Raw genomic sequence first — 115,343 nt, forward strand, 5'->3', positions numbered from 1 at the left:
TGGGGTGTTGTAGGTGTTGAAGCCGGCCGTGATGATCCGGCCGAGACCGCCCTGGCCGACCATCGCCGCGATCGTGGCCGTGGCGACGACCTGCACCGCTCCCGAGCGCAGACCGGTCATCACCATCCTTCGGGCGAGCGGCAGTTCGACCCGGAGGAAGAGCTGGGCGCCGGACATGCCCATGCCCCGGGCGGCCTCCACCACCGCGCCGTCCACCTCGCGCATGCCGACGTACGCGTTCGTCAGCAGCGGTGGCACGGCGAAGAGCACGAGCGCGGCGATCGTCGGCAGGTAGCCCGCGTTGCGCAGCGGCGAGACCATGAACAGGGCCAGTACCGCGAAGACGGGCACGGCCCGCCCGGCGTTCGACAGGTTCACCGCCAGGGCGCCGCCCCTGCCGAGGTGGCCGAGCCACAGTCCGACGGGCAGGGCCAGGGCGCAGGCGATCCCGAGGGCGACCCCGCTGACGTAGACGTGTTCGGCGAGCCGGTTCCAGACACCGCTCTCCCCGGCCCAGTTGGCGCCGTCCGCCAGCCAGGACCAGGCGTCCCCCGCCACACCCAGCACCTCAGGCCTCCTTGTGCGCGGGCCGGCGGCCGGCCCGGGTCCACGGCGTGAGCAGCCGCTGCACGCCGAGCAGCAACAGGTCGGCCACGAGCGCGAGCAGCACGCACAGCAGGGAGGCGGTGAACACCTGGGCCTTGAAGGAGCTGTTCACCGCCGGGGCGATGAGGTTGCCGAGGCCGCCCTTGCCCACGATGGAACCGACGGTGGTCAGCGCCACCGTGGACACCGTGGCGATCCGCAGCCCGGCGAACAACGCGGGCAGCGCGAGCGGCAGTTCGACCTGCCACAGCAGCCTCCCCGGGCCGTACCCCATGCCGCGCGCGGCCTCCCGCACCTCCTCGGGCACCGCCTCCAGCCCGGCCAGGGCGCCCCGGACCAGGATGGTCAGCGAGTACAGCACCAGGCCGGTCACCACGAGCGCCGCCGACAGCCCGAACAGTGGCAGCAGCAGGGAGAACATGGCGAGCGAGGGGACCGTGTAGAGGAGGGTCGTCAGGCCGAGCACGGGCGCCGCCCAGCGGCGGCCGCGGCGGGCCAGCAGGGCGAGGGGGAGGGACACGGCGAGGCCGATGAGGACCGACACGCCCGTGATCCAGACATGTTCGAGGGTGGCGTCGGTGAGCTCCTGGGAACGGGAGGAGACGTACTCCCAGCAGAGCCAGTCGTTCGCCACCAGGCAGCTCCGGCCCGCCATTCCCCTCACCCCCCGGTCGTCGAACGTGCGTCGTAACCGACCCTAACCCCCTCGGGTGTCGATGGCCGGAATCCTTCGCACATGGGCAACACGCCCTTCACAAACCGGCGGGCCCGGTAGGGAAGGATGACGATGTGATCCGATTCGAGCACGTGACCAAGCGCTACCCCGACGGGACCACAGCCGTCGAGGACCTGTCCTTCGAGGTGGCGGAGGGCGAGCTGGTCACCCTCGTCGGCCCGTCCGGCTGCGGCAAGACGACCACGATGAAGATGGTCAACCGGCTGATCGAGCCCACGTCGGGGCGGATCCTGCTCGGCGGCGAGGACATCGCCGCCGCCGATCCGGTCGAGCTGCGCCGCCGCATCGGCTACGTCATCCAGCAGGTCGGGCTGTTCCCGCACAAGACGGTGCTGGAGAACACGGCGACCGTGCCCCGGCTCCTCGGCACCCCGAAGGCCGCCGCCCGCGCACGGGCCGCCGAACTGCTCGAACTGGTGGGACTGGATCCGGCCGTGTACGGGGGCCGCTACCCGGACCAGCTGTCGGGCGGTCAGCGCCAGCGCGTGGGGGTGGCCCGGGCACTGGCCGCCGACCCGCCGGTGCTGCTGATGGACGAGCCGTTCGGGGCGGTGGACCCGGTGGTGCGCGGGCGCCTGCAGAACGAGTTCCTGACCCTCCAGCGCACGGTGCGCAAGACGATCCTGCTGGTCACGCACGACCTGGAGGAGGCCATTCGGCTCGGCGACCGCATCGCCGTCTACGGACAGGGCACCATCGAGCAGTTCGCCCGCCCGGCCGCGGTGCTCGCGGCGCCGGCCACCGACTCCGTGGCCTCCTTCGTCGGCGCCGACCGGGGCCTGAGGCGGCTCGCGGTGACGGTGGTCGAGGAGACCGACCTGACGCCGGCCGGCGAAGACCCCGTACCCTCCGCGGCGGTGGAGCTGGGTGCGTCGCTGCGCGAGGCCCTCGCGGCCCTGCTGCAGGAGGACTCGGGCCGGATCGGGGTCACCGACCCGGATTCCGGGGCGTTGGTCGGCGTGCTGACCCCGGAGGGCGTCCACCGGGCACTGCGGCGGGCCCAGCCGCAGCACGCGTAGGCCACACAAAAGAGTGACCGGCCCCTGAGGGCCGGTCACGGGTGCTTCGTTCGGCTGAAATCGCGGGCGCCGGCCGTCAGGCCTGGATGCGGCCGCTCATCCACACCAGCATCGGCGGGATCTCGCGGCGCCACGTGTTGAAGTTGTGGCCGCCGCTGTCGAGGATGATCGAGGAGACCCGGTCCGGGCTCTGCACCTTCTTGATGAACTTGCGGGTGTCCCCGAGGTTCGGCTCGCCCTTCTCGCTGCTGGTGACGAGGAAGGACGTACCGCTCGGCTTCTTGTTCTCCATGGCGTGCAGGACGTCCGCCCGCTTCTTCAACTTGGCGTCCCCGTGGAAGAGGTCACCGGTCGTCGGGTCGTCCGGGGCGTCGTAGTACGCGGACAGCCCGGCGGCCGCGCCGAAGGTCTGCGGGTAGTGCGCGGCGATCTTCAGCGCGCAGTAGCCGCCGGTGGAGTTGCCGATGAAGCCCATGTTCTGGGGCTTCTTGCCGACCCGGAAGGTGTCCGTGATGGCCTGCGGCAGGTCCACGCCGAAGAAGGTCTCGGTCTGCGGGCCGTCGGGGATGTCCACGCACTCGGTGTCGCGCGGCGGCGCGACGGTCGGGCGCAGCATGACCAGGATCATCGGCTTCATCTTCCCGGCCTTGGACAGGCTGAAGGCCTTCATCGGGTAGTCGAGCCCTTTGATCAGGTTCTCGGCGGTGCCCGGGTAGCCGGTCAGGACTATGGAGGCGGGGAAGGTGTCGTTCTTGTGCTGCGGCTGGAAGTACTCCGGCGGGAGCCACACGTAGCCGGGGCTCGTTATCTTCGACTTCTGCCCGGTTATGGCAACCTTCAGGATCTGTCCGCCGACCTGGGGCTTGGCGCCGCCCGGCACGTCCAGCTTCTGCTTGTCGACGACCTTGATGTCCTTGCTGCTCATCGAGTGGTCGACGACCTTGCCCATGGACGTCTCCTGGCCGAACAGGTCGGCCCAGGAACCGTAGAAGAGGAACGACTTGTTGGCCGCGAGCCCCACAGCCGAGAACAGCGCCAGCTGGGCCGCCAGCAGGAGCCCGATCCGGCCGGCGACGGGGCGCCAGCCGCGGCCCGAGAGCTTCGGCCAGAACCAGACCGTGGCCGCGAAGAGCAGCACCCCGGCGACGATGGCCAGCGCCAGAACCGTATTACTGGTGAGACCCATGAGCAGTCAGTCGACTTTCTGATGGCAGGACTGGAAATTTCCGACGGAAGAGTGAACCCGCTCCTCGTCGCCGTCGTCCTAATGGACGCACCACACCCCGGAGGCTGTTGCGGCCCCCGGCCACATGATCTCTCGCGGAGCAACGGGAAGCGATGTCTAGCAGGATAGATGGCGATAAGTCCGGACAGGTTCCGGCCCTGGCGGGGCGAATCCTCCGGGGTCCCCGACCGGAGGCCGTTCCCGGCCTCGTAGGTACGGCCGTCACGCTCGTCGGCCTGCTCGACATCGCGGCGGGTGTCTTCCCGCGCTTCCGGCACAGCCGGATCCACGCGGTCACCGAGCTGCTGCCCGGCACCTTCGGCCCCTTCGCCGCCGCCGCGTCCCTCAGCGTCGGCGTGCTGCTCCTGCTGCTCGCGCACGGCCTCAAGCGGCACAAGCGGCGCGCCTGGCGCGCCGCCGTGGTGCTGCTCCCGGCGGGCGCGGCGGCGCAGTTCGTCTACCGGCACTCGGTCATCGGTGTGGTCATCTCGGCCGCGCTCCTGGCCCTGCTGGTACGCCACCAGAGTGAGTTCAAGGCGCTGCCCGACCCGCGCAGCCGCTGGAAGGCGCTCGCCAACTTCGTACTGATGAGCGCCGGGTCCATCGGCCTCGGCCTGCTCATCGTCAACGTCCACCCGAACCGGGTGGTCGGCGACCCGAGCCTGTACGAGCAGCTCAAGCACGTGGTCTACGGGCTCTTCGGCTTCGAGGGCCCCGTCGACTACTCCGGGAAGGTGTCCTGGACCGTCGGCTACTCCCTCGGCGCCCTGGGCATGCTCACCGCGCTCACCACCATCTACCTGGCCTTCCGCCCCGAGCACCCGGCCGCCCGGCTGACCGCCGACGACGAGTCCAAGCTGCGCGAACTCCTCGCCCGGCACGGCGGCCGCGACTCCCTCGGGCACTTCGCGCTCCGCCGCGACAAGGCCGTCGTCTTCTCCCCCAGCGGCAAGGCCGCCGTCACCTACCGCGTCGTCTCCGGCGTGATGCTCGCCTCCGGCGACCCCATCGGCGACGTCGAGGCCTGGCCCGGCGCCATAGAGCGGTTCATGGCGGAGGCCAAGGCCCACTCCTGGACCCCGGCCGTGGTCGGCTGCAGCGAGACCGGCGGCGAGGTCTGGACCCGTGAGACCGGGCTGGACGCCCTGGAGCTGGGTGACGAGGCGATCGTCGACGTCAAAGACTTCTCCCTCTCCGGCCGCCCCATGCGCAACGTCCGCCAGATGGTCAAACGCATCGAGCGCAACGGCTACACCACCAAGGTCCGCCGGGTCAGCGAGCTGACCGAGGAGGAACTGGCGGCCGTCCGCGGCGCGGCCGAGGCCTGGCGCGGCACCGACACCGAGCGCGGGTTCTCCATGGCCCTCGGCCGTGTCGGCGACCCGGGCGACGGCGACTGCATCATCGCGACCGCGCACCGCGTCGAGGAGGGCGACACCAGCCCCTTCGGCGACCTCAAGGCCATCCAGCACTTCGTGCCGTGGGGCAAGGACGGCATGTCGCTGGAGATGATGCGCCGCGACCGCGCCGCCGACCCCGGCATGAACGAGCTGCTGATCGTCGCCTCCCTGCAGCAGGCCCCCGAGCTGGGCATCGAGAAGGTCTCCCTGAACTTCGCGATGTTCCGCGCGGCGCTGGCCCGCGGCGAGAAGATCGGTGCCGGCCCGGTCCTGCGCGCCTGGCGCAGCCTGCTCGTCTTCCTCTCGCGCTGGTTCCAGATCGAGTCGCTGTACAAGTTCAACGAGAAGTTCCGGCCCCGCTGGGAGCCGCGCTTCATGGTCTACCGCACCAGCCGCGACCTGCCGCGCATCGGCTTCGCCGTGATGCAGGCCGAGGGCTTCGTGACGCTGGCCCTGCCGCGACTGTTCGAGAGCCGCCGCCGGCCCAAGCCGGAGCGCACGTGCACCCACAACGAGATGACGGCGGTGCCGAAGCAGACGGACCGCGAGGTCCAGGCCGCCTAGCCCTCCGCCGGGCGTGCGGCCGGTCCCGGGTCGAACGCCGGCCGGGCCGGATCTTCCGGCCCGGCCGGCGTTCGGCATTCCAGCCCCGGCCGGCACATCCAGCCCCGCCGGCGATTTGAGGCGCGGGGTCCGGGGCGGAGCCCCGGCAGCGGCGCTGCACCCGGCCCCGGGCCCCGCGCCCCCCGCACCGCCCGGCGGGGGCAGCGGCGACGGCCCTACTCTGGAACGCATGAACACCAAGCGCGAAGCCGCCGGCCGGGGCCACGTGGCGGGACTGCCCGACCTGGACCGCTGCGCGGTCATGGGCGTCGTCAACGTCACCCCCGATTCCTTCTCCGACGGCGGCCGCTGGTTCGACACCACCGCGGCCGTCAAGCGCGGCCTCGACCTCGTGGCCCAGGGCGCCGACCTCATCGACGTCGGCGGCGAATCCACCCGCCCCGGCGCCACCCGCGTGGACGAGGAGGAGGAGCTGCGCAGGGTCGTCCCCGTCGTCCGCGGCCTCGCCTCCGAGGGCATCACCGTCTCCGTCGACACCATGCGCGCGGCCGTCGCCGCCCAGGCCGTCGCCGCGGGCGCCCGGCTCGTCAACGACGTCAGCGGCGGCCTCGCCGACCCCGGCATGATCCCGGCCGTCGCCGCCGCCGAGGTGCCCTTCGTCGTCATGCACTGGCGCGGCTTCAGCGCCGACATGAACAGCCTCGCCGTCTACGCGGACGTCCTCGGCGAGGTCACCGCCGAACTCCGCGCCCGCATCGACGCGGTCGTCACCGGCGGCATCGCCCCGGAACGGCTCGTCGTCGACCCCGGACTCGGCTTCGCGAAGAACGCCGAACACGACCTGGCCCTGGTCGCCCACCTCCCCGAGCTGCGCGCGCTCGGCTTCCCGCTGCTCGTCGCCGCCTCGCGGAAGCGTTTCCTCGGCCGGGTCCTGGCCGGTGACGGCGCCGCACCGCCGCCCGCCCGCGAACGCGACGCGGCCACGGCCGCCGTCTCCGCCATCGCAGCCCACCAGGGCGCCTGGGCCGTACGGGTCCACGAGGTACGGGCGACCGCGGACGCGGTTCGGGTGGCCCGCGCCGTGGAAGGGGCTCTGTGAGCCGCACGCACTCAGAAGGAGCCCAGTGAGCAGAACCGACATCGAAGCGGTCGAAGAGGTCAACACGGCCTTTTACGAGGCCATGGAGCGGGGGGACTTCGACGCACTGTCGGCGCTCTGGCTGGAGGACGAGATCTCCTGCGTGCACCCGGGCTGGCCGGTCCTGTCGGGCCGCGGCGAGGTGCTGCGCTCGTACGCGTTGATCATGTCCCACACGGAGTACATCCAGTTCTTCCTCACCGACACCAAGGTGTCGGTGATAGCCGACACCGCCCTGGTGACGTGTACGGAGAACATCCTCAGCGGAGGGCCCGCCGAGGACGGCGGGGAGCTCGGCCCCCTCGTGGGCCAGCTGGTCGTCGCCACGAATGTGTTCCGACGCACACCGGAGGGCTGGCGGCTCTGGTCCCACCACGGTTCTCCTGTCCTGACGGAGTCCGACGAAGAGGACGAACAGGACACCGACTGACCCCCTCGGGCGGGATCCCCGGTATTTCGCAGGTAAATTCGAAGACGGACGACGCCGACCGCACTCGGCACAGGCCCATGGTTTCGGGGAGTCCCGGACCGGAAGTACCTACGAAAGCAGGAGTGATTCGCGTGGATCGTGTCGCACTGCGCGGCCTCAAGGCTCGCGGGCACCACGGCGTCTTCCCCAGGGAGCGCGAGGAGGGCCAGACCTTCATCGTCGACCTCGTGCTCCACCTCGACACCCGCCCCGCGGCGGCCGGCGACGACCTGGCGAAGACCGTGCACTACGGGGTCGTCGCCGAGGAGGTCGTCGACGTGGTCCAGGGCGAGCCGGTGGACCTGATCGAGACCCTCGCCGAGCGGATCGCCCAGCAGTGCCTCAAGCACGAAGCGGTGGCACAGGTGGAAGTCGTCGTCCACAAGCCGGACGCCCCCATCACCGTCCCCTTCGACGACGTGACCATCACGATCACCCGGAGCCGCGCATGAATCACGCACTGAGCGCCCAGAGCGACCCCACCGTGCAGCCCGTACCCGCGTCCGTCACCGACGCCGTGGACGCGGCCGACGTCACCCTGTCCAACCCCAAATGGGCCGTGATCGCGCTCGGCGCGAACCTCGGCAACCGGCTGGAGACCCTCCAGGGCGCCATCGACGCCCTCGGCGACACCCCGGGCCTGCGGGTCAAGGCCGTCTCCCCCGTCTACGAGACCGAGCCGTGGGGCGTCGAACCCGGATCCCAGCCCTCGTACCTCAACGCGGTCGTGCGGATCCGCACCACGCTGCCGCCCTCCTCCCTCCTCGAACGCGGCCACGCCATCGAAGAGGCCTTCGACCGCGTCCGCGAGGAGCGCTGGGGCCCGCGCACGATCGACGTCGACATCGTGTCGTACGCCGAGGTGGTCTCCGACGACCCCGTCCTCACCCTCCCGCACCCGCGGGCCCACCAGCGCGCCTTCGTGCTCGCGCCCTGGCACGACATCGACCCGGAGGCGCTGATCCCCGGCCACGGCACGGTGGCCGCCCTCCTGGCCGGAATCGGCCTGAGCGGCGTCACGCCGCGCCCCGACCTGGAACTCCGCCTCCCCGAGTAGTCGTTAGCCTGTTCATGGCTACTCGCTGAAAGTGGGGAACGCGGAAGTGAAGCAACTGAGGCCGGCGGTCCTGGCGGCCATCTTCCTGATCGCCGGGATCCTGTCCTGGGCGGGCGCCCGGCTGTGGAACTCCTACGGCACGCTTCCGGGCGTCCCGCTGGCGGCCCCGATCGTGCTGGCCGTGATCGCGGTGATCCTCCTCGCCACGGCCCTGTCGATGCGCGCCCGCCTCAAGGCCCAGCGCGAGCGCCGCCCCGGCGCCAAGGGCGTGGAGCCGCTGATGGCGGCCCGCGCCGTGGTCTTCGGCCAGGCCAGCGCCCTCGTGGCGGCCCTGGTGGCGGGGATGTACGGCGGCGTGGGCGTCTTCCTGCTGACCGACTCCCTCGACGTCCCCGCCCGCCGCGACCAGGCCTGGTACGCCGGCTTCTCGGTCCTGGCGGGCGCGGCGGTCGTGGCCGCCGCCCTCTTCCTGGAGCACGTCCTGAAACTCCCGGAGGACGACGACCAGTCCCCCCAGGGCGCGGCCCGGGCCTAGGGGGCGGGCCCGCTCAGTGGTCGGCGACGTGCCGCCACAGCGGGCGCCCGAGGACCGAGGGGTCCTCCCAGGTCGCGATCTCCAGCTCGTCCAGGTAGCCGTCGCCCCAGACGAAGACGATCGCCTCCCCGACGGGCAGCCCGTCGGGACCGAGCAGCAGCCGCGAGGAGGCCACCGGGTCCGCGCCCCGCGGCGGCCCGGGCGGCACGGCCGACCGGTCCACCCGCAGGTACCGGCTCCCGCACGGACAGGTGCAGCCCACCGCCATCTCGGCGTGGTCGAGCTGCGCGCGGAACGCCCTGTGGGCGTCGGAACCGTCCGCCAGCACCAGCTCCAGGGTCCGCCGGACATCGGCGTCGAGGGGCTCCCAGACCAGCTCGGCGCCCGCCCCGGCCCCGGCCCCGGCCATCAGCGGGCCATGATCAGGGACATCGCCTCGTTGCGGGTGGCGGGGTCGCGGAGCTGGCCGCGGACGGCCGAGGTGATGGTCTTCGCGCCGGGCTTGCGCACCCCGCGCATGGTCATGCACATGTGCTCGCACTCGACGACCACGATGACCCCGCGCGGCTCCAGGATCTCCATCAGGGAGTCCGCGATCTGCGTGGTCAGCCGCTCCTGCACCTGGGGGCGGCGGGCGAACACGTCCACCAGGCGGGCCAGCTTCGACAGACCGGTGATCTTGCCGTCGGTGGACGGGATGTAGCCGACGTGGGCCACGCCGTGGAAGGGGACAAGATGATGTTCACACGAACTCATGACTTCGATGTCCTTCACCAGGACCATCTCGTCGTGGCCGAGGTCGAACGTCGTCGTCAGGACCTCCTCGGGCTTCTGGTACAGCCCCGCGAATATCTCCTTGTACGCCCGCGCCACCCGCGCCGGCGTTTCCAGGAGACCCTCGCGGTCCGGGTCCTCGCCGACCGCGATCAGGAGTTCGCGGATCGCCGCCTCGGCGCGCTTCTCGTCGAACTCGCCGATCGTGCCCTCGTCACCGGTCAGGGTCACTGGGTCGGTCATGTCGTCTTCCTCGTTCCTGTCCACACAGCGCTCGCAGGCGCATAAAAGTGCCGCGCCCCCCAGGCTAGAACCTGGGGGGCGCGGCTTCCATTCCGGGTGGATCAGGCCTCGGGGCGGTCCTCCGGGGCCACCTCGATGCCCTTCTCCGTGGAGACCGGCGTGGCGGCCGTGGCCGCCGAGGTGCCGTTCGCCGCGTTCGTCAGCTGGAGCTCCTTGGGCGAGAGCACCGGCGGACGGGTGGACGGCGTGCGTCGGGCGGAGCCGGTCCACGCCGGGCGGGCCGGGCGCTTCACGATCGTGGAGAAGATCTCGGCGATCTCCTCCTTGCCCAGGGTCTCCTTCTCGAGGAGGGCGAGGACGAGGTTGTCTAGGACGTCCCGGTTCTCGACCAGGATCTCCCAGGCCTCGTTGTGCGCGGTCTCGATGAGCTTCTTGACCTCTTCGTCGACCAGCGCCGCGACCTCTTCCGAGTAGTCCCGCGGGTGCGACATCTCGCGGCCCAGGAACGGCTCGGTGTTGTCGCCGCCGAACTTGATCGCGCCCAGTCGCTCGGTCATGCCGTACTGGGTGACCATCGCGCGGGCCGTCGCCGTGGCCTTCTCGATGTCGTTCGCGGCGCCGGTGGTCGGGTCGTGGAAGACCAGCTCCTCGGCCGCGCGCCCGCCCAGCATGTAGGCCAGCTGGTCGAGCATCTCGTTGCGCGTGGTCGAGTACTTGTCCTCGTCGGGCAGGACCATGGTGTAGCCCAGGGCCCGGCCGCGGGACAGGATCGTGATCTTGTGGACCGGGTCGGAGTTCGGGGAGGCCGCCGCGACCAGGGCGTGTCCGCCCTCGTGGTACGCGGTGATCTTCTTTTCCTTGTCCGACATGATCCGGGTCCGCTTCTGCGGGCCCGCCACGACGCGGTCGATCGCCTCGTCCAGCATGTGGTTGTCGATCAGCTTCTTGTCCGAGCGGGCCGTGAGGAGCGCGGCCTCGTTCAGGACGTTGGAGAGATCGGCACCGGTGAAGCCGGGGGTGCGGCGGGCGACGGCCGAGAGGTCGACGTCCGGAGCGACCGGCTTGCCCTTCTGGTGGACCTTGAGGATCTCCAGGCGGCCCTGCATGTCCGGCCGGTCGACGGCGATCTGCCGGTCGAAGCGGCCGGGGCGCAGGAGCGCCGGGTCGAGGATGTCCGGGCGGTTCGTGGCGGCGATCAGGATGACGCCGCCCTTCACGTCGAAGCCGTCCATCTCGACGAGCAGCTGGTTGAGGGTCTGCTCGCGCTCGTCGTGGCCGCCGCCGAGACCCGCACCGCGGTGCCGGCCGACGGCGTCGATCTCGTCGACGAAGACGATCGCCGGGGCGTTGGCCTTGGCCTGCTCGAACAGGTCACGGACACGCGAGGCACCGACACCGACGAACATCTCGACGAAGTCGGAACCGGAGATCGAGTAGAACGGGACGCCCGCCTCGCCCGCGACGGCGCGCGCGAGCAGGGTCTTGCCGGTTCCGGGCGGGCCGTAGAGCAGCACACCCTTGGGGATCTTGGCGCCGACGGCCTGGAACTTCGCCGGCTCCTGGAGGAACTCCTTGATCTCGTGGAGTTCCTCGACGGCCTCGTCCGAGCCCGCGACGTCGGCGAACGTCGTCTTCGGGGTGTCCTTGGTGATGAGCTTGGCCTTGGACTTGCCGAAGTTCATGACCCGGGAGCCGCCGCCCTGCATCTGGTTCATCAGGAACAGGAAGACGACGACGATGAGGACGAAGGGCAGGAGCGAGAGCAGCACGCTCAGGAACGGGCTGGTCTTGTCCGGGGTCACGGAGTAACCCTTGGGGATCTGACCGGCGTCGTACTTGGTCTGGAGGTTCTGGGCGAGCTGGACGCCCTGATCCCCGATGTAGTTGGCCTGGAACTTGGTGCCGTCGTGCTTGCCGAGCTTCTGGCCTTCGCTCAGCTCGATCTTGATCATCTGGCTGTCGCCGGTGGTCAGCTTCGCCGACTCCACCTGGCCACTGTTGATCGCCTTGATGACCTCGCTGGTGTCCACCGACTTGTAGCCGCCGCCGGAGCCGACGACATTCATCAACACGACCACGGCGAGGACGGCCAGCACGATCCACATGACCGGCCCACGGAAGTATCGCTTCACGTCCATCCATACGGGGCGCAAGGCACCCCGTCCCTCCTGCCCGTAGGTAAATGCTGCTTTGAGTAAAGACTGTTCTTCGGAATGTACCCCTGAATTGTCACCCGCGGCCTCGTGGGACGGCTGACAGACCCGCTTTCCCTGCTCCAACGGCGGGAACCGCCCCCAGGTTCCCGTCGTCCGGGCCCCGGGGGCGTCGATACTCCGTGTGCGGCGGTCAGCCGCCGTAGACGTGCGGGGCGAGCGTGCCGACGAACGGCAGGTTGCGGTACTTCTCCGCGTAGTCGAGGCCGTAGCCCACGACGAACTCGTTCGGGATGTCGAAGCCGACCCACTTCACGTCGATCGCGACCTTCGCGGCGTCGGGCTTGCGCAGCAGCGTGACGACCTCCAGCGAGGCCGGCTGGCGGGAGCCCAGGTTCGACAGCAGCCAGGACAGGGTCAGGCCGGAGTCGATGATGTCCTCGACGATCAGGACGTGCTTGTCCTTGATGTCGGTGTCCAGGTCCTTGAGGATCCGGACGACGCCCGAGGACTGGGTCCCGGCGCCGTAGGAGGACACCGCCATCCAGTCCATGGTGAGCGGGGTGGACAAGGCGCGCGCCAGGTCCGCCATCACCATCACGGCGCCCTTGAGCACACCGACGATGAGCAGGTCCTTGCCCGCGTACTCCGCGTCGATCTTCGCGGCCAGCTCGGCCAGCTTCGCGTCGATCTCTTCCTTGGTGATGAGCACCGACTGGAGGTCGTTGCCCATGTCCTTCTCGTCCACCCGCATCACTTTCGTTGTCGGCCGGGGCCCCGGGGGTGCCCCCGGAGGACTCAGCCGTGCTTCAGCACCAATCAGCCCTGCCGGATGACAAGTCTGCCACCCTGGCGCTGGGCCTCGACCCGTCCGGGCAGGTTGATGGCGCCCTGACCGCGCCATCCGGTGATGAGGCGGTCCACTTCCTCGATGTGCCGGGCGAAGAGGGAGCCCGCGGGGGACCCGGCGGCGACGACCGCCCTGCGCAGCACCCGGCGGCGGACGGCCGGGGGCAGGGCGTACAGCTTGGCGCACTCCAGCCGGCCGTCCTCGTCGCGTACGCCGGTCTCCGCCTCGGCGGCCCAGGCGTCCAGGGCGTCGGCGTCGTCGCGGGAGAGCTGGGCGGTGCGGGCCAGCGCCTCGACGACGCCCTTGCCGAGGGCCTTCTCCAGCGCGGGCAGTCCCTCGTGGCGCAGGCGCGAGCGGGTGTAGGCGGGGTCGATGTTGTGCGGGTCGTCCCAGACGGCCAGGGACTGGACCATGCAGGCCTTGCGGGCGGTCTGCCGGTCCACCTGGAGGAAGGGGCGGCGGTAGCGGTGGCTGCGTCCGGGCCCCCCGGACACTTCCGCCATGCCGGACAGCGAGCGGATGCCGGAGCCGCGGGCGAGCCCGAGCAGGACGGTTTCGGCTTGATCGTCCCGGGTGTGGCCGAGCAGCACGGCGACGGCTCCCAGCCGGTCGGCGGCCTCGTCCAGGGCGGCGTAGCGGGCGTCGCGGGCGGCGGCCTCGGGGCCGCCCTCCCGGCCGACGCGCACGGCGACGGACTCCACCGGGTCGAGGCCGAGCGCGGTCATGCGGGTGACGACCTCGGCGGCGCGCAGGTCGGAGCCGGCCTGGAGTCCGTGGTCGACGGTGATGCCGCCGGCCCGGACGCCGAGCTTGGGGGCCTCGAAGGCGAGTGCCGAGGCGAGTGCCATCGAGTCGGCGCCGCCGGAGCAGGCGACGAGGACGAGCGGCGGGGTGGTGCGGGGGTCGGCGGAACGGTGGGAGAGGTCGGTCAGGACGTCGTGGAGTACGCGGCGGACCGCCAGGCGTATCGCCGCGACCGCAGGATGGGGACCCATGTCCGGTGCCCTTCGATGGTGTTCGGATGCCACGGAGGCTTCGGGGTGTGTGGTGCTCGGGGGTGCTTGCCCGGCTGCCCCCGCGGGGCGGGGTTGTCACTCAGAGTGCGTCGATGGTGACAGAGCCGAGCCGTTCCCCGAGCATCGCACGCCCTTCCACGCCTCACGGTCCCTCGGACGGGTGATGCTGCTTCCCCCAGTGAGACAGGTTTACGCCTCCGAGTGAGCCCCGAGTCAGCTTTCCGCGCCCCCCTCGCCCCCCTTGCGGTGCACGCGGGCGACCCAGTCGGCGGGCCGGGCGATCTCCGCCTTGGTCGGGAGCGTGTTCGGGGACGTCCACACGCGGTTGAAGCCGTCCATGCCGACCTGGCCGACGACGGCGCGCACGAAGCGCTCGCCGTCGCGGTACTGGCGCAGCTTGGCGTCGAGGCCGAGCAGCTTGCGCAGGGCCGCGTCGAGCCGGCCCGCCCCGCTGGCACGGCGCTGCTGGAACTTCTCACGGATCTCGGCGACGGAGGGCACGACCTCGGGGCCGACCCCGTCCATGACGAAGTCGGCGTGGCCCTCCAGCAGGGACATGACGGCGGTGAGCCGGGCGAGGATCTCGCGCTGTTCGGGCGTCTGTACGAGCTCGACCAGGGAGCGGCCCTCGTCGCCCTGCTCGTCGGCGGGGCGGGCTCCGGCGAAGGACTGGGCCGCTTCGCGGACCCGTTCGAGGACGGTCGCCGGGTCGAGCTCGGTGGCGCCGAGGAACGCCTGGATCTCGCCTTCGAGGTGGTCGCGCAGCCAGGGGACGGCCGTGAACTGCGTACGGTGCGTCTCCTCGTGGAGGCAGACCCACAGCCGGAAGTCGTGCGGGGGGACCTCCAGCTCGCGCTCGACGTGGACGATGTTCGGGGCGACGAGCAGCAGCCGCCCGCCGCCCGCGGAGCCGGGCAGGTCGCGGGTGACCGGCGCGAAGGTCTCGTACTGGCCGAGGACACGGGAGGCCAGGAAGCTGAGCAGCATGCCGAGCTCGACGCCGGTGACCTTGCCGCCGACGGCCCCGAGCACGGCCCCGCCGGGGGTTCCCGCGCGGCGGTCCTGCATCTTGCCGAGGAGCGGCTGGAGCAGCTCGCGGAAGCCGGCCACGTTGGCCTTGACCCAGCCGGCCCGGTCGACGACGAGTACGGGGGTGTCGGGGACGGTCGCACCGTCGGGGATCATGCGGGTGAACTCGCGGACGTGTCGTTCCGAGGTCCGGGCGTGCGCGCGCAGCTCCGCGACGACCGCTCGTGCCTCGTCCCGCCCGACCTCCGGGCCGGGCCTCACCAATCGGGTCGCGGTCGCCACCGCGAGGTTCCAGTCGACCATCTCGGCACCACTGATGCTCGTCATGCGTCAACGGTACGTGGACCAGCCCCTCAGCGGACCCCTACGGAGCGGCCGCGACCGCGGCGGCGAGCTTGTCGAGGGCCTTCTCGGCGCCCTCCGGTCCCGGGGTGTTCGCGGTGAGGAACGCGAAGGCCAGGAGCCGGCCGGAGTGGTCCACGACGGTCCCGGAGAGGGAGTTCACGCCGCTCAGGGTGCCCGTCTTGGCGCGGAGCAGGCCGGCGGCCGGGGAGGTGCCGGAGTTGCGGGCGCGCAGGGTCCCGGTGAATCCGGCGACCGGCAGTCCGGTGAGGACGGGCCGCAGCTCGGGGTGGTCGGAACCTGCGGCCTTGGTGAGGAGACCCGTGAGCAGGGCGGCGCTGACCTTGTCGGCGCGGTTGAGGCCGCTGCCGTCGGCGAAGCGGGTACCGGAGACGTCCACGCCGAGGGAGGCGAGCCTGGCCGAGACGGCCTTCTCGGCGCCTTCGAAGCTCGCGGGCTGCCCGGAGGCGAGGGCGGTCTGGCGGGCCAGGGCCTCGGCGATGTCGTTGTCGCTGTTGGTCAGCATCCGCTCGACCAGCCCCGAGAGGGGGGTGGAGAACGTGACCGCCAGCGGCTGCGCGCCCGCCGCGGGCTTGGCCCGGGCGGGGGCGCCGGTGACCTTGACGCCGTGTTCGGCCAGCAGGGCGGCGAAGGCACGGGCCGCCTCCTTCGCCGGGTCGTCGACCCGGTCCACGGGCCCCGAGAGGGAGTCGTCGGGGCGGCCCTCGTCCGCGGCCAGCGAGGTCACGAGGGCGATGTTGGGGTTCTCGCCGATCGGGTGGCGGGCGGGGCCGGTGTAGAGGCTGTCGTCGTAGCCCAGGGTCACGGTGTAGGTGCCGGCGGCCTTCAGGGCCGCGGCGGTGTCCCCGGCGAGCTCGGCGAGGCTGCCGGAGGGGCCTGCGGGGCGCTTCTTCCGGGCGGTGAGGGAGGGGTCGCCGCCGCCGACGAGGACGATCTGGCCGGCGGCGCCCGGGGCGACGGTGGTCCGGATCCTGTGCTCGGGCCCGAGGGCGGCCAGGGCCGCGGCGGCGGTGGCGATCTTGACGGTGGAGGCGGGGGTCATCGCGTCGCGCGCCCCGGACTCGTAGAGCACCTGCCCGGTCGCCGTGTCGACGACGGAGGCGGTACGGACGGTGCCCAGCGCGGAGTCGGCCAGCAGCGGCCCCAGCGCCGCGGCGAGCCCGTCCGGGGCGGCGGCGGCCTGCGGGCGGGCCGGGCCGACGCCCTGGAGCACCCCGGGAGCGCTGGGCGCGGCCTGCGGCAGGCCCCCGGCGCCGGAGCCGGAGCCGGAGCCGGCGCCGTGATCTGCGCCACCCGTACGGCTCCAGGAGGCGGCCCTGTCCCGCTCGGCCTTACGCTGGCCGGAGTCCCAGGGACCGGCGGAGGCCACGACGGCCGCGGACAGGGCGAGGCCGGCGACGGCGGACCCCGCGATGAGCTGCCACGTCTTGACCAATGGCACCTCGGACCAGCCCCTTTCGCGATCACACATATGCGTGAGGGACACTTAACCACTGCGTCTTGCCGCGAGCATGGCACCCCACCCGGCAGGGCAGGGCCGGACGCGCACGCAGTTCAATCAAATGCCGTCTCGAAGCAATCGGTCTTCTGAGGCTGATCATGGAGGAGCAGGACGTGGAGTTCGACGTCACCATCGAGATCCCCAAGGGTTCGCGGAACAAGTACGAGGTGGACCACGAGACCGGCCGGATCCGTCTGGACCGTCGTCTCTTCACCTCGACCAGCTACCCGGCCGACTACGGCTTCGTCGAGAACACCCTCGGTGAGGACGGCGACCCGCTGGACGCGCTGGTCATCCTCGACGAGCCGACCTTCCCGGGCTGCCTGATCAAGTGCCGCGCCATCGGCATGTTCCGCATGACGGACGAGGCGGGCGGCGACGACAAGCTGCTGTGCGTGCCGGCCTCGGACCCGCGGGTCGAGCACCTGCGCGACATCCACCACGTGTCGGAGTTCGACCGCCTCGAGATCCAGCACTTCTTCGAGGTCTACAAGGACCTGGAGCCGGGCAAGTCGGTCGAGGGTGCGAACTGGGTCGGGCGCGCCGAGGCCGAGGCCGAGATCGAGGCCTCGTACAAGCGCCTCGAGGCCTCCGGCGGCCACCACTGACGCTGCGCTGAGCGCCGGCTGACGGCGGGCGGCACCCCCACGGGGGCGCCGCCCGCCGCCCCGTTTCCGGCCCCGTCCCGGCGCGAGTCCCCTGCGGGGCTGGTCCCCTACCCGCCCTTCCGCCGTTCCCCGGGGCTCCGCCCCGGACCCCGCGCCTCAAACGCCGGCGGGGCTGGATCATGCCGCTGCGCGGCGATTCCAGCCCGCGCGGCGTTTGCGCGCACGGGCGCGCAGCGCCCGGAACGGGTCCGGGCGGAGCCCGGGGAACGGCGGAAGGGCGGGTAGGGGACCAGGCCCCCGCAGGGCAGCCCCGCCGATCCGGGCCCGGGCCCGCGCCCGCAACCCCGGCCCCGCCGGTACCGGCGCCGCAGCCCGCACCCCGCCCGGGAGGGTCCCCTCGCGCGGGGACGAAACGATTCCGCATACTGATACGGCAGGTGATCACGAAGCGGAGGGCGCGGCGCGTGGCGGAAGCCGATGGGGCGGAGGACCGCAAGCCCCAGTCCGACGAGGCGCGGAGCGCCTTCACCCCGCCGCCCGGGATGGAGCCGGAGCCCCCCGAGGAGGACCAGCCCACCTCGGAGTTCGCCCTGCCTCCCGGCACCGGCCAGGTGCCGCCCGAGCCCGAGGGGTCCGCCTTCCGGCCCCCCGCCACCTACAGCGCCGCGCACTCCCCGCCCGCCTACACCCCGGGCCAGGGGTTCCCCGTGGCCCGGATGACGGAGTCCCCCTGGCAGGACCGCATGCGCACGATGCTGCGCATGCCGGTCGACGTGCGCCCCGTCCCCGAGCTCGTGCAGAAGCCGAGCGAGAGCGGGCCCGCCGTGGGCCGCGTGCTCGACCTGACCCTGCGCATCGGCGAACTGCTGCTCTCGGGCGGCGAGGGCTCCGAGGACGTGGAGGCCGCCATGTTCGCGGTCGCGCGTTCCTACGGGCTGGACCGCTGCGAGCCCACCGTCACCTTCACCATGCTGTCGATCACCCACCAGCCCTCCCTGGTGGGCGACCCGGTCTCGGCGAACCGGACCGTGCGCCGCCGCGGCACCGACTACACGCGCCTGGCGGCCGTGTACCGGCTCGTGGACGACATCAGCGCCCACGAGTACGACATCTCGCTGGAGGAGGCCTACCGCCGCCTCGCGGAGATCCGCCGCAACCGCCACCCGTACCCCACCTGGGTGCTGACGGCCGCCGCCGGCGTGCTGGCCGGGGCCGCGTCCGTGCTCGTCGGCGGCGGGGTGGTCGTCTTCTTCGCGGCCGCACTCGGCGCCGTCCTGGGCGACCGGCTCGCCTGGGTGTTCGCCGGGCGCGGGCTGCCGGAGTTCTACCAGTTCGTCGTCGCCGCGATGCCGCCCGCCGCCTTCGGCGTGGCGCTCAAGCTCGCCGAGATCGAGGACATCAAGGCCTCCGCCGTGATCACCGGCGGGCTGTTCGCGCTGCTGCCGGGGCGGGCCCTGGTCGCGGCGGTGCAGGACGGGCTGACCGGCTACTACATCACCGCCTCCGCCCGGCTGCTGGAGGTCATGTACCTCTTCATCGGCATCATCATGGGCGTGCTGGTCGTGCTCTATCTGGGCCTGCAGCTCGGCGCCTCCCCCAAGCCGGAGGAGGTCCTGCAGATCACCCAGCGGCCGCTGATCCAGATCGCCGCCTCGATGGTGCTGGTGTTCACCTTCGCGATCCTGCTCCAGCAGGAACGTTCCAGCGTGTGGATCGTGACGCTGAACGGCGGCGTGGCCTGGGTGACCTTCGGGGCCCTGCACTACGCCGGCGGGATCCCGCCCGTGCCGTCCACGGCCGTGGCGGCCGGGCTGGTCGGCCTCTTCGGCCAGCTCTTCTCCCGCTACCGCTTCGCATCCGCCCTGCCGTACGTGACGGCCGCGATCGGCCCGCTGCTGCCCGGCTCGGCGACGTACTACGGGCTGCTGCTGATCGCCGAGGACCGGCTGAACGAGGGGCTGGGGTCGCTCGTGAACGCCGCGGCCATCGCCCTGGCCATCGCGATCGGGGTCAACCTGGGCTCGGAGACCTCGCGGCTCTTCATGCGGATTCCGGGGGCGGCGAGCGCGGCCAAGCGGCGTGCGGCGAAGCGGACCCGGGGTTACTAGCCCCCGTACGCGTACGCCCCCGCCGACGCCCGGGTGGGCCTCTGCGGGGGCGTGCACGGCGGCTGGTGCGGTCTTGCCGCGCGGCTCACGGATGCGGGGCTCCGCCCCGGGCCCCGCGCCTCGAACGCCGGCGGGGCTGCCTGGGTCAGCGCTTGGCGTGGCGGCCGCGCTGGGGGCCCGGCTCGTCCATCGGGTGGGCCCCCGCGGGAGCGGCCTCGGCGGCCGCCTTCTTCTCCTTGCGGGACTTGAGCACCTCGAAGATCACCGGGATGACGGAGATCAGGACGATGCCGATGAAGATCGGCTCGACGTTCTTCTTGATGATCTCGAACTGGCCGAGCTGGTAGCCCAGGATCGTGACGCCCGCGCCCCACAGCACGCCGCCGATGATGTTGAACGTGAGGAACGTGCGGTACTTCATCGCGGTCGCGCCCGCGACCATCGGCGCGAAGGTACGGATGATCGGCACGAAGCGCGCCAGCACGATGGCCTTGGGGCCGTGCTTCTCCATGAACCCGTGCGCCGATTCGAGGTTCTCGGGCTTGAACAGCTTGGAGTTCGGCCGGTTGAAGATCTTCGGGCCGAAGAACTTGCCGATCAGGTAGCCGACCTGGTCGCCGACGATCGCCGCGGCCGAGATCAGGGTGCACACCAGCCACAGCGGCTGCTTGATGGTGCCGCTCGCGGTGAACAGGCCCGCCGTGAACAGAAGCGAGTCCCCCGGCAGGAACGCGAAGAGACCCGACTCCGCGAAGACGATGACCAGGGTGCCGACCAGGCCGAACTGCCCGATCAGATACTCCGGGGAAATCCACTCAGGGCCGAGCGCAAGCGTGTTCACGAGTTCCGGGCTCTCCTGGATCGGGGGGTCTGCGGTGCCGCGGCGACAGTGCGGCGGTCTCAGTATGAACGCACACCTCCCCCACCCGGTTCCAGGTCCCGGGTGGGGGAGGTGTGCGGCTACGCCTTGCGGACCGCGTTCGCCATGATCGCGTCCCGCAGGTGCTCGGCCAGACCGGGCCTCATGGAGTCGTAGAACTCCTTGAACCGCTCGTCCGCCACGTACATCTCGCCGAGGCAGGTGTGGATCTCGTACGTGCAGTCGTAGTACCAGGTCACGATGTGCTGCCGGTGCTCCTCGGCCATGTCCATGGCCGCCTCGCCGTCGGCCGGCTCACCGGCCTCCATCAGGGCCGCGTACCGGGCGCCCCAGTCGGCGACCTGGTCCTGGACCCGCTGCCAGTCCTCCTTGCTGTACGTGGCGGCCCGCCGCTGCGACTCCGCGTAGGCCTCTGTGCCGCCCCAGCGGCGCTCCGCCTCCTCCGCGTACTGCTCCGGGTCCTTGTCCCCGAACACCTCGAACCGCTCCTCCGGCGTGAGGTTGATGCCCATCTTCTTCGCCTCCATGGCGTGCTCAACGGCCTTGGCCATCTGCTGGAGCCGGGCGATCCGGTCGGTCAGCAGGGCGTGCTGCCGGCGCAGATGCTCCCGCGGATCCGATTCCGGGTCGTCCAGCAGGACCGCGACCTCGTCGAGGGGGAAGCCGAGCTCCCGGTAGAACAGGATCCGCTGCAGCCGGTCCAGGTCGGCGTCGTCGTACCGCCGGTGACCCGCGTGGCTGCGGCCGCTCGGGCAGAGCAGACCGATCTCGTCGTAGTGGTGCAGGGTGCGCACCGTGACTCCGGCGAATCCGGCGACCTGGCCCACGGAGTAGCCCATACTCCTCGCCCTCCTTCTGGTTGGGTACGCCCTTCACTGTGGGTCCTCACGCCGCGTGAGGTGCAAGCCCGGAGGAGAGACCCGAGGAGGGACCCGAGGAGGGACCGGGGGCGAGGAGGGGCCCTCAGCCCATCGCCTTCGTGCCGTCCAAGGTCTCGCGGATGATGTCCGCGTGGCCCGCGTGCCGGGCGAACTCCCGGACCAGGTGCAGCAGCATCCAGCGCATCGAGACCTTGGCGTCCTGCGGGAACCACGGCGCCGGGGGCAGCGGGAAGGTGTCGTCCAGGCTGGGCACGGCGCCGATGAAGGCCTCGGTCTGCTCCTTCACCCCGTCCCAGAAGGCCAGGGCGGAGGCGAGGGTCTCCTCCCCGGTCAGCCGGAAGCCCTCGTGCCAGGTCTCGGGGGCGCGGCCGTGCTCGTTCGGCCGCTGCTGCGCCAGCCGCAGCCAGTTGAGCTCCACCTCGGCCGCGTGCTTGACGAGGCCGGAGAGGGAGAGCTCGCTGACCGTGGGGCGGCTCGCGGCCTGCTCCTCGGTCACGCCCTCGGCCGCCCTGCGCAGGGCGGCGCGCTGGTCCTCGACGAACAGGAGGAGCGTCCCGCGCTCGTCTCCGGCAATCTCCTCGGTGGGGTGCGCCATGCTGACCGCCTCTTCCGTGATCGTGGTTCGTGCTGCTGTGTCCCGTCCTGCTGACAAGAACCACGCTACGGACCGATGCGGTCAGCCCGTGTCCTAAATCGCCGCCGGTCCTCAGTTGCCCGCGATCTGCCCGTCCGGGCGGATCACCGGCAGGGCGGTGGCGGGCTTCGGGAGCAGCGCCTTGGCCAGGTCCTGCTTGCCGGTGGGGTCGAGCCCGTACATCGCCTCGTAGATCTTGCGGACGGCCGGTCCCGAGGCGCCCGAGCCGGTGCCGCCCTGGGAGATCGTCATGACGATGGCGTAGTCCGCGGTGTAGGAGGCGAACCAGGAGGTCGTCTGCTTGCCCTGGACCTCGGCGGTGCCGGTCTTGGCGTGCATGGGGATCTGCTTCTGCGGCCAGCCGCCGAAGCGCCAGGCGGCGCTGCCGTTGGTGGCCACGCCGGCCAGGGCCTGGTCTATGTCGTCGCGGGTGTCGGCGTCCATGGGCAGCTTGCCCTGCACCTTCGGCGCGATCTCCTGCACCGACCTGCCGTCGGCGCTGACGATGGCCTTGCCGATGCTGGGCTGGTGGAGCGTGCCCCCGTTGGCGATGGCCGCGTAGACGGAGGCCATCTGGATGGGCGTGACCAGGGTGTCGCCCTGGCCGATGGAGTAGTTGATGGCGTCGCCCTCGCGCATCTGGTTGCCCTGGCGGCAGTTCTCGTAGGCGATCTTCTCCGCGAAGGTGCCGTTCTTCTTGCCGTCCCGGCACCAGGCGTTCTTGTTCGCGTCGAAGAAGTCCTGCTTCCACTTGCGGTCCGGGATCCGGCCGGGGACCTCGTTGGGCAGGTCGATGCCGGTGCGCTTGCCCAGCCCGAATTCGTGGGCCGTCTTGAAGAACCAGTCGTTGGGGTTCTTCTTCGGGTTGATGCCGCCGTCCTTCTTCCACTCCTGGTCGGCGAGCAGGTAGTACACGGTGTCGCAGGAGACCTCCAGGGCCCGGCCGATGGTGATGTCGCCGTGTCCCTGGGACTCGAAGTTGGTGAAGGTCTGGCTGCCGACCGAGTACGAACTGGGGCAGGGGTAGCGTCCGTTGAACGGGTACCCGGCATTGACCACGGCCGTCGAGGAGACCACCTTGAAGATGGAGCCGGGTGCGGCCTGGGCCTGGATGGCGCGGTTCAGCAGCGGGTGGTTGGAGTCCTTGTCGGTGAGCTTGGCGTAGTCCTTCGCGGAGATGCCGCCCACCCAGGCGTTGGGGTCGTAGGTCGGGTTGGAGGCCATCGCGACGACGCGGCCGGTCTTGGTCTCCATGACGACGACGGCGCCCGAGTCGGCCTCGTAGTTGCGGCCGGTGTTCTTGTCGTAGGTCTTGCGGGCCTCGATCATCGCGTTGTTCAGCTCGCGCTCCGCGACCGCCTGCACACGGGAGTCGATCGAGGTCACGACGTTCGAGCCGGGCTGCGCCGGGTCGGTCTGCCCCTGGCCGATGACCCGGCCGAGGTTGTCGACCTCGTAGCGGGTGATGCCCGCCTTGCCGCGCAGCTCCTTGTCGTACGTGCGCTCCAGGCCGGAGCGGCCGACCTGGTCGGAGCGCAGGTAGGGGGAGTCCGTGTTCTTCGCCTTGGCGATCTCCTCGTCGGTGACCGGCGAGAGGTAGCCGAGGACCTGAGAGGTGTTGGCCCCGTCCGGTGCCGCGTAGCGGCGCAGGGCGGTGGGCTCGGCGGTGATGCCGGGGAAGTCCTCGGGGTGCTCGCGGATCTGCAGGGCCTGCTCGGTGGTGGCCTCGTCGGTGACGGGGATCGGCTGGTACGGGGAGCCGTTCCAGCAGGGCTGCTTGGTCTTGGCGTCGCAGAGCCGGACCTTGTCGATGGTCTCCTGGGGGTCCGTGCCGAGGACCCCGGCGAGCCGGGTCAGGACCTCCCTGCCCTTGTCCTTCATGGTGAGCAGCTCGGTGCGGCTGGCGGAGACCACGAGATGGGTCGCGTTGTCGGCGAGCGGGACCCCGCGGGAGTCCAGGATGGATCCGCGCACGGCGGGCTGGACCACCCGCTGGACGTGGTTGTTCTTCGCCTCGTCCGTGTACTCCTGGCCATTGCGTATCTGCAGGTACCAGAGGCGTCCGCCCAGGGTGAGCAGCAGTGAGAAGACGACGATCTGGATGACGACGAGCCGGTTCTGGACCCGAGGGGTCCGGCCGGTCTCCGGTATGTTGCTCAACTCGATCTCCCCCGGGCGGCACCGCGTACGCCCGGTCGAGTTTAGGGGGTTCCGGGGATCAGAACGGGAACCGGCTGCGGCCGTGCTGTACCGAGATCCACTTCTGGGTGGTGAAGGCCTCGACGGTCGCCTCGCCGTTCAGCCGGCCCAGCCCGGAGGCCTTCTCGCCGCCGAAGGCGGCCAGGGGCTCGTCGCCGATGGTGGAGTCGTTGACGTGGATCATCCCGGTCTCGATCCGCTGGGCGAAGCGCACGCCGCGTTCGACGTCCCGGGTGTGCACGGCGCCGCTCAGCCCGTACGGGGTCGCGTTGGTCAGCCGTACGGCCTCGTCCTCGCCGTCGAAGACCACGAGGAGGGCGACGGGGCCGAAGATCTCCTGGCCCAGCAGCGGGGAGTCCTCGGGGAGGCCGGCGAGCACGGTGGGTTCGACCAGGTTGCCGCGCGTAGCGCCGCGTACGAGGGCCCGCGCGCCGGACTCGACGGCCTTGTCCACGAGGGCGGTGAGGGCGTCGGCCTGGAAGGAGTTGATCAGCGGGCCGATCTGGGTGTCGGGCTCGTGCGGGTCGCCCGTCTTCAGGGCGCGGACGCGGGCGGTGAACTTCTCGGTGAACTCCTCCGCGACGGCGGCGTCGACGAGGATCCGGTTGGCGGCCATACAGACCTGGCCCTGGTAGACGAAGCGGCTGAAGACGGCCGCGTCGACGGCGTAGTCGAGGTCGGCGTCGTCGAGGACGACGAGCGCGCTGTTGCCGCTGAGCTCCAGGACCGTCCGCTTGAAGTGGCGGGCGGCGACCGCGCCGACGTGCCGGCCGACCCGGTCGGATCCCGCGAAGGAGATCACCTTGGGGACCGGGTGCGTCAGGAGCGCGTCGCCTATCTCGGCGATGTCGGTGACCAGGACGTTCAGCAGGCCGGCCGGCAGTCCGGCCTCCTCGAAGATCTTGGCGATGAGCCCGCCTCCGACGACGGGCGCGTTCTGGTTCGGCTTGATGACGACCGAGTTGCCCAGGGCCAGGGCCGGGGCGACGGACTTCAGGGTGACCAGGAAGGGGAAGTTGAACGGGCTGATCACGGTGACGACGCCGACGGGGAGGCGCTGGACCCGGTTCTCCTTGCCCTCGACGGGCGAGGCCAGGATCCGGCCCTCGGGGCGGACGGCGAGCTGGATCGACTCGCGGATGAACTCCTTGGCGAGGTAGACCTCGTACTCGGCCTTGGGACGGGTCCCGCCGAGTTCGTCGATCATCGCCTCGACGATCTCCTTCTCGCGCTCCTCGGTGATCCGCAGGGCGCGTTCCAGGACCTCGCGTCTGGTGTAGGGGCTGGTGGCGGCCCATTCGCGCTGGGCGCGTTCGGCGCCGCGGTAGGCCTGGTCCACCTGCTCGACGGTGGCCACGGTGATGGCCGCGAGCTTCTCGCCGTTGTAAGGGTTGACGTCGATGATGTCCCAGGAACCGTTGCCGGCCAGCCATTCGCCGTCGATGTACTGGTGAGCGAGTTCGCTGAATATGGACATGCCATCCCTTACTGCGAGCGCGCACCCGTGCGCTGCACCGGAGACCGATCGGTCATCATGCACTGATCAGACGTCATACTACGTGCGGATCAAGACAGTTGGAGCAGACCACGCAGAAGATCACGCGTCTGGTCCGGGTCCGGGCAGTCCTCCTGCAGCCGCGCCATCGCCCGCTCGTACTGCCCCACTTCCTCCTCTTTGTCGAGGTAGAGGGCACTGGTGAGCTGTTCCAGATAGACGATGTCCTGGAGGTCGGACTCGGGGAAGCGCAGCAGGGTGAATGCCCCGCTCTCGCCCGCGTGACCGCCGAAGGAGAAGGGCATCACCTGGAGCTGGACGTTGGGCCGCTGGGAGACCTCGATGAGGTGCTCCAACTGCCCGCGCATCACATCGCGGTCGCCGTACGGCCGGCGCAGCGCGGCCTCGTCGAGGACGGCGTGGAAGACCGGCGCGCTCTCGGACACCAGGACCTTCTGCCGCTCCAGGCGCAGGGCCACGCGGCGGTCGATCTCGGCGGCGGTGGCGCCGGGCATGCCGCGGCTGACGACGGCGTGCGCGTAGGCCTCGGTCTGCAGGAGGCCGTGCACGAACTGGACTTCGTAGATCCTGATGAGCGACGCCGCGCCCTCCAGGCCGATGTACGTCTGGAACCACCCGGGCAGCACGTCGCCGTAACTGTGCCACCAGCCGGTCGCGTTGGCCTCGCGGACCAGTCCCAGCAGGGACTCGCGTTCGGTCGTGTCCATGACTCCGTAGAGCGTGAGGAGGTCCTCCACGTCTCTGGCCTTGAAGCTCACCCTTCCCAACTCCAAGCGGCTGATCTTCGATTCGGATGCGCGGATCGAGTAGCCGGCCGCCTCGCGGGTGATACCGCGGGATTCACGGAGTCGCCTGAGCTGGGAGCCCAGGAGGATGCGGCGCACCACGGAACCGCTGGCTTCTGCGGTCACTAGTACTGCCCTCCCCATCGCAATTGGCATGCGTGCGCGTCGAGGGGCCCCCGCACCCCAGAGGCCGCAGTCTGCCACCAAAACGCATCGGCCCGTACTCGTTCTGTAACGGAATCCCGCCGCCCGGAAAAGAAGTCCGTAAGTATGCGTAGGAAGAAATGAGCAAGAACCGTCACGGGAGCGGACAGGTCCGGCGCGTGCACGTGCATCTGCCCTTGCATCCGGCTCTCCCATTCGGAACGATGGTCACCGCGCACCTGCGTGCTCTTCGCGCCGGCGCCGGACCCACCCCGCAGTTCTCTTTGGACGGAGCCGCCGCTTCGCCCGCGAATCCCGGGAGTGCCTCGCATGGGGACGAATGGATCGACCATGCTCGAGCCGTTACGGCAGGGGCTTCCCCCGGTCGACCCCTCGGCTGTCTCCGGGTCCGCGTCATGTGCCCTGCCCGCCCGCTTCGACGCGGTGCGCGGGGCACGTTCCTTCACCCGCTCGACCCTGGCCCAGTGGGGTCTCGAAGAGCGCTTCGACGACGTGGCGCTGGTCGTCTCCGAACTCGTCACCAACGCGCTGCGCCACGCACTGCCGGAGGATGCGCGGGGGCCGGAGGCCGAGCCGGAGCCGTCGGTGCGGCTGCACCTGATGCGGTGGAGCACCCGTCTGGTGTGTGCCGTGCGCGACCCCAGCGAGGACCGGCCCGGCGGGGCCTTCTCCCCGGAGCGGGCGGAGGAGAACTGCGACCTGGAGTCCGGGCGGGGCCTGTTCCTCGTGGACGCGTACAGCGACACCTGGGGCTGGCACCCGCTCGCGGGCCGGCTGACCGGCAAGGTGGTCTGGGCGCTGTTCCTGCTCCACGACTGAGCCGCGCGCGGGGCGCGGCGGTCGCGCACGTACGCCATCCGGCCGGGACCGATCATTGCGATCGGTCCCGGCCGGTGCACGTGCACGGCTTGATGACGACTGATGGTCGCTCTGTTCTCCGCCGGCCCCGTCAGCCGACCAGGTGGTCGAACTCGCCGTCCTTGACGCCCAGGAGCAGGGCCTCTATCTCGGCCGGTGTGTAGACGAGCGCCGGTCCGTCCGGGAAGCGCGAGTTGCGGACGGCGACGTCGCCGCCCGGCAGCTTCGCGAACTCCACGCAGGATCCCTGCGAGTTGCTGTGTCTGCTCTTCTGCCAGGTCAGCCCGAACGTGGTAGCGAGTTCTGCAGCTGCCATCCCGTTGTACGCGTGGTCCACAGGAAGCCCCCGATAGTGCAGATGTCAACTCCACCGGATCATAGCTGTGTTCATAAGCGCATGCATGGGCAGATGCACGTGCACGCGGAGGGTGGTCCCTTGATCACAGACAGGGCATCTCTCGGGCCTCCCTGGCCCCATCGCTAAGGGCGGAGGGCCTCCGAGACCTCGTCCAGTGACTCCAGCAGCTGTTCGGCGGCCCCCCGCAGCGCCCCCGGCCGCGGAGCCTCCCAGTCCGCCAGCACCGTCCTGACCCCGTCCCAGCACGGGACCCGCCGCTCGCGCACCTCCCTCGCGCCCGCCTCCGTGGCGATGCGCAGCGCGTGCGCGAGGGCGGCCGCGCCGGGCACCGGGTCGTGCGCGCGGTCGGGGAGGTGCGCCTCCAGGAGCATGGCGTGGCGGCCCAGCGCCGCCAGGGCGTCACCCGCGTCGTCGGCCGCCGCCCGGGACAGGCCCCGGTGGCGCACCGGCTCCCCGGCGGCCCGGTCCAGCGCGTCCTGCCAGGCGACCCGGGCGTCGCGCGCCGCCAGCAGGGCCTCGCGCACGTCGGAGCGGCGGGCGGCCGCGGGATCGGCGTACTGGCTCAACACGGCTGCCGCGTAGCGCCCGTCGGCGGCGATCCAGTCGGCGAGGCGGGTGCGCAGCCGCGGGGTCTCCCAAGCCGGGTAGACCGCGTAACCGATCATGGCGAGCAGCCCGCCGACGAGGGTGAGGGCGACCCGGTCGGGCACCGTCTGGCCCCAGCCGACGCCGCCCATGCCGAGCAGGAAGACCACGTACGCGGAGACGAACAGCTGCGCGACGGCGTACCCGGTGCGCATCAGCACGTACATCAGGCCCGCGCTGACCACGGCGAGGAAGCCGGAGAAGTACACGCCGGGGTGCACGAGCTGGACGATCCCCGTCGCGACGGCCACCCCGGCGAGGGTGCCGCAGAAGCGGGCGACGGCCCGCGCGTACGTCTGGCTGAAGTCGGGCCGCATGACCATGACGGAGGCCATCGGGGCCCAGTAGGCGTGCCCGAAGGGCAGGGCGTGGCCGATCAGGTACCCGGCGCAGGCCACGGCGGTGAGCCGCAGCGCGTGCCGCAGCACCGGCGAGCCGGGGCGCAGCTCGGCCCGTACGGCCTTCGCCACCAGCGGGGCGAGCCGCGGCAGGGTGGGCCGCAGCATCGACTCGCCGGGGTCGGCGGTGCGGCCCGATCCGGGCTGGGCCGTCTCCAGTACGTCGTCCAGCAGCGCGGAGAGCCGGCGCGCGGCGCGCAGTGGGGCCCCGGTGAGGAGGTCGGCCGTGTCCGGGGACTTGAGCACCGCGAGGGACGGGGCGGGCAGGGCGACCGGTTCCCCGTGCCGGATCGCGTGCGCGGCGGCGTCCAGGACGGCGCCCGCGGCGGCGAGCAGCTCCCGCACCCGGTCCCGGCCGGGCCCCTCCGCCTCGGCCCCGACGGCCGGGTCGGCAAGCGAGGCCAGCACGGGCCGGATCCGCTCCGCGAGTCCCCGCGCCCCGTGCAGCTCGGCGGGGCGCCGACGGGCCTGGCGCGGGGTGACGGTGGCGGCGGCCCGCGCCCGCATCAGGGGCTGCGGGTCGAACGGGGCGAGGGGGTCCTGCCGCAGCCGCCGGGCGTAGTCGGCCTCGGCGGCGAGCGCGTCGGCCAGGGCGTCGCGCTGGGCGCCCCAGCGGCGGACCGGGAAGACCACGATGAGCAGGGCCTGGACCACCCCGCCGGCGGCGATCATCGCGGCGTGCCCGGCGGCCTGCGGCACGGAGGTCGGCAGGGTGACGGTGACCAGCATGATCGCGACGTTGCCCGAGGCGATGATCCCGGCGGTGGGGCCGGCGGCCCACATCATTCCCGCGGCGAAGGTCCATACGGCGAGCAGGGCGAGGAACAGCACGGTGTGCGAGGAGCCGACGAGGTAGCCGACGAAGGTGGACACGGCCAGGGTCAGCCCGGAGGCGAGCGCGAGCACGGGCCGGGGGCGCCAGCTCTGCTGGAACGTGGCGATGGCGGCCATGAACGCGCCGAACGCGGAACTGGCGGCGGCGCCGGGGCCGAGGAGCGCGAGGGAGACCTCGAGGACGACGGCGAGCCCGGCGGTGGCCCGCAGCGCGACGAGCGGCTCCAGGCGGGTCCGCTCGACGGTCATGCCGGTGCGGGCGGTGTCCTTCAGCGCCCGGAGCCAGCTCATGAGTCCCGACCCTACCGTTTTGCCGCTTGCGCCCTGGTTTGGGGTGGCGGTCCGCGCGCGGCGCGGGTGGGCTCCGCCGGGGACCGGTAACGGGCGGCACGGCGGCAGAAGTGCCGCTGCGCGACACCGGGGCTCCGCCCCGCACCCCGCTCCTCAAACGCCGAAGGGGCTGGACGCGGCGGCACCGGCCGGATCCGGCCCCGCCGGGGCTTGAGGCGCGGGGGTCCGGGGGTGGACCGCAGCGGCGCCGCACGGGCCGGGGCTACCGCGGCAGGGGTGCGCGGCTGCCGCCGACGTGCGCGGCATCGGCGGCGGCCGTCCCGTCCTCCCAGCCCGCGAGATCCGTCGCCCCCCGCAGCCGGGTCGTCGTCGTCTTCGGGAACATCTCGTCCGCCCGGGAGGTGACCGCCACGTCACGCGCCACCAGCGCCGGCAGGTTGTCCGGCTCCCCGCTCACCGCGTGCTCCGCGGTCTCCGCCAGCCGCCGCCCGAGCCGGCTGGCGTACGCGAGCAGGAAGGACTGCCGGAAGGTCTTGGTCCGCTTGCGTCCCCCGGCCCGCTGCGCGGCCTCCGCGCGGCTCATCGCCGCCATGCCCTGCACCAGCAGCGAGGTGTACAGCAGCTCCACCGCCTCCAGGTCGCTCTCGAAGCCGACCACCGTGGAGAACTCGAAGGCGCTGTTCCACACCGCCCGGCAGCGGTTGGCCGTGGCCACCGCGTCCAGCAGCACCGCCTTGGCCTCCTCGTACGGCGGCTCGACCCCGATCCGGCAGGCCCCCGGGACCTGGCGCGGGCGGCCTCCGCGCGCGGCCAGCAGCGCCTCGTCCACGGTGTGCCGGGCCATCAGCTCCTGGGCCTTGGCGCTGAGCGCCTCCGCCTCCTCGGGGAAGCCGGTCGCCTCGGCCTTGGCGAGCAGGGCCCTGATACGGCCGAGCACACGGGGCTCGATGTGGGCGTGTTCGTGCTCGTCCAGGGGATCCCCGGGCAGCGGGCCCACCGGTTCGACGGAGGGCAGCCGGATCAGCAGCCGGAACACCTCCAGCAGCACGGTCGCCAGGGTGAACCGGTCCGTCCGTTCGCGCTGCGCGAGCCCCTCGGCGTACTCCTGGTCGGACGCCCACCACACCTCGGCCTCGGTCCACCGCTCGGGGAGCCGGGCGTAGCGGCGCGCCTCGCCGGCTATGAGGTCGCCGGTGACGCGTATGTGCCGCTCGTCGAGGTCCCGCCGCACCAGCCGCAGCAGGTCGGCCGGCTGCCACCCCCGCTCCCAGGCCTGCCGTACGTACCCCTCCCCGCGCGCGAGCAGCTCCCGGCCGACGCCGGGCCAGGCGGCCGGGTCCGCCGCCAGGACGGAAGCGCCGGTGTCCAGCCCGGCGTCGTCCTGGGCGTACAGGGCTGCGGCGAAGGCTCGGTCGACGGTCTCGGCAAGGTCTCTCACGCCGTCCAGCTTGGCATGCCGCCGCGGCGACGTCGCAGGGTCACCGGCCGGGCCGGGGCGACGGCTCCCCGGCGGTGGCGGCCGCTGCGCGGGTGGTGCCGCTCCGCGGGGCTGGATCTTCCGGCCCCGCCGGCGTTTGAGGCGCGGGGCCCGGGGGCCCGGGGGCCCGGGGGCGTGAGGGCCCGGGGGCGTGAGGGCCCGGGGGCCCGGGGGCCCGGGGGCCCGGGGGCCGCCGGGGGCCCGGGGGCGTGGGGCGCGGAGCCCCCGGAGCCGAGCCCCCGCAGCGGCGCCGCACCCGGCACGCCGCCCGGCTGCCCCGCACTGTCAGACCCCGGTGGGACACTCGCACCCGTGAGCGAGCACGCGGCCAGGTGGGCCCTGGCCGAGGACGGCGACGGGTCGTGGCTCGCCGCGCCCGTCGAGCCGGCGGCCGAGCCCCTCCGCGTCGGCGACCCCGCGGAGGCGATCCGCGCCGCACCCCCCGCCACCCGCTGGATCTGGCAGTCCACCGCCGCCGTCTACCCCCGCCTGCTCGCCGCCGGCGCCCGCGTGGAGCGCTGCTACGACGTCGAGGACGCCGAGCTGCTGCTCCTCGGCCACGAGGGCCGCTCCGGCGAGCCCCGCTCGGCCGCCGCCGCCTGGGCCCGGCTCACCAACGCCCCCGTGCCCCCGGACCCCCCGCAGCGCGCCGCCGAGCCGGGCACCCAGGACTCCCTCTTCGACGCCCGCCCCGCCCCCGTCCCCCTGGACGCCCTGCTCGCCGTCCACGCCGACCAGGCGAAGCGCATCGACGCCACCGCCCACCCCGACCGCATGCGGCTGCTCACCGCCTCCGAGTCCGCGGCCTTCCTCGTCGCCGCCGAAATGCACCGCGCGGGCCTGCCCTGGCGGGCCGACGTGCACCGGGCGCTGCTGACCCAGCTGCTCGGCGAGCGGTACGCCGGCGGCGGCGAGCCCCGCCGCCTCGCCGAGCTGGCCGACCGGATCTCCACCGCGTTCGGCCGCCGGGTGCGCCCCGATCTGCCGGCCGACGTCGTCAAGGCCTTCGCCGAGGCCGGCATCAAGCTGAAGTCGACCCGTCGCTGGGAGATCCAGGGGCTCGACCACCCGGCCGTCGAGCCCCTCCTCGCGTACAAGAAGCTGTACCGGATCTACACCGCCCACGGCTGGAGCTGGCTCGCGGACTGGGTCCACGACGGCCGCTTCCGCCCGGAGTTCATCCCCGGCGGCACCCTCACCGGCCGCTGGGTCACCAACGGCGGCGGGGCCCTGCAGATCCCCAAGGTGATCCGCCGGGCCGTCGTCGCCGACCCGGGCTGGCGGCTCGTCGTCGCCGACGCCGACCAGATGGAGCCGCGCGTGCTGGCCGCGATCTCCCGCGATCCAGCGTTCATGGAGGTGGCCGGGCGGCCGGAGGACCTCTACACCGCCGTCTCCCGACAGGGCTTCTCCGGCGACCGCGACAAGGCCAAGATCGCCGTGCTGGGCGCGGTGTACGGCCAGACCTCCGGCGACGGCCTCAAGAACCTCGCCGCCCTGCGCCGCCGCTTCCCGCGCGCCGTGGCGTACGTGGACGAGGCGGCGCGGGCCGGGGAGGAGGGCCGGCTCGTACGGACCTGGCTGGGCCGCACCTGCCCGCCGCCGGCCGGGGCCCCCGAGGACGGGGAGGCGGGGATCCCGCAGGACCAGGAGGAGGGCTGGACCCCGAGCTACGCCTCGGCCAACCCCCGGGCCCGCGGGCGTTTCACCCGGAACTTCGTCGTGCAGGGCAGCGCCGCGGACTGGGCCCTGCTGCTGCTCGCGGCCCTGCGGCAGGCACTCGCCGGAATGCGGGCCGAGCTGGTGTTCTTCCAGCACGACGAGGTGATCGTGCACTGCCCGGCCGAGGAGGCGGAGGCCGTCGCCGAGGCGATCCGGGCGGCCGGTGACCGGGCCGGGCGGATCACCTTCGGCGACACCCCGGTCCGGTTCCCGTTCACCACGGCGGTCGTGGAGTGCTACGCCGACGCGAAATGAGCGCCGCCGGACGGGCTGGGGGGGTTGCGAAAGTCCCGCACGGCGCCCACACAGGACCTTCGCAACACCCCCTAGTTCCGGTCCCGGTTCCAGCCCGGGGCGGTCGCGAGCTCCTTCATCCGGTCCAGCGTGAGCGCGGGTGTCGTACGGGTGGCCGCGCCGCTGATGTTGGCGGTGTTGTAGGCCGTGAGCGTCACGCGCAGGCCGTTCTTGCGCAGGGTGTCCACGGTCCACTCGACCACGCCCTTGCCCTTCTCGGCGGGCCGCTGGGTGACCCTGACCTGAGTGCCGTCCTCCAGCGGGGCGACGTTGCCCTTGAACTCCGGGGCTCCGGTGTCCCGGACGACGTTGAGCTGGACCAGGGACTTGCCCTTGCCGTCGTCGAGGACGACGTAGCCGTACCCGCTCTCCCCGCCCTTGGAGGCGACCGGGATCCCGTACTTGGCCACCAGGCCCTCCAGTGCCTCCAAGGCCTCCCGGTCCCGCAGCGGCGTCGCGGACCCGGGCCGGCGGAACTCCTCCTCGTCGGCCGCCGGCATGTCGTCCAGTGCCGGGCGCCACTTGTCCGAGGTGACCACTGCCTTCAACTGGGCAGGGGTGAGCGGCGGGTTCGACCGGGAGGTGCCCGCGCCCTTCTCCGCCGCCGAGTTGTTCTCCGACAAGTTCACCTGGAAGCCCTGCGGGGTCACCAGCACGGCCCGCCAGACCTTGGTGTCCACGCGGCGGTCCGGGTACTCGTAGCCCTGCTCGACCAGCACCTTGGAGCCGTCCGCCAGCTGCTCCACCGTGCAGTCGTCGTACTCCTGGATGTTCTTGTCCCCGCACTCGGTCAGCTGACGGGCGTTGAATCCGTTCGGGTCCACCCGGTTGAGGCCGAACAGGATGGTCGACTTGCCCTTGCCGTCGTCGTACACGCCGCCGACGAACGGGGTCGACGTCTCGGTGCCCGACACGTTGCCGGGCGCGAAGTCCCCCGGCGGGAGCAGCTCCTTGAGGATCGCGACCAGCTGTGTGCCGCTGACCGCACCGGTCCCGCCCCTGGGCTTCCACGCGTCCGGGGAACCGCTCTTGCCGGACTGCCCGCCCTGTGGCGCGGGCGGCGCCGCGACATCGACCCGCTCAGCCCCGTCCAGCAGGCCACTGGTGTACGCGCCGCCCGCGCCGATCAGCGCCAGTGACAGCACCGATCCGCCGATCACGGCCGCCCGGCGTCGGGCCACGAGCCGCCGCCCGCGCCGCTCACCGGCCTCCACAAGGGCGTGCCGGTCGGCCGTGAAACCGTCCCCCGCACGCCGGAGGGCTTCGCCGAGCTCGTCTTCAAAGGGCATGGGGAACCAAACCTTCCGTTTTTCAGGGGTGTGAAAGGGCCCGAACCGGCGGCCGCGCGACGCGGAGCCGGACCTTTCCGGTTCTCAGAGGCCCGCGAACTCGGTGATGCTGCCGCCCAGTTGCTCCCTGAGCCGGCCGAGGGCCCGTGTGGTCCGGGTCCGGACCGCCGCCGAGCTGGTGTTCATCGCGTCGGCGGTCTCCTCGACACTGCGGTCCTCCCAGTACCGCAGCACGAGCACCGCCCGGTCCTTGGGCGCGAGCCGCCCCAGCGCCTGCAGCAGCGTCAGCCGCAGCGCGGGATCGCCGGAGCCCGAGCGGGAGCCCGGACCGGCGGCCGCCACCCCCGATTCGGGGAACTCCCCGACCGGGCGCTCTCCCGCCGACCGCCGGCGCTGATGCGTCAGGAAGGCCCGTACGAGCACGGTCTGCGCGTACGCCGCCGGATTGTCGATACGGGTGATGCGCCCCCAGAGCAGGTACATCCGGCCCAGGGTCTCCTGTACGAGGTCCTCCGCGAGATGGGTGTCCCCGCTGGCCAGCAGGCAGGCCGACCGGTACAGGTGCCCCGATCTGCCTTCCGCGAACTCACGGAACCCGTCCCTGCGACCCTGCCGCATCTACTCCCCCTCGCGTCGTCTCACCCCTTCGACGCGGCGGCCACCGGGAAATGTTTCAACCGAGTTCGTGGAAGTACACGTGGAACTCCTCGCGTACGAAGCCCTCCGACTCGTACAGCCCCTGCGCGACCGTGTTGTCGTAGGCGGTCTCCAGCTGCACCCCGGCCACCCCGGCCTCCCGCGCCCGGCGCAGCACCTCGCGCAGCAGGGCCCGGCCGGCGCCGGTGCGGCGGCCTTCCGGGGCCACGTACAGGTCGTTGAGGATCCAGGCGGTGCCCATGGTGAGCGAGGAGAAGGCCCGGTAGACCTGGGCGAATCCGACCGTGCCGACGCCCGGCGCGTCGGCGAGCAGGATCAGCGACTCGTCCTTCGCGATCCGCTCGGCCAGGAAGGCGCGGGGCCGGTCCGGATCGGTCACCTCCACCTCGTAGAAGTCGAGGTAGCCGCGGAACAGCGCGGCCGCCGCCTCGACGTCCGCCTCCCCCGCGACACGAAGCGCGATTCCCGATCCCTGTTGCGTGACCTGACCGTCCACACCCGTCTCCTTCGTCCGTCCCTGCGCGCCGGACCCATTGTGCGCGCAGGGACGGGCGCCCCCGATGGCGGCCCGCGGCCCTGCTACTTCGTCGTGGACTGGGCGGGCAGCGAGTAGACGTGGTCCGGCGTCACGATCTTGGTGATGGCCTCGGCGAAGAGCGTGCTCGGCTCCTCGCCCTCCGCGGTGATGTCGGTGTTCAGCAGGATGACCATCGTGGCCTCGGCCTCGGGCATGTAGGTGACGACGGCCTCGTACCCCGGCAGCGACCCGTTGTGCCCGATCCAGCCCTGGAGGTTGAAGATCCCCAGGCCGTAGCCCGTGCCCGGCAGGGCGCCGATGACCTTCAGCCGCTGGGCCTGCGTGGCGGGGGTCAGCAGGGTCCCGGTGGCCAGGGTCTTCGCCCAGGACGTCATGTCGTCGAGGTCGGAGATCATCGCTCCGGCCGCCCAGCCCCAGGAGGGGTTCCAGTCGGTCGAGTCCTCGACCTTCCCGGTCAGCGTCTGGTTCGTGTAGCCGTGTGCGTGCGGCTGGGGGAACTCGGCGCCCACGGGGAAGAGGGTGTCCGGCAGTTTCGCCGCCGCGACGACCTTGTCGTTGATGTAGTCGTTCAGGTGCTGCCCGGTCTGCTTCTCCACGACCAGCCCGAGCAGGATCAGATTGGTGTTGGAGTAGAAGAACTTCGCACCGGGCTCGAACATCACGGGGTGCTTGAAGGAGTACCCGAGCAGCTCCTGCGGGGTGAACGGGCGGTCCGGGTCGGTGAAGAAAGCCTTGTCGAACCCCGGGTCCTCGGAGTAGTTGAACAGCCCGCTGCGCATCTCGGCGAGCTGGCGCAGCGTGATCCGGTCCCCGTTGGGGACCCCCGCGACGTACTTGGCGATCGGGTCGTCCAGACCGACCTTGCCCTGGTCCACGAGCTGGAGCAGGGCCGTCACCGTGAAGGTCTTGGTGACGCTGCCGATCCGCATGTGCATGTCGGTGCGCATGGGGGCGCGGGTCGTCTTGTCGGCGACCCCGAAGGCCTTCACGTACGAGCCCTTGCCGGGCGCGGACAGGTGCACCATCACCCCGGGCACGTGGGCCTGCGCCATCACCTCGCGCACGGCCTGGTCCAGCTGCCGCTGCACGGCGGGCGTGAGCTGCGCGAAGTCCCCGTCGTCCCGGAGCGGGGCCGCGGCGGCCGGGCCCACCGCCGTGGTCCCGGGAGCACCCCAAGCGGTACCGGCGGTCGCCCCGACGGGCACCACCGCCATCCCGACCGCGGCCGCCCAGACGGCCGCCCTCCGCACGCGTATCACCATGGCCGGCCTCCTGCACCACAGACGCCCCCGCCTCTCCAAGCTATCCCCGCCCCTCTGCCCCGGCGACCGCAGCCCGCGGCCGGCCACGGGTTGCGGCGCGGGTCCGGACGTGCCCGCCGCCCGCAGATGCTCTATGTTGCAGAGGCAAAACGGGGGATCGCACAGTCGTACGCACCGTCGTACACACCGCCGTACGGGCAGCCGTACGGCAGTCGTGACGGGCAGTCGTACGGGCGTGACGTGCCCCCGCAGCGGTAGTTGGCGCTCGACGAGCCGAGACTGAGGCGACGGACGACGGATGGCACGGGACTACGACAGCCAGCTTCTGGAATCGGTGGCAGTACGCCGCCGCAGGATGAGGGACGCGCTGCTGTTCGGCGCGCAGCGGGCGCGGCGGACGGCCGATGAGCGGCTCGGGAAGATGTTCGCGGGCATCGCCATCGCGGCCGTCCTGTGCGCGGGATGCGTCGGCTGGTCCTTCGTCCAGCACACCCTCGCGAAGCAGAAGGCCGAGCAGCAGAAACAACAGCAACAGCAACAGCAACAACAACAGGGACCGCTGCCGCAGCCCGGGCCGTCGACCAAGTCGAAGGAGCCGTCGGGACCGGCGAGCCCGTCCGCGTCCTCGCCCGGCCCGTCGAAGCCGCCGAAATCGTCGAAGACCCCGCAGCCCTCGCACTCCGCGTCGGCCAAGTCGCCGAAGCCGTCGCATTCGTAGATGAAGCAGCAGCGATGTGCAGATCCGGGAGAGTTCACAGTCCGGGAGCAGAGCTGTGTCCCTTTGGCCCCGAAAGGTCGCAACGCCGCGATGATAGGTTCCCGTAAGTGGTGAGCACAGCAACGACTTCCCGTGCGCAACTGAGCCGGGTGACGCTCGTCGGCGAACGGCGTCGGGCGGACATCGTCCTGCCCTCGGACACCCCGATCGGGCAACTGCTACCCGACATCCTTTACTTGCTCGACGACCGGGCCGCGTCGCGCCCGATGACCCGTCAGCTGATCACCTCCGACGGTTCCGCGCTGCCGCACGACAGCACGCTCGCGTCGGCCGGGATAGCCGACGGCGCCGTCCTGCGGCTCGTCAGGACGCACTCCGCGCCGCCCGCCCCCGTCGTCCACGACGTCACCGACCTGGTGGCCGACGACCTCGATCTGCAGGCCTGGCGCTGGCGGCCCGCCGCCCGCCGGGCCAGTGCCGGGGTGGCGACCGTCGCGATCACGGTCACCGCCGCGCTGCTCGCGCGCCGCGAGTTCGCGCTCGGCGCCCTGGCCGGCGCCCTCGCGGCCGTCACGCTCGTCCTGCTGGCGGCCGGTGCGGTCGCCGCGCGGAACGGGCGCGGCAACCAGGGCCTGTCGACCGCCCTCCTGCTCGCCTCCGGCGGGCTGGGCGTTCTCACGGCGTGGACCGCCGCCGACGCCGGCCACTGGCCGGGGACCGCCCGGCTCGCCGGGGTCGCGGCCGCGCTCGTCGTGTCGCTGGTGATGCTCGGCTTCTTCTCGCCGCTCGGCCGCGGCGGGCTGATGGGCGCCGCGGCCGTCGCCGTGCTGACCGCCCTGTGGGAGGCCGTCGCCGTCGTGCAGGACGAACCGGCCCGGCTCGGCGCGGTCATGGCCCTGGTCTCCGTGGTGCTGCTCGGCGTGCTGCCACGGCTCGCGCTGATGGCCTCGGGGCTCACCGCGCTCGACGACCGCCGCTCGGGCGGTACCTCCGTCAGCCGCCACGAGGTGGGCAACGCGCTCGCCGCCACGCACCGCGGGCTCGCGCTCGCGACGATCGCCACCGCCGCCTCGGCGGCGGCCGCCGGCTGGCTGCTGACGCTGGCCGCGGAGCCGAGCGTGTGGACGGTGGCCCTGCCGGCGCTCGTCGCCGTGGTGCTGCTGTCGAGGGCGCGGGCGTTCCCGCTGGTCGCGGAGGTCGTCGCGCTGTTCGCCGCCGCGGCGGTGCTCGTCGTACGCCTCGTGATGCTGTGGAGCGACCACGGCGGGGGCGCCGGTCCGCTCGCCGTCCTGGGGATGGCCGCGCTGCTGCCGCTGCTCGTCCTGGCGGTGCAGCCGCCGGATCACGTGCGGGTCCGGCTGGGGCGCAGCGCCGACCTCGTCGAGTCGATCGGCATGGTGGGGCTGTTCCCGCTCGCCGTCGGGGTGTTCGGCGTGTACGGGCAGCTGCTCAACAAGTTCTGAGAACCGAGTCAACGCGCAGGCGCTCCGGGCGGGGCAGCGGGTCGAAGGAAGAAGAGGGGCAGGGGCAGACATGCCGAGCGGAGACAACTGGCAGGGCGACGTCCTGCGCGACCTGAGGTCCGGACCCCCGACCACACCCCCGGACCAACCCGACGGCACCCAGCCGCCCCCGCCCCAAGAGGCACCGAACCCCGGCCAGGGCGCACCCGCACCCCACCCGGGCCAGGCTCCGGGGTCGGCACCCCACGCCGGCCAGGGCGCGCCGCAGGGGTCGGCACCCCACGCCGGCCAGGGCGCGCCGCAGGGGTCGGCACCGCACCCGGGCCAGGGCGCACCGCAGGGGCCGACACCCCACCCCCGCCAGGCTCCGGGGTCGGCACCCCACGCCGGCCAGGGCGCGCCGCAGGGGTCGGCACCGCACCCGGGCCAGGGCGCACCGCAGGCCGGTATACCCACCCCGGGCCATGCGGCCCAGCACGCCACCCAGCCCCAGCACGGCCCCGGCGCACCGCACCCCGCCCAGGGCCAGCAGGGCCAGCAGGGCCAGCAGGGCCAGCAGGGCCAGCAGGGCCAGCAGGGCCAGCAGGGCCAGCAGGGCCAGCAGGGCCAGCAGGGCCAGCCTGCGCCGCAGCCCGCGGCAGCGGTGCAGCAGGGGTACCCCGGTCACCCGGCCGCCCAGCAGGGCCAGGCCGCCGCGTACGGCTACCCCGGCCCCGGCCACGCGGCCGATCCGCAGGGATTCCCCCCGCAGGCCACCGCCCAGCAGGCCCAGGCATACGGCTACCCGAGTCCGGGCCAGGGGTACCCCGACGACCCCGCCGCCCGGCAGGGCCAGGCGCCCGCATACCCGGACCGGCCCAAGGCGCAGGGCCCCGCCACCGGATACGGCTACCCGGGCCCGGCCCAGGCACAAGCCGCCGGCCACACGGCCGCCCCGCAGGGGTACCCCGGCAACCCCGCCGCCCAGCAGGCGCAAGCCGCCGCCTACGGCTACCCCGGCCCCGGCCGCGCGGCCGATCCCCAGGGCTTCCCCCACCAGGCCACCCCCCAGCAGGGCCCGGGCCAGGCAGCTGCCCCGCAGAGCGACCCCGCCGCCCAGCAGGCCCAGGCCGCCGCGTACGGCTACCCCGGCCCGGCCCAGGCACAGGCCGCCCACCACACGGCCGCCCCGCAGGGGTACCCCGGCAACCCCGCCGCCCAGCCGGGCCACGCCCCCGCGTACGGCTACCCCGGTCCCGGCAACGCGGCCGCCCCGCAGGGCAACGCCCCGCTCGGCAAGGCCGCCCGACAGGGCGCCAGGCCGGGCGCCCGTACCCCCGACTCCCGTCCCCCCGTCGACCGCAAGGTCGCCTCCGCCGGCCGCAAGCCCCTGCACGGAGAGCCCTTCGCCGCCCGCGCCACCCGCGCCGTCCGACGAATCGTTTCCTCATCCGCGGCCCGCGAGGTCGCCGAAGCCACCCGCGCCGCCGAGCTGCTCCAGGCGCCCGTGACCACCGGCCGCCAGATCGCCGTCACCTCCATCCGCGGCGGCGCCGGCAAGTCCACCGTCGCGGCCCTCCTGGGGACCACGTACGCCCACTACCGCCAGGACCCCGTCCTCTTCGTCGAGGCCGACCCCGCCCTCGGCTCGCTGCCGATCCGCCTCGGCGCCGAGTCCCTGCGCTGGACCACCGGCGACATCGCGGACATCGTCGAACCCCAGATGTCCCTGCTCGACATCACCGGCTACCTCGTCCAGCTCCGCGACAACGCCTGGCTGCTGCCCGGCAGCCAGGGCCAGATCGGCGCGATGCTCGACACCCGCTCCTACGAGCGGGCCATGGTCGCCCTGCGCCGCTACTTCGGCGTGACCGTCGTCGACTGCGAGACGCTGCCCGCCGAGGTGGCCCGCGTCGCGCTCACCGCCTCCCAGGCCCGTGTCCTGACCACCCCCGCCACCCTCGACGGCGTCATGAGCACGTACGCCGTCCTCCAGTGGATGCAGGGCCTGCCCCCGCACGTGATCGCCGGCACGGTCGTCGTGCTCACCGAGCAGTCCCCGCACTCCGGCATCGGCCTCGACGAGGCCGTCCGCAGCCTGCAGTCCACCGGGACGAGCGTCCACGTCCTCCCGTACGACCGCCATCTGGCGGCCGGCGGCCGCATCCGCACCGAACTGCTCGCCCACTCCACCCGGCAGACCGCCGCCCGGCTCGCCGCGGACGTCTTCCAGCTGTCCCAGCAACGCCACTGACCGACATGCCGAGCCCCACGAGCCCGACCGCGAACGGCGGACGACACCAACCATGAGCACCCGACTGATCCACCGCCCGGCCAGGACCGTCCGGCCCCTTGCCGCCCCCGCCGCCCGCCTCATCGAGGCCCCGCCCAACCTCCCCGAGGGGAAGGCGGGCAACATCGCGATGTCGCTGCTGCCCGTGGCCGGCGTCATGTCGTCCGTCGTGATGATGACGGTCGTCCGCAACAGCCAGTTCGCCGGGCTCGGCGCACTGATCCTCGTCGTCACCGTCATCGGCTCGCTCGCGCTCGTCTTCTCGCAGCGCGGCAAGGCCCAGCGCACCCGCCGCACCCAGCGCGAGGCCTACCTCGCCTACCTGGAGGACCTGCGCGAGGAGCTCGCCGGCGAGGAACGGGAGCGCGGCGAGCTCGCCGACGTGCTCAACCCGCCCCCGCACGCCCTGTACGACATCGTCCGCGACCCGGCCCGGCTGTGGGAGCGCCGCCGCGTCGACGCCGACTTCCTTCGCGTGCGCGTCGGCACCGGCGAAATGCCCGTACGCGACCTGCAGATCGGCCAGCAGGGCTCCACCGTCCTCACCCCGCCCGACCGCTTCATGCTCAACGAGGCGTCGGCGCTCACCGCCCGCTTCCGCAGCGGCATCGACCTCCCGCTGACCGTCCCGCTCGACCGCGTCGGCAACATCAGCGTCGTCGGCCCCCGCGAGGACTGCCTCCGCGTCGCCCGCGCCCTGCTCGTCCAGGCCGCCTCCCTGCACGCCCCCGACGACGTGGCGATCGCCCTGGCCGTGCCCGGCGACCGGCTCCCCGACTGGGAGTGGGCCAAGTGGATGCCGCACCTCCTCGACACCGAGCAGCTCGACGGCCCCGTCGCCGCCCGCCGGATCGCCCCCTCCACCGCCCAGCTCGCCCGGCAGATCGGCCCGGAACTGCGCCGTCGCGCCTCCTACGCGGCCGAGGTGCGCCGCGGACTGTCCGGCCAGGACGCCCTGTCGATGACCTCGCGGCTGCTCGTCGTGACCGACGGGCACGGTGAGGACGCCGTCGAACTGCCGCGCCCCGACGACGCGGTGGGTCTACGGGAGATGGGAGTCACCGTGCTCCACCTGCTCGACCAGCGGGTCCAGGAGCCCGGCCACGTGGGCGTGCGCATCACCGTCGACGGCGACCGGGTGTTCATCGAGGACCTGCGCCAGGACGAGCCCATCAGCGCCCACGGCACCGTGGACGAGGTCGGCATCCCCTTCGCCGAGGGCCTGGCCCGGATGCTCGCCCCGCTGCGGCTGTCCGCCGAATCCCTCATCGACGCCCCGCTGTCCGGGCCCGTCGACTTCGCCGACCTCCTCGGCATCGACGACGTGGCCCGTCTCGACCTGGGGAGCCTGTGGGCCCCGCGCGGCGAACGCGCCTTCCTGCGCGTCCCCATCGGCATCAGCGACGCGCGCGAGCCCGTGCTGCTCGACCTGAAGGAGTCCTCCGAACTGGGCATGGGCCCGCACGGCCTGTGCGTCGGCGCGACCGGCTCCGGCAAGTCCGAACTGCTGCGCACCCTCGTCCTCGCCCTGGTGGCCACGCACCCGCCGGAGGACCTCGCCCTGGTCCTCGTCGACTACAAGGGCGGCGCGACCTTCGCGCCCTTCGCGGACCTGCCGCACGTCGCCGGTGTCATCACCAACCTGGAGAACCAGGCCGGGCTCGTCGAGCGCGTCCACGCCTCCCTCGCCGGCGAGGTCAAGCGCCGCCAGCAGGTCCTCAAGGACGCGGGCAACGTGGCCGACATCGGTGACTACGCCGCGCTGCGCGCCGAGCGCCGGCCCGACCTGGAGCCGCTGCCGCACCTCTTCGTCGTCATCGACGAGTTCGGCGAACTGCTCACCGCCAAACCCGACTTCATCGACCTGTTCCTGTCCATCGGCCGGATCGGCCGGTCCATCGGCGTGCACCTGCTGCTGTCCAGCCAGCGCATCGAGGGCGGCCGGCTCAAGGGCCTCGACACGTACCTCTCGTACCGGCTGGGCCTGCGCACCTTCTCCGCCGACGAGTCCCGTACGGTCCTGGACACCTCGGACGCCTTCCACCTCCCGCCCCTGCCCGGCTTCGGCTACCTCAAGGTCGACACCAGCCACTACGAGCGGTTCAAGGCCAGCTACGTCTCCGGCGGCTACCACGGCCCCGTCCAGCGCGCGGAGCAGGAGGACACCGGCCCCCTCGCCCTGGAGTACGAGGCCTTCAACACCCTGTCGGAGCCGGAGAACACCGGCCCGCAGGAGCCCTCCAGCCGCCGCCGGGAGACCGGGCCGACCGAGCTGGGAGTCATAGTCGAGCAGCTGGAGAAGGCCGCCGGCCCGGTGCGCCGCATCTGGCTGCCGCCGCTGCCCGAGGCGATCCCCCTGGACGCCGTCGCCGGCCCCCTCGACGTGGGCGCGCGCGGCATGCAGCTCTCCAAGCGCCGCGGCCGGCTCAGCGTGCCGCTCGGCCTGCTCGACGACCCGACCCGGCAGTGGCAGGGCGAGTGGTACCTCGACCTGACCGTCGCGGGCGGCCACGCCGCCGTCATCGGCGGCCCCCAGTCAGGCAAGACCACCCTGCTGCGCACCCTCGTCCTCTCGCTCGCGCTGACGCACACCCCGCAGGAGGTCGGCGTCTACGGGCTCGACCTGGTCGGCGGCGGCCTGCAGGCCCTGTCGGGCCTGCCGCACGTCGGCGGCATCGCGGGACGCGCCGACCGCGAGCGCGCGGCCCGTACCGTCGAAGAGGTGCGGAACATGCTCGCGACCCGCGAGGACCTCTTCCGCGACCACGGCATCGACTCCGTGGAGCAGCTGCGCACCCTGCACGCGGCGGGCCGCCTGCCGCAGCTGGCCTCCGCCGAGATCGTCCTTGTCATCGACGGGTTCGGCGCGCTGCGCGACGACTTCGAGGAGCTCGACGACGCGATCGCCGACATCCTCAAGCGCGGCGGCGGCTACGGCATCCACGTCGTCGCCGGCATGCTCCGCTGGAACGACGTACGCATCGCGACCCAGTCGAACTTCGGCACCCGGGTCGAACTGCGCCTCAACGACCCCAGCGAGTCCAGCATCGAGCGCAAGCTCGCCGAGACGCTCTCCCCCGACGAGCCCGGCCGCGTCCTGACCGACGGCAAGCTCTTCGCCCAGGTCGCACTGCCCCGGACGGACGGCCTGCGCGACACCGCCGAGCTGGGCGCGGTGCTGGAGCGCACGGCGCGCACCGTCCGCGCCACCTGGACCGGCGAGGCCGCCCAGCCGGTACGGGTGCTGCCGCACATGCTGGAGCCGCACCTGCTGCCGGGCCCGGTGGCCGAGCCGAAGCGGGTGCCGATCGGCCTGGACCAGGGCGCGCTGGCGCCCGTACTGCTCGACCTGTTCCACCACGACCAGCACCTGCTGGTCATGGGAGACAGCGAGTGCGGCAAGACCAACCTGCTCAAGACCGTCGCGGCCGGGCTGATCGAGCGCTACGGAGAGGACGAGCTGGTCTTCGCGATCATGGACCCGCGGCGCGGACTGCGCGGTGCGATCCCGGAGGAGTTCAACGGCGGCTACGCGTACAACGCCAAGCTGTGCGCGGGCCTGGCCGCGGGCATCGCCACCGAGCTGGAGCGGCGGCTGCCCGACGACAGCGCCGCGCTGGAGGACCTGGAGCCCGGCAGCTGGGGCGGCGGGCCGCGGATCGTCGTCCTCGTCGACGACTACGACGTGCTGACGACGGCCGGGCAGTCGCCGCTGCAGCCGTTCCTGCCGTACATCCCGTCGGCCCAGGACATCGGCCTGCACTTCGTCCTGACCCGGCGGGTCGCCGGTGCCTCGCGCGGGATGTACGAGCCGCTGGTGCAGGGCCTGCGCGAATCGGGGGCCTCCGCGATCGTCATGGCGGGCGACCGCGGCGAGGGCCAGCTGTTCCCGGGCGTGTACGCCTCGCAGCAGCCGCCCGGCCGCGGCGTCCTCGTCCGCAGGGGCCAGTCCAACCGCCTCGTCCAGACCGTGTACACCCCCGAGTGAAGGACCGCACGACCACATGACCAAGGACGTCATAGCCCTCACCCAGCGGATGCCCGACCCGTCCGTGGTGCTCGCGGGTCTGCTCTCCGGGGGGCCGGACAAGCTGGTGAACGCCACGGGTGAGGGGGCCGTCGTCCAGCTCTGCGACGAGCAGGGCCGGCCGCTGGTCTCGATCGAGGCGCCGATGCTGATCCAGGTCGAGGGCGAGGCCGAGCGGCTGCTCGGGGCCACTCCGCCGCGGGTCCCCTACTGGTGGACCGAGGCCCGTGCCACCACGGGCGTCCCCGACGCGGAGCGGCTCGCGGGGACCTTCGCGGCCCGCCTCGCCATGCTCGCGGGCGGTTCGGCCTGGCCGCCGGAGCTGGCGCGCTCGCTGGACGTGGTGCGGACCGACGGGGTGAGCGTCGCGCCCACCCCCGCCGCGGCGCAGCCGGCCGTCGACGTACTGACCCACAGCGTGGCGGTGATCATCATGGACCGCCCGGTCGTCGCCATGACGGCCTGGCTCGCCGACGCCTTCCGGGCCGCGGCGGTGGCGGAGCGGGGCATCCAGATCGTGACCCCGCCCGGTACGACGCTCTCTCCGGCGGTACTGTCGAACATGCCGGGCTGGCCGTCGCGTTGGGTCGTGCAGGACGAGCGCGAGGGCTACTACGACGGCCTCTCGGGCGCGGTGCTGCGCTGGCAGGACGGCATGTTCGGCACGCTGGTGTCCCCGCACGCCACCGAGGACGACCCGGCGACCCCGGTCGCGGCCTCGTACCAGGAGCTCGTGGAGACGGGCGAACGGCAGCTGGCCGTCACGTTCCGTACGGTCCACCCCGCCGACGACCGGCTGGTGCTCGGCGGGGCGCTGGAGACGGTGTGGCGCGAGCTGACCGGCGAGCTGCCGTCGGGCTGGGGCACGGCGGAGCCCGCGAACCTGCCCTGGTCGCCGGGCCGCCTGACCGACGTCGCCCACGCCCGCTCGCCCGAGCCGACGTGGTTCGTGGTGGTGGGCGGCCGGGATCGCCCCGGCCTCGCCACGATCCGGGTGAGCCGCACGAAGGCGGGCGTCGCGGAGGACGTCACCCTGGCCTTCGGCTACGGGGCGGACGAGGACCTGCCGCTGGACGCCCTGCACCGCACCGCCGAGACGCTCGTCACCCGTCACCACCTCCAGTCGATGCTCGTACAGCTCCGCAAAGCCCGCCGCGACCTGCTGGTGCCGCCGCGCTTCGAGGGACCGGGGGTGCCGCTGGGCTTCGTCCTGGGCGCGGAGGAGGTCCGCAAGATGCCGGACGACCGGGCCACGCGCACGCCGCTGGCCCAACAGCCCTTGCGCCTGGGCCCGAAGGCCCGTCCCGGCTACTACTACCCGCTGCCGGGGGACCCGTCCGACCTCTCCGGCTGGAGCGACTTCGAGCAGTTGACGCGGCATCTGAAGGGCGTGTGAAGATCTCTGTTGGTATGTCATGAGTGAGTCACAACCCACTCGTTGCTGATTGCAGCAGCGATGTATGTTGATAGAACCAGAGATACTTTTGATCGTCGGTGCGCACGACCTACGACTACGGGGAGCGGGATGAAGTTCGACATGGGGACCCAGGTTCTTTCGAACCTGATGAAGGGGTCGCGCAACTCGAGCACGGACCTCGGATCGCTCGTCAAGCAGCTGGTCCACGCCGCCCAGCCGCTGGAGGGCAAGTTCAACGGCCAGGGCAAGATCGCGTTCGACTCCTTCAAGTCGCGCTCGGACTCGATCGCGGCGGAGCTGAACGCCTCGCTGTCGGCGATCCTGGGCGGTCAGTCGGGCATGGAGTCCGCGTTCGGGTCGGGTGACCAGGAGCAGGGCGAGAACGCCCGGCAGCAGCAGTCGGCGGCGAACTTCGACGCGGCCCGCTTCTCGGGCCGCTGATCTACTTCACGGGGAGTGATGTGTGATGGCCGGTGGGACGGACAGGGACCGTCGTTCGTACGACCTGGGTGCCTCGACGGAGGCGCAGGGCAACATCAAGGCGGTGATCGGCCAGCTGGAGCGGGTGATCGCCGAGCGTGACGCCCAGGTGGCGGCCGCGATGGCGGACTTCGCGGCGGACGGCGTGTCGGACGACTACCACGCCAAGGAACAGCGCTGGAAGAACGCCTCGCAGGAGGTCAAGAACATCATCCAGCTGCTGAACACGACGCTGTCGAAGAACGACGCCACGGCGCAGCAGACGCTGCAGCGCGCGAAGGCCGCGGTCGACAACATCGGCTGAGCCTCAGCCGAATCGTTTCAGCAGTACGGCAGGACAGTAGGGCAGCGGGTTACACGGGGGTGGGTCGTCGATGACGTCATGGGACATCAAGCCGCAAGGCGTTCAAGGCCAGTTGAAGACCGTCGGCGGCCACGCCGGCGAGCTGGAGAAGGCCTTGAACACCCTGCTGACGGACATGTCGCAGGCGGCGCAGTTCGCGGGCACGGCGATCATGGGCTCGCAGTCGAAGGTCGTCGGCCCGCTGGCCCCCGGTCAGGCGCGGAACGCCATGGGCCCGGTGGCTGCCGCCCTGGGTGAGTACCTGAAGGGCCGCGAGAAGGAACTCAAGTCGATGACGGAGCGCATCGAGGCCTGCATGCGCGGCGCCGCGACGGCGACCAACGAGTACCTGCAGGGCGACATGGACCAGGCGAAGGCGGCCCAGGACGCCGCCCGCTCCGTGAACCTGCAGTACCTGCGCGAGCACTCGGGGGAGCAGAAGTGAGCAACGCACCGGTCGATCCGGCCGAGGTCCCCGTCTTCACGGGCGATTTCGCACAGCTGGACCTGAAGGTGAAGGCGATCTCCTCGGGCGGGGCCGCGATCTCGACGGCCGCGAGTGACGTCCACAGCAGCTTCGGCGGCCTGCAGGCCTTCTACCAGGCGCCGGAGGCCGACCAGCTCTTCGCGACGACGAAGCCCGTCTCCGACCTGGGCCTGAAGATCAGCTCCGACATGTGCACGATCGCGGGCGCCCTGGGCACGTACGCCCGCGAGGCGGAGCCGATCGCGAAACGCCTCGACTCACTCAAGAAGGAAGCCGAAGCCTTCCGCTCCAAGGTCTCGGACGACGAGCACTGGGACCGGGACGGCGACCTGATCGACGAGAACCTCGAACGCCGCAACAAGATCGCCGAGGTCTGGGCCCAGTTCCAGGAGGTCGAACGCGCCGCCCACGCCAAGATCGTCGCTCTGGTGGGCGGCACGCCCCTCAAGAAGGACGACGGCTCGCACGGCGCGGGCATGTACGGCTACGACGCCGAGGCCATGAAGCAGGCCAAGACCCTGCCCTGGGGCGAGGCGGTCGAGGAGGACATCCCCGCCTGGCAGGTCTGGGAACACGCCTGGGAGTTCACCAAGGGCTTCTTCGTCGACGGCGTCTGGGGCACCCTCAAGGGCCTCGGCGGCCTCGTCGGCCTCCAGGGCTGGGACACCTTCAAGCAGTCCTGGACGGGCCTGGCCAAACTCGCCACCGGCCTCGCGATCATCTCCATACCGGGCGCCGGCCCCCTCATCATGGGCCTCCCGGACGACAAACTCCCCTCCTGGGTCCGTGACTCGCGCACCGCGCTCAAGGAGACCGGCAAGGCCCTCCTCGCCTGGGACCAGTGGGGCTCCAACCCGGGCCGCGCGGCGGGCGCGGTCACCTTCAACGTGATCACCACCATCGCGACGGGTGGCTCGGGCAGCGCGGCGGCCGGTGCGGGCAAGGCCGGCGCGGTCGCCAAGGCCCTCTCGGCGGCGGGCAAGGTGGGCCACTACGTCGACCCGATGACGTACGTCTTCAAGGGCGCCGGCGCGGGCCTCTCGAAGATCGGCGACGTCATGGCCGGCCTCAAGGGCATGGGCAAGGTCGAGATCCCCAGCATCGACATCGACAACGCCATCGCCCTCCCCGAGGGCTCGGTGAAGCTCCCGGACGGCGCGATCCAGCTCCCGCCGGGCACTGCGGTCCCGGAGGGCGCGACCAAGCTCCCCGACGGCAACATCAAGCTGCCCGAGGGCACCGTGGAGCTGCCGGAGGGCTCGTTCAAGCTCCCGGGCGACGGCCCGGCGCAGTTCATGGACCCCAAGGGCAACATCTACGACGACGCCGGCAAGATCACCCAGAAGGTGGAGGAGTCCCCGACGGACGTCGTGGACACCCCGAAGGCGGACGCCCCCAAGGCGGACGTCCCGAAGGTGGACACCCCGGCCCCGGCGAAGGTCCCGGCGATGGCGGGCGCGGGCGCCCGCGGCGGCGACGACGCCATCCGCCTGGGCTCCGACATCTCGGACCCCCTCCACACGATCGACAACGGCGCCCACGGCGGCCCGGGTGCCTTCGACAACACACCCACCGGCCGAGCCGGCGACCACACCCCGGGCGGCCACGCCCCGGACAACATGCCGCGCAACGACCTCAACAACGGCCCCCACGGCACCGGCCCCCACCCGGACACCCCGACCACCCACACCCCGGACGGCCCGGGCACGGGCGGCACCCACCACCCGGACGGCCCGGGCGGCGGCGGCCACCCGGATGGGGCAGGCGGCGGCCACCCGGACACCCCGGGCACCGGCGGTCAGGGGACGGGCGGCGCCCACCCGGACACCCCGGCGGGTACAGGCGGTGCCGATGGCACCGGCACGCCGACCAACGGCACGCCGCCCCCTCGACAGCCCGTGCCCCGCCCGAGCTTCATGCGCGACGGCGTCAACCCGTACGGCCCGCGCGGATCGCTCACGCTGGAGCAGATCGAAGAGATCCAGGTCTACCGCGCCAATGAGGAACCCGGCTACTTCGAGCAGTACTACCGAAAGGACGGCACGCGCAAGAGCCTGGACCTCTACGACGCGAGCAGGTACACACCGCCGCAGCTCACCCGGCTGTCGGATGATGCTCCGTGGGTTCCCGCCAAGAGCGTCCCTGCGCCTCCCAAGCCCCACTTCCTCGACGCCGGATACATCAAGGTGGGTGCGGACACCGTCTCGGATCCCGCCAGGCTGAAGGTCCTGGAAGAGGCAGCACAGGCCCGCCACTTCGCCATCAAGTGGGACAATCTCGTTGCGGACTGGAAGACGGAAGCAGGTCTGGCCCACGAAGCCCATGGCACCCTGGACACCGCAGGAGAATGGGGAGAGGCCAAGGGAGCCTACAAGGAGTCCCACAAGCAGATGGGCGACTTGGCCGAGGCCTTCGGCGAGAGCGCGGCCAAGGAGCACTACATCGGCGAGCGGTACCCGGACTTCGACAACCAGCCGCTCCTCGGCCCGAAGAACGGAAACGATCAGTTCGACCAGATGTGGACACATCCGGACGGTCGAGTCGTCGTGATCGAGGCCAAGAGCAGCGTCGGTACGGAGCTCGGCCGGCGCACCCTTCCCAATGGTAAGCAAGTGTCCCAGGGAAGCAGGGAATACTTCATGGACATTGTCCGGCTCATGAAGAAGCGAGGAGAAGTCGAAGCCGTAGCAGCCCTGGAAGCAGCCCTCAAGGATGGCAAGCTCGAATACGTCGTCGTCAAGGGTGAGAAAAACGCAGGAACGTACACTGGCTACCAATACCGGCGGTTCGACATCAGCAAGGGGACGCTTCCGTGACAGTGACCATTGAGCGGCATGACATGTCGGGAGGAATCGACCCGCAGGGGCTGGCGGAGAAGCTGAGCAACCACCTGGTCAAAAGCATTGACGGCCTTGAGGAATCGGCAGGGGTCATCGACTCCACGTTCGGCACAGCCCTTCTGACGCTGCACGCCCGCTGCGTCACCGATCCGCGAGCGGCGGCGGTGGAAACGTGGGAATCTGCGGTCAATGCAATGCAATTGGGCTCGGCGCTGTTCGCCGTGACTGCCGAGAGCGAAGGCTCCGTCGAGTGCCGAATCAACCGGAAACTGCGGACCGTTCCGGCGGTCGGCCCCCTGCCGACCGTCGACGCGGGGACGTGGTTGACCGCATTCTGGCTCGCCGTCATCTGCCGTGAACAGACGCGGATGACGCAGCTGTGCAAGGTTCCGTTGGACCGGTTGCGTTCTCCTGAGGGTCAGTACGACGAATACATCTACCACTGGATCGATGCCCTCCAGACGTACTGGCTCCAGGGACCTGGACTGGTGGACAAGCTGATCGCCACGATCGAGGCGTCGAACCCCGCCGTGGCGCAGATCGCGCCTCGCGACCTGCTGCAGGGCGTGCTCTATCCCCCCATCAACCTCTTCTACCACTTCGTCCGGAAGGATGAGGAGGGCTTTAGCCCGGCCCTGGCAGAGGCGCTGAAATTGCACAAGGCCTACTGGACACTGAACGAGGACCGGACGACGGACATTGACGGCAGCATCGCCCTCGGCCCGCTCGCCATCGCATGCTTGGCCTACGACGGGGAGATCCCGATCAACGTCGAGTCCGAGTACCTGCCCCACCACCTGCTCACCCGCGGCTGGCTCGGCGAGTTCCCCACGTGATCACCGCCCTACCCGCCACTCGTGCCATACCAACATGCGGCCGAAATAGTGGTGCCGGTCGTCGCGAGTGCCACACAGGCACTCTCGGGGCTCGCGACGACCAAGTGATGCTCTTTAGAGAAGAGGCGCGTTGTTCTCGGCCATCCCCCGTCACCCCTTTCCGACGGAAAACGCGGAGGCGGCCCTCACCCTTCTCCAGGAGCGCGCGGAGACATGGATCGGCCGCCTGGAAGGACGTCCCACCGCTCTCGGCTCGGCCCTGAGCAGTACTCTCCTCGCCGCCCAGGCACGCTGCATCATGGACCCGCGGGGTGCGATCTATCCCACCTGGGATGCCTGGGTGACCGCGATGCAGGTCGGCTCGGCTGTGTTCGCCGCGGCGACCACCACCGAGACCCACGTCCAGTGCCGCATCGCGCACAAGGACCTCACGCTCGAAGCCACCGGGCCGCAGCCGTACGTCACCCCCGCCGCCTGGGTCACCGCGTTCTACCTTGCGGTGGTCTGCCGTGAGCGGGACCGGATCACCGCCCTGTGCCGAGTGCCGCTGTCACTGCTGCGGGAGAACGGCGGCGTCACCCAGGAATTCGAGTACGCCTGGATCGACACCCTCCAGACCTACTGGCTCGGCGGCCCGGACCTCGGCCAGAAGCTCGTGGCCGCGATCGACGGCACCGATCCGGAGGTCGCGACGGACCCGGAGACCGTGGGCAAGCTGTTCTACCCGCCGATGGAGATGTTCCACCGCATCATCCGCAACGACGAGGCGGGGTTCAACCGCGCTTTCACGGCCGCCCTCCAGTGGCACCAGGAGTACTGGACCCAGGAGGACCGGTCGCAGCTGATCTCGAGTCTCGTCGCCCTCGCTCCGCTCGCCATGGCCTGCTTCGCCCGGGAAACCGGCATCTCGATCGAGGTCGAGTCCGACTACGTGCCCGCGGTACTGCTGAACGGCAACTGGCTCGGCGAATTCCCCACGTGACGAACTCCGCTCCCCGCGGAGCGGGCGCAGCACTGAACATCCCTCGTCAGGACTACCCGAAGGATGAGTGGGCGGCGTTGGTCCCCTCCATGGAGGGGTCACTGTCCTCCTCCCTGGAAGCTATCGAGACCTCGCACAACTCCAGGTCGTACGCGGTCATGAGGTCGCTGAACGTCGCCCTCGTCCGCTGCGCCGCGGACCCCGGTGCCGTCATGCCGGAAACCCGCGCTTCCTGGCTGCTGGCCATGCAGGTGCATTCGGCCGTCTTCGCCGCCACAGCCCCCGACCGGGGAACGGTCATCTGCGAGATCCGCCAGGAGGAGCGCCACCTCGCCACCACCGGGCCGCAGACCTACCTCCAGGCCCACACCTGGCTCGACGCCTTCTACCTCGCGCTCATCTGCCGCGACGCAGCCCGCCTCGACATGCTGGCCCGGATCCCGGTCCCCTTCCTGCGCTGCTTCGGCGGACGGCTGGACGAGTACGCCTACGCCTGGGTGGAAACCCTCCAGAGCTTCTGGCTCCGTCGCGACGACATGCGCACCCACCTGGTGCGCGCCGCGGACCTCTGCGCGGCCGAACACGCCGTCACCCTCAGCGCGGACGAGATGACCGAGCTCCAGTACCCGCCGATCATGATGCTGCACCACTACCTGCGGAACGACGCGGCCGGCTGCAACAGCGCCCTGGCCGAGGCCGTCCGCCGGCACAAGGAGTACTGGACCGCCGACGAGGACCGCACCGAACACGTCCACGGCATCGTCGCCCTCGCCCCACTGGCCATCGCCTGCCTGGCCAGGTCCAACGGCATCCCCGTCCACCTCGAGTCCGACTACCTCCCCGGGGCCCTCCTCGACTTCCTCGGGCGCGGCGAGCTCGACGCCTAACACCCCTGTCTGCCCTGCGCATGGCCCTTGCCGCCCGTCCCGGCGGAAGTCCTGCCCGCACCCGCCCGACGCGCCGATCGACCCTGATGAAGCAGGCGGACGGCACGGCCAGTCGGGCGTCGGGCAACCTGGTCCGAGCGTCGAGTCCCGGCACGCGCCGAAACACGTCTTCTTCGAAGCAACCCATAGGAGCGATCAATGACGGTGACCGTGGAGCGGCACGCCATTCCCACGGTCGACGAGCAGGTCACCGGGCGCTTGGCCGAGGGGTTCGAGACGAACATCCGGAAGCTGGACGTCTCCCCCGAGATCGTCGGCGAGGCGCTGCACGCAGCACTTCTCCAAGTGCAGGTGCACCGGGCGCTGAATCCGACAGGCAACCGGTTCGGCACCTGGGACGCCGCCGTCTCCGCCATGCAGGTGGGTACCGCCGCCTTCGCCGCCGCCTCCCTCATCGAAGCGCACGTGCCGGCCGCACGCCTTCGGGTCCGCGGCCCAACCCCCCAACGCGGACAACAGCGGTCCGCACAGTACCTTTTGCTCTTCAGCAGGCGGAACGCGCGGACAAGTCCCCGTCCGCCATGCCCCTCTTTGCCCCGATCAGCCTCTGGGAGGCTTCCCCATGACCACTCCGTCCACGCCGCCCACTCCGTCCGCACCGCAGCCCAACTCGTTCGGCCCGCCGAACCCGTCGTACGGCGCCCCCTACGGGATGCAGGCACCCGCCCAGCCCGCCCACCCCGGCGCTCCCGCATGGCAGCCCGGTGCCCCGTTCTGCCGGAGCTGCGGCGCGCAGCCCGCCGCCGCGGTGACCGTCCGCGCCCATGTGGGACTGCTGATCGTGATGCGCTTCCACAAGGTCGACGGCCCGTTCTGCAAGTCCTGCGGCACTTCCGTCGTCCGCCAGATGACGACCAGCACACTGGGTCTGGGCTGGTGGTCCCCCTTCTCCCTGGTGTTCTTCAGCCCGTTCACGCTGATCTGGAACCTCGTCGTCAGCCGCAAGCTCGCCGCTCTGCCGGCGCCGGGGCCGGCCGTGCCCGGCGCCTCCCCCCTCCCCGAGGGAAAGCCGGTCCTCCACCGCCCGATGGCGTACCTCGCGATCGCACCCCTGATATGGGCCGGGTGGGTCATCACCAACATCGTCACCCACGCGTGAGCGACGGCCGCGACGGCCGCAACGGCCGCGACGGCCGGACACACCTCAGCCCCTCCGCGCGGCCCCCCGAGCGCGGCACGCAAAGAGCGGCCGAATCTTTCAGCAATACGCTCAACCGACGAACACGCAAGTGCCACCATTGAGCCATGTCGGGTATGCGGGGGGCGAACCCCGCGCCTTCAGGGCGCCTTGTGCTGGACCGGTACGAGTTACTCGAACAGTTCCCGGGAGGCATGGCAGAAGTCTGGAAGGCGCACGACCACAGACTGGACCGCGTCGTCGTCGCCAAGTTCCTCCGCGTCACGGACCGCGGCACCCGTGCGGCGCGCCGCTTCCTGCGCGAGGCCCGGATCCTCGCGGCCATCGACGATCCGCACGTCGTCCGCATCCACGACGTGGACGAGACCGAGATAGCGGGATCCTGGCGCCTCTATCTGATCACCCAGTTCATCGAGGGCCGCACCCTGCGCGCCGCCGCCCCCAAGGGCCACCGCCTGCCCGTGGCCCAGGCCCTGGACTGGGCCGCCCAGCTCTGCGACGCGCTGGTCCCCGTCCACGCCCGTGACCTCGTCCACCGCGACATCAAGCCCGGCAACGTCATGGTCCGCGAGCCCGTCGGCCGGCTGATACTGCTCGACTTCGGCATCGCCCGTTCCTACACCGCCGTCGGCGAGCTCGGGTATGCCGCCGGCGTGACCGCCACCAGCCAACTCCTCGGCACACCTGAGTACATGGCCCCCGAGCGCTTCCTCCTGGAGCCCGTCACCCCCGCCACCGACCTCTACTCCGTCGGCTGCGTCCTCTTCGAGATGCTCACGGGCCGCCAACCCTACGTCTCCCGCGGCGACTACGGAGAACTCGCCAGGCAACACTGCCACGCCGTCGTGCCCTCCGTGCGGGAGCTGCGGCCGGAGGTGCAGCCCGCCGTGGACGTCCTCGTGACCCGGCTGCTCGCCAAGGACCCCGGCCACCGCCCCGCGGACGCCCGGGAGATGGCCGCGCTCCTGCGTGCCCTGAGCGCGGCGGCCACCCCGGTGCCCACCCTCGTCGTCACCCCGCACACCCCGCCGCCCCCGCCCCCTCCTCCCGGGCCCCCGACCGACCCGGCGGCCGAGGTCGAAGCACGCGTCGACGCCGTGCTGGAAGCGGTGTCCGACCCCGTCGAGCAGGCCGTTCGGCTCGGCGAGGTCCTCGACCACGCGTCCGGCGTGCTGCCCTCGGACCACCGCGGCGGCTGGCTGGTCGCCCTGCACCTCGCCCGGGCACTCGCCCGGGCCGGGCAGCCCTCCCAAGCCGCCGACCGGCTCGCCCCCGTGGCCGCGCGGGCCCGCCAGGTCCTCGGCGCCGACGACGAGCTGGCCCTCGTATGCTCCCTCAACCTGGCCCGCTACCTGGCTGACGCCGGGCATCCCGCGCTGGCCGCGCAGCACCTGCTGGAGGTCCTCACCTCCGTCTCCGGAGTCTTCTCCGCCACCGACCCGCGCATGGCGGAGATCCGCTTCGACCGGGCCCACTGGCTGGACGCCGCCGGAGAACGAGCTCTCGCCGCAACCGAGTTCGAAGCCCTGTACCAGGACCACGTGACGGCGCACGGCCCCGACGATCCGAGGACCGTGCGGATCCGGGAGCTCATCACCCTCGACCCCACATGAGAACCGCTCCACTCCGCTCCGGTCCACCCGCTCCGGCCACTCCCGCTCCACTCCGCTCTGCTCCACCCGCTCCGATCCGCTCCGCCCACGTTCCCCTGGGGAGGAATGCCGAACATGGCTGACAAGTACGACCTCAACGCGATCCGGGACAGCTTCTTCGCCAGCCAGTCCAAGAAGTCGACGGGCCACCAGCAGGAGGTGTACGTGGACCGCGAGGGCAAGGTCCGCCTCGGCTCCGGCGGCGAGGACGACGCCCCGCTGTCGCGAGTCCCGCAGAGCACCTTCGCCGCCGGCAGGGCGGAGGGCCGTCTCGCCCGCGAGTACGAGATCGTGCGGACCAAGTTCCCCGCCAACACCTACTACGAGGACGCCCCCGGCGCCGAGGGCTGGGTCTACGAGATCACCACGATGTTCAACCGGACGTACGTGATGTGCGCCCACTTCAACGGCACCGAGTACCAGGTGCGGCTCATCGAGCCCGAGCTGGAGACCCTCCCCAGCCACGACGCGCACGGCGTGCACCTCTACAGCAGCGGACTGATCTGCCTGTCCGAGCGGCCCGGTTCGGGCCAGCCCACCCTCCAGGACGCCTACGCCCGCTCGGCCGCCTGGGCCCTGGGCGTGGACTTCGTCGAGATGGGCCACCCCTTCCCCTTCAACCGCAAGCAGTAGCAGTCCACCCAGCCCAGCCGGAGCGGAAGGGACCGATGCCGTGCTGCCCGTGCATGTCTTCGACTACGTGATCGACCAGGTGGGGAAGGACATCGGACGGACCAGGCCCGAGCAGGGCGGCGCCCTCCTCGGGCTGCGCGGCCGCGACGTACTGACCGGCTTCGTGCACGACGCCCACGCGCACGTCACACGCGTCGAGTACAGCAACACCGGCTGGCTGCTGGACGAGATCGGCCGCCAGGAGGCGGCCGGTCCGATCCGCTTCAAGGGCATCGTCCACTCGCACCCGCTCGGCATGCCGCACCCCTCCCAGCAGGACCACCGCGCATACGGCCGCACGCTGGAGGCGGTCCCCGACCTCGGGCGGTACATCGCCCCGATCGTCACCCACGACCTCACCACTCCCCTCAGCCGGCACGAACTCGCCGTCGACAACGCCCGGATGTCGTTCTTCGGGGCCATGTGGACCGCCCAGGGGGTACAGCTCCAGCCGCTGCGCCCGGTGGTCGTGCCGCTGGCCGCCGCGCTCCGGGAGGCCGGGATCGCCTGGTCCGACGCCTACCCGCTGACCTGCGTGGTCGGCGGCGTGACCGGCGTACGGGTCCCGCTGCCGGCGGGGCGGTCCGGGGCGCGGCGGTACCTCTTCGCCACCCCCGACTTCCCGCTGACGGCCCCGCTAATGCTGGAGGAGGCCGGGGCCGACGGGCACCATCCGGAGCTGCTGGTGCACGAGCTGCCCTGGGACCACCGGGTGCCGGACCGCGAACGGCTCCGGGAAGCGCTGCGGCACGCGGGCGGCGCCGCGGAGCCCCCCGCGGCCGGTCCGGTCCGCCGGGACGGCCACCCGGTCGCCCGCCCCGACTCGACACCGCCCCCTTCGTCCCCACCACCCGCCCCACACGCACCGGCACCCACACAAACCCCCACACCCGCACCCGCCCTGCTCTCCCCCGCCGCCACCGCCCGCCCCGCCGAGCGGCCCCCGGGCCGGATCCGCCGCCTCACCATGCGGGCCGGCATCGGTCGGACCAGGGCGGCGCGCGCCGGACTGTTCGCCCGGACCGGCGGGCTGCTGTCGCCCGCCCTCGCCGACAGCCACGTCCTGCTCGTCGGGGTCGGCTCGGTCGGCAGCTATCTGGCCGAGGTGCTGGTCCGTTCGGGCGTCGGCCGGATCACCCTGGTCGATCCCGACCGCGTGGAGCCGGCCAACCTGGGCCGTTCGATGTTCGACTCGAAGGACATCGGCCGGAACAAGGCCAAGGCCACCGCCCGGCGCCTGAAGCGGGTGAACCGGCGGCTGAAGGTCACCGTCCTCAAGCGCGAGGTCGCCGCGCTGGACAACCACACCTGGCAGCAGCGCATCTCCGACGCCCAGCTGCTCATCGCCGCGACCGACGACAACCACGCCCAGCAGCGCCTCAACCACCTCGCGTACTTCGTCGGCCGCCCGGCCCTGTTCGTCGGCCTGTACGAGGGCGCGGCGGGCGGCGAGGTGGTGTTCACCACCCCCGACTCCCCGTGCTGGATGTGCGCCACTGGCGGGGTCCGCGAGTCCCTGGGCGAGCTGGGCCACCAGCCGCGTACGGACTACGGGACGGGCCGGATGTACGCGGTACCGGGTCTGCTGACGGACATCCACCACCTGAGCGCCGCCGCCGCGAAGATCGCCCTGGCCCTGCTGCACCCGAGGACCAGCCCGGACCGCATCGGCGGCTTCCTGACCACCCCGCATCGCAAGGACCTCTCCATGGCGCTGTTCGCCATGGAGCCCGACCACTGGTTCTTCCCGCAGGTGCTGGGCGAGGTCCCCGGCCAGTACGCCTTCCAGAGCATCTGGCCGCGCACCCGGCGGCGGCCCGACTGCCCGGTCTGCGGGGACCTCCCCCTGCGCAGCGACCCCCGCGAGCACGGCGGCCGGGGCAACGACGCGGAGATCACCCGGCGCCAGAAACAGGCCTACGAGGAGCGCCGACACGGCCGGGACACCGCCGGCCGCCACCGCTGACCCCGCCGAGGGGCACCGAGCAGCGAGCAGCGACCAGGGGACGGGAAACAGGAAACGTGGCCGACGACACGACCGAGGCGATGCGCCGGGCCCGCGAAGCCAGGCTCAAGTACGGCAAACCCGCGGGCCCACCCGCGCCGCCTCCCCCACAACCCGGACAGCCACCCCCCGTACCCCAGGCCCCACGCCTCCCGGACCCGCCCCCCTCACCCCGCTCCCGGACAGGGCTGGGCGCCCTCGCCGGCTTGGGCCAGGCCGGCGCACTGGCCCTGCTCCTCTGGCAGACCCTGGTCCTGACCCACTGGACCCTCCCGTTCCAGAAGGCGGCGGAACTGTCGGTGCACTGGCGGTTCCCCCGCGAACTGGCCACGAAGGAGACCGCCTGGCCGCCCTTCCACGAGCTCCGCGACGTCATGCTCCAGGGCCCCGGCCGGGACCTCCCGTGGCTGTACCCGGCCTGCGCCGTCCTGCTGCTCCTCATCGTGCGCGCGGCCCGGACCCCGCCCGCACTCCAGGCCCTCCTGGGCTCGGCCGTAGCCCTCTACGGCCTGACAGCCCTCCTCACCGCCGGCCCACCCCTCCTCCACCTATGGCCCCTGACCACCGCCCTCCTCCTGCTGAGCGCAGCTTTCTTGTACTGGATCCGTCTGAGGGACTAGCGCAGCCGCAGGCACGTAAAGCCGCAAACCGACGGTCATACCGCCGCCGAGGCGCACGCGGGCGCCATCGGCTCCACTCCCGTCACCGGCCTCGACCACCAGGTCGGCGGCGTCACCATGAAGGTTCCGACGGGCTGCATGTTCACGCACATCATCCGCGGCGACGGAAAGAAGATCACCTATCAGAACGCGGGCGTCGACTGCGGATTCGTCGGAGCCCTGAACTCAGGCTTCTGCAACTGGCGCATCGACTTCACCTACGCGGACACCGACAACAAGACCTACCGCACCTCCCGCGGCAAGACCCACGCCGAGTGCGAGATCCACCCGATGCGCAACAACGCACCGCAGACACTGCCGCGCTACGGCAAGGCATGCGCGCACCTCAGCATCAACGGCGTGCGCCGGGTCAGCCAGTGCCACCACATCACGAAGTGAGACGCGCGTGACCGACCAGCCCGCCCCCGAAAGCCCCGGGTGGGAAGCCAGGCGCCGGCGCGCCGGCATCACCGCGTTCCTCGCCGGCACCGCCGCGTCCTTCGCGTTCTTCGCCTTCTTCCCCGGTCTCCCCCACGTCATCGACTGGGGCGCGATCGTCGTCTCCCTCGTCGTCGGCGCCCTCACCCGCTGGGCCTGCGTGGCCCGGATCACCCGCAGGCGGACCCCCTCGGGGTGATCGCACGCGAAAAGGCAGAAGCCCCAGGTCACTGAAGTGATTCCTGGGGCTTCGCTGGAGCCGCCTTCGGGATTCGAACCCGAGACCTACGCATTACGAGTGCGTTGCTCTGGCCAACTGAGCTAAGGCGGCACCGCTGGTTCGACAAGTGTTCCCTCGGAGAGGGGCTCTCATCAGCAGCGGCGCCAAGTCTACAGGGTCCGGAAGGGTGCCCCGAACCGGGTTGTTCGGGGGCGGGTGCGGGTCAGCACTTTTTGCCGTTCACGGGAGGCTTGCCCTCGAGGAGGTACGTGTTGATCGCCGTGTCGATGCAGTCGCTGCCCCGGCCGTACGCCGTGTGGCCGTCGCCGTCGTAGGTGAGGAGGGTGCCCGAGTCGAGCTGGTCGGCCAGGGCCTGCGCCCACTTGTAAGGGGTCGCCGGGTCGCGGAGGGTGCCGACGACCACGATCGGCGCGGCCCCCTTCGCCGCCAGCCGCTTCGCCGTGCCCGTGGCCTTCACCGGCCAGTACGCGCAGTTCAGGGAGGCCCAGGCCAGGCCGACGCCGAAGACCGGGGAGGCCTTCTCGAAGGACGGGAGGGCCGTGTCCACGGCCTCGGGGCCGGTGAAGGCCGCCGGCTGGTCGAGACAGTTGACGGCGGCGTTCGCGAACATCAGGTTGGCGTACTTGCCGTTCGGCTCGCGCTCGTAGTAGCTGTCGGCGAGGGCCAGCAGGCCCGCGCCGTCGCCGTTCATGGCGGCGGTCAGCGCCTCCCGCAGCTGCGGCCAGGCGCTCTCGTCGTACAGCGCCGCGATCACCCCGGTCGTCGCGAGGGACTCTCCCAGCGGGCGGGACGGGTCCCCGGTGGGTGCCGGCTGGGCGTCGACCTTGCGGAAGAACTCCTTCAGCCGCTCCGCCATCGCCGCCTCGTCCCCCTTGCCGAGGGGGCAGTCCGGCTGCTTCGCGCAGTCCTTGGCGAACGAGACGAAGGCCGTCTCGAAGCCCGCGGTCTGGTCCCGGTTGAGGTCCAGCGCGTTGCGGGAGGGGTCCATCGCACCGTCCAGGACCAGCCGGCCGGCCCGGTCCGGGAAGAGGTCCGCGTACGTCGCCCCCAGGAAGGTGCCGTACGAGGCTCCGACGTAGTTGAGCTTCTCGTCGCCGAGCACCGCGCGCAGCAGGTCCATGTCCCGTGCGGCCTCCACCGTGGAGACGTGCGGCAGGACCCGCTGCGAACGCTTCTCGCAGCCCGCCGCGAACTCCTTGAAGGCCGTCACCAGCGCGGCACGCTCCGCCGGGGTGTCGGGCGTCTGGTCCACCTGGGTGTACTTGTCCATCTCGGGACCGGTCAGGCATTCGACGGGGCTGCTGCGGTCCACCCCGCGCGGGTCGAAGGAGACCATGTCGTACCGGGCGCGGACCGGCGCGGGGTAGCCGATGCCCGCGTACGCCTGGAGGTAGCCGATGCCGGAGCCGCCCGGGCCGCCCGGGTTGACCACCAGCGAGCCGAGCCGCTTGCCCGGGCCGGTGGCCTTGCGGCGGGCCACGGCGATGTCGACGTCCTGGCCCGAGCCGGGGTCCGCGTAGTCCAGCGGGGCTTTCATCGTGGCGCACTGGAAGCCGGGGACACCGCACTCCCGCCAGTTCAGCTTCTGCTCGTAGTACGGGCGCAGCGCGGCCTCGTCGACGGACGGGCGGGCGGTGGAGGGCCCGGTGGACGACGCGGCGGCCCGCTGTCCCCCCGGCCCGCCCGAGCTGCACCCGGAGAGGAGCAGCCCGGCGGCTGCGATCACGGTTCCGGTCGTACGCAGCAGGCGACTGGTGTCCATTCCAGGAGCCTACGGCCTGTCGGCCCCGGCCACCGGGCGTCCCTGCCCCGGACGGCCGCGCGCCTTCCGTGGCCCGGACCTGGCAGGGCGGGGACCGGGCCGCTCCTGGTCGCGGCGGCCGGTCCGCCCGTACGGGTGAGCCGGTCAACCCTCCCGGGCCGGCCGCCTCAGCCCGCGCGCAGTGCCATCGTCATCGCCTCGACGGCGAGGAGCGGCGCCACGTTCCGGTCGAGGGCCTCACCACAGGCGATGATCGCCTCGATCCTGCGCAGGGTCCGCTCCGGACCGGACGCGCGGGCGACGCGCTCCAGGTCCGGGCGTATGTCCTCGTTGGCGATGGCGAGATCGGAGCCGAGCTGGAGGGCGAGGACATCGCGGTAGAACCCGGTCAGGTCGGTGAGGGCCACGTCGAGGCTGTTGCGCTGGGTGCGGGTGCGGCGGCGCTTCTGGTTGTCCTCGAGCTCCTTCATGACGCCCGCCGTGCCGCGCGGCATGCGTCCGCCCGTCCCGGCGGCGGCGCCCAGGGCGGCCCGCAGCTCCTCGGTCTCCTTGGTGTCGATCTCCTCGGCCACCTGCTTGGCGTCCTCGGCGGCGGCGTCCACCAGCTCCTGGGCGGCCTTCAGGCAGGCTCCGACGTCGTCCACCCGGAGCGGGAGCTTCAGGACCGTCGCCCTGCGCGCACGGGCTCCCTCGTCGGTGGCGAGCCGACGGGCGCGGTCGACGTGCCCCTGGGTGGCCCGGGCGGCGGCGAGGGCCACCGGCGGCTCGATCCCGTCCCGCCGCACCAGCACGTCGGCGACGGCGGCGACCGAGGGGGTGCTGAGGTTGAGGTGGCGGCAGCGGGAGCGGATGGTGGGCAGCACGTCCTCCACGGAGGGCGAGCACAGCAGCCAGACCGTACGGGGCGCGGGCTCCTCCACGGCCTTGAGGACCGCGTTGGCGGACTTCTCGTTCAGCCGCTCGGCGTCCTCCACGAGGATGACCTGCCAGCGGCCCGTAGCCGGGGACGTGTAGGACTTGCGGACGGTGTCCCGCATCGCGTCGACCAGGATCTGGCTGCCGACCGCGGCGACGGTGGAGACGTCCGCGTGCGTACCGACCATCGTGGTGTGGCAGCCGTCGCAGAACCCGCAGCCCGGCTCGCCGCCGAGGGCGCGGTCCGGACTGGTGCACTGCAGGGCTGCGGCGAACGCCCGGGCGACGCCCGCCCGCCCCGAGCCGGGCGGCCCCGTGAACAGCCAGGCGTGGGTCATCTTGGAGGACGCGGGCGGCTCGGTCCCCTGTTCGGCGGCCGTGACCAGGGCGTCGGCATCACGGGCGGCGGCGGTGAGCTGTGCCCGGACCCGCTCCTGTCCCACCAGGTCGTCCCATACGGGCATCCCGCCCACCACCTTTCACTTCACTCTCCGTGCACCCATTGTGGCGCGCGGCACTGACAATCCGGCCCCGCCCGGGTCGGGCGGTCAGCGGCGGCGGCCCCGGCCCCGGTCGTCCTCGTCGTCGTCCCGGTGCGGGCCGAGCAGTTCGTCCGCGAGCGTGGGCAGGTCGTCCAGCGGGGTCTCCTCGGCCCAGTCCGGGCGTGGCCGACGAGGCCGGCCGGCGTCGTCGAGGACCGGGATCTCCCGCGTGCGGTCGTTGGCCGAATCCCGGAAGATGCCCGGCGGCACCCGGTCGGCCGGGTTCTCCTCGGGACGCTGCGCCGTCGGTCGCGTGGCGGAGTGCGCCGTCGCGCCCCTGGCCTGCGCCTGTGCCTGCGCCTGCGCCTGCGCCTGCGGTCCGGTGCCCGCACCGGAGGGTCGTACGGGCGGCAGCACGGCCGTCTCGTCGGTCGCGCGGACGGGGGGCAGCACCGAGGTCTCGTCGGTCGCGCGGACCGGCGGCAGCACCGCGGTCTCCGCCGCGTCCGCCGGGGCGGCGTCGGCGGCCGGAGCCGAAGGGTCGACCTTCGGCACCGGCACCGTCTGCGTCACGTCGTCCGGCCGCACGACCCGCCTGTCCGGCTGAATCAGCGGGGTCTCGACGGTGACGGCGTCGTCCGGGTGCGGCTCCTTGGTCATGCCGACCTTGGGCGCGGGAGCCTCGGGAGTGACCGGGGCACCGGCAGGGGCAGCGGAAGCAGCCGCTGCCTCGGCCGCGGCAGCCGCCTCGGCCGCGGCAGCCGCCTTCGCCGCCTCGGCCAGCCTGCGCGCCTCCTCGGCCTTCAGCAGGGCCTCCTCCGCCCGCCGCTGCTTCTCCAGCCGGCGTTCCTCGGCCTCGGCCCGCAGCCGGGCCTCCTCCTCGGCCTGCTTCCGCTGCCGCTCCGCCTCGGCGGCACGGGCCTTCTCCTCGGCCTCGATGCGCAGCCGCTCGGCCTCGGCCCGGGCACGGGCCTCCTCCTCGGCGCGCAGCCGCTCCTCCTCCGCCTTGCGGGCGGCCTCCGCCTCGGCCCTGATCCGGGCTTCCTCGGCCTCGCGGGCGAGCCTGGCTTCCTCCTCGGCGCGCCGCCGGGCTTCCTCCGCCTTGCGCGCGGCCTCTTCCTCGGCCTTGCGGCGGGCCTCCTCCTCGGCGAGCCGCCGGGCCTCCGCCTGGGCGGCCACCTCGGCCTCGGAGAGCGGGAGCATCCGGTCCAGACGGTGGCGTACGACGGTGGTCACCGAGGCCGGGTCCTGGCCCGCGTCCACCACCAGGTAGCGCCCCGGGTCGGCCGCGGCGAGCGTCAGGAACCCGGCCCGAACCCGCTGGTGGAACTCCGCGGGCTCCGACTCCAGCCGGTCCGGCGCCTCGGTGAACCGTTCCCGCGCCGTCTCCGGCGACACGTCCAGCAGCACGGTCAGGTTCGGCACCAGCCCGCCGGTGGCCCAGCGCGAGATCCTGGCGATCTCGGTCGGCGACAAGTCGCGCCCGGCGCCCTGGTAGGCCACGGAGGAGTCGATGTAGCGGTCGGTGATGACGACGGCGCCGCGCTCCAGGGCGGGACGCACGACGGTGTCCACGTGCTCCGCGCGGTCGGCGGCGTACAGCAGCGCCTCGGCGCGGTTCGACAGTCCGGCGGAGGAGACGTCCAGCAGGATCGAACGGAGCCGCTTGCCGACGGGGGTGGCCCCCGGCTCGCGGGTCACCACGACCTCGTGGCCCTTGCCCCGTATCCAGTCGGCCAGCGCCTCCACCTGGGTGGACTTCCCGGCCCCGTCGCCGCCCTCCAGGGCGATGAAGAAGCCGGTGGCGGACGCCGCTTGGACGGGCTCACCGCCGCGCAGCGCCTCGCGCAGGTCACGGCGCAGCGGCACCCCGCCCCGGTCGTCGGCCTTGGTGAGCACGACCACGGCGACGGGCAGCAGCAGGGCGCCGACCAGCATCAGGGTGAAGGCGGCCCCGCCGTGCGCGAAGACGATCTCGCCGGCGGTGAACCGGTGCGGGCCGATCAGCGCGGCCAGCGCCGGGGCCAGGACGGCTCCGAGGGCCACGGCCACCCGTACGACCGCCTGGAGGTGCTCGGTGACGCGGGCCCGGCGGAACTCCTCGGTCTCCTGGTCCAGCAGCGTGTGGCCGGTGCTGGCGGCGACACCCGCGGCGAGGCCGGCGAGCAGCGACAGGAACACCACGGTCGCGGTGTCCGGGACGAGCCCGGTCAGCAGCAGAGCGAGCCCGGTCACCGCTATGGCGAGGGCCAGCAGACGACGGCGCGACAGGGCGGGCAGCACCTTGCCGGCCTGCGTGGCACGGATACCGGCGGCGGTGCCGCCGAGCAGGGCGAGGACCAGCAGCGCGAAGGTGGCCGGGCCGCCGCCCAGGTCGAAGGCGTGCAGTACGGCGACCGCCGCGGCGCAGGACACCGCTCCGGCGACGGCGGCCGAGGCCAGGACGAGCAGCGGGATGGCTCCCGTACGCCCCTTCTCCGGGCGGTCCCCCGCCTTAGGCGTGCGCAGCCCCTCCAGCGGAGAACGCGGCCGCGGGGTCTTCGTTCCGGGCAGCACCAGCGGGAGCAGCAGCGAGACCGACGCCGCGAAGAGGCCGGAGGCCACGTACGAGCCGAGCGCGGCCTGGTTCTCGGCGAACCAGTCCACGCCGAGTCCGAGGGCCTCGCCGACCAGGGTCGCGGCGAGCAGCGCGGCCGCGGCGGCGGGCAGCGCGGCGAAGGCCGTTCGCAGGGTCAGGCGCCGCAGGGCGTCGAGGTGGTCCGGGAGCGGCCGTACGGTCGCCCCCTCCGGCGGCGGCGCGGGCAGCAGGGCGGGGGCGGCGCTGTCCTTGGCCATGCCCCACAGCCGCTCGGCGGCGCCGGAGACGAAGACGGTGGCCAGCAGCACGGTGAGCGCCTGCGCCGGGATCCATTCGAGCCAGAGCGGGGCGACGACGAACAGCGCGATCCGCACCCCGTCCGCGCCGATCATCGTCCAGCGGCGGTCCAGCTTGCCGCCGGGGGCGACGAGCGCGGAGAGCGGGCCGAGGAGGACCGCGCCGAAGAGCAGGGTGGCGAGGATCCGGACGCCGAAGACGGCGGCTACGGCGAGGGCGGCGCCGCGGTACCCGTCGCCGAAGGCCCCCTCCTGCACGGCGGCCTGCAGGGCCAGCAGCACCAGCACCAGCAGGGCGAGCGCATCACCGATGCCGCTCACCAGCTGGGCGCTCCACAGCCGGCGCAGCCTGGGGGTGCGCAGGAGTGCGCGCACCGCCCGCTCGCGGGAATCCGCGGCTAGGGCTTCGTCGTAGGTGGGGTTCGCGTCGGCGGTCACGACCGTTGGCTGCTCGGCTCGCGTCATCCGCCCAGCCTATCCGCTGCGCTTGGCCGCTGCGGAGGCCTGTGGACAAGGTCCGGTGTGACCCCGCACCCACCTCCGGGGCCCCGCCCCGGACCCGACCCGTCCCGGCTGTCGTGGCTGTCGTGGCCGCCACGCCCGGAGGGGCGGGCGCCGAACGCAACCCGCTCCACTTGCCGGTACCGCACCACGTTCGACGCCCAAGGAGGTGCCCCGGCGCACACCGGACCCCGACGGCCCACCCCGCGGCCGCCCGTCCCGGGCCGGGTGCCGCTGCGCGGAGCGAATCCCCTACCCGCCCTTCCACCGTTCCCCGGGCTCCGCCCGGACCCGCGCCTCGAACGCCGGCGAGGCTGAAAGGCGGCAGGGCCCCGTGCGGTTTGCACGGGGCCCTGCCCACGGTCGGCCGGCGGCCGGGATTACTCGTCCGACGGAGCCGACGGGGCGGCCGTCGCCTTCTTCGCCGCCGTCTTCTTCGCCGTGGCGGTCGTCTTCTTGGCCGCCGTCTTCTTCGCCGTGGCCGTCGTCTTCTTCGCGGCGGTCTTCGTCGCCGTCGCCTTCTTCGCCGTGGCCTTCTTGGCGGGGGCCTTCTTCGCCACCTTCTTCGCCGGGCCCTTCGCCCGCTTCTCCGCGAGCAGCTCGTAACCCCGCTCCGGCGTGATCGTCTCGACGTCGTCGTCCCGCCGCAGCGTCGCGTTCGTCTCGCCGTCCGTCACGTACGGACCGAAGCGGCCGTCCTTCACGACCACCGGCTTCTCGCTGACCGGGTCCGTGCCCAGCTCCTTCAGCGGCGGCTTGGCCGCCGCCCGACCCCGCTGCTTCGGCTGCGCGTAGATCGCGAGGGCCTCGTCCAGGGTGATCGAGAACAGCTGGTCCTCGGTCTCCAGCGAGCGCGAGTCCGTGCCCTTCTTCAGGTACGGGCCGTAGCGCCCGTTCTGGGCCGTGATCTCCACGCCCTCGGCGTCCGCGCCCACCACCCGCGGCAGGGACATCAGACGGAGGGCGTCCTCCAGCGTGACCGTGTCGAGGGACATCGTCTTGAAGAGGGAGGCCGTCCGCGGCTTCACCGCGTTCTTGCCCGTCTTCGGCGTGCCCTCGGGGAGGATCTCCGTCACGTACGGCCCGTAGCGGCCGGCCTTGGCGACGATCTCGTTGCCGCTGATCGGGTCCTTGCCCAGCTGGAAGTCGCCGCTCGGCGCCGCCAGCAGCTCCTGCGCGTACTCGACCGTCAGCTCGTCCGGAGCCAGGTCGTCCGGGACGTCGGCGCGCTGGTGGCCCTCCGCGTCCTTCTCGCCCTTCTCCACGTACGGGCCGTAACGGCCGACCCGCAGCACGATGCCCTCGCCGACCGGGAAGGAGGAGATCTCCCGGGCGTCGATCGCGCCCAGGTCAGTGACCAGTTCCTTCAGGCCGCCGAGCGCGTCCCCGTCGGCCGGGACGACCTCGCTCGCGTCCTCCGAGCCGAAGTAGAACCGCTTCAGCCACGGCACGGACTGGGCCTCGCCCCGCGCGATGCGGTCGAGGTCGTCCTCCATCTTCGCGGTGAAGTCGTAGTCGACGAGCCGGCCGAAGTGCTTCTCCAGCAGGTTGACGACGGCGAAGGACAGGAAGGACGGGACGAGCGCCGTGCCCTTCTTGAAGACGTACCCGCGGTCGAGGATCGTGCCGATGATCGACGCGTACGTCGACGGGCGCCCGATCTCCCGCTCCTCCAGCTCCTTGACCAGCGAGGCCTCGGTGTAGCGGGCCGGCGGCTTGGTGGAGTGGCCGTCCGCCGTGATCTCCGCGGCGGCCAGCGCGTCGCCCTCGGCGACCTGCGGCAGGCGCCGCTCGCGGTCGTCGAGCTCGGCGTTCGGGTCGTCCGCGCCCTCGACGTACGCCTTCATGAAGCCGTGGAAGGTGATCGTCTTGCCGGAGGCGCTGAACTCGGCGTCGCGGCCGTCCGAAGCGGTGCCGCCGATCTTCACGGTCACCGAGTTGCCGACCGCGTCCTTCATCTGCGAGGCGACGGTCCGCTTCCAGATCAGCTCGTACAGGCGGAACTGGTCGCCGGTCAGACCCGTCTCGGCCGGGGTGCGGAAACGATCACCCGAAGGCCGGATCGCCTCGTGCGCCTCCTGCGCGTTCTTGACCTTGCCCGCGTAGACGCGCGGCTTCTCCGGCAGGTAGTCGGCGCCGTAGAGCTGCGTGACCTGCGCGCGCGCCGCCGACACGGCGGTGTCGGAGAGCGTCGTGGAGTCCGTACGCATATAGGTGATGAAGCCGTTCTCGTACAGCTTCTGCGCCACCTGCATCGTCGCCTTCGCACCGAAGCCCAGCTTGCGCGAGGCCTCCTGCTGGAGCGTCGTCGTGCGGAACGGGGCGTACGGGGACCGGCGGTACGGCTTGGACTCGACCGAGCGGACGCTGAACGAGGCGTTCTCCAGCGCGGCGGCGAGCGCTCGCGCGTTCGTCTCGTCGAGGTGCAGCACCTCGCCCTTCAGCTGCCCGTTCGGGCCGAAGTCGCGGCCCTGGGCGATGCGCTTGCCGTCGACCGTGTTCAGCCGGGCGACCAGCGTCGAGGGGTCGGAGGCGTCACCGGCGCGGCCGGTGGAGAAGGTGCCGGTCAGGTCCCAGTACTCGGCGGAGCGGAAGGCGATGCGCTCGCGCTCCCGCTCCACGACGAGACGGGTGGCGACCGACTGGACGCGGCCGGCCGACAGGCGCGGCATGACCTTCTTCCACAGGACCGGCGAGACCTCGTAGCCGTAGAGGCGATCGAGGATGCGGCGGGTCTCCTGGGCGTCGACCATGCGCTGGTTCAGCTCGCGCGGGTTGGCGACGGCGTCGCGGATCGCGTCCTTGGTGATCTCGTGGAAGACCATCCGGTGGACGGGGACCTTGGGCTTGAGGACTTCCTGGAGGTGCCACGCGATGGCTTCGCCCTCGCGGTCCTCATCGGTGGCGAGGAAGAGTTCGTCGGACTCGGCGAGCAGGTCCTTGAGCTTCCTGACCTGCGCCTTCTTGTCCGCGTTGACGACGTAGATCGGCTGGAAGTCGTGCTCGACGTCCACGCCGAGACGGCGGACCTCGCCGGTGTACTTGTCGGGGACCTCGGCGGCCCCGTTCGGGAGGTCGCGGATGTGCCCGACGCTCGCCTCGACGACGTATCCCGGGCCGAGGTAGCCCTTGATCGTCTTCGCCTTGGCAGGGGACTCGACGATGACGAGTCGGCGGCCGCCCTTTGCGGTCTCGCTAGTCGGGGACAACTTGGCTCTTCTCTCCGGTCGGCACTCGGTCGCGGTACGGCGACGCTGCGGAGTGTGACGGTACAACCCGCCCCCGTGTCAAACGGCACAAGCCCGCAACGGCCACTCGAACGGTAACCCGACAAGTACCGGTTCTGCCGCCCGGATGCCTCGGCGGACCCTTCGCGATCACCGGGCCGAGTGGCCGGGGGGCCGTCTGGCCCCTCCCCCGCGGCGGCTTCCGGATGCGGTCCGGCACGTGCTTTCCCGTACGGCGCGGCGAGTGCCCTGACCGGCGGGTCCGTGCCGCTTTCCGCCCCGCGTCAGAGTCGCGCGAGGCACCACAGGCCAAGGGCGAGCGAGACCCCGCCGGCGCACACCGCCAGCGGTACCGCCAGGACGGGGCGCACGCCCTCGGCCACCGGCGCGCCCTTCAGGACGCGCGCCCCCGTCCAGGCCAGCAGAGCGGCTCCGAACAGCAGGAACACGGTCGCCGCGAAGATCGCAGGACCGGTGTCCATGCCGCTTCCCCCATCCCCCGGACCACTCTCGGGACCCCCCCGGATCCCGCTGAGCAGAACCCTTTCAGCCCTCGGAGTACACCAGGCGAACCCCGGGTGACATTCAGGTTCCGCTCGCGGGCGCGGCTACTGCCCGGAGCCCGCCACGGGCTCCAGGAAGCCCTGCTCGACCAGCATCCGGATCGCCTCCGGCGTACGGTCCCGCAGCACCACCGGGTCCTCCTGCATCAGCTGCGCGATCGCGTCCAGGATCCGGCCCGCGCTCAGTGAGCCGTCACACACTCCGGCGAAACCGGCGCCGACCGTGTCGACCTTGGTCGCGCGCCGCATCCCGCGGTTCTGCCGGAGCACCACGTGTTCCGGATCCTCCGCGCCGGGCGCCCCGACCTGCTCCTGGACCACCTCGGCCGCCAGTACGAAACGACCCTCCAGCAGGGACGCGTCGTCGTGCTCGCGCAGGTAGTCCTGACGGGCGAAGTGGGCCAGGACGGCATCGCCGAGCGGCTGCTCCACCGAGTGCGGCCACTCCTCGACCACGATCGAGGGCTCGGCCGCGTCCGTCCGGCGCAGGGTGATCCAGCCGAAGCCGACGGCCTTGGTCTTGCGGGCCTCGAACTCGTCCAGCCAGTCCTCGTAGCGCCGCGCGTACTCGGCGGGATCCGTGCGGTGGTCGCCCGCGTCGCGCAGCCACAGCTCCGCGTACTGCGTCACGTCCTGTACGTCACGCTGCACGATCCAGGCGTCGCAGCCCTGCGGCACCCAGGAGCGGACCCGGTCGTGCCAGTCCTCGCCCTCCACGTGCTGCCAGTTGCCGAGGAACTGCGCGTACCCGCCGGGGTTCAGATGCGCGCCGGCCTCCTGGACCAGGGTCCGGCACAGGTCGTCGCCGCCCATGCCGCCGTCCCGGTATGTGAGCCGGGCGCCGGGGGAGATCACGAAGGGCGGGTTCGACACGATCAGGTCGTACGTGGCCCCGCCGACCGGCTCGAAGAGGGAGCCGGTGAGCAGTTCGGCCTCCGGAGCCCCGGACAACGCCAGCGTCAACCGGGTGAATTCCAGGGCCCGGGGGTTGACGTCGGTGGCGGTGACCCGGGTCGCGTGCTGGGCCGCGTGCAGTGCCTGGATCCCCGAACCGGTGCCGAGGTCGAGCGCCGAGTCGACCGGAACGCGGACGGTGATCCCGGCGAGCGTGGTGGAGGCACCGCCCACCCCGAGGACGACCCCCTCCTCGCGGCTGCCGATCCCGCCGGCCCCGCCGACCGCGCAGCCGAGGTCGGAGACGATGAACCAGTCCTCGCCGTCCGGGCCGCCGTACGGGCGCACGTCCACGGTCGCGCGTACGTCATCCGAGTCCCGGCGGAGCCACCCGTCGGCCAGGGCCGCCTCCACGGGCAGCGCCGCCGCGGCATGGGCGTACGCCACGGGCTCCTGGAGCAGGAACAGCCGGACCAGGCTCGGCAGCGGGCCGTCACCGCCGCTCCGCGTGGCGCGCAGGGCGGGGACCGTCTCGCTGCGGGCGAGCGCGGCGTAGGCGGGCGCGCCGAGCAGATCGAGCAGCCCGTCGGCGGTGAAGCCGGCGGTGAGCAGGGCGGTACGCAGCTCGGCGGCGCGTTCGGGCGTGGGGAGGCTGGTGGTACTCACCCGTCCATTGTGGCCGCTGGGGGCGGCGATCCGTGCGCCGCGCGGACGGACGTCCCGGGCGGCGCGCCGACCCGCGCGTCCGCACATACGACACGGCACACGTCCGGGCGTACGGGCGGGTCCACAGCCGGGACACGGGCGGCCCTGCGGCCGGGCGTACGGGCGGGCATACGGCCCGGCATGCGACAGGGCGGCCGGGTCCCTTCCGGACCCGGCCACCCCGACCGTCGTACCCCGCACTGCCGCCCGGGGCGGCCAGGGGAGGCTACTTGGGCGTCGGCGTCGTGACCTGGCAGCCCTTCTGGGCGTTCATCGACTTGTCCAGCCCGCCCGACTTCAGCTGGTCGAGGGCGTCCTTGCCGCCCTTGGTCGCCTCATCCAGACCGCCCGCGAGCTCCTTGAGGCCCTCGGCGAACTTCGTCTGGTCCTTGGGGTCGAGGGCGTCCATCTTGGTCTTCAGGTCGGCGTAGCCCTTGGAGGTCGACTCGAAGCCCTGGACCGCCGCGCCGAGGGTCTTCTCGCCGTCCTTGACCGGCGGAACCCCCGCGCTCTGCAGTGCGCTGCCCATCGTCTTGTACGACTCGGACATCGTCCCGAAGGCGGCCGAGTCGGTCTTCTGGACCTCCTCCGGCTTGCTGCTCTCCGTCGCCACGCGCTTGATGTCGGCGTTGGCGGCCTCGATCTTCTTGAGCTCGGGCGACCACTGGTCACAGACCTTCTTGGCCCAGGCGTTGCCCTTCGCGTCGCTGTCATCCCCGCCGCAGCCGGACAGGACGAGCATCAGCACAGCACCGCCCGACAGCGCGGACGCAAGCTTCTTGTTCACCGGATTGGTCCCTTCGAAGGCTCTCGGCCCGGAAGATACACGGCTCCCCTCCGGCGACGTACAAAGGCGGACGGACGGCGCGTCAGTCCGCGCCGCCCGTCCGCCGTTCGGGCGTACCGCCGGCCCTGCCCGGCTCCGCCCGTACCGCTCCGTGGCGGAAGGGTCAGGAGACCGTCGCCGGGTCGGCCGACTGGGCCACCCGCTCGGCGGCTCCGCCTTCGCCTTCGCCGTCGTCGCCCACCGCGATGCCGCGCCGCTTGGACACGTACACGGCGCCGATGATGACGCCGATCGCGAGGACCGCGACGATCGCCCGGATGCCCGCGCTGGTGTCCTCGCCGAAGCTGAACTGCACGACGGCGGGGGCGATCAGCAGCGCCACCAGGTTCATGACCTTGAGCAGCGGGTTGATGGCGGGGCCCGCCGTGTCCTTGAACGGGTCGCCGACGGTGTCGCCGATGACGACGGCCTCGTGGGCCTCGCTGCCCTTGCCGCCGTGGTGGCCGTCCTCGACGAGCTTCTTGGCGTTGTCCCACGCGCCGCCGGAGTTGGCGAGGAAGACCGCCATGAGGGTGCCGGTGCCGATGGCCCCGGCGAGGAACGAGCCGAGCGCGCCGACGCCGAGGGTGAAGCCCACCGCGATCGGGGTGAGGACGGCGAGCAGGCCGGGCGTGGCGAGTTCGCGCAGCGCGTCCTTGGTGCAGATGTCCACGACGCGCCCGTACTCGGGCTTCTCGGTGTAGTCCATGATCCCGGGGTGCTCGCGGAACTGGCGGCGCACCTCGTAGACCACGGCGCCCGCGGAGCGGGAGACCGCGTTGATGGCGAGGCCGGAGAACAGGTAGACGACGGCCGCGCCCAGGATCAGCCCGACGAGGTTGTTGGGCTGTGCGATGTCCAGGCTGAGGTTCATCTCCCCGGCCTTCGCGCCGACCTCCTTGACCGCGTTCGCGATGGCGTCGTTGTACGAGCCGAAGAGCGCGGCCGCGGCGAGCACGGCCGTGGCGATGGCGATGCCCTTGGTGATGGCCTTGGTGGTGTTGCCGACGGCGTCCAGGTCGGTCAGGACCTGCGCGCCGGCGCCTTCGACGTCGCCGGACATCTCGGCGATGCCCTGGGCGTTGTCGGAGACGGGCCCGAAGGTGTCCATGGCGACGATGACGCCGACGGTGGTGAGCAGGCCGGTGCCGGCCAGGGCCACCGCGAACAGCGCGAGCATGATCGAGGTGCCGCCGAGCAGGAACGCCCCGTAGACGCCGAGGCCGATGAGCAGCGCCGTGTAGACGGCCGACTCCAGCCCGACGGAGATTCCGGCGAGGACGACGGTGGCCGCGCCGGTGAGGGAGGACTTGCCGATGTCCCGGACGGGACGGCGGTTGGTCTCGGTGAAGTAGCCGGTGAGCTGCTGGATCAGGGCGGCGAGCACGATGCCGATCGCGACGGCGACGAGGGCCAGGACGCGCGGGTCACCGGAGTGGTTGGTGATCGCGGCGTTGTCGACGCCGACGAGGTCCTTGTAGCTGCTCGGCAGGTACGCGAAGACCGCGATGGCGACCAGCACCAGGGAGATCACCGCGGAGATGAAGAAGCCGCGGTTGATGGCGGTCATACCGCTGCGGTCGCTGCGGCGCGGGGAGACCGCGAAGATGCCGATCATGGCCGTGATCACGCCGATGGCGGGGACGATCAGCGGGAAGGCCAGGCCCAGGTCGCCGAAGGCGGCCTTGCCGAGGATGAGCGCGGCCACGAGGGTGACGGCGTACGACTCGAAGAGGTCGGCGGCCATTCCGGCGCAGTCGCCGACGTTGTCGCCCACGTTGTCGGCGATGGTCGCGGCATTGCGCGGGTCGTCCTCCGGAATGCCTTGTTCGACCTTGCCGACAAGGTCGGCGCCGACGTCGGCGGCCTTGGTGAAGATGCCGCCGCCCACACGCATGAACATCGCGATCAGGGCGGCTCCGAGGCCGAAGCCCTCCAGCACCTTGGGTGCGTCTGCGGCGTAGACCAGGACGACGCAGGAGGCGCCGAGGAGGCCGAGGCCGACGGTGAACATGCCGACGACGCCGCCCGTACGGAAGGCGATCTTCATGGCCTTGTGGGAGACCTCGGTCAGGTCTCTGGCGGGCTCGCCCTCGGCGGGGGTGGCCTCGCGGGCGGCCGCGGCGACGCGGACGTTGGCGCGGACCGCGAGCCGCATGCCGATGTAGCCCGTGGCCGCCGAGAAGAGGGCGCCCACGAGGAAGAACGCGGACCGTCCCGCCCGCTGCGACCAGTTGTCGGCGGGGAGCAGGAAGAGCAGGAAGAACACCACGACGGCGAAGACGCCGAGGGTGCGCAGCTGGCGGCCGAGGTAGGCGTTGGCGCCTTCCTGGACGGCGGCGGCGATCTTCTTCATGCTGTCGGTCCCCTCGTCGGCGGCGAGCACCTGGCGGACCAGGATCTGCGCGACGACGAGTGCGGCGAGTGCCACGACCGCAATGACGATCACGATGAGCCGATTGTCATCGGTGAGTACCGCGGATGCCAGATCTGTTGTGCGATCCGGCGCAATGGGGGTGAAGAGCCCCGTCATTCGTCCTCCTTGACGTGATGAGCTCAAGATGTGGACGGATTGTAGGGAGCGCGCCCTGATCAAAACAGTACGCGGCAAACGGAATTGGCGTTCTCTTGCTCCTCACCAATAGATCGCGTCACTCCAATACCCTCGAAAGCGGTAATGGGGCAAAGGCATTGACGCCTGGTCATTGATCGGCGGAAACGAAAAAGGCCCTGCTCAGCAGGGCCTTGATAAAGATCGGAAGATAGGACCGAATGTGTCCGGCCTTCCGTGGATCTAGGAAAGGTCGGGGGTCCCGGACACGGGCCAGCTCATCCGGATCGTGCCGCCCGACTCCCCGGTGGTCACCTCGACGTCGTCGACGAGCCCGCTGATCACGGCGAGGCCCATCTCGTCCTCACCGTCGCCGTCGGAGTCCAGCGCGGCCTCCATTCCGGACACGGCGGAGTCCGGGCCGCCGCCCGGTCCGGGCACCTCGTCGCCGACCTCGATGGAGAACACCTTCTCCTCCTCGGTCAGCACGACCCGGACGGGTGCGGTCAGCCCGTTGGTGCGGTGGAGTCCGACAGCGCGCGAGCAGGCCTCGCCCACGGCGAGGCGGACCTCGTCGAGGACGGCTTCCTCCACGCCGGCCCTTCGTGCCACGGCGGCCGCGACCAGGCGGGCCGTCCGGACGTGTTCGGGCTGGGCGCTGAAGCGGAGTTCAACGGTGGCCATGGGCGTCCCCCTCGGACTACGGGCGTGCCTTGACAGGGGCCCGGGCCGACCGTGGCCCGGTACCCCCGTTCTCCTCTTCGGCTCCTCGCCGCCCGAAGGGCGCCCCAAGGCGTCCCACGGGCGGCGGGGAATCGTCAGTCGGTGGCGTTGACGGCGTCTTCCACGGTGGTGTGGATCGGGAACACCTTGGTCAGACCGGTGATGCGGAAGATCTTCAGGATGCGCTCCTGGTTGCACACCAGGCGGAGCGAACCCTCGTGCGCGCGGACGCGCTTGAGACCTCCCACGAGCACACCGAGACCGGTGGAGTCGAGGAAGTCCACTCCCTCCATGTCGACAACCAGGTGATAGCTGCCGTCGTTCACCAACTCGACCAACTGCTCGCGCAGCTTGGGCGCGGTATACACATCAATCTCGCCACCGACCGCCACGACCGTACGGTCGCCGACAGTGCGAGTCGACAGGGACAGGTCCACGGATCCTCCAGCACCTTGCTATCGAGCGGCGCCCCCCGGGGGCCTCCCCACCCGAAGGTAGGTGAGGGATCGGCTGCCGCGATGGCATTCAATCACTTACCGGCAGGCGCGCACGACGCCTTCGGACCATTGTCCCGCACGCCGGTGACACACTCGGTTCCAATGGCCAATACTCACCGTCCCAGGCGGCCCACGCCACCCGCGGACCCTCGACCCACCCCCGGCGCGGTCCTCGACCGCTTGTCCCGGGGGCCTTCCCGGGCTGCGCGCATCACCCATACGGAGCACTTGCCCCCTCGGGCGGGCCGTCATGCCGTCTGGCCCGACCGCATCCGAACGGATGTAGTAGCCGCCATCCGGGCGGCCGGGATCGAACACCCGTGGGAGCACCAGGCGGCGGCCGCCGAGCACGCCCTCGACGGAGCGTCCGTGGTCGTCGCCACCGGCACCGCCTCGGGCAAGTCCCTCGCCTACCTCGCACCCGTGCTCTCGGCCCTCGCGGACGGCGCCGGTGCCCCGAACGGCCGGGGCGCGACGGCCCTGTACCTGGCCCCCACCAAGGCCCTGGCCGCCGACCAGCGGCGCGCCGTACGGGAGCTGGCGGCGCCGCTCGGCAACGCGGTCCGGCCCGCCGTCTACGACGGGGACACGCCGGTCGAGGAACGCGAATGGGTGCGCCAGTACGCCAACTACGTCCTGACCAACCCCGACATGCTCCACCGCGGGATCCTCCCGGCCCACCCGCGCTGGTCCTCCTTCCTGCGGGCCCTGCGCTACGTGGTGATCGACGAGTGCCACACCTACCGCGGGGTGTTCGGCTCCCACGTGGCGCAGGTGCTGCGCCGGCTGCGGCGGCTGTGCGCCCGCTACGGCTCCGAGCCGGTCTTCCTGCTGGCCTCGGCCACCTCCAGCGACCCGGCCACCGCCGCCTCCCGGCTGACGGGCGTGCCGGTGATCGAGATCACCGACGACGCCTCTCCGCGCGGCGAGGTGGTCTTCGCCCTGTGGGAGCCGCCGCTCCTCACCGAGCTGCGGGGCGAGAAGGGCGCGCCCGTACGCCGTACGGCCACGGCCGAGACCGCGGACCTGCTGACCGACCTGGTCGTCCAGGGGGTCCGTACGGTCGCCTTCGTGCGTTCCCGGCGCGGCGCCGAGCTGATCTCGGTGATCGCCAAAGAACGCCTCACGGACGTGGACAGGTCCCTGCCCCGGCGGGTCGCCGCCTACCGCGGCGGATACCTGCCGGAGGAGCGCCGGGCCCTGGAGCGGGCCCTGCACTCCGGCGAGCTGCTGGGCCTCGCCGCCACGACCGCCCTGGAGCTCGGCGTGGACGTCTCCGGCCTGGACGCGGTCCTGATCACGGGCTATCCGGGCACCCGGGCCTCCCTGTGGCAGCAGGCCGGGCGGGCCGGGCGCTCGGGGCAGGGCGCCCTGGCCGTCCTGATCGCCCGCGACGACCCGCTCGACACCTATCTGGTCCACCATCCCGAGGCCCTGTTCCGCCAACCGGTGGAAGCCACCGTCCTCGACCCGGACAACCCGTACGTCCTCGCACCGCACCTGTGCGCCGCCGCGGCGGAGCTGCCGCTGACCGAGCCCGACCTGGAGCTCTTCGGCCCGGCGGCCGGGGAACTCCTGCCCCAGCTCGAAGCGGCGAAGCTGCTGCGCCGGCGGGCCACGGCCTGGCACTGGACCCGCCGGGAGCGGGCCTCGGACCTGACCGACATCCGGGGCGGCGGCGGCCGCCCGGTGCAGATCGTCGAGGCCTCGACCGGTCGGCTGCTGGGCACGGTCGACGAGTCGGCCGCGCACACCGCCGTCCACGACGGGGCCGTCCACCTCCACCAGGGCCGCACGTACCTCGTGAAGCACCTGGACCTGGAGGATGCGGCGGCCCTCGTCGAGGAGGCGGACCCGCCCTTCTCCACCACCGCCCGCGACACCACCTCCATCTCCGTCCTGGAGACCGAGACCGAGGTCCCCTGGGGGCCGGGGCGGCTCTGCTACGGCTCGGTCGAGGTCACCAACCAGGTCGTCTCCTATCTGCGGCGCAAACTGATCACCGGCGAGGTGCTGGGCGAGGCCAAACTCGACCTGCCGCCCCGCACCCTGCGCACCAGGGCCGTGTGGTGGACGGTCACCGAGGACCAGCTCGACGAGGCCCGGATCAATCCGGAGATCCTCGGCGGCGCCCTGCACGCCGCCGAGCACGCCTCCATCGGCCTGCTCCCGCTGTTCGCCACCTGCGACCGCTGGGACATCGGCGGCGTCTCCGTGCCACTGCATCCCGACACCCTCCTCCCGACGGTCTTCGTGTACGACGGCCACCCCGGCGGCGCCGGCTTCGCGGAGCGGGCCTTCCACACGGCCCGGGCCTGGCTGACGGCCACCCGCGACGCCATCGCCGCCTGCGAGTGCGAGGCCGGCTGCCCCTCCTGCATCCAGTCCCCCAAGTGCGGCAACGGCAACGAACCCCTGCACAAACGCGGCGCCATCCGCCTCCTCACCCGCCTCCTGTCCGAAGCCCCCGCCCCAGCCGACCCGACCCCACCCCAGCCCTGACCCGAACCGCCCCGGCCCCCGAAGCCGGGCAGCCAAGGACAGCCGGGACGGCCCGGACGGCCCGGACGGCCCGGACGGCCAGGCAGCCACGGAGGGCCGGGACGCCCCGGGTGGGCCGGCCCGGTCGGCCCCGGTCAGCCCAGTCCGGCCCGGGCGGTCGGTCCGGGAAGGCCGGGAACCGTCCGGCGCCGGGGCTCTGCCGGGCCGTGGCTCATTCCCCGGCGGAGCGGACCGGCGCGGCCTCGGGCGGACCCGCGCGGGCCCGGACGGTGGGAGTGAAGGGCCCCCTGGCCGACCGGGCCGCGACCTCGGCGACCTCGCCCAGCACCCGGCACTCCGCCAGCTCCGCGCCCTGCGCCCCGGCCACCCTCACCGCCGCCGCGCAGGCGGTCGCAGGGCCGTGGGACCAGGTCGCCGCCGCCGCGAGGGCCGCCAGGTCCGCGGCTGCCGCCGCCCGGTGGCGGGCCACGACGGCCTGCCCCAGCAGCAGCACGCCGCCGAACACCGCGCCCAGCACGGCCACCACCAGCACCGCCCACACCGTGGCCGAACCCCGGTCCCGGATCACGGCGGCGGCCCCACGGCGTCCTCCGCGAGGGCCACCGCCTGCGCGCCGAGCCGTACCGGGAGGGAGCCCGGCCCCGGCGCCCGCGCCCCGACCCGGACCCGCCACAGGTCGCCCTCCCGCTCCAGCATCACCTCGGCCCCCGCGGGCGCGGCCGCCCGGGCCGCGGCCACCGCGACCTCGGCGGGCTCCGACCGGGCGGCCGCCCGCGCGCCGGCCCGGGCGGCGTCCACGCAACGGATCTGCGCGGCGGCGGCCATCAGCGCCCACACCAGCAGCGCCGCGAACAGCACCAGGGCCGGGATCACCAGGGCCGCCTCCGCCGTCACATATCCGCGGTCCCCCATTTCGCGGCGTGCCCCCGATTCCCGCTCAGAACGGCACATCGAGCGCCTTCCCGATCGTCGACTGAAGGGCCGTCGAGACGACTTCGCTCGTCACGACCTTGTACAGAACCGCCGCGAACGCACAGGCCGCGATGGTGCCCATGGCGTATTCGGAAGTGGACATCCCCGCGTCGCTCCGCTGACCGCCCAGCGCGGTCCGCACACGAAACCAGATGATCCTCATGGCAACCTCCTGTTGATTTCCCTTGCTGATGTGCGTGATTAATGTGACGTCAGTTGTTCGAGAGCAGCCCCGAGGCCATTCCGATCACCACCGGAGCGACCCCGATCGCGAGAAATGCGGGGAGGAAACACAGCCCCACCGGCGCGGTGACGAGAACCGCCGCCCGCTGCGCCCGGGCTCCCGCCCGCCGGGCCCGGTCCGCCCTCAGGTGCGAGGCGAGGCGGGAGACCGGCTCCGCCGCGGGCGCCCCCGTACGGGCGGCCCGCTCCAGGCAGTCCGCGAGCGGCCTGGCACCCGGTATCTCCGCCAGCCTCCCCCACCCGGCTCCCGGCTCGCCGCCCAGCCGCAGCTCGGCACCGGCCCGCGCCAGCCGCTCGCCCAACGGGCCGCCCAGCGACTCCCCGACCACCTCCGCGGCCTCCACCGGTCCCGCTCCGGCCGCCAGGCACGCGGCCAACAGATCCGCCGCGAACGGCAGCTGACGCTCCGCCTCCCGGGTGTCGACCCCGGCGGGCGGCCGCGCCCGGAGCACCCAGCGCCGCACCCCGAAGGCCGCCAGAGCGCCCACGGCCACCCCTGACAGCCCGCCGACGAGCACCCAGCCCGCCAACAGCGCCCCGGCCGGCCCGGCCCAGCCCGCCGCACCCCGGAACCGGAAGGCCGCCGCGGGCCGGCGGGACCCGGATACGGCCCCCATCAGGGCCGCGATCCTGCGCCGGGCGGCCCGCGCCCGTACCCCGGCCACCACCGCGGACAGCACGCACAGGGCCACCAGCGCCAGGACCGGCGCCATCCCCAGCCTGTGGACCACGAAGCCGCCCATCACCGCTCCCCCGTCCGCACGATCCGCCGGCACCACAGCAGCCCCAGCGCTTCCAGCACCCCGCCCGCCAGCAGACAGCCCCACCCCACCGGGGTGTGCAGCAGCACGCGCAGCGGATCCGCACCCAGCCCGGTCCCGATGAGCAGTCCCACGAGCGGCAGCAGGGCGAGCACGACCGCCGTCGATCTCGCTCCGGCCAACTGGGCCCGCAGGGACTCCTCCCGGTCCCGCTCGGCGCGCAGGGCCCCCTCCAGCCGGTCCAGCCCGGCGGCCAGCCCGGCACCGCCGTCCACCGAGACCCGCCAGCAGGCCGCCATCCCGGCCAGCCCCTCGGCCCCGGACTCCCGCGCCGCCTGGCGCAGCGCCCCCGGCACGTCCCCGCCGAACGCCGCGGCGGCCAGTACGCCCGCCTCCGCCGGCCCCGGCCCGCCGGGGCCGGCCACTGTCCGCCGAAGCGCCGCCGTCAGCGCCTGCCCGGGCTGGGCGCCGGCCCGCAGCTCCCCCGCCACCGCCCCGCACAGCTCCGCCACCTCGGCGGCCCGGGCCACCCGGGCCCGCTCCCGGCCACGGGTGCGCAGCCACCGCCGCACCAGCGGCACCGCGGCCGCTCCCGCCAGCAGCGGGACCACTGATCCGCCGAGCAGCGCGACCAGCAGCCCGGCCCCGAGGCAGGCCCACTCCCGCCGGTGCGCCGCCCGGACCCGTACGGCGAGCAGCCACCGCTCCCGGCGCACCGGCCCGCCCACGGCCACCGGCCCGCCTCCCGCGAGCACCAGCCGGGCCCGCCGGGAGACCCGGTCGCCCCCGGCCAGCACCCAGGCGGCCGCACCCGCGCACAGCACTCCGGCGAACACCGGCACCGGCAGCCCCGGCCCCGCTCCGGCCCAGGCGCTCATCGCGCACCCCGCAGCAGGGGTCCGAGCCGCTCCCAGCCCTGCTCCCGTACGAACCCGCGCGCGGCCCAGCGCAGCGCCGGTACGGTCACCACCAGCCCGGCGGCGTCACGCTCCAGCACGTGCACCTCGGCGACCCGGCGCCGCCCCGCCCGGTCCCGGGCCAGGTGGACCACCAGGGTCAGCGCGGCGGCCAACTGACTGTGCAGGGCGGCCCGGTCGAGCCCGGCGGCCGTCCCGAGGGCCTCCAGGCGGGCCGGCACGTGCGCGGCGGCGTTAGCGTGGACCGTGCCGCAGCCGCCTTCGTGGCCGGTGTTCAACGCGGCCAGGAGGTCGGCGACTTCGGGGCCCCGGACCTCGCCGACCACGAGCCGGTCGGGCCGCATCCGCAGCGCCTGCCGGACCAGATCCGCCAGGGTGACCAGGCCGGCGCCCTCCTGGTTGGCCGGCCGGGTCTCCAGCCGCACCACGTGCGGATGGTCGGGGCGCAGCTCGGCCGAATCCTCGGCCAGCACGATCCGCTCACCGGGGCCGACCAGCCCCAACAGGGCGCTGAGCAGAGTGGTCTTGCCGGTCCCCGTCCCGCCGGACACCAGGAAGGACAGCCGGGCCTCGATGATCGCCCGGAGCAGCCGGTGTCCTCCGGGCGGCAGTGTCCCCGCCGCGACGAGCTCCTCCAGCGTGAAGGCGCGAGGCCGCACCACCCGCAGCGAGAGACAGGCCGAGCCGACCGCGACCGGGGGCAGGACGGCGTGCAGCCGGGTCCCGTCGGGCATCCGGGCGTCCACCCAGGGCCGGGCGTCGTCCAGGCGCCGCCCGGCTACGGCGGCCAGCCGCTGGGCGAGCCTGCGCACGGCCTGCGCGTCGGCGAAGGTGACCGCGGTCAGCTCCAGCCCGCCACCGCGGTCCACCCACACCCGGTCGGGCGCCGCGACCAGCACATCGGTGACCCGGGGGTCGGCGAGCAGTGCCTCCAGCGGGCCGGCTCCGACCAGCTCGGACCGCAACTCGGCGGCGGCTCCCAGCACTTCCGCGTCACCGAGCAGCCGGCCCTGGGCCCGCAGGGCGGCCGCCACCCGCGCCGGGGTCGGCTCGGCCCCGCTCTCGGCGAGCCGCCTGCGCACCGCCTCCAGCAGCACCGCGCTCATGCCGCCACCCCCTGGGCGGGGCCGAGCACGCGCTGCCAGAACCCGTCGCAGAAGCGGGCCAGAGCGCCCCGCCCCTGCCCTCCCGGCGGTTCCCCCTCGGCGACGCGCCCGGGAAGCCCCACCTCGACCGGCACCTCCCCGGCGAGCGGCGCCCCCAGCAGCCCGGCCACGGCTTCCGCGTCGAGTCCGCCCGGGCAGCGGCCCCGTACGACCACGCGGACGTCCCGGGCCACCATCCGCACCCCGGCCGCCACCCGGCCCGCCGCGGCCACCGCCCGCAGCTCGCCCGGCACCACCATCAGCACCAGGTCGAGCTGGGCCAGCACCTCGGCCACGGCTTCGTCCACCCGGCGCGGGAGGTCGACCACCACGACGCCGCCGCGGCGCCGGGCGGCGGCCACCACCGACCGCATCGCGGCGGGCGGCACCACGACCCGGTCCCCGCGGTCCCAGCTGAGCACCCGCAGGGCGTGCAGTTCGGGCAGGGACTCCTCCAGGGCGCCGGCTCCGACCCGCCCCCGCGAGCCCGCGAAGTCCGGCCAGCGCAGCCCTTCCGCGGCCTCGCCGCCGAGCAGGACGTCCATGCCGCCGCCCAGCGGGTCCCCGTCGATCAGGATGGTCCGCTCCCCGGCGCGGGCGGCGCGCAGGGCGAGCGCGCAGGCGAGGGTGGAGGCGCCGGCACCGCCGCTGCCGCCGATCACCCCGACGGCGAGGGCGGGCCGCCCGGCGCCTTCCACCACGTCGGCGATGCGGTCGACGAGGCGGCTCTCGGCGTCGGGGAGCCGCAGCACCTCCTCGGCGCCGATCTCCACGGCCCGCTGCCACACCAGCGGGTCGTCCAGCTCCCGGCCGACGAGGTACACCCCGCCCCGGCGCGGCGCCCCGCGCACCCGGCGGGCCGCGTCGTCCCCGACGAGCACGAGCGGCGCGGACTCCCAGCCGACTCCGGCGCCCTCGCTGTTGCCCGCACCGCTCCCGCCGCCGTCGCTCCGCCCGGGCACCTCGTGGTGCACGTGCGGTTCGGCGCCCGCGGCGGCGCACAGCCGCAGCAGGTCGTCGAGCAGCAGCGGGTCCTCGGTGATGATCAGCGGTCGTCCGCCGACCGCTTCCGGACCGGCCGGTTCCACCGACCGCGATTCACATGACTTCGATCGAGCCACGATCTCCGCCCCCTTCTCCCCGCAAATCCGTGCGCCGCGGACTTCGCGGCCGGAATCACCGTGCAGCGATCGGGAAAAAGAAGTGGATCTTGCTCGAAAACTGTGGACAGCGGCCCGATTGTGAATAACCCGGTCACTCTCACAGGTGAGTTCCGGAACGCGGCGGAACCACTACGCAGCGTCACGCGTCTGATGTGGTGAGGGCCTTCGTCGGGCAGGGCCCCGCACAAGAGGAAGGGCCGGGAGATGGTCACCTGGGGCCGAAGGCAGGGACGCGAACCGCGTCCGGACATGCGACGACCCCCGCCGGGGGGGAGAGCGGGGGTCGTCCCCACGGTCCGACTCGGGGGGGGGAGGAGCCAGACCGGGTTAGCACGGTCGCGAACGATCCGTGACTTCCATGGTGTACCCGAGAGCCTTCTCAGGCAAACCCACGCGCCACACCTTACGCCGAATGGTGGGCGCATATGCTCGGGGCGTGGAAAATCAGCCCTTGCCGCACTCCTCGCCTCGCACCGCAGCCTTCTTCGACCTGGACAAGACGGTCATTGCGAAGTCGAGCACCTTGACGTTCAGCAAGTCCTTCTACCAGGGCGGCCTGATCAACCGCCGCGCAGTGCTGCGCACCGCTTACACGCAGTTCATCTTCCTGGCCGGGGGAGCCGACCACGACCAGATGGAGCGGATGCGGGAGTACCTGTCCGCCCTCTGCAAGGGGTGGAACGTGCAGCAGGTGCGGGAGATCGTCGCGGAAGCCCTGCACGACCTCATCGACCCGATCATCTACGACGAGGCCGCGTCCCTCATCGAGGCCCATCACACCGCCGGCCGCGACGTGGTGATCGTGTCCACCTCCGGCGCCGAAGTCGTCGAGCCGATCGGGGAGATGCTCGGCGCGGACCGGGTCGTCGCCACGCGCATGGTCGTGGGCGAGGACGGCTGTTTCACGGGTGAGATCGAGTACTACGCGTACGGACCCACCAAGGCGGAGGCCGTGCGCGAGCTGGCGGAGTCCGAGGGCTACGACCTCGCCCGCTGCTACGCGTACAGCGACTCCGCCACCGACATCCCGATGCTGGAGGCCGTGGGGCACCCGCACGCCGTCAACCCCGACCGCGCGCTGCGCAGGGAGGCCCTCGCGCGTGAATGGCCCGTGCTGGTCTTCGACCGGCCCGTACGGCTCAAGCAGCGGCTGCCCGGACTGTCCATGCCCGCGCGGCCCGCGCTCGTCGCAGCGGCCGCCGTGGGGGCGGCGGCGGCCACGGCCGGGCTGGTCTGGTACGCGAGCCGGCGCCGCGCCAGTGCACTGGCCGCCGCCGCGTCCAGGTAAATGTCCTGACCTGCACCGATAGCGGCTGTCCGGTTCGCCCGAGCTCGCCCCGAAAGTAAAAAGTGGAGCCAGGGGTTTCGCATGGAACCGAACCGGAGTACAAATAAAGCAACGGCCCGCGAGACCAAAGAACATCCGAGAGGATCATCTTTAAAACGCAGTAAGGCCCACGGACCGAAGCATGAACGCCGAGCACCCACGCGACGTCGACCCGTCGATTACGGGCCAGCCGCACCAGGGAACGGGCAAAGTTCCCGACCTGATGGGCAACATCGAGGACGCTTGGTAACTGGGCGTGAATGCCAGCGGCGACACCAGAGCTGTATGGGTGTCGCCGCAACCCGTGTCCGGAAGCAAACCGGACGGAACGGACGGACCCGACGGAGAACCGCCCGCCGGACGGGTGGAAGACCTCAGGCCGCGCCTCGCTGCAGGGCCTCGCAGACCGCCGTCGACTCGCGCACACCGAGTTCGATCGCCCGCCCGCAGTGGGCGATCCAGGCGGCCATCCCCTCGGCGGTGCCGGACACGTACCCCCCGAAGGCCTCCAGGTAGGCCTCGCGGCCCTGCTCCGCGTGGCCGACCTCGGCCGGGCAGATCGCCTTCGGGTCCAGGCCGCTGTTGATCAGTACGATCCGCTCCGCAGCCCGCGCGACCAGGCCGTTGTACGTGGCGAACGGACGCAGCGCCAACAGCTCGCCGTGCACCACCGCCGCCGTGACCAGCGCCGGGGCGGAACCGCCCGCGATGACCAGGCGGGACAGGCCGTCGAGCCGGCCCGCGACCTCGTCGGCGCTCGGCAGCGGCAGGTCCACCAGCGGCTCGTCCACCGCTTCACCCGCCAGCCGCGGACGGCCCACCACGTCCCCCTCGACCGTGGACCCCGACGCCACCAGGTGCAGGCGCGCCAGGACCCGCAGCGGTGACTGGCGCCAGATGCTCAGCAGCTGGCCCGCCTCGGCGGTGAGCCGCAGCGCGGCGCCGACCGTGTGGGCCTCCGGCTCCGAGCCGAAGTCCGTCCGGCGGCGCACCTCCTCCAGCGCCCAGTCCGCACCGGACAGCGCCGCGCTGGCGCGCGCGCCGCGCAGCGCGGCCTCCGAGGTGATCTCTCCGCTCCTGCGGCGCATGACGCGGTGCCCGTAGACCCGGTCCACGGCCTTGCGTACGGAATCCACGGAATCGGAGACACCCGGCAGCCCGGCCAGTGCGGCCAGCGGGTCAGCAGCGCTACTCATAAGTAAGGAGCCTACGCACTGCGCCCCCGTAGCACCGACCCCTCCTTGGAGTGGTCTTCTTCACTCACCTTGACAACTCACCGCTGTCAACCCACTACGCTTGGTGAACATGAAGATCGCTTTCGTGGGAAAGGGCGGCAGCGGCAAGACGACGCTGTCCTCCCTCTTTATCCGCCACCTCGCCGCCAATGAGGCCCCCGTCGTCGCGGTGGACGCCGACATCAACCAGCACCTGGGCACCGCGCTCGGCCTCAGCGACGAGGAGGCCGCCGAACTGCCCGCCATGGGCGCGTACCTGCCCCTGATCAAGGAGTACCTGCGGGGCTCCAACCCGCGCATCGCGTCCGCCGAGACGATGATCAAGACGACCCCGCCGGGCCGCGGATCGCGCCTGCTGCGCATCGCCGAGGACAACCCGGTGTACGAGGCCTGCGCGCGCACGCTGCTGCTGGACGGGGAGCCCGTACGGCTCATGGCGACCGGGCCGTTCACCGAGGCCGACCTGGGGGTCGCCTGCTACCACTCCAAGGTCGGAGCGGTCGAGCTCTGTCTCAACCACCTCGTCGACGGACCCGACGAGTACGTGGTCGTCGACATGACGGCCGGCTCGGACTCCTTCGCGTCGGGCATGTTCACGCGTTTCGACGTGACCTTCCTGGTCGCCGAGCCGACGCGCAAGGGCGTCTCGGTCTACCGCCAGTACAAGGAGTACGCCCGGGACTTCGGGATCACGCTCAAGGTCATCGGCAACAAGGTCCAGGGACCGGAGGACATCGAGTTCCTCCAGGACGAGGCCGGCGAGGACCTGCTGGTCACCGTCGCGCACTCGGACTGGGTGCGCGCGATGGAGAAGGGCCGGCCGGCCGCCTTCGAGCTGCTGGAGGCGAGCAACCGGCTGGCCCTGCAGGCCCTCCAGGACGCCGCCGATGACTCGTACGCGCACCGCGACTGGGGCCGGTACACCGAGCAGATGGTGCGCTTCCACCTCAGGAACGCGGAGAGCTGGGGCAACGCCAAGACCGGGGTCGACCTGGCGGACCAGATCGACCCCGACTTCGTGCTCCGCGAGGACGCGGCGGCGATGGAAGCGATCCTCAGCCCTCGTCCGCAGCCCGCTCGGCCGGCTCCGCAGCCGGCTTGACGCCCGCGGGGGCGGCCGGCTTCGCCGGCGGCCCCGCGGTCAGGAACTTCGTCCAGCCTTCCTTCGGCGCCTCGCCGACGTCGAGCGCCCGCATCCACTCCAGGGTCTTGGGGTCCTGGGCGTCCAGCCAGTCCACGAGCTCGCGGAACGGCACGCAGCGGACTTCGGGCTTGGTGCACATGGTCTTGATGGACTCCTCGACGGCCCGCATGTAGGTGCCGCCGTTCCAGGACTCGAAGTGGTTGCCGATGATCAGTGGCGCCCGGTTGCCCTGGTAGACGCGGTCGAAGGCCTGGCGCAGGCCGTCGCGCATCTGGTCACCCCAGTACGCGTGCTGCGAGGGGTCGCCCTGCGAGGTCGTCCCGGACTGGTTGACCATGTAGTTGTAGTCCATGCTCAGCGTGTCGAAGGCGCGGCCAGGCATGGGGACGAGCTGGAGCGGGATGTCCCAGAGGCCGTCCGTCTTCTTCGGCCAGATCTGCTTGCTGATGCCGCTGGAGTCGTAGCGGAAGCCCATGTCCTTGGCCGCCAGCATGAAGTTCTTCTGGCCTTCGAGGCAGGGGGTGCGGGCGCCGACGAGCTCCTTGTCGTAGTCGAACGGCAGCGCCGGCATGGCCTTCAGGTCCGCGTTCGTCTTCCAGTTCTTGACGAAGGACTTGGCCTGGTTGATCTCGCTCTTCCACTCGTCCACGGACCATGTGCCGACGCCGCCGTCGGGGCCGCAGAAGTGGCCGTTGAAGTGGGTGCCGATCTCGTTGCCCTCCAGCCAGGCCTCGCGGACCTGGGTGGCGGTGTCCTTGATGCCCTGGAGGTCGCCGAAACCGATGTCGGAGCGGCCGGGCGAGTGCTGGGGGGCCGTGTAGAGGGATCGCTTCTCCTCCGGGAGCATGTACACGCCGCTGAGGAAGTACGTCATACGGGCGTTGTACTTCTTGCCGACCTCGCGGAAGTGCGAGAAGAGTTTCTGGCTGTCCTCGCCCGCGCCGTCCCAGGAGAACACCACGAACTGCGGCGGCTTCTCGCCCGGCTTCAGCTTCTGCGGCTTCTGTACGTTCGGCTGCGGGCCGGTGTAGGCGGTCGAGCCGTCGCCGATGGGCCGGTTGACGCTGCCCGGAGCCTCGGCGGGTGCCCCCTTCCTGGCGTTCTGGGGGCCGGGGGCCGGGGACTTGGCGGGTTCCGAGGCGGTGCACCCGGCGACCCCCAGGGCCAGAGCCGTGGCGACCAGGCCGCCGGCGATCTTCTTCGTGGCGGCGATCATCCGCCCCACCTCTCCCTCGCAGATCCATGGCAGAGCCATCGCGGTTCATCGCGGTTCCCTCACGGGACTTCCGCGCCGCAACGTCCCATGCGGTCTGCTTTGAGGAAGGTGTGACAAGCCGGATAAAAAGCTAATTCACCCCTTGGGGGTATTTTGTGGGCCATTTACCCGTATTACCTTTCACCCGCCTTTACTCGCCATTACCATCCATTTACTGAGTGTTGAGACTCCCGCCGCTTCACCCCTCCCCAGACCAGACCGGGCCAGACCAGGCCAGAGGAGACGGGACCTTATGACTGCCCCTGCCAGAAACCTCCCCGCCGGCCTCCAGGCCGATCTTTCGGCCTCCCTCGCGGTGTTCCTGATCGCGCTTCCGTTCTCGCTCGGCATCGCCCTGGCCACCGGAGCCCCGCTCCAGGCGGGGCTGGTCGCCGCGGCGGTCGGCGGGATCGTCGCCGGACGGCTCGGCGGAGCCCCGCTCCAGGTGAGCGGGCCGGCCGCCGGCCTCACCGTGGTCTCCGCCGAGTTGATCCAGCGCTACGGCTGGCGGACCACGTGCGCCATCACCGTGCTCGCGGGCTGCTGCCAGCTCGGGCTCGCCGCGCTGCGCACCGCCCGGTCGGCGCTCATGGTCAGCCCGGCCATCGTGCACGGCATGCTCGCGGGCGTCGGCGTGACCATCGCGCTGGCCAACCTGCACATCGTGCTCGGCGGCACCCCGCAGAGCTCGGCCGTGGCCAATGTCCGGGCGCTGCCCGGACAGTTGGCCGACCTGCACCCGGGCGCACTCGGTGTCAGCGTGCTCACGCTGGCCGTCCTCATCGCCTGGCCGCGGCTGCCCGGTCGGGCGGGACGGGCCCTGCGCAAGGTCCCCGCGGCGCTGGGCGCCGTCGCCACCGCCACCGTCTGCGCCGCCCTCGCGGGGCTCACGGTGCCCCGCGTGGACCTGCCGTCCTGGCGCAGCCACGCCCTGCCCGAGCTCCCCGACGGCCCGGTCCTCGGCATCGTCGCCGCCGTGCTCACCATCACCCTGGTCGGCAGCGTGGAGTCCCTGCTCTCGGCGGTCGCCACCGACAAACTGATCGCCGCAGAGCGGCAGACGGGCCACCGGCCGCCGCGCGCCGACCTCGACAGGGAACTGCGCGGCCAGGGCGTCGCGAACATCGTCTCCGGGGCGTTGGGCGGGCTCCCCGTCGCGGGCGGGGCCGTCCGCAGCGTCGCCAACGTCAAGTACGGGGCCGTCAGCCGACGGTCGGTCATGCTGCACGGCCTGTGGGTCCTGCTCGCGGCCGGGCTGCTCGTCCCCGTGCTCGACCTCATCCCGCTCGCCGCGCTGGCCGCCCTGGTCATGGCGCTGGGCGTACAGATGGTCAATGCCACGCACCTGCGCACCGTCACCCGGCACCGCGAGATCCTGGTCTACGCCACGACGATCGTCGCTGTGGTGTTCGGCGGGGTCCTGGAGGGCGTGGCCATCGGGATCGCGGTCGCGGTGGCCCTGGCCCTGCACCGCCTCGCCCGGACCAGGATCACCGTGGAACAGCTGGACGGCGGAGTGCACCGGGTGCGGGCGCGCGGACAGTTGACCTTCCTCGCGGTGCCGCGGCTCAGCCGGGCCCTGAGCCAGATCCCGCACGACGCGCAGGCGCTGATCGAGCTGGACGGCTCGTTCATGGACCACGCGGCCTACGAGACCCTGCAGGACTGGCAGGACTCCCACGTGGCGCACGGCGGTTCGCTGAAGGTGACCGGCCGCGCCAGTGCGGTCGAGCGGCCCCGGGGCGGGCCGCAGCGCGGGGCGCACCACTGCTGTCGGCCCTGGACGCCGTGGCAGAACCACTGTGACCACCGGCCGGACCGGCCCCTCGCGGCCGGGCCCGGCGACCCGGAGGCGGCGGTCGGGCCCCCGGAGCCGGCGGGCTCTCCCGCGAAGCCGCCCCGGCGGCGCGGAGCCGGTCAACTGGCCAACGGGATCGGGGCCTTCCAGCGCGACACCGCGCCACACGTACGGGACGAGCTCGCCCGGCTGGCCCGCGAGGGTCAGCGGCCCTCCCAGCTCTTCCTCACCTGCGCCGACTCCCGCCTGGTGACCAGCATGATCACGGCGAGCGGCCCCGGCGACCTGTTCACCGTCCGCAACGTCGGGAACCTGGTCCCGCTCCCCGGCGCGGAGGCGACGGACGACTCGGTCGCCGCGGCCATCGAGTACGCCGTGGACGTGCTCAAGGTGGACAGCATCACGGTGTGCGGCCACTCGGGCTGCGGGGCCATGCAGGCGCTGCTCAACTCGGCTCCGGGGCAGCCGATGACCCCGCTGCGGCGCTGGCTGCGGCACGGGCTGCCCAGCCTGGAGCGGATGGCGAGCCGCCACCACGCCTGGGCCCGGATCTCCGGGCGGCTCCCGGCCGACGCCGTGGAGCAGCTGTGCCTGACCAATGTGGTGCAGCAGCTGGAGCACCTGAGGGCGCACGAGTCGGTGGCCAGGCGGCTCGCCGAAGGGACGCTGGAGCTGCACGGGATGTACTTCCACGTGGGTGAGGCGCAGGCGTACCTGCTGTCCGAGGGCGAGGACTTCTTCGACTGCCGGGTCTTCGACAGCGTCGGCCAGAACGCCTGACCGGGCCCCCGGCATATCCCCTGGGCACGGGGGGTGAACCGGTACCCTCCCGTTTCCGTGCAATCGCGTGGCCCCTTCTCGCACCCTGCAGCGGGAAGGGGCCTTCGCACGTCGCTCCGGGCGGCACCGGACGGCACCGGACGGCTATAGGTCTAAACCAATTATCGGCTACCCCTTGTCACCCGGGCCACCGACTGATGAGCTATGCCCGGGGACACAACGGACACCCTGGGAAAGGGAGATCTCGTGAGCAATGAAAGCCTGGCCAATCTGCTCAAGGAGGAGCGGCGGTTCGCACCGCCCGCCGATCTGGCCGCCGCCGCCAACGTGAAAGAGGCTGCGTACGCACAGGCCGACGCGGACCGGCTGGGCTTCTGGGCCGAGCAGGCCCGGCGGCTGACCTGGGCCACGGAGCCGACCGAGACACTCGACTGGACGAACCCGCCCTTCGCGAAGTGGTTCGCCGACGGCAAGCTGAACGTCGCCTACAACTGCGTGGACCGCCACGTCGAGGCCGGCAACGGCGAACGCGTCGCCATCCACTTCGAGGGCGAGCCCGGCGACAGCCGCGCGATCACCTACGCCGAGCTCAAGGACGAGGTCTCCAGGGCCGCCAACGCCCTGACGGAGCTGGGCGTCCAGGCCGGCGACCGGGTCGCCGTCTACCTGCCGATGATTCCCGAGGCGGTCGTCGCGATGCTCGCGTGCGCCCGTATCGGCGCCGCGCACTCCGTGGTCTTCGGCGGCTTCTCCGCCGACGCCGTCGCCTCCCGCATCCAGGACGCCGACGCCAAGCTGGTCATCACCGCCGACGGCGGCTACCGCCGGGGCAAGGCGAGCGCGCTCAAGCCCGCGATCGACGAGGCCGTCGCCAAGTGTCCGCAGGTCGAGCACGTGCTCGTCGTACGGCGCACCGGCCAGGACACCGCCTTCACCGAGGGCCGCGACATCTGGTGGCACGACCTGGTCGGCCGTCAGTCCGCCGAGCACACCCCGCAGGCCTTCGACGCCGAGCACCCGCTCTTCATCCTGTACACCTCGGGGACCACGGGTAAGCCGAAGGGCATCCTGCACACCTCGGGCGGCTACCTCACGCAGGCGGCGTACACCCACCACGCGGTCTTCGACCTGAAGCCCGAGACCGACGTCTACTGGTGCACCGCCGACATCGGCTGGGTGACCGGGCACTCGTACATCGTCTACGGGCCGCTCGCGAACGGCGCCACCCAGGTGATGTACGAGGGCACGCCGGACACCCCGCACCAGGGCCGGTTCTGGGAGGTCGTGCAGAAGTACGGCGTCACCATCCTCTACACCGCCCCCACGGCCATCCGTACGTTCATGAAGTGGGGCGACGACATCCCCGCGAAGTTCGACCTGTCGAGCCTGCGCGTGCTGGGCTCGGTCGGCGAGCCGATCAACCCCGAGGCCTGGATCTGGTACCGCAAGCACATCGGCGGCGACCGCTGCCCGATCGTGGACACCTGGTGGCAGACCGAGACCGGCGCGATGATGATCGCCCCGCTGCCGGGCGTCACGGAGACCAAGCCGGGCTCGGCGCAGCGCGCGCTGCCCGGGATCGGCGCCACCGTCGTGGACGACGAGGCCCACGAGGTCCCGAACGGCGGGGGCGGCTACCTGGTCCTCACCGAGCCGTGGCCGTCGATGCTGCGCACCATCTGGGGTGACGACCAGCGGTTCATCGACACCTACTGGTCGCGCTTCGAGGGCAAGTACTTCGCGGGCGACGGCGCAAAGAAGGACGAGGACGGCGACATCTGGCTGCTCGGCCGGGTGGACGACGTGATGCTCGTGTCCGGCCACAACATCTCGACCACCGAGGTCGAGTCCGCGCTCGTCTCGCACCCCTCGGTCGCCGAGGCGGCCGTGGTCGGCGCCAAGGACGAGACCACCGGCCAGGCCATCGTGGCCTTCGTGATCCTGCGCGGCAGCGCCTCCGAGACGGACACCCTCGTCGGCGAGCTGCGCGACCACGTGGGCGCCACGCTGGGCCCGATCGCCAAGCCGAAGCGGATCGTGCCGGTCCAGGAGCTGCCGAAGACCCGCTCGGGCAAGATCATGCGGCGTCTGCTGCGCGATGTCGCGGAGGACCGCGCCGTCGGCGACGTCACCACGCTCGCCGACTCCTCGGTGATGAGCCTGATCCAGAGCAAGCTGCCGAGCGCTTCCAGCGAGGACTGAGCCAGGGGCCGGAACGAGGCCCGTGACACGACGGAAGGGGCATTCGGCGCACCGCGCCGGGTGCCCCTTTCGCGCATAAAGTGATGATCACCGGATATGCCCTCGCGTACACCCTGTAAAATATTCAAAACGTAAAAACCACAGGGTGCGCCGGGAAGTCTGGTCGGCAACGAGCTTCGCCATGCCGTCCAACCGACCCCGGAGGTGCCCCACTGTGGCCACGCCCGACCGCACCGACCACCAGGGCCGCAAGTTCCTCGGCCTGCTCTCGCTGCCCGAGCGGCGCTTCATCGCCGATGCCCTGCGCGCCGAGACCGTCGGCGGTGTGCTGCTCCTCGTGGCCGCGGTCGCCGCCCTGATCTGGGCCAACACCCCGGGCCTGGCGGAGAGCTACAAGACCGTCAGGGACTTCCACATCGGCCCCGCCGCCCTCGGCCTGGACCTCTCGATCCAGCACTGGGCGGCCGACGGCCTGCTGGCGATCTTCTTCTTCGTGGCCGGCATCGAGCTCAAGCGCGAACTGGTCGCGGGCGACCTGCGCGACCCCAAGGCGGCCGCCCTCCCGGTCATCGCCGCCCTGTGCGGCATGGCCGTCCCGGCCCTGGTCTACACCCTCGTCAACACCCTCGGCAGCGGCTCGACGGCCGGCTGGGCCGTCCCGACCGCCACCGACATCGCCTTCGCGCTCGCCGTCCTCGCCGTCATCGGCACCTCGCTGCCCTCGGCGCTGCGCGCGTTCCTGCTGACCCTCGCCGTCGTCGACGACCTCTTCGCGATCATCATCATCGCCGTGTTCTTCACCAGCGAGATCGACTTCCTGGCGCTCGGCGGGGCGCTGGCCGGCCTGGTCCTCTTCTGGTTCCTGCTGCGCCGGGGCGTCCACGGCTGGTACGTCTACGTCCCGCTCGCCCTGGTCATCTGGGGCCTGATGTACAACAGCGGGGTCCACGCCACCATCGCCGGTGTCGCGATGGGCCTGATGCTCCGCTGCCACACCCGGGAGGGCGAGGCGCACTCCCCCGGCGAGCACATCGAGCACCTGGTCCGGCCGGTCTCGGCCGGACTCGCCGTGCCGCTCTTCGCGCTCTTCTCCGCCGGTGTGTCGCTCTCCGACAAGGCCATCGCCGAGGTCTTCACCCGGCCCGAGACCCTCGGCGTCGTCCTCGGCCTGGTCGTCGGCAAGACCGTGGGCATCTTCGGCGGCACCTGGCTGGCCGCCCGCTTCACCAAGGCCGAGCTGAACGAGGACCTCGCCTGGCCCGACGTACTGGCCGTGGCCTCGCTCGCCGGCATCGGCTTCACCGTCTCCCTGCTCATCGGCGAGCTCGCCTTCGCCGACGACCCCGTGCTCACCGACGAGATCAAGGCCGCCGTCCTGATCGGCTCCCTGATCGCCGCTGTCATCGCCTGCGTCCTGCTCAAGCTCCGCGACCGCAAGTACAAGGCGCTCACCGACGCCGAGGAGCGCGACGAGGACCAGGACGGCATCCCGGACATCTACGAGGAGCACAACCCGGCGTACCACCTGCGGATGGCGAAGATCTACGAGGAGCGGGCCGCGGAGCACCGCCGCAAGGCCGAAGCGGCGGCCGGGGCCAGCAACCGGGCCGACCGTCCGGCATGATCTGACTGACGACGGAGGACAGCCGCCGGCGACGTACGAAGCACACCGGCAGACGACAAGAGGGAGAGAGCGATGAGTGCAGTGGACCAAGGGGCGCAAGGAGCCGAGCGCACGCTGGGCCAGCTGGTCGCCTCGGCCACCGCCGAGATGTCCGCCCTGGTGCACGACGAGATCGCCCTCGCCAAGGTGGAGCTCAAGCAGGACGTCAAGCGCGCGGGCATCGGCAGCGGGGCCGCGATCGTCGCGGGAGTGCTGCTGCTCTTCTCCCTGCCGGTGCTGAGCTTCGCCGCGGCCTACGGGATCCACAACCTCGGGCTCGGGCTCGCATGGTCCTTCCTCATCGTCGGCGTGGCGTTCTGGGTGCTCGCGGCCGTGATCGGACTGATCGCCATGTCCAAGTTCAAGAAGGTCAAGCCGCCGGTGAAGACGATCGAGTCCGTCAAGCAGACCTCCGCGGTGCTCGGAACCGTCAAGCCGCACCCGCGTCCGGTGAGTGACCAGGCCGTGGGTGTGGCACGCTCGTCCTCATGACAGCGCCCACGCCGGACCCCAGCACTCCCCCCACTGCTGCCACGGCGGTACGGCTCGACCTCCCCGGCGGGAGAGCGGTGACGCACCGGGACGTCGCGGCCAACGGCGCCCGCTTCCACGTCGCCGAGGTCGGCGACGGGCCGCTGGTGCTGCTCCTGCACGGCTTCCCGCAGTTCTGGTGGACCTGGCGGCACCAGCTGACCGCGCTCGCCGACGCCGGGTACCGGGCGGTCGCGATGGACCTGCGCGGGGTGGGCGGCAGCGACCGCACGCCGCGCGGCTACGACCCCGCGAACCTGGCACTCGACATCACCGGGGTCGTACGGTCCCTGGGCGAGCCGGACGCCGCCCTCGTCGGACACGACCTGGGCGGGTACCTCGCGTGGACGGCCGCGGTGATGCGGCCGAAGCTGGTGCGCCGGCTCGTCGTCTCCTCGATGCCGCACCCGCGCCGCTGGCGCTCGGCGATGCTGTCGGACTTCGGCCAGACCAGGGCCAGTTCGCACATCTGGGGTTTCCAGCGGCCGTTCATCCCCGAGCGCCGGCTCGTCGCCGACGACGGGGCGCTCGTCGGGGAGTTGATCCGGGAGTGGTCCGGTCCGCGGCTGCAGGAGACCATCACCGACGAGGACATCGCCGTCTACCGGCGGGCCATGTGCATCCCGTCCACCGCCCACTGCTCGGTGGAGCCGTACCGCTGGCTGATGCGGTCGATGGCGCGGCCCGACGGGCTGCAGTTCAACCGGCGGATGAAGCGGCCGGTGCGGGTGCCGACGCTGCACCTGCACGGCTCGCTCGATCCGGTGATGCGGACGCGGAGCGCGGCCGGTTCCGGTGAGTACGTCGAAGCCCCTTACCGGTGGCGGCTGTTCGACGGGCTCGGGCACTTCCCGCACGAGGAGGACCCGGTGGCCTTCTCCTCCGAGTTGGTGAACTGGCTCAAGGACCCCGAGCCGGACCGCTGACCGAGCCTCACATAACCGGCATAACCGGTATGACAAGCATTCAATTGCCTGGCGCATAGGCCAATTGGCCCCCGCAGAGGGGGTTACCGACCTTGGGGCACGGGCACAGCTCGGAGTATGGGCTGGACGCACGACTACGGTGACACCGCACACGAAGACCGCTCGGCCGCCGCGCCGGGCACTCACGAGAGGGGCGGCCGGCACGGCCACGACCTCCGACTCGGGATTCCGCGCATCCTTCGCCGCCGGGCCCTGTGGGTCTCGGCGCGCCTCCGTCATCCACGGACGTAGAGGCCGCCCGGGCCGGGGCGCGGCGGATGCGGGGACGGGTCAGAGGGCGCAGCCCTGGCTGTCGACCCGCCGGTCGGCGGTCCTGCCGACCCGGATGTCGTCGCGGATCTCGTCCACCGTCAGCGCGTAGCCGGTGTTCGGGTCGTCGAGGGACTTGGCGAAGACGACCCCGTACACCTTGCCGTCGGGCGTCAGCAGCGGGCCGCCGGAGTTGCCCTGGCGGACGGTCGCGAACAGCGAGTAGACGTCCCGTCGGACGGTGCCCCGGTGGTAGATGTCCGGGCCGTTGGCGTTGATCCGGCCGCGTACGCGGGCCGCGCGCACGTCGTACGCGCCGTTCTCCGGGAAGCCGGCGACGATCGCGTCGTTGCCGCTCACCGCGTCCTTCTCGGTGAACTCCAGCGCCGGCGCCTTCAGCTTGGGCACGTCCAGCACGGCGATGTCGCGCGCCCAGTCGTAGAGCACGACCTTGCCGTCGTACAGCTTGCCCTCGCCGCCGATCTGCACGGTCGGCTCGGCGACCCCGCCGACGACGTGGGCGTTGGTCATCACCTTGCCGGGCGCGAAGACGAAGCCCGTGCCCTCCAGCACCTTGCTGCAGCTGGGCGCGGTGCCGACGACCTTCACGATGGAGCCCTTGGCCTGCTCGGTGACGGGGCTCCTGACAAGGTCCGGATCCGGTGCCTGCACCGCGGGGATCGGCTCGTTCGCGAACGGGGTGAACACCTGCGGGAAGCCGTTGCGCTCCAGGGTGGAGCTGAAGTCGGAGAACCACGTGTTGGCCTGGTCGGGCAGTACCCGCGACACGCCGAGCAGCACCCTGGAGTTGCGCACCTCCTTGCCCAGCGTGGGCAGCGAGGTACCGGCGAGCAGCAGGCCGATCAGCCAGGCCACCAGCAGCATCGCGACGACGTTGACCACGGCACCCGCGGTCGCGTCGACCACGCGCGCCGGTGACCAGGTGATGCGGCGGCGGAGCCTGCTGCCGAGGTGGGTGGTCAGCGCCTGGCCGACGGAGGCGAAGACGATGATCACGACGACGGCGATGACCACGACCGTGGTGGAGACCTGGCTGCCGTTGTCCGTCAGCCGGTCCCAGACGAGCGGCAGCAGGGACACGGCGATGAGGCCGCCGCCCAGGAAGCCGATCACCGACAGGATGCCGACGACGAACCCCTGCCGGTAGCCGACGATCGCGAACCACACGGCGGCGACCAACAACAAGATGTCCAGCACGTTCACGTGGGCCACCGTCTCATGCGTGCCAGTCGAGCGGGACCTGCCGTGACCGGTCCCACGGACGCTCCCAGCCCGAGAAGTGCAGGATCCGGTCGATCACCCCTGCGGTGAAACCCCAGACCAGAGCCGACGCGACGGTGAAACCCGGCCCCAGGTGGCCGCGCGGGTGGACGGTGGTGACCCGGTGCTCGGGGTCCGTGAGATCGGCCACGGGCACGGTGAAGACCCGGGCCGTCTCGGCCGGGTCCACCGCGCCGACGGGGCTGGGCGTACGCCACCAGCCGAGGACCGGGGTCACGACGAACTCGCTCACCGGGATGTAGAGCCGGGGCAGCACCCCGAAGAGCTGCACCCCGGAGGGGTCGAGCCCGGTCTCCTCCTCGGCCTCCCGCAGGGCGGCGCGCAGCGGCCCGGTGGTGGCCGGATCGCCGTCCTCCGGGTCGAGGGCGCCGCCCGGGAAGGAGGGCTGACCCGCATGCGAGCGCAGGGTCCCGGCGCGCTCCATGAGGAGCAGCTCGGGGCCGCGGGGGCCCTCGCCGAAGAGGACGAGCACGGCCGACTGCCGCCCGCGGCCGTCCGGCGGGGGCAGGAAGCGGCTGAGCTGCGGCCCCTTCACGGTGCGGGCCGCCTCGACGACGGGGTCGAGCCAGGCGGGCAGGCCATCGGTGCTCAGGACGGCGCTGCCGCCCCCCTGGGCCTCGGCCGTCGTCTCGTCCCGCGTACCGCTACCGCTGCTCGTCATGGGCATCCCCGTCCGTATCTCCCTCAACCGCCAACGCGGTGCGGGTGCCGATTCGTTCCTACGGCTGCAGCGCCGCTGCCGGGGCTCCGCCCCGGGCCCCGTTGCTCAGAGGCCGGAGGGGCTGGACCTGGCCGGGGCCGGGAGGCCCGGATAGTCCGGGGGCGGGTTCAGACGCTGGCCGGGCTGGCCGCCCTTCTCGTACTTGAGCAGCTTCTTCGCCTTCTCCGGATCGGTCTCCCCCTCGCCGTACGCCGGGCAGAGCGGGGCGATGGGGCAGGCGCCGCAGGCGGGCCTGCGCGCGTGGCAGATCCGGCGGCCGTGGAAGACGACGCGGTGCGAGAGCATCGTCCACTCGCTCTTCGGGAAGATCGCGCAGATCTCCGCCTCGACCTTCTCCGGGTCCTCCTGCTCGGTCCACTTCCAGCGGCGCACGAGCCGGCCGAAGTGGGTGTCGACGGTGATGCCCGGGACGCCGAAGGCATTGCCCAGCACCACGTTCGCCGTCTTGCGGCCGACTCCGGGCAGGGTCACCAGATCCTCGATCCGGCCGGGGACCTCCCCGCCGAAGTCGTCCCGAAGCGCCTGCGACAGGCCGAGCAGGGACCTGGCCTTGGCCCGGAAGAACCCGGTCGGCCGGATCAGCTCCTCCAGATCCTCGGGCACGGCCGCGGCCATGTCCTCGGGGGTGGGGTAGGCGGCGAACAGCGCCGGGGTCGTCTGGTTCACCCGCAGGTCGGTGGTCTGGGCGGACAGCACCGTCGCGACCAGCAGCTCGAAGGGATTGCGGAAGTCGAGCTCCGGATGGGCGTACGGATAGAGCTCGGCCAGCTCGCGGTTGATCCGGCGGGCCCTGCGCACCATGGCGAGGCGCGATTCGGCCCTCTGCGGCCCGGGCTTCGAGGCGGCTCTCGGCTTCGACGCTTTCTTGGCCGAACCTTTGCCCTCGGAGGCGGATCGGGCCGCCGCGGACACCTCCCCGGGCGCTTGTTCGCCCACGGCTGAATTTTGGGGCGCCGTCACTCCTGCGGACCCCTTGGCCTGTGCTCTCACCGGCTTATTGGACACCCGGCCAGCCTAAGGCCGGGCGCTGACACCCGCCCGGACCTCAGGTAACACCACCCCGATTGGTCTCCCACCGCACAGCACGCGCCTCCGTCCGGCATCCTTAGTAGTGATTGATCGCACTGTTTGAGCCGTCCGGCAAAATGGGGGCGCGGTCCCCTGAGCTGGTCGACATAGGAGAGAGACTCGTGGACGACGTTCTGCGGCGCGCCCCGCTCTTCGCGGCGCTCGATGACGAGCAGGCCGCGGAGCTCCGCGCCTCCATGGGCGAGGTGACCCTCGCACGCGGCGACGCCCTGTTCCACGAGGGCGACCCCGGCGACCGGCTGTATGTCGTGACCGAGGGCAAGGTGAAGCTGCACCGCACCTCCCCCGACGGCCGCGAGAACATGCTGGCCGTCCTCGGCCCCGGCGAGCTGATCGGCGAGCTGTCGCTCTTCGACCCGGGCCCGCGCACCGCCACCGCGACCGCGCTGACCGAGGTCAAGCTGCTCGGCCTCGGCCACGGCGACCTCCAGCCCTGGCTCAACGCCCGGCCCGAGGTCGCGACCGCGCTGCTGCGTGCCGTCGCCCGGCGCCTGCGCAAGACCAACGACCAGATGTCCGACCTGGTCTTCTCCGACGTTCCCGGCCGTGTGGCGCGGGCGCTCCTGGACCTGTCGCGCCGCTTCGGCGTGCAGTCCGAAGAGGGCATCCACGTCGTGCACGACCTCACGCAGGAGGAGCTGGCCCAGCTCGTCGGCGCGTCGCGCGAGACCGTGAACAAGGCCCTGGCCGACTTCGCGGGCCGCGGCTGGCTCCGCCTGGAGGCGCGCGCGGTGATCCTGCTGGACGTGGAGCGCCTCGCGAAGCGTTCCCGCTGACGCTGTCGTCGCAGTGAAGGGGGTCCTGCCCACGGGGGCGGGGCCCCTTCGCGTTTCGGCTGCTCACGGCCCCCTGCGGGGGGGGCACAGTTGGCCGTATGGAGCACAGAGGCGTGGACGCGTACGGGTTCTTCGAGCGCGAGGGGTCGCTCGGGCAGGTGCAGGCCGAGTTCAGGGCCGTCGTAGCGGCCGCGCGCGAGCGGATCGCCGAGGCCTACGGGCGGCGGCTGCACAGCGCCTACCTGTACGGCTCCGTGCCGCGCGGAGCGGCCCGCCCCGGGCGGTCGGACCTCGACCTGCTGCTCGTCCTGCACCACGAGCCCTCCCAGGACGACCGGGACACCACCGAGGTGCTGGCGCGCGGGCTCGACGAGGACTTCGCGGAGATCGACGGGGTCGGCGTCCTTCTGCACGGCAAGGCCCGGATGCTCAGCGAGGCGGAACGATTCGACCTGGGCTGGTTCCTCGCCGTCCTGTGCACCCCGCTGCTCGGCGACGACCTGGCCGAGCACCTGCCGCGCTACCGGCCCGACGGCCTGCTCGCCCGCGAGACCAACGGCGACCTGGCCGAGCTGCTGCCCGGCTGGCGCGCCGGGGAACGGGCCGCGGCCACCCCGGAGGAGTACCGGAGGCTGAGCCGGTCCTGCGCCCGGCGTCTCGTCCGGACGGGACTGACGCTGGTCATGCCCCGGTGGGGCGGCTGGACCAGCGATCTCACCGAGTCCGCCGAGATCTTCGGCCGGTACTACCCCGAGCGCGCGGCGCAGATGCGGGCCGCGGCCGCTGTCGCACTGGATCCCGTCGCGGACCCGGCGGTGCTGCGCTCGTACGTCGAGGACCTCGGGCCGTGGCTCGCGGACGAGTACACGGCCCGGCACGGCACGAAGAGCCCCCGAACGGCCTAAGGGCCCGTCTTCGGATCCGGCCGGACAGGAAGACAGGCCCTAGAGCTCCGGGCCGCCCGGGATCAGGCCGTGGTCCTGGAGGTACTCCAGCTGCGCCCGGACCGACCATTCCGCGGCCGGCCAGAGGGAACGGTCCACGTCCGCGTAGACGTGGCGGACCACGGCCTCCGGGGTGACGAAGCCGTTCTCGACCGCGGTCTCGACCTGCGCGAGCCGGTGCGCCCGGTGGGCCAGGTAGAACTCCACGGCGCCCTGGGCGTCCTCCAGCACCGGCCCGTGGCCCGGCAGGACGGTGTGCACGCCGTCGTCGACCGTGAGCGAGCGCAGGCGGCGCAGGGAGTCCAGGTAGTCGCCCAGGCGGCCGTCGGGGTGGGCGACGACGGTCGTGCCCCGGCCGAGGACGGTGTCGCCGGTCAGCACCGCCCGGTCGGCGGGCAGGTGGAAGCAGAGCGAGTCGCTGGTGTGCCCGGGCGTCGGGACCACGCGCAGCTCCAGCCCGCCGGTCCGGATCACGTCGCCGGCCGCGAGGCCCTCGTCGCCGAGGCGCAGCGCCGGGTCCAGGGCGCGGACCTTCGTGCCGGTGAGCTCGGCGAAGCGGCCGGCGCCCTCGGCGTGGTCGGGGTGGCCGTGGGTGAGCAGGGTCAGGGCGATCCGCTTGCCCGCCTGCTCGGCGGCCGCGATGACGGCGCGCAGGTGGCCGTCGTCCAGCGGCCCGGGGTCGATGACGACGGCCAGGTCGGAGTCGGGCTCGGACAGCAGCCAGGTGTTGGTGCCGTCCAGGGTCATCGCGGAGGCGTTGGGAGCCAGGACGTTCACGGCACGCGTGGTCGCGGGCCCGGAGGAGACCACTCCGCGGGGCTGTCCGGGCAGCGCGCCTGCCGCGGTCACCCCGCGCTCCCGGAGCGGTCGGCGGGACGGTCGGCGGAGCGGTCGGCGGGGCCGAGGCCGACGCGCTTGGTGAACTCGTCATGACCCGGCCAGCTCAGCACCAGCTCGCCGTCCTCCATCGCGGCCCTGGCCAGCACCGGGGTGAGGTCCTTGGCACCCGCCGCCGCGAGTGCGTCCGCGGCGCTCCCGTACGGCTCCAGGGAGCGCAGGGTGGAGATGGTCGGCGGCATCATCAGCAGCTCGCCCTTGTCGTACCCGGCGGCCGCGTCGGCCGGGCGGATCCAGACGGTCCGGTCGGCCTCGGTGGAGGCGTTGCGGGTGCGCTGGCCCTCCGGGAGGGCGGCGACGAAGAACCAGGTGTCGTAGCGGCGCTGCTCGAACTCCGGGGTGATCCAGCGCGCCCACGCCCCGAGCAGGTCGGAGCGGAGCCGCAGGCCGCGGCGGTCGAGGAACTCCGCGAAGGACAGCTCCCGGGCCACGAGGGCGGCGCGGTCGGCCTCCCAGTCGTCGCCGGTGGTGTCCCCGACGACGGTGTCCTCGCTCAGCCCGGCGAGCAGGACGCCGGCCTCTTCGAAGGTCTCCCGTACGGCTCCGCAGACGATGGCTTGGGCGGTACGGATGTCCGTGCCGAGCCGCTCGGCCCATTCGGCCCGGCCGGGCCCGGCCCAGCCGACCTGGTGCTCCTCGTCGCGGGGGTCGACCCCGCCGCCGGGATAGGCGTACGCGCCTCCGGCGAAGGCCATGGAGGCCCGTCTGCGCAGCATGTGCACGGTGGGGCCGGCGGGGGTGTCGCGCAGCAGCATGACGGTGGCGGCGCGCTTCGGTTCCACCGGGACCAGGGAGCCGTCCGCGAGCGCGCGGATGCGGTCGGGCCACTCCGGGGGGTACCACTGGCCTCCGGCGGGGGGCGGGGCGGGCTGCGCCTGCTGCTGATTCGGCATGGCGGGATGCTACGGCCATCCGGCCCGATGTTCGAGGGCCTACCGCTGCGCGGGGCGGCCGGGGGCCGCCTGCCGGGCGCGGCCCAAGGACCCGGGGCTCCGCCCCGGACCCCGCTCCTCAAACGCCGGAGGGGCTGGAATCGCCCTGCGGGCGATCCAGCCCCTCCGGGGGTCGCAGGGTCAGGCGCCCGCGACCAGTTCGACCTGGATCTCGACCTCGACCGGCGCGTCCAGCGGCAGGACCGCCACACCGACGGCGCTGCGGGCGTGCACGCCCTTGTCGCCGAGGACCTCGCCCAGCAGCTCGCTCGCACCGTTCAGCACGCCCGGCTGGGCGGTGAAGTCCGGGGCCGAGGCGACGAAGCCGACGACCTTCACGACGCGCGCGATCTTGTCGAGGTCACCGATGACCGACTTGACGGCGGCCAGGGCGTTCAGCGCGCACACGGCGGCGAGCTCCTTGGCCTGCTCCGCCGAGACCTCCGCGCCGACCTTGCCGGTGATCGGCATGCTGCCCTTGACCATCGGGAGCTGACCCGCGGTGAAGACGTACGCGCCCGACCGGACGGCCGGCTGGTACGCGGCGAGCGGCGGGACGACCTCGGGGAGGGTCAGGCCGAGCTCGGCCAGCCTCGCTTCGACGGCGCTCATGCCTTCTCCCTCTTCAGGTAGGCCACGAGCTGCTCGGGGTTGTTCGGCCCGGGCACGACCTGGACGAGCTCCCAGCCGTCCTCGCCCCAGGTGTCCAGGATCTGCTTGGTGGCGTGAACCAGCAGCGGGACCGTCGCGTATTCGAACTTCTTGGTCATGGGAGCGAGGGTAGTGCCTGCGGTCCGGGGCGAAGGAATTAGGCTCGGACGCTGTGAGCAGGCTCCAGGTGGTCAGCGGCAAGGGCGGCACGGGCAAGACCACGGTCGCCGCGGCACTCGCGCTCGCCCTCGCACGCGAGGGCAAGCGGACTCTTCTCGTGGAGGTCGAGGGCAGGCAGGGCATCGCACAGCTCTTCGGGACGGAGGCGCTCCCCTACGAGGAGCGCAAGATCGCGGTGGCGCCCGGCGGCAGCGGCGAGGTCTTCGCCCTCGCCATCGACGCCGAGCGGGCCCTGCTGGACTACCTCCAGATGTTCTACAAGCTCGGCTCGGCCGGCCGCGCGCTCAAGAAGCTCGGCGCCATCGACTTCGCCACGACCATCGCCCCCGGCCTGCGCGACGTGCTGCTGACGGGCAAGGCCTGCGAGGCGGTGCGGCGCAAGGACCGGGCCGGTCGGTTCGTCTACGACCACGTGGTCATGGACGCGCCGCCGACCGGGCGGATCACCCGCTTCCTGAACGTCAACGACGAGGTGGCGGGCCTGGCCCGGTTCGGGCCGATCCACAACCAGGCGCAGGCCGTCATGAAGGTGCTCAAGTCCCCCGAGACGGCCGTCCACCTGGTCACGCTGCTGGAGGAGATGCCCGTCCAGGAGACCGCTGACGGCATCGCGGAACTGCGCGAGGCCGGACTTCCCGTCGGGCGGGTCGTCGTCAACATGGTGCGCCCGCACCATCTGGACGAGGACACCCTGCGCACCGCCGCCGAGGACCACCGCGCCGGTGTCGCCCGGGCGCTGTCCCGCGCAGGGCTCGGCGGAGCGCGCCGCGGCGGGCTCGCCGAGCGGCTGGTGGAGCCGCTGCTCACGCAGGCCGCCGAGCACGCGAGCCGGGTGGAGCTGGAGCGTGAGCAGCGCGCCGTACTGGGGGAGCTGGACATGCCGACGTACGAACTCCCGCTGCTCGGCGCGGGGATGGACCTGGCGGGGCTGTACGAGCTGGCCAAGGAACTGCGCAAGCAGTCGGTGGGCGAATGAGCGAGGGGGTGGACACCGTGGCTCTGGACTCTCCGCCGCGGCTGGAGGTCGACGGACTGCTCGACGACCGGGGGACGCGGATCATCGTGTGCTGCGGCGCGGGCGGGGTCGGCAAGACCACGACGGCCGCGGCGCTCGGCGTACGCGCGGCCGAGCGCGGGCGGAAGGCGGTCGTGCTGACCATCGACCCGGCACGGCGGCTCGCGCAGTCGATGGGGATCGACTCGCTGGACAACACCCCGCGCGAGGTCGGGGGCGTGGGCGCCGACGGCGGCGGACTGCACGCCATGATGCTGGACATGAAGCGGACCTTCGACGAGATCGTCGAGGCGCACGCGGACGCCGAGCGGGCCCGGGCCATCCTCGCCAATCCCTTCTACCAGTCCCTGTCGGCCGGCTTCGCGGGCACGCAGGAGTACATGGCGATGGAGAAGCTGGGGCAGCTGCGGGCCCGCGACGACTGGGACCTGATCATCGTCGACACCCCGCCGAGCCGGTCGGCGCTGGACTTCCTCGACGCGCCGAAGCGTCTCGGGTCCTTCCTGGACGGGAAGTTCATCCGGGTGCTGATGGCTCCGGCGAAGGTGGGCGGCCGGGCGGGGATGAAGTTCCTCAACGTCGGCATGTCGATCATGACGGGCACCCTGAGCAAGCTGATGGGCGCCTCGCTGCTGAAGGACGTTCAGACCTTCGTGGCCGCCATGGACACGATGTTTGGCGGCTTCCGCACCCGGGCCGACGCGACCTTCCGGCTGCTGCAGGCTCCCGGTACGGCCTTCCTCGTGGTCGCCGCGCCCGAACCGGACGCCCTGCGCGAGGCCGCGTACTTCGTGGAGCGGCTGGCCGCGGAGAAGATGCCGCTGGCCGGTCTCGTACTGAACCGGGTGCACGGCAGCGGCGCCGACCAGCTGTCCGCCGAACGGGCGTTGGCCGCCGCGGAGAATCTTGAAGACGACGGCATTGTCGATCAGGAGTCCGGGAAGGCTGGACTTCGTGACCGGGCCGACGACGGCTCCCCCGAAACCGGCAACGGCGATCCGGCCCACCTGCCCCACCCGTCCGACCGTTCAGCCGTCGTGGACGGCATCACCGCAGGCCTGCTGCGCCTGCACGCGGAGAGGATGCAGGTGATCGCGCGCGAGCAGCGCACACGCGATCGCTTCACCTCACTGCACCCCGAAGTGGCGGTGGCCGAAGTGGCCGCCCTGCCCGGCGATGTGCACGACCTCGCCGGGCTGCGGGCCATCGGAGAGCGACTCGCGGCCGGGGTTCCGGCCGGAGCGTAGGCGTTCGTACGACGTGGTGGCCGTGTGGTCTACCCGGCTGCCGCGTACGTCTCGTACGGAACGTCGATCTCCGCATCTGCATCCATGGTGAGGATGCCCGTGCTGCGCTCGTACTCCGTGCGGGCGGTTTCGAGCAGCCGTCGCCACGAGGTGACGGTGGGACGCCGGCGCAGCAGCGCACGTCGTTCCCGCTCGGTCATTCCGCCCCACACGCCGAATTCGACGCGATTGTCGAGCGCATCGGCCAGGCACTCGGTCCGCACCGGACATCCGGTGCACACCGCCTTGGCCCTGTTCTGTGCCGCTCCTTGAACGAACAGTTCATCCGGATCGGTAGTGCGGCAGGCTGCCTGCGCACTCCAGTCGGTAACCCAGCCCATCCCGGCGCCGTCCTCTCCCGAATCGAGGCTCCCCCACGGCGGTAGCGGCATATTCACCGCTGCCAGTTGAGGACGTTACGGAAGGCGAGCACAGTGCAACACCCCCGACGGGCCCAATCTTGAATGGTCCGAACGGACTATGGGTAAGCGGCAGATCACCCGACGGAGTGATCCGGCGACATGCCCGACCATTCCGGCGATTCGGATGAAATCGGCGGGCATCACGAAGGCACGGCCACAGCGGGGAGCGGGATTCGGACATGAGTCCACCCGGTTCGGGAAGGGTGAAAATCAAGCCGAGGGGTTGATGTCGTACCGGACTGCTGTGACAGTTGGGGTCAGCTTAGGCCAAGGCATTCGCATGTGTCCGGCGAATCAGAACGTAGGCTGCCCTCCATGGGAAAGAAGCGCTCGGGCGGCGGGCTCACGGGGAGCCAGCAGGCCGCCAAGTTCCTCGGTGTGTCCGTTCTCTCCGGAGTGGTGCTGGCCGGCATGGCGATTCCGGCGGCGGGTGCCCTCGGGCTCGCGGCCAAGGGCACGGTCGAGGGATTCGATGAGATCCCGGCCAATCTCAAGACTCCGCCGCTGAGTCAGCGGACCACGATTCTGGACGCCGAAGGTGGCTTGATCGCCACTGTCTATTCGCGCGACCGGCAGGTCGTCCCGCTCACGGCGATCTCCCCGTACATGCAGAAGGCGATCGTCGCCATCGAGGACTCGCGTTTCTACGAGCACGGCGCGGTCGACCTCAAGGGCATCCTGCGCGCGGTCAACCGCAACGCGCAGGAGGGCGGCGCGGCGCAGGGCGCCTCGACGCTCACCCAGCAGTACGTGAAGAACGTCTTCGTCGAAGAGGCCGGTGACGACGAGACCAAGGTGCGCGAGGCCCAGGAGAAGAGCCTCGGGCGCAAGATCCGCGAGCTGAAGTACGCGATCCAGGTCGAGGAGGAGCTCGGGAAGAAGAAGATCCTCGAGAACTACCTCAACATCACCTTCTTCGGCCAGCAGGCCTACGGCATCGAGTCCGCGGCCCAGCGCTACTTCAGCAAGCCGGCCAAGGACCTGACCCTGGAGGAGTCCGCGCTGCTGGCGGGCGTCGTCCAGTCGCCGAGCCGGTTCGACCCCGTGAACGACGTGACCGAGGCGACCAAGCGCCGCAACCTCGTCCTCCAGCGGATGGCCGACATCAAGGACATCTCCCAGACGGAGGCGGACGCGGCGAAGGCGAAGCCGGTCGTACTGAAGGTGACCAAGCCCAAGAACGGCTGCATCACCGCGGTCAAGGGCGCCGGGTTCTTCTGCGACTACGTCAGGAACTCCTTCCTCGACGACACCGCCTTCGGCAAGACCCGCGAGGAGCGCGCGAAGGTCTGGAACCAGGGTGGCCTGACGGTCCGTACGACCCTGGACCCGCAGTCGCAGGAGTCGGTGAACGAGTCCATCAAGGACCACGTGGACCAGGACGACAAGGTCGCGACGGCCGTCACCCTCGTCCAGCCCGGCACCGGGCGGGTCCTCGCCATGGGGCAGTCCAAGCCGTACGGCTTCGCCAAGAACGAGACCCAGATCAACTTCTCGGTGGACAAGAAGATGGGCGGCTCGAACTTCGGCTTCCCGACCGGCTCCACCTTCAAGGCGTTCGTCGCCGCGGCCGCCATCGAGCGCGGGCTGCCGCCGACGAAGACGTACCTGTCCCCGTACGACATGGACTACCCGAGCCCGGTGCAGACCTGCGGCGACAAGCCCTGGGTCAACACCGGCAGGGACCGGGTGGAGAACGAGACCGAGTCCGAGGTCGGCCCGTACGCGATGAAGGAGGCGATGGCCAAGTCGGTCAACACCTACTTCGTCGAGATGATCTCCGAGGTCGGTCTCTGCCCCGTCACCGAGATGACCACCAAGCTCGGCGTGATCCCGGCCAACGGCACCAAGCTCCCCGAGGTACCGGCCATCGCGCTCGGCACCGAGGGCATGTCCCCGCTGACCATGGCCAACGCGTACGCCACCTTCGCCAACCGGGGCGTGTACTGCACCCCGGTCGCCATCGAGTCGATCACCGACGCGCACGGCAAGGCGCTGACCGTCCCGAAGTCCAGGTGCGACCGGGCGATGAGCGAGAAGACCGCCGACACCATCAACACGCTGCTGCTCGGCGTGGTCGACTCCGGTACCGGCCAGCAGTCGGGTCTGACCGACCGGCAGAGCGCGGGCAAGACCGGTACGACCGACAGCCGCTACAACGCCTGGTTCGTCGGCTACACGCCGAACATGGCCGGCGCGACCTGGGTCGGCTCCGGCGGCACCAAGCAGGTGTCGATGGAGAACATCACCATCGGCGGCCAGTACTACGACAAGGTCTTCGGCGGTGGCCTGCCCGGCCCGATCTGGAAGCAGGCGGTCTCGGGCGCGCTCTCCGGCCGTGAGGCACTGACCTTCACCACGGTGAACATCCCCGACGGCGCCGGCCCCGTCGTCGGCGGCAGCAAGCCCAGCCCGGGCAAGCCGAACAAGCCCGGCAAGCCCGGCCGCGACAACAAGCCCGGCGACGGACAGCCGGGCGGGACGACGGCCGGCGGAACGACCGCCGCCGGAGCCACCGGCGGGAACCCGGGCGGGACGGATCCCCTCGGCGGGTTCACGCTCCCGCCGGGCGTCATCGGCGGCCGCGACTAGGCGGCGCGCAGCAGCACGGAAAGAGGGAGGGCCCCCGCCGGATCCGGAGTCGGATGCGGCGGGGGCCCCCTCTTGGTGTTGCTAGGAGAGGTGCTTCTTCACGGCGGCGGCGACCCGCCCGCCCTCCGCGAGGCCCGCGACCTTCGGGTTCACGATCTTCATGACGGCGCCCATGGCCCGCGGCCCCTCGGCACCCACGGCCCTGGCCTCCTCGACGGCCTGCGCCACGATCGCGTCGAGCTCCTCGTCCCCGAGCTGCTTGGGCAGGTAGGTGTCGAGGAACTCGCCCTCCGCGGTCTCGCGCGCGGCCTGCTCGGCGCGGCCGCCCTGCGCGAAGGCCTCGGCGGCCTCGCGGCGCTTCTTCGCCTCCTTGGCGATCACCTTGAGGACTTCCTCGTCGGAGAGCACACGGGCTTCCTTGCCCGCGACCTCCTGGTTGGTGATGGCGGAGAGGGTCAGGCGCAGGGTGGACGAGTGCAGCTCGTTCCGCTCCCTGATGGCGGTCGTGAGGTCTTCCTGGAGCTTGGCCTTGAGCGTGGTCATGGACATGAGTCTGCCAGGTGCGGGGGCGCTGGCGCCCACCCGTTTTCCGCGTCTGCGACGATGACCCCATGCGTGCGCGTTACGGAGTACCCCTGAAGGCGGCTGCCGGAATCGCTGCGGTCGGTGCCGCGGGTGTGGCCTATGCCGCCGGTTTCGAGGCGCGGTCCTTCCGCCTGCGCCGGGTGACGGTCCCGGTCCTCCCGCAGGGGATGCGCCCCCTGCGCATACTGCAGGTCTCGGACATCCACATGGTCCGCGGGCAGCGCAAGAAGCGCGCCTGGCTGCAGTCGCTGGCCGGACTGCGCCCGGACTTCGTCGTGAACACCGGCGACAACCTCTCCGACACCGAGGGCATCCCCGAGGTGCTCGACGCCCTGGGTCCGCTGATGTCCTTCCCCGGGGTGTACGTCTTCGGGTCGAACGACTACTACGGGCCCCGGCTGCGCAACCCGGGGCGCTACCTGATCGAGAAGGCCCAGGGCCGGCACGGGCTCAACGGCAACAAGCCGGTCGTCGGCGCCGTCCACAACCCGTGGGAGGAGATGCGGGACGCCTTCGACGCGGCCGGGTGGAGGAACCTCACCAACACGCGGGCGCGGCTGAAGCTGGACGGCATGGACCTGGCCTTCACCGGCCTGGACGACCCGCACATCAAGCGGGACCGGTACGAACGCGTCGCGGGCGGCCCGGAGGCCGACGCCGATTTCTCGATCGCCGTGGTGCACGCCCCCTACCTGCGCACCCTGGAGGCCTTCACGGCCGACCGCTACCCGCTGATCCTGGCCGGTCACACCCACGGCGGGCAGCTCTGCATCCCCTTCTACGGGGCGCTGGTCACCAACTGCGACCTCGACACCAAGCGGGTGAAGGGCCTGTCCACCTACGAGGCGGAGGGGCAGCGCTCGTACCTGCACGTCTCGGCGGGCTGCGGGACCAACCGGTACACCCCGGTGCGCTTCGCGTGCCCGCCGGAGGCGACGCTCCTGACGCTCACCCCCAAGGAGTAAGGGTTCGCCACCCCTCCCCCGGTACGTTGATGCGATGACCTCACCGACGTACACGGTCCAGGCGGTCTTCCGCGCCCTCGTCGCCGCCGCGGCCGTGGTGGGGGTGGCCATCGAGCTCGCCCAGGGCAGCGTCCCGGTCGTCCTGAGCTTCTTCACCATCTGGACGAACATCGCGGTCGCTGCCGTCTTCTCGCTCTCGGCCGGCCGCGCGTGGCAGCGCCGCCCGGACGTCGCCCCCCTCCTGCGGGGCGGCGTCCTGCTCTTCATCCTGATCACCGGGCTCGTCTTCCACCTGGTCCTCGCGAACCCGTCGAGCCCCTTCAACGTGCTGGCCGAGCTGGACGGGCTGACCGGCGCGAAGGCCGTCGCCAACCAGCTCCTGCACACGGTCACCCCCATCGGCGCGGTCCTGGACTTCCTCCTCCTCACCGCCCCGCGCACCCTGCGCCCGCGCCACGCCCTGCAGTGGCTGGCGTACCCGCTCGCGTACGTGACCTTCGCGCTGGTCCGCGGGGCCCTGCTGGCCCCCGGCGCGAAGGCCCGCTACACGTACCCCTTCATCGACGTGGCCCAGTACGGCTACGCCCGCGTCGCCCTGAACGCGCTGGTCCTGGGTCTCTTCTTCTACGTCCTCGGCCTCGCGCTGGTGGCGGCGGACCGTTGCCGGCCGGCGTCCCCGCTCGCCCCGCGCCCGGCCGGTGAAAACCGGATTTCGTCTCAGGCCGCGGGTCCGCTAAAGTAATCGATGTCGCCAGGACAGCACACGCTGCGGGGCGACGATCGGGGTGTAGCGCAGCTTGGCAGCGCGCTTCGTTCGGGACGAAGAGGTCGTGGGTTCAAATCCCGCCACCCCGACAGAGTAAAACCAGGTGAGGCACCTACTAGTACTGGTAGGTGCCTCACCTGTTTCTGCGTGCGTGTCTATCTGCGTGACTACGGCTTCGCGGCGCCTCGGAAGATGCTGTCCATGACCGTCGCCCCGGTCTGGATCACCGGACGGATCTGCTTCCGATACACCGCCTCGGTCACTGCCGTACCGGAATGCCCGACGAGCCGGGAGATCTCTTCGAGCGGCACACCCTTGTCCGACAACAGTGACACGAAGCTGTGCCGCAGCTCGCGCGGGGTCCACTCCCTCGCGTCGATCCCATCGGCCCCATCGATCGCCTGTCGGAAGGCCCGCCGGACGTTGGTTGAGTCGAGCTCTGTCCCGACAGCGGACGAGAAGACAAGCCCCTTCTCCGTCCACTGATCACCGGCGGCGAGCCGGTCCCAGCCCTGATCTTCGAAGTGCTTCCAGAGCGCACCCACACACCGGGCGGGCAGGGCGATCGTCCGACGCGACTTCTTGGTCTTGGTGTCCCCCGTAGCCCGAACCGACCTCCACACCGCGATGTGCGGCGGAACGGGCGGGGCCGCATTCGGGTCCCCCTTCAGGAAGACGTGATCCCAGGTGAGCGCACGCAGCTCCTCGGTACGCGCCCCGGTAAGAAGGGCGAGCACGATGTACGCGTGAGCCGAAGTGCCCTCGGCAGCCCGGAGCACGGCTTCGGCCTGGACTAGCGTCAGCGCCTTGGACGGCCGGCCGGACTGCCCGCTCGGGATGGAGCAGAGTTCCACGATGTTGCGCTTCACCTTGTCCCTGACCATGGCGCGCTTGACGGCTCGGTTCAGGCACGAGTGCACGGCCTGAAGCGTGCGCGTGCTCAGCGTCTTCGCCTTGGAAGCGAGCCATCGGTCCACGTCTTCACCGCTCAGCTCACGCAGCTTGCGGGCGCCAAGCGCCGGGATCACATGATTCCGGCAAAGGGACGTACAGGTGTCCACGGTTCCTTGATCCCGGCCAGCGAGCCCGTACAGAAGCCAGTCGTTCACGGCGTCCGCCACGGTGTAGTTCGTCGGCGCGATGGCGAGACCGTCTTCGTGATCCCGCAGCACCTCCTTGAGCTTGGTCTTCGCCTCGGTCTTGGTCCGGCCGCTGCCGCGCTTCACGATGCGCTTGCCGCTCGGGTCGAAGCCGAGGCTCACGCTGGCGATCCAGCGCTGACGCTTCTCGTCCCAGTGAAGGCCGCCGTCCCCGCGGCTTCTTCGCTTGGTCATGACCTAGCCGCCGCTTCGCCCTCCAGGAGGGCCACGTAGTCGGCGATCGCGGAGGCAGGGACCAGCCGCGTACGCCCTTCCTTGACCGTCCGAAGGCGGCCCGTGCGCATCAAGTCGTAGATGACGGTTCGGCTGATCCCGAGCACGCGCGTGGCCTCAGAGACGCGGTACAAAGCGGGCACAAGGTCCGCTCCGCGGAAGGTCATCGTGGTCATTGCTCTCCCTCGGAGTCGTCGTTCAGGTCTGCGAGCGCTTCGCGGGCGGTCTGACGGTTGAGCTGGATGTCTCGAGCGATGGTGGCGGCGAGGACGGATTCGCCGGGGGTGTGTCCGTGGCCGGCGTACTGCCAGGAGGCGAGGACGAGCACGGTGTCCGGCTCGGCGTCATCGAGGCCGCGGGCTTCGCGTTCTTGGGCGGCGCGGTAGTCGGCGCGTGTCTGGCGGAGGGCGCTGAGGGTGGTGGAGTACTGGCGGGACTTGGTGGAGAAGTGGCTGCGGAAGCCGAGCATGTGGGCCCAGGCGGCGAGGCGGCGGTCCGGGTAGAGCGGGTCGAGGTCGAGGCAGGCCCCGATCAGGCGGGCGGTGTGGTCGGGGACGTCGAGGAGGACGAGGGCTTCGCGGTTGCCGATCCGGTGGTCGAGGGTGCCGGTGTTCTCTGCGGCTTTGGTCGCGTACTTGGCGACGTATGAGGCGACGGCCTGTTCGGTGATGTCGGAGCCGTCTCCGAAGGCCTTGATGGGCCGTACGTCGATCTGGGTGCCCCAGCGGAAGGTACGAGCAGCCTGGTCGGCGGTGGCCGG

General features: G+C 72.0%; 98 protein-coding genes, 2 tRNA genes and 1 pseudogene (2 of these 101 only partly in view). 46 read left to right on the top strand and 55 right to left on the bottom strand.

The features are described from left to right. Positions 1-564, bottom strand: partial view of an ABC transporter permease gene (locus ACZ6Y1_RS25710; RefSeq protein ID WP_469634526.1) — the 5' portion only. Its footprint begins 102 nt before the window's first position; only the first 564 of its 666 coding nucleotides appear in the window; its start codon is at positions 562-564; the stop codon falls past the left edge of the window. A gap of 4 nt (positions 565-568) precedes the next feature. Then, positions 569-1,261, bottom strand: a complete 693-nt coding sequence (locus ACZ6Y1_RS25715) for an ABC transporter permease (protein WP_469634230.1) — start codon at positions 1,259-1,261, stop codon at positions 569-571. A 134-nt stretch (positions 1,262-1,395) separates the two neighbouring features. On the opposite strand from ACZ6Y1_RS25715, the gene ACZ6Y1_RS25720 reads away from it, so the two are divergent. Then, entirely contained in the window at positions 1,396-2,361 is a 966-nt protein-coding gene (locus ACZ6Y1_RS25720) for an ABC transporter ATP-binding protein (protein WP_469634233.1), read from the top strand. Between the two features lie 76 nt (positions 2,362-2,437). Here the strand turns inward: ACZ6Y1_RS25720 and ACZ6Y1_RS25725 are convergent, their stop codons facing one another. Continuing rightward, positions 2,438-3,547 carry an alpha/beta hydrolase gene (locus ACZ6Y1_RS25725; protein ID WP_469634236.1) on the bottom strand — a complete coding sequence of 370 codons (1,110 nt, stop codon included), beginning with the start codon at positions 3,545-3,547 and terminating at the stop codon, positions 2,438-2,440. A 152-nt stretch (positions 3,548-3,699) separates the two neighbouring features. Here ACZ6Y1_RS25725 and ACZ6Y1_RS25730 point away from each other — a divergent pair, with 152 nt between their 5' ends. The 6 genes from ACZ6Y1_RS25730 (at position 3,700) to ACZ6Y1_RS25755 (ending at position 8,749) form a co-directional block, all read left to right on the top strand. Continuing rightward, positions 3,700-5,550, top strand: coding sequence for a phosphatidylglycerol lysyltransferase domain-containing protein (locus ACZ6Y1_RS25730; RefSeq protein ID WP_469634238.1), 1,851 nt, complete (start codon positions 3,700-3,702; stop codon positions 5,548-5,550). A gap of 229 nt (positions 5,551-5,779) precedes the next feature. After that, positions 5,780-6,649 carry a dihydropteroate synthase gene (gene folP / locus ACZ6Y1_RS25735; protein WP_469634241.1) on the top strand — a complete coding sequence of 290 codons (870 nt, stop codon included), beginning with the start codon at positions 5,780-5,782 and terminating at the stop codon, positions 6,647-6,649. A 25-nt stretch (positions 6,650-6,674) separates the two neighbouring features. Then, positions 6,675-7,118, top strand: coding sequence for a nuclear transport factor 2 family protein (locus tag ACZ6Y1_RS25740; RefSeq protein ID WP_385366781.1), 444 nt, complete (start codon positions 6,675-6,677; stop codon positions 7,116-7,118). Between the two features lie 131 nt (positions 7,119-7,249). After that, entirely contained in the window at positions 7,250-7,609 is a 360-nt protein-coding gene (gene folB, locus ACZ6Y1_RS25745) for a dihydroneopterin aldolase (RefSeq protein WP_030010912.1), read from the top strand. After that, a complete protein-coding gene (gene folK / locus ACZ6Y1_RS25750) occupies positions 7,606-8,214 on the top strand; it encodes a 2-amino-4-hydroxy-6-hydroxymethyldihydropteridine diphosphokinase (RefSeq protein WP_469634244.1) in 609 nt (202 codons plus the stop codon). Before folB ends, folK begins: the two co-directional genes overlap by 4 nt. Positions 8,215-8,260: 46 nt before the next feature. Then, on the top strand, positions 8,261-8,749 hold the full coding sequence (locus ACZ6Y1_RS25755) for a DUF3180 domain-containing protein (protein WP_469634246.1): 489 nt from the start codon (positions 8,261-8,263) through the stop codon (positions 8,747-8,749). Positions 8,750-8,762: 13 nt separating this feature from the next. On the opposite strand, the gene ACZ6Y1_RS25760 is transcribed toward ACZ6Y1_RS25755, so the two are convergent. From ACZ6Y1_RS25760 to dacB, 7 genes are all read right to left on the bottom strand, one after another. Then, a complete protein-coding gene (locus ACZ6Y1_RS25760) occupies positions 8,763-9,158 on the bottom strand; it encodes a hypothetical protein (RefSeq protein ID WP_469634249.1) in 396 nt (131 codons plus the stop codon). Next, positions 9,158-9,766: a GTP cyclohydrolase I FolE gene (gene folE, locus ACZ6Y1_RS25765; protein ID WP_469634252.1), complete on the bottom strand. Its 609-nt coding sequence runs from the start codon at positions 9,764-9,766 to the stop codon at positions 9,158-9,160. Before folE ends, ACZ6Y1_RS25760 begins: the two co-directional genes overlap by 1 nt. Positions 9,767-9,867: 101 nt before the next feature. Then, positions 9,868-11,904: an ATP-dependent zinc metalloprotease FtsH gene (ftsH, locus tag ACZ6Y1_RS25770; protein ID WP_469634257.1), complete on the bottom strand. Its 2,037-nt coding sequence runs from the start codon at positions 11,902-11,904 to the stop codon at positions 9,868-9,870. Between the two features lie 208 nt (positions 11,905-12,112). After that, on the bottom strand, positions 12,113-12,673 hold the full coding sequence (hpt, locus tag ACZ6Y1_RS25775) for a hypoxanthine phosphoribosyltransferase (protein ID WP_243339812.1): 561 nt from the start codon (positions 12,671-12,673) through the stop codon (positions 12,113-12,115). A 65-nt stretch (positions 12,674-12,738) separates the two neighbouring features. Further along, positions 12,739-13,764: a tRNA lysidine(34) synthetase TilS gene (gene tilS / locus ACZ6Y1_RS25780; protein ID WP_469634261.1), complete on the bottom strand. Its 1,026-nt coding sequence runs from the start codon at positions 13,762-13,764 to the stop codon at positions 12,739-12,741. Between the two features lie 234 nt (positions 13,765-13,998). Further along, the gene (locus ACZ6Y1_RS25785) at positions 13,999-15,141 is read right to left on the bottom strand and encodes a zinc-dependent metalloprotease (RefSeq protein WP_469634264.1); all 1,143 of its coding nucleotides are present in this window, start codon (positions 15,139-15,141) and stop codon (positions 13,999-14,001) included. A 37-nt stretch (positions 15,142-15,178) separates the two neighbouring features. Beyond that, positions 15,179-16,618 (bottom strand): D-alanyl-D-alanine carboxypeptidase/D-alanyl-D-alanine endopeptidase, encoded by a 1,440-nt coding sequence (dacB, locus tag ACZ6Y1_RS25790; RefSeq protein WP_469634267.1) that lies wholly within the window; start codon positions 16,616-16,618, stop codon positions 15,179-15,181. A 173-nt stretch (positions 16,619-16,791) separates the two neighbouring features. On the opposite strand from dacB, the gene ACZ6Y1_RS25795 reads away from it, so the two are divergent. Further along, positions 16,792-17,286, top strand: a complete 495-nt coding sequence (locus ACZ6Y1_RS25795) for an inorganic diphosphatase (protein WP_243629059.1) — start codon at positions 16,792-16,794, stop codon at positions 17,284-17,286. A 464-nt stretch (positions 17,287-17,750) separates the two neighbouring features. Next, complete coding sequence (locus ACZ6Y1_RS25800) at positions 17,751-19,394, top strand: threonine/serine exporter family protein (protein WP_469634270.1); 1,644 nt, start codon at positions 17,751-17,753, stop codon at positions 19,392-19,394. A 145-nt stretch (positions 19,395-19,539) separates the two neighbouring features. Here the strand turns inward: ACZ6Y1_RS25800 and ACZ6Y1_RS25805 are convergent, their stop codons facing one another. From ACZ6Y1_RS25805 to ACZ6Y1_RS25830, 6 genes and pseudogenes are all read right to left on the bottom strand, one after another. Continuing rightward, on the bottom strand, positions 19,540-20,235 hold the full coding sequence (locus ACZ6Y1_RS25805; protein WP_469634273.1) for a DedA family protein: 696 nt from the start codon (positions 20,233-20,235) through the stop codon (positions 19,540-19,542). 119 nt (positions 20,236-20,354) lie between these two features. Further along, positions 20,355-21,113, bottom strand: a complete 759-nt coding sequence (locus ACZ6Y1_RS25810; protein WP_469634276.1) for a MerR family transcriptional regulator — start codon at positions 21,111-21,113, stop codon at positions 20,355-20,357. Between the two features lie 124 nt (positions 21,114-21,237). Next, entirely contained in the window at positions 21,238-21,750 is a 513-nt protein-coding gene (locus ACZ6Y1_RS25815; protein ID WP_469634279.1) for a DinB family protein, read from the bottom strand. Between the two features lie 123 nt (positions 21,751-21,873). Next, a pseudogene (mrdA, locus tag ACZ6Y1_RS25820) lies at positions 21,874-23,949 on the bottom strand (penicillin-binding protein 2); the annotation flags it as partial. A 58-nt stretch (positions 23,950-24,007) separates the two neighbouring features. Beyond that, on the bottom strand, positions 24,008-25,465 hold the full coding sequence (locus ACZ6Y1_RS25825; RefSeq protein ID WP_469634283.1) for an aldehyde dehydrogenase family protein: 1,458 nt from the start codon (positions 25,463-25,465) through the stop codon (positions 24,008-24,010). 89 nt (positions 25,466-25,554) lie between these two features. Beyond that, the gene (locus ACZ6Y1_RS25830; protein ID WP_384755693.1) at positions 25,555-26,433 is read right to left on the bottom strand and encodes a helix-turn-helix domain-containing protein; all 879 of its coding nucleotides are present in this window, start codon (positions 26,431-26,433) and stop codon (positions 25,555-25,557) included. 351 nt (positions 26,434-26,784) lie between these two features. Between ACZ6Y1_RS25830 and ACZ6Y1_RS25835 the strand changes: the two genes are divergently transcribed. After that, positions 26,785-27,273, top strand: a complete 489-nt coding sequence (locus ACZ6Y1_RS25835) for an ATP-binding protein (protein ID WP_469634286.1) — start codon at positions 26,785-26,787, stop codon at positions 27,271-27,273. Between the two features lie 130 nt (positions 27,274-27,403). Here ACZ6Y1_RS25835 and ACZ6Y1_RS25840 read toward each other — a convergent pair whose 3' ends face one another. The 3 genes from ACZ6Y1_RS25840 to ACZ6Y1_RS25850 form a co-directional block, all read right to left on the bottom strand. Then, on the bottom strand, positions 27,404-27,649 hold the full coding sequence (locus ACZ6Y1_RS25840; RefSeq protein ID WP_469634289.1) for a DUF397 domain-containing protein: 246 nt from the start codon (positions 27,647-27,649) through the stop codon (positions 27,404-27,406). A 143-nt stretch (positions 27,650-27,792) separates the two neighbouring features. Next, positions 27,793-29,838 (bottom strand): FUSC family protein, encoded by a 2,046-nt coding sequence (locus ACZ6Y1_RS25845; protein WP_469634292.1) that lies wholly within the window; start codon positions 29,836-29,838, stop codon positions 27,793-27,795. A gap of 262 nt (positions 29,839-30,100) precedes the next feature. Beyond that, positions 30,101-31,276 carry a DUF2786 domain-containing protein gene (locus ACZ6Y1_RS25850; protein ID WP_469634295.1) on the bottom strand — a complete coding sequence of 392 codons (1,176 nt, stop codon included), beginning with the start codon at positions 31,274-31,276 and terminating at the stop codon, positions 30,101-30,103. 351 nt (positions 31,277-31,627) lie between these two features. On the opposite strand from ACZ6Y1_RS25850, the gene ACZ6Y1_RS25855 reads away from it, so the two are divergent. Continuing rightward, positions 31,628-33,292: a bifunctional 3'-5' exonuclease/DNA polymerase gene (locus ACZ6Y1_RS25855; protein ID WP_469634298.1), complete on the top strand. Its 1,665-nt coding sequence runs from the start codon at positions 31,628-31,630 to the stop codon at positions 33,290-33,292. 71 nt (positions 33,293-33,363) lie between these two features. Here the strand turns inward: ACZ6Y1_RS25855 and ACZ6Y1_RS25860 are convergent, their stop codons facing one another. From ACZ6Y1_RS25860 to ACZ6Y1_RS25875, 4 genes are all read right to left on the bottom strand, one after another. After that, complete coding sequence (locus ACZ6Y1_RS25860) at positions 33,364-34,620, bottom strand: hypothetical protein (protein ID WP_469634300.1); 1,257 nt, start codon at positions 34,618-34,620, stop codon at positions 33,364-33,366. A gap of 84 nt (positions 34,621-34,704) precedes the next feature. Then, on the bottom strand, positions 34,705-35,238 hold the full coding sequence (locus ACZ6Y1_RS25865) for a SigE family RNA polymerase sigma factor (RefSeq protein ID WP_469634304.1): 534 nt from the start codon (positions 35,236-35,238) through the stop codon (positions 34,705-34,707). 55 nt (positions 35,239-35,293) lie between these two features. Beyond that, on the bottom strand, positions 35,294-35,773 hold the full coding sequence (locus tag ACZ6Y1_RS25870; protein WP_469634307.1) for a GNAT family N-acetyltransferase: 480 nt from the start codon (positions 35,771-35,773) through the stop codon (positions 35,294-35,296). An 83-nt stretch (positions 35,774-35,856) separates the two neighbouring features. Beyond that, positions 35,857-37,077, bottom strand: coding sequence for a serine hydrolase domain-containing protein (locus ACZ6Y1_RS25875; RefSeq protein ID WP_469634310.1), 1,221 nt, complete (start codon positions 37,075-37,077; stop codon positions 35,857-35,859). Positions 37,078-37,375: 298 nt separating this feature from the next. On the opposite strand from ACZ6Y1_RS25875, the gene ACZ6Y1_RS25880 reads away from it, so the two are divergent. From ACZ6Y1_RS25880 to ACZ6Y1_RS25970, 19 genes are all read left to right on the top strand, one after another. Continuing rightward, positions 37,376-37,795, top strand: a complete 420-nt coding sequence (locus ACZ6Y1_RS25880) for a hypothetical protein (protein ID WP_469634313.1) — start codon at positions 37,376-37,378, stop codon at positions 37,793-37,795. Between the two features lie 107 nt (positions 37,796-37,902). Continuing rightward, positions 37,903-39,258 (top strand): type VII secretion integral membrane protein EccD, encoded by a 1,356-nt coding sequence (eccD, locus tag ACZ6Y1_RS25885; RefSeq protein WP_469634316.1) that lies wholly within the window; start codon positions 37,903-37,905, stop codon positions 39,256-39,258. 70 nt (positions 39,259-39,328) lie between these two features. After that, entirely contained in the window at positions 39,329-41,491 is a 2,163-nt protein-coding gene (locus tag ACZ6Y1_RS25890; RefSeq protein WP_469634319.1) for a MinD/ParA family ATP-binding protein, read from the top strand. A gap of 52 nt (positions 41,492-41,543) precedes the next feature. Beyond that, on the top strand, positions 41,544-45,518 hold the full coding sequence (gene eccCa, locus ACZ6Y1_RS25895) for a type VII secretion protein EccCa (RefSeq protein WP_469634323.1): 3,975 nt from the start codon (positions 41,544-41,546) through the stop codon (positions 45,516-45,518). Positions 45,519-45,534: 16 nt separating this feature from the next. Next, complete coding sequence (locus tag ACZ6Y1_RS25900) at positions 45,535-46,953, top strand: DUF6177 family protein (protein WP_469634326.1); 1,419 nt, start codon at positions 45,535-45,537, stop codon at positions 46,951-46,953. Positions 46,954-47,082: 129 nt separating this feature from the next. After that, positions 47,083-47,415, top strand: a complete 333-nt coding sequence (locus ACZ6Y1_RS25905; RefSeq protein ID WP_469634329.1) for a hypothetical protein — start codon at positions 47,083-47,085, stop codon at positions 47,413-47,415. Positions 47,416-47,440: 25 nt separating this feature from the next. Then, positions 47,441-47,758 carry a pore-forming ESAT-6 family protein gene (locus ACZ6Y1_RS25910; RefSeq protein ID WP_469634332.1) on the top strand — a complete coding sequence of 106 codons (318 nt, stop codon included), beginning with the start codon at positions 47,441-47,443 and terminating at the stop codon, positions 47,756-47,758. Positions 47,759-47,828: 70 nt separating this feature from the next. Continuing rightward, positions 47,829-48,242 (top strand): DUF6507 family protein, encoded by a 414-nt coding sequence (locus ACZ6Y1_RS25915; protein WP_469634335.1) that lies wholly within the window; start codon positions 47,829-47,831, stop codon positions 48,240-48,242. Further along, complete coding sequence (locus ACZ6Y1_RS25920) at positions 48,239-51,100, top strand: hypothetical protein (protein ID WP_469634338.1); 2,862 nt, start codon at positions 48,239-48,241, stop codon at positions 51,098-51,100. Before ACZ6Y1_RS25915 ends, ACZ6Y1_RS25920 begins: the two co-directional genes overlap by 4 nt. Further along, entirely contained in the window at positions 51,097-51,960 is an 864-nt protein-coding gene (locus tag ACZ6Y1_RS25925; RefSeq protein ID WP_469634341.1) for an immunity 49 family protein, read from the top strand. The genes ACZ6Y1_RS25920 and ACZ6Y1_RS25925 overlap by 4 nt, the downstream gene beginning before the upstream one ends. Positions 51,961-52,090: 130 nt before the next feature. Further along, positions 52,091-52,942 (top strand): immunity 49 family protein, encoded by an 852-nt coding sequence (locus ACZ6Y1_RS25930; protein ID WP_469634344.1) that lies wholly within the window; start codon positions 52,091-52,093, stop codon positions 52,940-52,942. A 158-nt stretch (positions 52,943-53,100) separates the two neighbouring features. Next, positions 53,101-53,829: an immunity 49 family protein gene (locus ACZ6Y1_RS25935; protein WP_469634347.1), complete on the top strand. Its 729-nt coding sequence runs from the start codon at positions 53,101-53,103 to the stop codon at positions 53,827-53,829. A 622-nt stretch (positions 53,830-54,451) separates the two neighbouring features. Then, the gene (locus ACZ6Y1_RS25940; protein WP_469634350.1) at positions 54,452-54,988 is read left to right on the top strand and encodes a hypothetical protein; all 537 of its coding nucleotides are present in this window, start codon (positions 54,452-54,454) and stop codon (positions 54,986-54,988) included. A gap of 233 nt (positions 54,989-55,221) precedes the next feature. Beyond that, positions 55,222-56,640 (top strand): serine/threonine-protein kinase, encoded by a 1,419-nt coding sequence (locus ACZ6Y1_RS25945; protein ID WP_469634353.1) that lies wholly within the window; start codon positions 55,222-55,224, stop codon positions 56,638-56,640. Positions 56,641-56,754: 114 nt separating this feature from the next. After that, positions 56,755-57,312: a hypothetical protein gene (locus ACZ6Y1_RS25950; protein ID WP_469634356.1), complete on the top strand. Its 558-nt coding sequence runs from the start codon at positions 56,755-56,757 to the stop codon at positions 57,310-57,312. A 40-nt stretch (positions 57,313-57,352) separates the two neighbouring features. Continuing rightward, on the top strand, positions 57,353-59,317 hold the full coding sequence (locus ACZ6Y1_RS25955) for a ThiF family adenylyltransferase (RefSeq protein ID WP_469634359.1): 1,965 nt from the start codon (positions 57,353-57,355) through the stop codon (positions 59,315-59,317). A 245-nt stretch (positions 59,318-59,562) separates the two neighbouring features. Further along, entirely contained in the window at positions 59,563-59,976 is a 414-nt protein-coding gene (locus ACZ6Y1_RS25960; protein WP_469634361.1) for a hypothetical protein, read from the top strand. 138 nt (positions 59,977-60,114) lie between these two features. Further along, entirely contained in the window at positions 60,115-60,414 is a 300-nt protein-coding gene (locus ACZ6Y1_RS25965) for a hypothetical protein (protein WP_469634364.1), read from the top strand. Positions 60,415-60,421: 7 nt separating this feature from the next. Beyond that, positions 60,422-60,652 (top strand): hypothetical protein, encoded by a 231-nt coding sequence (locus tag ACZ6Y1_RS25970; RefSeq protein WP_469634367.1) that lies wholly within the window; start codon positions 60,422-60,424, stop codon positions 60,650-60,652. Between the two features lie 55 nt (positions 60,653-60,707). On the opposite strand, the gene ACZ6Y1_RS25975 is transcribed toward ACZ6Y1_RS25970, so the two are convergent. From ACZ6Y1_RS25975 to bldG, 11 genes are all read right to left on the bottom strand, one after another. After that, positions 60,708-60,784, bottom strand: a tRNA-Thr gene (locus ACZ6Y1_RS25975). 112 nt (positions 60,785-60,896) lie between these two features. Then, positions 60,897-62,456, bottom strand: a complete 1,560-nt coding sequence (locus ACZ6Y1_RS25980) for an alpha/beta hydrolase (RefSeq protein WP_469634370.1) — start codon at positions 62,454-62,456, stop codon at positions 60,897-60,899. A gap of 167 nt (positions 62,457-62,623) precedes the next feature. Next, positions 62,624-63,835: a DNA polymerase III subunit delta' gene (locus ACZ6Y1_RS25985; RefSeq protein ID WP_469634373.1), complete on the bottom strand. Its 1,212-nt coding sequence runs from the start codon at positions 63,833-63,835 to the stop codon at positions 62,624-62,626. 84 nt (positions 63,836-63,919) lie between these two features. After that, complete coding sequence (tmk, locus tag ACZ6Y1_RS25990) at positions 63,920-67,192, bottom strand: dTMP kinase (protein WP_469634376.1); 3,273 nt, start codon at positions 67,190-67,192, stop codon at positions 63,920-63,922. Positions 67,193-67,608: 416 nt separating this feature from the next. Beyond that, positions 67,609-70,437 carry a type I DNA topoisomerase gene (topA, locus tag ACZ6Y1_RS25995; RefSeq protein ID WP_469634379.1) on the bottom strand — a complete coding sequence of 943 codons (2,829 nt, stop codon included), beginning with the start codon at positions 70,435-70,437 and terminating at the stop codon, positions 67,609-67,611. Between the two features lie 302 nt (positions 70,438-70,739). Next, positions 70,740-70,937, bottom strand: a complete 198-nt coding sequence (locus tag ACZ6Y1_RS26000) for a hypothetical protein (RefSeq protein ID WP_469634382.1) — start codon at positions 70,935-70,937, stop codon at positions 70,740-70,742. A 126-nt stretch (positions 70,938-71,063) separates the two neighbouring features. Continuing rightward, complete coding sequence (locus ACZ6Y1_RS26005) at positions 71,064-72,578, bottom strand: DUF7059 domain-containing protein (protein ID WP_469634385.1); 1,515 nt, start codon at positions 72,576-72,578, stop codon at positions 71,064-71,066. 265 nt (positions 72,579-72,843) lie between these two features. Continuing rightward, positions 72,844-73,404 (bottom strand): small secreted protein, encoded by a 561-nt coding sequence (locus tag ACZ6Y1_RS26010; RefSeq protein ID WP_469634388.1) that lies wholly within the window; start codon positions 73,402-73,404, stop codon positions 72,844-72,846. Between the two features lie 163 nt (positions 73,405-73,567). Further along, a complete protein-coding gene (locus tag ACZ6Y1_RS26015; RefSeq protein WP_469634391.1) occupies positions 73,568-75,976 on the bottom strand; it encodes a sodium-translocating pyrophosphatase in 2,409 nt (802 codons plus the stop codon). Between the two features lie 261 nt (positions 75,977-76,237). After that, on the bottom strand, positions 76,238-76,678 hold the full coding sequence (locus tag ACZ6Y1_RS26020; RefSeq protein WP_469634394.1) for an ATP-binding protein: 441 nt from the start codon (positions 76,676-76,678) through the stop codon (positions 76,238-76,240). Positions 76,679-76,812: 134 nt separating this feature from the next. Continuing rightward, complete coding sequence (gene bldG, locus ACZ6Y1_RS26025) at positions 76,813-77,154, bottom strand: anti-sigma factor antagonist BldG (protein ID WP_030199598.1); 342 nt, start codon at positions 77,152-77,154, stop codon at positions 76,813-76,815. An 81-nt stretch (positions 77,155-77,235) separates the two neighbouring features. Here bldG and ACZ6Y1_RS26030 point away from each other — a divergent pair, with 81 nt between their 5' ends. Continuing rightward, positions 77,236-79,716 (top strand): DEAD/DEAH box helicase, encoded by a 2,481-nt coding sequence (locus ACZ6Y1_RS26030; protein WP_469634397.1) that lies wholly within the window; start codon positions 77,236-77,238, stop codon positions 79,714-79,716. 211 nt (positions 79,717-79,927) lie between these two features. Here the strand turns inward: ACZ6Y1_RS26030 and ACZ6Y1_RS26035 are convergent, their stop codons facing one another. From ACZ6Y1_RS26035 to ssd, 7 genes are read right to left on the bottom strand one after another with little or no spacing between them, the layout of a single operon-like run. Beyond that, entirely contained in the window at positions 79,928-80,284 is a 357-nt protein-coding gene (locus tag ACZ6Y1_RS26035) for an Rv3654c family TadE-like protein (protein WP_469634400.1), read from the bottom strand. After that, positions 80,281-80,628, bottom strand: a complete 348-nt coding sequence (locus ACZ6Y1_RS26040; RefSeq protein ID WP_469634403.1) for a TadE family type IV pilus minor pilin — start codon at positions 80,626-80,628, stop codon at positions 80,281-80,283. Before ACZ6Y1_RS26040 ends, ACZ6Y1_RS26035 begins: the two co-directional genes overlap by 4 nt. A 25-nt stretch (positions 80,629-80,653) precedes the next feature. Beyond that, positions 80,654-80,851 carry a DUF4244 domain-containing protein gene (locus tag ACZ6Y1_RS26045; RefSeq protein WP_469634406.1) on the bottom strand — a complete coding sequence of 66 codons (198 nt, stop codon included), beginning with the start codon at positions 80,849-80,851 and terminating at the stop codon, positions 80,654-80,656. Positions 80,852-80,900: 49 nt separating this feature from the next. Next, positions 80,901-81,674: a type II secretion system F family protein gene (locus ACZ6Y1_RS26050; protein ID WP_469634409.1), complete on the bottom strand. Its 774-nt coding sequence runs from the start codon at positions 81,672-81,674 to the stop codon at positions 80,901-80,903. Continuing rightward, complete coding sequence (locus ACZ6Y1_RS26055) at positions 81,674-82,570, bottom strand: type II secretion system F family protein (RefSeq protein WP_469634412.1); 897 nt, start codon at positions 82,568-82,570, stop codon at positions 81,674-81,676. The genes ACZ6Y1_RS26050 and ACZ6Y1_RS26055 overlap by 1 nt, the downstream gene beginning before the upstream one ends. Next, positions 82,567-83,715, bottom strand: a complete 1,149-nt coding sequence (locus tag ACZ6Y1_RS26060; protein ID WP_469634415.1) for a TadA family conjugal transfer-associated ATPase — start codon at positions 83,713-83,715, stop codon at positions 82,567-82,569. Before ACZ6Y1_RS26060 ends, ACZ6Y1_RS26055 begins: the two co-directional genes overlap by 4 nt. Further along, complete coding sequence (gene ssd, locus ACZ6Y1_RS26065; RefSeq protein WP_469634530.1) at positions 83,712-84,842, bottom strand: septum site-determining protein Ssd; 1,131 nt, start codon at positions 84,840-84,842, stop codon at positions 83,712-83,714. The genes ACZ6Y1_RS26060 and ssd overlap by 4 nt, the downstream gene beginning before the upstream one ends. Before the next feature lie 487 nt (positions 84,843-85,329). Here ssd and ACZ6Y1_RS26070 point away from each other — a divergent pair, with 487 nt between their 5' ends. After that, positions 85,330-86,205, top strand: coding sequence for an HAD family hydrolase (locus tag ACZ6Y1_RS26070; RefSeq protein WP_469634418.1), 876 nt, complete (start codon positions 85,330-85,332; stop codon positions 86,203-86,205). Positions 86,206-86,618: 413 nt separating this feature from the next. Here ACZ6Y1_RS26070 and ACZ6Y1_RS26075 read toward each other — a convergent pair whose 3' ends face one another. Beyond that, a complete protein-coding gene (locus ACZ6Y1_RS26075) occupies positions 86,619-87,440 on the bottom strand; it encodes a Fic family protein (RefSeq protein ID WP_469634421.1) in 822 nt (273 codons plus the stop codon). A 109-nt stretch (positions 87,441-87,549) separates the two neighbouring features. On the opposite strand from ACZ6Y1_RS26075, the gene ACZ6Y1_RS26080 reads away from it, so the two are divergent. Beyond that, positions 87,550-88,581 (top strand): ATP-binding protein, encoded by a 1,032-nt coding sequence (locus ACZ6Y1_RS26080; RefSeq protein ID WP_469634423.1) that lies wholly within the window; start codon positions 87,550-87,552, stop codon positions 88,579-88,581. Here ACZ6Y1_RS26080 and ACZ6Y1_RS26085 read toward each other — a convergent pair. Beyond that, the gene (locus tag ACZ6Y1_RS26085) at positions 88,535-89,839 is read right to left on the bottom strand and encodes a polysaccharide deacetylase family protein (RefSeq protein WP_469634533.1); all 1,305 of its coding nucleotides are present in this window, start codon (positions 89,837-89,839) and stop codon (positions 88,535-88,537) included. The two genes, ACZ6Y1_RS26080 and ACZ6Y1_RS26085, sit on opposite strands and share 47 nt — an antisense overlap. A gap of 292 nt (positions 89,840-90,131) precedes the next feature. On the opposite strand from ACZ6Y1_RS26085, the gene ACZ6Y1_RS26090 reads away from it, so the two are divergent. The 5 genes from ACZ6Y1_RS26090 to ACZ6Y1_RS26110 all read left to right on the top strand — a co-directional run bounded on the left by ACZ6Y1_RS26090 (position 90,132) and on the right by ACZ6Y1_RS26110 (position 97,778). Further along, positions 90,132-92,456 (top strand): SulP family inorganic anion transporter, encoded by a 2,325-nt coding sequence (locus ACZ6Y1_RS26090; RefSeq protein ID WP_469634426.1) that lies wholly within the window; start codon positions 90,132-90,134, stop codon positions 92,454-92,456. A 204-nt stretch (positions 92,457-92,660) separates the two neighbouring features. Then, positions 92,661-94,658 (top strand): acetate--CoA ligase, encoded by a 1,998-nt coding sequence (gene acs / locus ACZ6Y1_RS26095; protein ID WP_469634428.1) that lies wholly within the window; start codon positions 92,661-92,663, stop codon positions 94,656-94,658. 214 nt (positions 94,659-94,872) lie between these two features. Then, on the top strand, positions 94,873-96,282 hold the full coding sequence (gene nhaA, locus ACZ6Y1_RS26100) for a Na+/H+ antiporter NhaA (RefSeq protein ID WP_469634431.1): 1,410 nt from the start codon (positions 94,873-94,875) through the stop codon (positions 96,280-96,282). 72 nt (positions 96,283-96,354) lie between these two features. Next, positions 96,355-96,813 (top strand): phage holin family protein, encoded by a 459-nt coding sequence (locus tag ACZ6Y1_RS26105; RefSeq protein ID WP_469634433.1) that lies wholly within the window; start codon positions 96,355-96,357, stop codon positions 96,811-96,813. Continuing rightward, on the top strand, positions 96,810-97,778 hold the full coding sequence (locus ACZ6Y1_RS26110) for an alpha/beta fold hydrolase (protein ID WP_469634436.1): 969 nt from the start codon (positions 96,810-96,812) through the stop codon (positions 97,776-97,778). Before ACZ6Y1_RS26105 ends, ACZ6Y1_RS26110 begins: the two co-directional genes overlap by 4 nt. Positions 97,779-98,108: 330 nt before the next feature. On the opposite strand, the gene ACZ6Y1_RS26115 is transcribed toward ACZ6Y1_RS26110, so the two are convergent. The 3 genes from ACZ6Y1_RS26115 to nth all read right to left on the bottom strand — a co-directional run bounded on the left by ACZ6Y1_RS26115 (position 98,109) and on the right by nth (position 101,046). After that, positions 98,109-99,311 carry a MarP family serine protease gene (locus tag ACZ6Y1_RS26115; protein WP_469634439.1) on the bottom strand — a complete coding sequence of 401 codons (1,203 nt, stop codon included), beginning with the start codon at positions 99,309-99,311 and terminating at the stop codon, positions 98,109-98,111. Between the two features lie 13 nt (positions 99,312-99,324). Continuing rightward, complete coding sequence (locus ACZ6Y1_RS26120; RefSeq protein WP_469634443.1) at positions 99,325-100,050, bottom strand: NUDIX hydrolase; 726 nt, start codon at positions 100,048-100,050, stop codon at positions 99,325-99,327. 105 nt (positions 100,051-100,155) lie between these two features. Beyond that, a complete protein-coding gene (gene nth, locus ACZ6Y1_RS26125) occupies positions 100,156-101,046 on the bottom strand; it encodes an endonuclease III (RefSeq protein WP_469634446.1) in 891 nt (296 codons plus the stop codon). Between the two features lie 254 nt (positions 101,047-101,300). Here nth and ACZ6Y1_RS26130 point away from each other — a divergent pair, with 254 nt between their 5' ends. Both ACZ6Y1_RS26130 and ACZ6Y1_RS26135 read left to right on the top strand, forming a co-directional pair. Beyond that, on the top strand, positions 101,301-101,975 hold the full coding sequence (locus ACZ6Y1_RS26130) for a Crp/Fnr family transcriptional regulator (RefSeq protein WP_003981529.1): 675 nt from the start codon (positions 101,301-101,303) through the stop codon (positions 101,973-101,975). 98 nt (positions 101,976-102,073) lie between these two features. Then, a complete protein-coding gene (locus ACZ6Y1_RS26135) occupies positions 102,074-102,880 on the top strand; it encodes a nucleotidyltransferase domain-containing protein (RefSeq protein WP_469634449.1) in 807 nt (268 codons plus the stop codon). Between the two features lie 39 nt (positions 102,881-102,919). Here the strand turns inward: ACZ6Y1_RS26135 and ACZ6Y1_RS26140 are convergent, their stop codons facing one another. From ACZ6Y1_RS26140 to ACZ6Y1_RS26155, 4 genes are all read right to left on the bottom strand, one after another. After that, positions 102,920-103,768, bottom strand: a complete 849-nt coding sequence (locus ACZ6Y1_RS26140) for an MBL fold metallo-hydrolase (RefSeq protein ID WP_469634452.1) — start codon at positions 103,766-103,768, stop codon at positions 102,920-102,922. After that, positions 103,765-104,709, bottom strand: coding sequence for an NUDIX hydrolase (locus ACZ6Y1_RS26145; RefSeq protein ID WP_469634455.1), 945 nt, complete (start codon positions 104,707-104,709; stop codon positions 103,765-103,767). Before ACZ6Y1_RS26145 ends, ACZ6Y1_RS26140 begins: the two co-directional genes overlap by 4 nt. A gap of 180 nt (positions 104,710-104,889) precedes the next feature. Continuing rightward, positions 104,890-105,360, bottom strand: a complete 471-nt coding sequence (locus ACZ6Y1_RS26150; RefSeq protein ID WP_469634458.1) for a RidA family protein — start codon at positions 105,358-105,360, stop codon at positions 104,890-104,892. Further along, positions 105,357-105,518, bottom strand: a complete 162-nt coding sequence (locus ACZ6Y1_RS26155; protein WP_007264966.1) for a DUF4177 domain-containing protein — start codon at positions 105,516-105,518, stop codon at positions 105,357-105,359. The genes ACZ6Y1_RS26150 and ACZ6Y1_RS26155 overlap by 4 nt, the downstream gene beginning before the upstream one ends. 53 nt (positions 105,519-105,571) lie before the next feature. On the opposite strand from ACZ6Y1_RS26155, the gene bagA reads away from it, so the two are divergent. After that, positions 105,572-106,555 carry an ATPase BagA gene (bagA, locus tag ACZ6Y1_RS26160; RefSeq protein ID WP_469634461.1) on the top strand — a complete coding sequence of 328 codons (984 nt, stop codon included), beginning with the start codon at positions 105,572-105,574 and terminating at the stop codon, positions 106,553-106,555. After that, on the top strand, positions 106,552-107,841 hold the full coding sequence (gene bagB / locus ACZ6Y1_RS26165) for an ATPase BagB (protein WP_469634464.1): 1,290 nt from the start codon (positions 106,552-106,554) through the stop codon (positions 107,839-107,841). The genes bagA and bagB overlap by 4 nt, the downstream gene beginning before the upstream one ends. Positions 107,842-107,870: 29 nt before the next feature. On the opposite strand, the gene ACZ6Y1_RS26170 is transcribed toward bagB, so the two are convergent. Then, entirely contained in the window at positions 107,871-108,221 is a 351-nt protein-coding gene (locus ACZ6Y1_RS26170; RefSeq protein WP_030648100.1) for a WhiB family transcriptional regulator, read from the bottom strand. 396 nt (positions 108,222-108,617) lie between these two features. Here ACZ6Y1_RS26170 and ACZ6Y1_RS26175 point away from each other — a divergent pair, with 396 nt between their 5' ends. Beyond that, positions 108,618-110,894 carry a transglycosylase domain-containing protein gene (locus ACZ6Y1_RS26175; protein WP_469634467.1) on the top strand — a complete coding sequence of 759 codons (2,277 nt, stop codon included), beginning with the start codon at positions 108,618-108,620 and terminating at the stop codon, positions 110,892-110,894. An 81-nt stretch (positions 110,895-110,975) separates the two neighbouring features. On the opposite strand, the gene ACZ6Y1_RS26180 is transcribed toward ACZ6Y1_RS26175, so the two are convergent. Beyond that, positions 110,976-111,437, bottom strand: a complete 462-nt coding sequence (locus tag ACZ6Y1_RS26180) for a GatB/YqeY domain-containing protein (protein ID WP_469634470.1) — start codon at positions 111,435-111,437, stop codon at positions 110,976-110,978. A gap of 68 nt (positions 111,438-111,505) precedes the next feature. Between ACZ6Y1_RS26180 and ACZ6Y1_RS26185 the strand changes: the two genes are divergently transcribed. From ACZ6Y1_RS26185 to ACZ6Y1_RS26195, 3 genes are all read left to right on the top strand, one after another. Continuing rightward, complete coding sequence (locus ACZ6Y1_RS26185) at positions 111,506-112,444, top strand: metallophosphoesterase (protein ID WP_469634473.1); 939 nt, start codon at positions 111,506-111,508, stop codon at positions 112,442-112,444. Between the two features lie 34 nt (positions 112,445-112,478). Then, positions 112,479-113,186, top strand: a complete 708-nt coding sequence (locus ACZ6Y1_RS26190; RefSeq protein WP_469634476.1) for a Pr6Pr family membrane protein — start codon at positions 112,479-112,481, stop codon at positions 113,184-113,186. Between the two features lie 39 nt (positions 113,187-113,225). Then, positions 113,226-113,299: transfer RNA gene (locus ACZ6Y1_RS26195), tRNA-Pro, on the top strand. A gap of 78 nt (positions 113,300-113,377) precedes the next feature. Here ACZ6Y1_RS26195 and ACZ6Y1_RS26200 read toward each other — a convergent pair. The 3 genes in view from ACZ6Y1_RS26200 to repSA are tightly spaced (each overlapping or abutting the next) and all read right to left on the bottom strand, a layout consistent with a single transcriptional unit that may run on beyond the window. Beyond that, entirely contained in the window at positions 113,378-114,544 is a 1,167-nt protein-coding gene (locus ACZ6Y1_RS26200) for a tyrosine-type recombinase/integrase (protein WP_469634479.1), read from the bottom strand. After that, a complete protein-coding gene (locus ACZ6Y1_RS26205; RefSeq protein ID WP_469634483.1) occupies positions 114,541-114,759 on the bottom strand; it encodes a helix-turn-helix domain-containing protein in 219 nt (72 codons plus the stop codon). Before ACZ6Y1_RS26205 ends, ACZ6Y1_RS26200 begins: the two co-directional genes overlap by 4 nt. Then, a protein-coding gene (gene repSA, locus ACZ6Y1_RS26210) for a replication initiator protein RepSA (protein ID WP_469634486.1) crosses the window boundary here: on the bottom strand, positions 114,756-115,343 show its final stretch. Its footprint extends 792 nt past the window's final position; 588 of the gene's 1,380 nt are visible here — the last part of the coding sequence; its start codon lies off the right edge, out of view; its stop codon occupies positions 114,756-114,758. The genes ACZ6Y1_RS26205 and repSA overlap by 4 nt, the downstream gene beginning before the upstream one ends.

This window comes from Streptomyces sp. NPDC053432 (assembly GCF_055585365.1).

Bases quoted from the DNA above. Each gene is read 5' to 3' on its own strand.
- ACZ6Y1_RS25715 (WP_469634230.1), bottom strand. From the start codon at position 1,261: ATGGCGGGCCGGAGCTGCCTGGTGGCGAACGACTGGCTCTGCTGGGAG.
- ACZ6Y1_RS25725 (WP_469634236.1), bottom strand. From the start codon at position 3,547: ATGGGTCTCACCAGTAATACGGTTCTGGCGCTGGCCATCGTCGCCGGG.
- ACZ6Y1_RS25730 (WP_469634238.1), top strand. From the start codon at position 3,700: ATGTCTAGCAGGATAGATGGCGATAAGTCCGGACAGGTTCCGGCCCTG.
- folP (WP_469634241.1), top strand. From the start codon at position 5,780: ATGAACACCAAGCGCGAAGCCGCCGGCCGGGGCCACGTGGCGGGACTG.
- folK (WP_469634244.1), top strand. From the start codon at position 7,606: ATGAATCACGCACTGAGCGCCCAGAGCGACCCCACCGTGCAGCCCGTA.
- ACZ6Y1_RS25760 (WP_469634249.1), bottom strand. From the start codon at position 9,158: ATGGCCGGGGCCGGGGCCGGGGCGGGCGCCGAGCTGGTCTGGGAGCCC.
- folE (WP_469634252.1), bottom strand. From the start codon at position 9,766: ATGACCGACCCAGTGACCCTGACCGGTGACGAGGGCACGATCGGCGAG.
- ftsH (WP_469634257.1), bottom strand. From the start codon at position 11,904: ATGGACGTGAAGCGATACTTCCGTGGGCCGGTCATGTGGATCGTGCTG.
- hpt (WP_243339812.1), bottom strand. From the start codon at position 12,673: ATGCGGGTGGACGAGAAGGACATGGGCAACGACCTCCAGTCGGTGCTC.
- tilS (WP_469634261.1), bottom strand. From the start codon at position 13,764: ATGGGTCCCCATCCTGCGGTCGCGGCGATACGCCTGGCGGTCCGCCGC.
- ACZ6Y1_RS25785 (WP_469634264.1), bottom strand. From the start codon at position 15,141: ATGACGAGCATCAGTGGTGCCGAGATGGTCGACTGGAACCTCGCGGTG.
- ACZ6Y1_RS25810 (WP_469634276.1), bottom strand. From the start codon at position 21,113: ATGGGCTACTCCGTGGGCCAGGTCGCCGGATTCGCCGGAGTCACGGTG.
- ACZ6Y1_RS25815 (WP_469634279.1), bottom strand. From the start codon at position 21,750: ATGGCGCACCCCACCGAGGAGATTGCCGGAGACGAGCGCGGGACGCTC.
- ACZ6Y1_RS25825 (WP_469634283.1), bottom strand. From the start codon at position 25,465: ATGTCCATATTCAGCGAACTCGCTCACCAGTACATCGACGGCGAATGG.
- ACZ6Y1_RS25830 (WP_384755693.1), bottom strand. From the start codon at position 26,433: ATGGGGAGGGCAGTACTAGTGACCGCAGAAGCCAGCGGTTCCGTGGTG.
- ACZ6Y1_RS25835 (WP_469634286.1), top strand. From the start codon at position 26,785: ATGCTCGAGCCGTTACGGCAGGGGCTTCCCCCGGTCGACCCCTCGGCT.
- ACZ6Y1_RS25845 (WP_469634292.1), bottom strand. From the start codon at position 29,838: ATGAGCTGGCTCCGGGCGCTGAAGGACACCGCCCGCACCGGCATGACC.
- ACZ6Y1_RS25860 (WP_469634300.1), bottom strand. From the start codon at position 34,620: ATGCCCTTTGAAGACGAGCTCGGCGAAGCCCTCCGGCGTGCGGGGGAC.
- ACZ6Y1_RS25865 (WP_469634304.1), bottom strand. From the start codon at position 35,238: ATGCGGCAGGGTCGCAGGGACGGGTTCCGTGAGTTCGCGGAAGGCAGA.
- ACZ6Y1_RS25875 (WP_469634310.1), bottom strand. From the start codon at position 37,077: ATGGTGATACGCGTGCGGAGGGCGGCCGTCTGGGCGGCCGCGGTCGGG.
- ACZ6Y1_RS25880 (WP_469634313.1), top strand. From the start codon at position 37,376: ATGGCACGGGACTACGACAGCCAGCTTCTGGAATCGGTGGCAGTACGC.
- ACZ6Y1_RS25890 (WP_469634319.1), top strand. From the start codon at position 39,329: ATGCCGAGCGGAGACAACTGGCAGGGCGACGTCCTGCGCGACCTGAGG.
- eccCa (WP_469634323.1), top strand. From the start codon at position 41,544: ATGAGCACCCGACTGATCCACCGCCCGGCCAGGACCGTCCGGCCCCTT.
- ACZ6Y1_RS25900 (WP_469634326.1), top strand. From the start codon at position 45,535: ATGACCAAGGACGTCATAGCCCTCACCCAGCGGATGCCCGACCCGTCC.
- ACZ6Y1_RS25905 (WP_469634329.1), top strand. From the start codon at position 47,083: ATGAAGTTCGACATGGGGACCCAGGTTCTTTCGAACCTGATGAAGGGG.
- ACZ6Y1_RS25910 (WP_469634332.1), top strand. From the start codon at position 47,441: ATGGCCGGTGGGACGGACAGGGACCGTCGTTCGTACGACCTGGGTGCC.
- ACZ6Y1_RS25915 (WP_469634335.1), top strand. From the start codon at position 47,829: ATGACGTCATGGGACATCAAGCCGCAAGGCGTTCAAGGCCAGTTGAAG.
- ACZ6Y1_RS25935 (WP_469634347.1), top strand. From the start codon at position 53,101: ATGAGGTCGCTGAACGTCGCCCTCGTCCGCTGCGCCGCGGACCCCGGT.
- ACZ6Y1_RS25940 (WP_469634350.1), top strand. From the start codon at position 54,452: ATGACCACTCCGTCCACGCCGCCCACTCCGTCCGCACCGCAGCCCAAC.
- ACZ6Y1_RS25945 (WP_469634353.1), top strand. From the start codon at position 55,222: ATGGCAGAAGTCTGGAAGGCGCACGACCACAGACTGGACCGCGTCGTC.
- ACZ6Y1_RS25950 (WP_469634356.1), top strand. From the start codon at position 56,755: ATGGCTGACAAGTACGACCTCAACGCGATCCGGGACAGCTTCTTCGCC.
- ACZ6Y1_RS25965 (WP_469634364.1), top strand. From the start codon at position 60,115: ATGTTCACGCACATCATCCGCGGCGACGGAAAGAAGATCACCTATCAG.
- ACZ6Y1_RS25980 (WP_469634370.1), bottom strand. From the start codon at position 62,456: ATGGACACCAGTCGCCTGCTGCGTACGACCGGAACCGTGATCGCAGCC.
- ACZ6Y1_RS25985 (WP_469634373.1), bottom strand. From the start codon at position 63,835: ATGCCCGTATGGGACGACCTGGTGGGACAGGAGCGGGTCCGGGCACAG.
- tmk (WP_469634376.1), bottom strand. From the start codon at position 67,192: ATGACGCGAGCCGAGCAGCCAACGGTCGTGACCGCCGACGCGAACCCC.
- ACZ6Y1_RS26000 (WP_469634382.1), bottom strand. From the start codon at position 70,937: ATGGACACCGGTCCTGCGATCTTCGCGGCGACCGTGTTCCTGCTGTTC.
- ACZ6Y1_RS26015 (WP_469634391.1), bottom strand. From the start codon at position 75,976: ATGACGGGGCTCTTCACCCCCATTGCGCCGGATCGCACAACAGATCTG.
- ACZ6Y1_RS26020 (WP_469634394.1), bottom strand. From the start codon at position 76,678: ATGGCCACCGTTGAACTCCGCTTCAGCGCCCAGCCCGAACACGTCCGG.
- ACZ6Y1_RS26030 (WP_469634397.1), top strand. From the start codon at position 77,236: ATGGCATTCAATCACTTACCGGCAGGCGCGCACGACGCCTTCGGACCA.
- ACZ6Y1_RS26040 (WP_469634403.1), bottom strand. From the start codon at position 80,628: ATGGGGGACCGCGGATATGTGACGGCGGAGGCGGCCCTGGTGATCCCG.
- ACZ6Y1_RS26045 (WP_469634406.1), bottom strand. From the start codon at position 80,851: ATGAGGATCATCTGGTTTCGTGTGCGGACCGCGCTGGGCGGTCAGCGG.
- ACZ6Y1_RS26050 (WP_469634409.1), bottom strand. From the start codon at position 81,674: ATGGGCGGCTTCGTGGTCCACAGGCTGGGGATGGCGCCGGTCCTGGCG.
- ACZ6Y1_RS26055 (WP_469634412.1), bottom strand. From the start codon at position 82,570: ATGAGCGCCTGGGCCGGAGCGGGGCCGGGGCTGCCGGTGCCGGTGTTC.
- ACZ6Y1_RS26060 (WP_469634415.1), bottom strand. From the start codon at position 83,715: ATGAGCGCGGTGCTGCTGGAGGCGGTGCGCAGGCGGCTCGCCGAGAGC.
- ACZ6Y1_RS26070 (WP_469634418.1), top strand. From the start codon at position 85,330: ATGGTGGGCGCATATGCTCGGGGCGTGGAAAATCAGCCCTTGCCGCAC.
- ACZ6Y1_RS26075 (WP_469634421.1), bottom strand. From the start codon at position 87,440: ATGAGTAGCGCTGCTGACCCGCTGGCCGCACTGGCCGGGCTGCCGGGT.
- ACZ6Y1_RS26080 (WP_469634423.1), top strand. From the start codon at position 87,550: ATGAAGATCGCTTTCGTGGGAAAGGGCGGCAGCGGCAAGACGACGCTG.
- ACZ6Y1_RS26085 (WP_469634533.1), bottom strand. From the start codon at position 89,839: ATGATCGCCGCCACGAAGAAGATCGCCGGCGGCCTGGTCGCCACGGCT.
- ACZ6Y1_RS26090 (WP_469634426.1), top strand. From the start codon at position 90,132: ATGACTGCCCCTGCCAGAAACCTCCCCGCCGGCCTCCAGGCCGATCTT.
- acs (WP_469634428.1), top strand. From the start codon at position 92,661: ATGCCCGGGGACACAACGGACACCCTGGGAAAGGGAGATCTCGTGAGC.
- ACZ6Y1_RS26105 (WP_469634433.1), top strand. From the start codon at position 96,355: ATGAGTGCAGTGGACCAAGGGGCGCAAGGAGCCGAGCGCACGCTGGGC.
- ACZ6Y1_RS26110 (WP_469634436.1), top strand. From the start codon at position 96,810: ATGACAGCGCCCACGCCGGACCCCAGCACTCCCCCCACTGCTGCCACG.
- ACZ6Y1_RS26120 (WP_469634443.1), bottom strand. From the start codon at position 100,050: ATGACGAGCAGCGGTAGCGGTACGCGGGACGAGACGACGGCCGAGGCC.
- ACZ6Y1_RS26135 (WP_469634449.1), top strand. From the start codon at position 102,074: ATGGAGCACAGAGGCGTGGACGCGTACGGGTTCTTCGAGCGCGAGGGG.
- ACZ6Y1_RS26145 (WP_469634455.1), bottom strand. From the start codon at position 104,709: ATGCCGAATCAGCAGCAGGCGCAGCCCGCCCCGCCCCCCGCCGGAGGC.
- ACZ6Y1_RS26150 (WP_469634458.1), bottom strand. From the start codon at position 105,360: ATGAGCGCCGTCGAAGCGAGGCTGGCCGAGCTCGGCCTGACCCTCCCC.
- ACZ6Y1_RS26155 (WP_007264966.1), bottom strand. From the start codon at position 105,518: ATGACCAAGAAGTTCGAATACGCGACGGTCCCGCTGCTGGTTCACGCC.
- bagB (WP_469634464.1), top strand. From the start codon at position 106,552: ATGAGCGAGGGGGTGGACACCGTGGCTCTGGACTCTCCGCCGCGGCTG.
- ACZ6Y1_RS26170 (WP_030648100.1), bottom strand. From the start codon at position 108,221: ATGGGCTGGGTTACCGACTGGAGTGCGCAGGCAGCCTGCCGCACTACC.
- ACZ6Y1_RS26175 (WP_469634467.1), top strand. From the start codon at position 108,618: ATGGGAAAGAAGCGCTCGGGCGGCGGGCTCACGGGGAGCCAGCAGGCC.
- ACZ6Y1_RS26180 (WP_469634470.1), bottom strand. From the start codon at position 111,437: ATGACCACGCTCAAGGCCAAGCTCCAGGAAGACCTCACGACCGCCATC.
- ACZ6Y1_RS26185 (WP_469634473.1), top strand. From the start codon at position 111,506: ATGCGTGCGCGTTACGGAGTACCCCTGAAGGCGGCTGCCGGAATCGCT.
- ACZ6Y1_RS26190 (WP_469634476.1), top strand. From the start codon at position 112,479: ATGACCTCACCGACGTACACGGTCCAGGCGGTCTTCCGCGCCCTCGTC.
- ACZ6Y1_RS26200 (WP_469634479.1), bottom strand. From the start codon at position 114,544: ATGACCAAGCGAAGAAGCCGCGGGGACGGCGGCCTTCACTGGGACGAG.
- ACZ6Y1_RS26205 (WP_469634483.1), bottom strand. From the start codon at position 114,759: ATGACCACGATGACCTTCCGCGGAGCGGACCTTGTGCCCGCTTTGTAC.